The sequence below is a fragment of the Mesorhizobium sp. M0678 genome (genome assembly GCF_040320505.1).
In the GTDB taxonomy this organism is placed as follows: Bacteria; Pseudomonadota; Alphaproteobacteria; order Rhizobiales; family Rhizobiaceae; genus Mesorhizobium.
In genome coordinates this window covers 1-110,857 of the sequence record NZ_JAMYPT010000010.1, presented here as the reverse complement: position 1 = coordinate 110,857, position 110,857 = coordinate 1, and the positions used below count along the sequence as shown (strand labels likewise).

The following is a 110,857-nucleotide window of genomic DNA, read 5'->3' as shown; positions in this document are numbered from 1 at the left end:
CTTCCAGGCGCGGGTGGTGAAGCCGAGGATTTCGACCGAGACGCCGCAGCGTTCCAGCGTGCGCGCCAGGATGTCGGCGCAGGTGGCGGCGACTGTGATCGGCCGGCCGCGCATCGAACCCGAATTGTCGAGCACCAGCGACACCACCGTGTCGCGGAATTTGGTATCGCGCTCCTGCTTGAAGGACAAAGGCTGCATCGGGTCGATGACGACGCGCACCAGCCGTGCCGGATCGAGATAGCCTTCTTCGAGGTCGAAATCCCAGGAGCGGTTCTGCTGCGCCATCAGGCGGCGCTGCAGCCGGTTGGCCAGCCGCCCGACGACGCCGGAAAGGTTGGCGAGCTGCTTGTCGAGGAAGGCGCGCAGCCGGTCGAGCTCCTCCTCCTCGCACAGTTCCTCCGCACCTACGGTCTCGTCGAAGGCCGTGGTGAAGACCCTGTAGTCGATCTCTTTCGGCAGATTGGTGAAGGGATTGTCGTTGCGGCGCGCCTCGCCGGGCGTCTCCGCATCGGCGTCGTCATCGTCGGAGAGATCCTCGGCGGTGGCGTCGGAGGCCTCTGTCTCGGCCGATTGCTCGTCGTCCGACGATGCCTCTGTATCCTCGGACTGCGACTGCTCGGAGCCCGAATCGTCTTCGCCGCCCTCCTCGCTCTGCTCCTCGCCTTGCGGCTGGTTTTCGTCGTTGTCCTCCGAGTCTTCCGTCTCCTGGTCATCGCCGAGCTCCTCGGCCATTTCCATGGAGGCGAGCATCTCGCGCACCACGCGGGCGAACGCCTGCTGGTCGTCGAGCTTTGCCGACAGCCCGTCGAGATCGGCACTGGCCTTTTCCTCGACCCAAGGGCGCCAGAGATCGACCAGCCGTTCGCCGCTCTTCGGCACAGTGCGGCCGGTCAGCTTTTCGCGCACCATCAGCGCCAGCGCCTCCTCGATCGGCGCGTCGGCCTTGTCCTTGACGTCGATGAGGTTGGCCCTGGCGTATTTGTCCTCCAGCATCGAGCCGATATTGTCGGCGACGCCCTGCATGGCGCGGCTGCCGATCGCCTCCACCCGGGCCTGCTCGACCGCGTCGTAGATGGCGCGGGCCTGCTTGCCTTCCGGCGCCAGCCTGGTGTGGATGCGCGCATCGTGGCAGGCGCGCTTCAGCGCCATGGAATCGCCGAGCCCGCGGGTGATGGCGATGTCCGCCTTCGATGCCTTCTTCGGCAGTTCGGGCAGTCGGGCGCGGCTGCCGGCCAGCGCCGGCCGGTCCTTGGCGAAGCCGACCTCGAGATCCTTGTCACCGGCAATCGCGCGCATGCAAACGGTGACGGCGCGCTTGAAGCTGTCGTTCTCAGCGCCGGTCTTGGATTTGTTTCGCGTGTTGTCGCCCGGACCCGCCATCGAGACTCTGCTTAGCCCAGCACAACGTTCGCCGCGCTCTCCGGCAGATCTTCGCCGAAGGCGCGCTGATAGAACTCGGCCACCAGCGAGCGTTCCAGCTCGTCGCATTTGTTGAGGAAGGTCAGCCGGAACGCCATGCCGATATTGCCGAAGATTTCGGCATTCTCGGCCCAGGTGATGACCGTGCGCGGGCTCATAACGGTCGACAAATCGCCGTTGATGAAGGCCGAGCGCGTCATGTCGGCGACACGGACCATCTTGTTGACGATCTCCTTGCCCTTGCCGTCGCGATAATGCTTGGCCTTGGCCAGCACGATGTTCACTTCATTGTCGTGCGGCAAATAGTTCAGCGTGGTAACGATCGACCAGCGGTCCATCTGCGCCTGGTTGATCTGCTGGGTGCCGTGGTAGAGGCCGGTGGTGTCGCCCAGCCCAACCGTGTTGGCGGTCGAAAACAGCCGGAAGGCCGGGTGCGGGCGGATCACCCGGCTCTGGTCGAGCAGCGTCAGCCGGCCCGACGATTCCAGCACGCGCTGGATGACGAACATCACGTCCGGGCGGCCGGCATCGTACTCGTCGAAGCACAGCGCGACATTGTGCTGATAGGCCCAGGGCAGGATGCCGTCGCGGAATTCGGTGATCTGCAGCCCGTCCTTGACCACGATGGCGTCCTTGCCGACGAGGTCGATGCGGCTGACATGGCTGTCGAGATTGACACGCACGCAGGGCCAGTTGAGGCGGGCGGCGACCTGCTCGATATGCGTCGACTTGCCGGTGCCGTGATAGCCCGACACCATGACCCGACGGTTGTAGGCAAAGCCGGCGAGGATCGCCATGGTCGTGTTCTTGTCGAACAGGTAGTCCGGATCGATGTCGGGAACGTGCTCGCTCGTCACCGCATAGGCCGGCACCACCATCTTGGAGTCGAAGCCGAATGTCTCCTTCACCGACACCGTGGTGTCGGGCAGGTTGGCGATGTCGCGATCGACCTTGTTCATCTCTATCAACGTCTCCACAAGCGAAACGCCGCGTTTCGCCGGCAATCGATTTTGTTCGGGGGCGGTCTTAGAGCCTTTTCCAACCTTATGAAAGTTGGAAAGCGACACGAACCGTATGGTCGCTCAGCACAAACCTGCCTGCTTGAGCACGCGATACGCCTGGAGCACATCGCGGAACCGGTCTTCCGAACCTCTGTCGCCGCCATTCGCATCCGGGTGGTGGCGTTTCACAAGTTCCTTATAGCGCGCCTTGATATCCTTGCCAGTTGCCTTTGTATCAAGGCCAAGCGTTTCCAGTGCCTTGGCCTCAAGCGGCTTGGCCTTGCGCTCGCGTGCTTCGCGCGGGTCTTTCGGGCCTTTGAACAGGTCGAACGGATCGCGCATGCGATTGTAGTAGCCGGCGCGACCGGAACGCGCCTGGGCGAAGTCGGGCGAGGAGCGTGTCGAGGCACCGTTGACGCCCATTTTCCAGGTCGGCCGGTGGCCGGTCATGGCTTCCTTCTGGAAGCGGGCGATCTCGGTATCGGGAACGCCCGAGAAATAATTGAAGCCTTTGTTGTACTCGCGCACGTGATCGAAGCAGAACTGGAAATACTCGCCTTCCTTCATCCGTCCGACCGGGGCACGGTGGGTACCGGCCTCCTTGCAGCCATCCCACTGGCAGATCGGCGAACGCGACTTCAGCTCCGCGTCCTTCTCCGGGCGGATGCGAATCTTCTCGAAATATTTTGGGTACGGCTTCATCTCACCCATTTATGGGCTGTTCGCTGATGCGAAACAAGAATTGACATTTTCGCGATGATCGCCCTAGCCGCTGAATCGCGGCATAAAACCGGCGAATTGCGAATTTTGTGCGATGACATAGATGTGGTGAAGGGAAGCGGCGATGTCCATACAGGCAACGATGGAAGATAAGCTGAAAAAGGCGTTTTCGCCGGAACGGCTGGACGTCATCAACGAAAGCCATCTCCATGCCGGGCATCATCATGTGGATTCCGGCCATCACGCCACCTTCGACGGCACTGGCGAGACGCATTTCCGCGTCCGCATCGTCGCGCCAGCCTTTGCCGGCATGAGCCGCGTCGAGCGTCACCGCGCAGTCAACGATCTGCTGGCCGAGGAGTTGAAATCCGGCGTCCACGCCCTGGCGATCGAGCCGGTGGCGCCCGGTGAAAAGACCCGCTGGTAAATTTCAGCCGAGGCTCGCCCTCAGGAAAGCCATCACCGCGGCGGTCAATGCATCGCCGTCGGTGCCGAAATCGCGATTGATCGACATGTGCGAATAGGCGCTGCCGTCGAACAGCGTGACCTTGGTTCCGGTGGCGCGCAGACGCTCGGCGAAGGCCTGCGCGTCCGCCGCGCGGGCTTTCGCGCGCGAATGGGCGATGAAGGTCGGCGGGTGCTTGCGGCCTTCGACGTAGGTGACAGGCGACAGCGCGCGCCACTGCGCCGGATCGGGAAAGGCGCGGGCATAGACCCCTGCCATGCCGCCGCTTCTGGCCAGCGCCTCCAGATCGTAGGCCCTGGTGTCGTCGAGAACCAGCGCCGCGACGCCGGGCAGGCCGCCGCGCAGCCCGGTCAATGCGACGAGATGGCAGCCGGCCGAATGGCCCATGGCGACGATCCGGTCCGGATCGCCGCCATGCCTGGCGATGTTGGCGCGGACGTAACGATAGGCCAGTTCGACATCTGCCGCCTGGGTGGCGACGTCGGCTTCAGGCAGCATCCGGTAGTCGATCGAGACGAAGCCGAAGCCATTGTCGAGCAGGAAACCAGGCTTGGAATTGACATTGTTGCGGTTGCCGACCCGCCAGGCGCCGCCATGGACGAAGAAGACGACCGGCAGGCCGCTTGCGCCATCGCGGGAATAGATGTCGAGCTTGGCCGGCCCATAGTCGAAGGTTTCGGGCGACGGCGAACGCGGCCGCAATGCCGCCGCCTGTCCCGGCAGCAGCGCCGCCATCGACGCCAGAAGCAGGCTTCGCCGATCGATCGTCATCAACTCCTGACTGCCCACGGCTGCCACAAGGTGCGCACTGTCATTCTCCAAGCATCGCCGGCTTGATCCTCAGCCGCGCGATACGGTTCTTGTCGCGCTTCATGACGACGAAGCGCTTGCCGTGAAACGTAAAGGCCTGCTTTTCGTCCGGGATCGACTGCGCCTCGTGGATGACAAGGCCGGCGATGGTGGTGGCTTCCTCGTCCGGCAGGTTCCAGTCGAGCGCCCGGTTAAGGTCGCGGATCGGCACCGTGCCGTCGACGACGACGGAGCCGTCGGCCTCCTGCTTGACGCCCTGGATGTCGATGTCGTGCTCGTCGGCGATCTCGCCGACGATCTCCTCGATGATGTCTTCCAGCGTCACCAGCCCTTCGACCTCGCCATATTCGTCGACGACGATGGCGAAATGCGCCTTGCGGCGCAGGAAGGCATTGAGCTGCTCCTGAAGCGTCGTGGTGTCGGGCACGAACCACGGTTTCGACGCGATCTTCATCACGTCGATCCTGGAAAAATCGTTGCCGACCTCGTTCAGCGCGCGCAGCAGATCCTTCGCGTGCAGCACGCCGACAATGTTGTCGAGCGAACCCTTCCACAACGGCATGCGGGTGTGCGGGCTCTGCAGGATCTCGCGAACCACCGCTTCGGGCGGGTCGTCGGCGTTGACGGAGCGCATATTCGTGCGGTGGACCATGACGTCCGACACTTCGAGCTCCTCGAGGTCGAACAGGCCGCCGATGCGGGCGCGGTCCTCGCGCACCACCTGGCCGTCGCGGCGGAAATCGTCGACGGCGCCGCGCAGTTCCTCGCGCGCCGAGCGCTGCGGCTCGATGCGTTGCAGCTCGTAGCCGAAGGCGGCGAGCAGGCGCCGGCGCAAGACGAAGCCCAGCAGGCCGAGGCCGGCGAGCACGGCAGCCGCGATCCAGCCGGCCTGGCTCATCCCGGGCGGCTTTCCTGCCGACCCGGATGGTTCTCCCGGAGGAACGCCAGCACTTCCGAGGCCGGCACATCCCGGGCGATAAAGGCCTGGCCGATGCCGCGCGTCAGGATGAAGGTCAGCGCGCCGCGCGACACCTTCTTGTCCTGGGTGATGAAGGAGAACAGCGTCTCGGCGTCGGGCAGTTCGCCTGGAATGTCGGCCATGCGCCAGGGCAGACCGACGGCGCGAAGATGCGCCTCGACACGCGCCGCGTCGTCGGGGCTCGCCAAATTGAGCCTTGACGAAAAGCGGTGCGCCAGCGCCATGCCGATGGCGACGCCCTCGCCATGCACGAGCCTTGCGCCGTCATAGCCGGTCGCCGCCTCCAGCGCATGACCGAAGGTGTGGCCGAGATTGAGCAACGCGCGGTCGCCGGTCTCGAACTCGTCGCGGGCAACGACGTCGGCCTTGGCACGACAGGCCTCGGCGATGGCCGCAGCCCGCTCCGGCCCGCCGGCAAACACTTGACGCCAGTTTTCTTCCAGCCAGGCGAAAAACTCGGGCCGGTCGATCAGCCCGTATTTGGCCAGTTCGGCATAGCCGGCGCGAAACTCGCGGATCGGCAGCGTGTCGAGCACTTCGGTGTCGGCCAGCACCAGCCTGGGCTGGTGGAATACCCCGACCAGGTTCTTGCCGCGCTTGCTGTTGATGCCGGTCTTGCCGCCGACGGAGGAATCGACTTGCGCCAGCAGCGAGGTCGGAACCTGCACGAAGTTCATGCCGCGCCGCGCGATGCCGGCGGCAAAGCCGGCGAGGTCGCCGACGACGCCGCCGCCGAGCGCGATGACGACGTCGCCGCGCTCCAGCTTGGCGGCCAGCACGCCGTCGACCACCTCTTCGAGATGCGCAAAGCTCTTGGTCTTTTCGCCTGGCGGCAACGTGATGACGGCATGTTGGATGCCACCGCTTGCCAGGCCGGCCGCAAGCGTCGCGAGATGCGCGGCCGCGACGTTTTCGTCGGTGACGACCGCCGCCCGCGTCCCCGGCAGACGGCGCGAAATCTCGGCGCCGGCGCGTGACAGCAGGCCGGGACCGATCAAAATATCGTAGGCACGCTCGCCAAGCCCGACTTCGACAGAGACCGTTGCATCAGCGCTCACGACCGCACCTCGTCAATATCGGCAACGCCGAAATGGCCGCGCAGCGCGTCCACCACTTCGGCGGCAATGATCTCCTTGCGGTCGTCGCGGGTCGGCACGATGACATCGGCCGCGGCGTAAACCGGGTAGCGTTCCGCCATCAACCGTTCCAGCACGGCGCGCGGATCGGCGCTTTTCAGCAGCGGCCGGTTCTGTTTCTTGGAAACGCGCTCCATCAACAGGTCGATCTCGGCTTTCAGCCAAACCGAAACGCCATGGCTGGCGATCGCCTCGCGCGTCTGCGCGTTCATGAAGGCGCCGCCGCCGGTCGACAGCACCTGCGGCCCGTGCTCCAGCACACGCAGGATGACGCGCTGCTCCAGTGCTCGGAACTCCGCCTCGCCATAGCGCTCGAACAGGTCCGGGACGCTCATGCGCGAAACAGTTTCGATCTCCTGGTCGCTGTCGATGAAGGGCAGTGCCAGCATCGCCGCCACCTTGCGGCCGATCGCCGTCTTGCCGGCGCCCATCAGCCCGACAAAGACGATGGAACGGCCGCCCAGCCGGCCGAGCAGCGCGGCATGGCTCTCGCCCGGAGGATTTGCTGGTAGCGCGTTCATGCTTCTAGGCCTCTTTGGCGGCGTATCGACATCAAAAGCCTGTTTGCGTCAAGCGCGGCGCAACCGGGACTATGGGCTTCACCCTTGAATTGGCCGGATTGGCGTCTCATAAGGGCACAGGGTTGGAAATGCAGAATAAGACGACGGGCGAAAATTAATGCCAACACTGTTTCGCTTTGTCGTGACGCTCGCGATTCTGGCCGGCATTGTCTATGGCGCGATGTTCGCCCTGGTCATGTTCGTCGAGCCGAGGAAGGCGGAAATGAGCGTGCGTATCCCTCCGGAAAAGCTCAATCCCAAAAAATGAACAGCGCCGCCCGCATCGAAGCCTTCCTGGAGATGATGAGCGCCGAGCGCGGCGCCGCCGAAAACACGCTTTCCTCCTATCGCCGCGACCTCGAAGACGCTTCCGTCGGGATCGGCGGTGGGCTTGCCGCTGCCACCAGCGCCGACATCCGTGCCTATCTCGACGACATCGCCGCGCGCGGCTTTGCCGCCACCTCGCAGGCGCGCAAATTGTCGGCGATCCGGCAGTTCTTCAAGTTCCTCTACGCCGAAGGCCTGCGGGGTGACGATCCGACCGGCACGCTGGACAGTCCGAGGAAAGGCCGGCCGCTGCCTAAGACGATGAGCGAGGCCGATACCGGCCGGCTGCTCGACCGCGCGGCGCAGGAGGCGGTGGACCCCTCCATGCATGACGGCGACAGGCTGGCGGCGCTGCGCCTGCACGCGCTGGTCGAGGTGCTCTACGCCACCGGCTTGCGCGTTTCGGAGCTGGTCGGCCTTCCCGTGACGGTGGCACAGCGCGACGACCGCTTCTTCATGGTGCGAGGCAAGGGCAACAAGGAGCGCATGGTGCCGCTGTCGGCCAAGGCGCGCACCGCGATGCGGACATGGCTTGCCGCACGGGGGGCGGTGCCGGCTCTTGCCGACAGCCCGTTCCTGTTTCCGGCTGCCTCCGACAGCGGCTATCTCTCGAGACAGGTCTTTGCCCGCGAGCTGAAAGGGCTTGGCGCTCGGGCCGGCATTGCCACGGCGAAGATATCGCCGCATGTGCTGCGCCATGCTTTCGCCAGCCATCTGCTGCAGAACGGCGCTGATCTCAGGGCCGTGCAGCAGTTGCTTGGCCATGCCGATATTTCAACGACGCAGATCTACACGCATGTGCTGGAGGAGCGGCTGGTGCGTCTGGTCAACGATCATCATCCGCTTGCCGACTAGGCGTCATGCCGCTATGTGAGAACGACGTTCCACCGCGCCCAGCCTGCATTTTCAGGCTTGCGTCAGTCATTGCCTTCCGACTTGCCGGTCCGCCCAAGAATGTACAATTACCTCGATTTCGAAAAGCCTGTGCAGGATCTCGAAGGCAAGATCCTTGAGCTGAAGAAGCTTGCCGAGAACGGCGAGGCGGTCGATGTCGGCGATGAGATCGCCCGTCTCGAGAAGCGCTCGCGCGATGCGCTGCGCGACGCCTACAAGGCGCTGACGCCGTGGCAGAAGGTGCAGGTGGCGCGCCATCCGGACAGGCCGCATTGCATCGACTACATCAAGGGTCTGCTTACCGATTTCACGCCGCTCGCCGGCGACCGCAATTTCGGCGAGGATCAGGCGATCGTCGGCGGCTTCGCCCGCTTCCGTGGCGAGCCGGTGGCAATCATCGGCCAGGAGAAGGGTTCCGATACGACAAGCCGGCTGAAGCATAATTTCGGCTCGGTGCGGCCGGAGGGCTACCGCAAGACGGTGCGGCTGATGGAACTCGCCGACCGCTTCCAGATCCCGCTGCTGACGCTGGTCGACACGGCCGGCGCCTATCCCGGCGTCAACGCCGAAGAGCGCGGCCAGGCGGAAGCCATCGCCCGCTCGACTTCGGCCTGCCTTGGCCTGAAGGTGCCGTCGATCTCGGTGGTGATCGGCGAAGGCGGCTCGGGCGGCGCCATAGCGATTGCCACCGCCAACCGCGTCTACATGCTCGAACACGCCATCTATTCGGTGATCTCGCCGGAGGGCGCCGCCTCGATTCTGTGGCGCGACACCACGCGGTCCAAGGATGCTGCGACCAACATGAAGATCACGGCGCAGGACCTGCTGGAGCTGAAGATCATCGACGCCATCGTCGCCGAGCCGCTCGGCGGTGCCCATCGCGCCCCCGAAACGGTGATTGCCGCCACCGGCGACCTCATCGCCAGGACGATGAAGGAATTCTCCGGCGCCAACACCGACTTCCGCGAGCATCGCCGCGAGAAATACCTGGCGATGGGCCGCAATCTGTAACCAACGCAGGCACGCGGCCCGAAATGTGGCGGCGTGAACCAGTTTCGCCACAAAAATGCCGCTGCATTCGGCTCAGTGGGGTTGCCGTAAGGGGACGCGCCAGCATGATTGCGGTAAGGAATTTTCAAGGTTAACGGGCTTAGGGTCCGTCAGCGGTCAGTTTAGCAGCCGCGGCATCCGCGGCGCAGAGATGAAGACGATAGCCATATCCATGTTTGCCAAGCTTGCCCGCACCGGAGTTCTGATCGCTGCGATCGGCGTCGCCGGCTGCAATGATGCTTCGATGAAGGATTTTGCGCCGCAAGCCAACAAGCCGCTGCCGGACAAGATCCTGGCCGAGATGAAGGCCAAGGGCATGGTCCGCACCTCCTCGGTGATGGCCCGCATCTTCAAGGAAGAAGGCAAGCTCGAAATCTGGAAGGCCAAGACCAACGGCCGCTACGACCTGGTCGCCAGCTACGACATCTGCAAATGGTCGGGCAAGCTCGGGCCAAAATTCACCGAAGGCGACCGCCAGGCGCCGGAAGGCTTTTACACGGTCCGCCCGGCACAGATGAACCCGCGGTCGAATTACCACCTGTCCTTCAATATCGGCTACCCGAACGCCTATGACCGCGCCAATGGCCGCACGGGTTCCAACCTGATGGTCCATGGCGCCTGCTCGTCGTCTGGCTGCTATTCGATGACCGACGCGCAGATCGAGCAGATTTACGCTTTCGGCCGCGACGCCTTCCAGGGCGGCCAGACCGAGTTCCAGATCCAGGCTTTTCCGTTCCGCATGACCGCAGCCAACATGGCGCGCTATCGCAACGATCCGAACTACGAATTCTGGAAGATGCTGAAGGTCGGCTACGACAATTTCGAGGTTACCAAGGTGCCGCCGAAAGTCGACGTCTGCGAGAAGCGCTACGTCTTCAACCAGGTTGCGGCCGACGGCTCGACCTTTAATCCGACCGGCGCTTGCCCTGCGACCACCCAGCCCGATTCGCTGAAGAGCGCCATCAACGCCTATCAAAGCACCTATGAGGCGGCCTTCAACGGCGCCGTCAAGGCCAGCGTGCCGGCACCCAAGCCGACCATCGCCGGGATCAAGGAAGCCAGCATCGTTTCCGACTGGTCGAAACGGCGTGCGCGCGGCGAACGCGTGCCGATCGAGCCGCCCTCGCTCAACCCGGACGGCACCGTGGCCGAAACGGCGCGCATGGGCCGCATCGATTCGCCGGCGGGCCGCAAGATGGCGGCGCTCGATGCCGAAAAGGCCGCCAAGCAGAAGGCCGAGGAACAAAGGCTTGCCGCCATAGAAGCGGCCAAGGCCGCGAAAGAGGCAGCCAAGGCACAGGCCTTGGCCGAGAAGGAAGCTGCCAAAGCCCAGGCGCTCGCCGAAAAGGAAGCTGCCAAGACCGCCGCCGAGATGCCTGTCGCCACCGCCACCGTAGCGCCATCGGACGCCGCCCCGGCAGTCGAAACGCAGGCTGCGGACGCCGAAAGCACGGCGACAAGGTTGAAGAAAAAGCTGCTCGGCATGTTTGGCGGCTGAACTTCATGCTTGAGCAAGAAGATGGGGGCCAGGAACACGGGCCCTCAACTAGCCCCGCCGCCGTCTACGACCTCAAAGGCTTGAACTGCCCGTTGCCGGTGCTCAAGGCAAAAAAGCGCCTGGCCGCAATGCAGCCGGGCAGCCGGCTGTGGCTCGAAACCACCGATCCGCTCGCCGTCATCGACATTCCCGCCTTCTGCGCCGAGACCGGCCATCGGCTGATCGAGACGACGGCGATATCGGGCGGCCACCGCTTCCTGGTCGAGTGCGGGATCGGCTGAGTCTCGACTTAGCTCGTTCTGGCGAAAGCGGCTGAGCGGGATAATCTCCCCCCTTGAGGGGGAGATGGCCGGCAGGCCAGAGGGGGTTGCCGCGCGTGAAGCGCCAACCTTTTCTCTCGTCCCACAGGGCGTCGCGCCAGCCGAGGCGACCCCCTCTGTCGCCTTCGGCGACATCTCCCCCTCAAGGGGGGAGATCACGATCCGGCAATAGCCAGCGGGTTGCTTTCCAGTGCTACGCGATCCGGCGTGTCGATCGACGGCCGGTTGGTGAAGGCGGCGAACAGCCGGCGAACATAGTCTTCGGGCATGTCGAGCGTGATCAGCACCAGCCTTGTGCCGCGCTGGCTGTCCGGCCAGGCCGGCAGTTGCACCGGCGGATGCAGGATCTTCTGCACGCCATGGATAACCAGCGGCCGCGACGGGTCTTCTGCAAGCTCGATGACGCCTTTCATCCGCAAAAGGCGCTCGCCATGCGCCGAGCGCAACAGATCGAGGAACATCTCGATTGCCGAAAACGGCACCGGCCCGTCATGAACCAGCGAATACGAACGCACGCGGGAATCGTGCCTGTGGTCATGGTGATCATGGTCGGCATGGTCATGCCCGTCGTGATCATGCCCGCCGTGGTCATGCCCGCCGTGGTCATGGTCGTGGCCGGCTTCTTCGCCGAGCCAACGCTGCACATCGACGGATTTGGTGGCCGGATTGTAGAGGCCGCTATCGAACAGGGTCGCGGTGCTTGCCTCGCCGGCGTCGAGCACCACGGCGCCCGGGTTGAGCTGCCTGAGCCGCGCCCGCAACGCCTCGACATCGACTGCATCCGTGGTCAGGTCGGCCTTGCTGAGCACGATGCGATCGGCGACGGCCACCTGCTTCACCGCCTCGACATGCGCATCCAGCGTCGCATTGCCGTTGACGGCATCGACCAGGGTGATGACGCCGTCGAGCCGGAAGGCCTGGACCAGGGCCGGGTGTGCCATGATCGACTGCAGTACGGGGGCGGGATCGGCGAGCCCGGTGGTTTCGACGATGACGCGGGCAAGCCGGTCGATGCGGCCGGTCTGCAGGCGGTCGACGAGGTCAGCCAGCGTGTCGACCAGCTCGCCGCGCACCGTGCAGCAGAGACAGCCGTCGGAGAGCTGGATGATGCCGTCGGAGGCCTGCTCGACCAGGAGATGGTCGATCGCCATCTCGCCGAACTCGTTGATGATGACGGCGGTGTCGGCGAGCGCCGGATCCCGGAGCAGCCGATTGAGCAGCGTCGTCTTGCCGGCACCGAGAAAGCCGGTGAGCACCGAAACGGGGATCGGGAAACCGGCCATGCGGCTAGTTCAGCGCCTTGGCCGGCTGCTGGACCTGCGCGGCGGTGGCGGATCCGGCCACAACTGGCTCGGCGCCGGCCGGCGGCGCCCGGTCCGGCCGCCATGTCGGCAGCGGCACGTCGGCATATTCCTGCCCGGAGGCGTCGAGCATCGCCTTCGGCTTCGGTCCCGTGGCGCCGCCGAGGCCGACGGCGATCAGCGTCGGTACATGGTCGAGCTTTTCCTGATAGGGCGATTTCGGCACGTCCTTGCCCTTGTCGCCGACGGCGGGTGCGGTTTCCGACTGCTCCTCGACCGGCTTCTTCTTGCAGATTTCGTCATTCATGTCGTTGGCCGACATGGTGTCGCCATAGGCGGGCAGCGCCGCTACCGTCAGCCAGCTCGGCGCCGGCGTTGCAAAGCCCTGGTCGAGCAATTTTGCCGCCGCCTCGGCGCGGGTAATGGCCGATTGCTCGCCGAGCACTACGGCGACCAGGGTGCGGCCGTTGCGGGTCGCCGAGCCGATCATGTTGAAGCCGGACGAGCAGACGAAACCCGTCTTCATGCCGTCGGCACCCGGATAGCGGCCGATCAGCAGGTTGTAGTTGGAGATCGCCTTCTTGCCGACGGCAAGGCCTTCGATCGAGAACCAGGGGGCATATTGCGGAAATTCCTTGCGAATCGCCATCACCAGCAAAGCGAGATCGCGCGCTGTCGTATACTGGTCCGGCGAATAGAGCCCGTTCGGATTGACGAAATGGGACCCGCTCATGCCGAGCCTCTGCGCTTCGGCGTTCATGCGTTCGGCGAAAGCCGCTTGCGAACCGCCGATATTCTCGCCGACCGCCATGGCGATATCGTTGGCCGATTTGACCAGCATCATCTTCAGCGCATTGTCCAACCGCATCACCGAGCCCGGGTTGAAGCCCATTTTGCTCGGCGGCTCGCCGGCAGAATGTTTCGTTACCTTGATCGGCGAATCGAGCTGGACCTCGCCCGCGGCAATCGCCCGAAACGCCACATAGGCGGTCATCAGCTTGGTCAGCGAAGCCGGGTACCAGCGCCTGAACGCCTCCTGGTGCTGCAGGATCTTGCCGCTGTTCAGGTCGAACAGGATTGTCGGATTGGCCAAGGCAGGCCCGGCCAGCGCCGCAAGCACCACCGTGCCCGCCACCAACAGTTTGAGGAAATGCCTGTAGCGCATCATGAAAACCGAAATAGCCTCTTGCCGCAGTCCCACCTGGCTCCGTAAGATTTCGTTACACGATCGCCAGGATAATGGTCCGGCCCTCTGTTCCCGGACCACAGTCGCGGTGCTATTTACTCTATGTGACGTCAACATGGCAAAGTGCTGCCGATCACAATGTGGAAGCAGCAGCACAATGCAAAGCAGCGTGCATGGTTGCAAGGCAGCAGGCACAATTGCAAAGCAGCAGGCCAAGACCGCCTGCTCCAACAGCGAAATGGAACCATCATGCCGATCCTGAACCGAGCCGCCGAAATGCAGGACGAGGTGGCCGGCTGGCGCCGCCATTTGCACCAGACGCCGGAGCTGAATTTCGACGTCTTCAAGACCGCCGCTTTCGTCACCGAGAAGCTGAAGGCTTTCGGCTGCGACGATATCGTGACGGGTTTGGGCAAGACCGGCGTCGTCGGCATCATCCGCGGCCGCCACGGCGAAGGCTCGACCATCGGCCTGCGCGCCGACATGGATGCCCTGCCGCTCAACGAGATCACCGGCAAATCCTATGCTTCGACCGTCCCCGGCAAGATGCACGCCTGCGGTCATGACGGCCACACCGCGATGCTGTTGGGTGCCGCCAAATACCTCGCCGAAACGCGCAATTTCGCCGGCTCCGTCGCGGTCATCTTCCAGCCGGCCGAAGAGGGCGGCGGCGGCGGCAACGAGATGGTCAAGGACGGTATGATGGAGCGCTTCGGTATCTCCAAGGTGTTCGGCATGCACAACATGCCGGGCCTGCCGGTCGGTCAGTTCGCCATCAGGCCGGGTCCAATCATGGCGGCGACCGCCGAATTCACCATCACCGTCAAGGGCCGGGGCGGCCACGCGGCGATGCCGCACGGCACCATCGACCCGATCGTCATCACCAGCCAGCTTGTCGGCGCATTGCAGACGATCGCCTCGCGCAGCACCGATCCGGTCGAGGCGGTGGTCGTCTCGGTGACGAAATTCCACGCCGGCGACGCCTATAACGTCATTCCCGAGACGGCCGAGATCGCCGGCACCGTACGCACGCTGAAGAAGGAGGTCGCCAAGAAGGCCGAAGAGCGCATCCGCGCGCTTTGCCAAGGCCTGGGCGCTGCCTTCGGCGCGACAATCGAGGTTGATTACAATGCCAATTACCCCGTCACCTTCAACCATCCGGAAGAGACGGTCTTTGCCAGCGACATCGCGGCCGACGTCGCCGGCGACAGCCATGTGCACCGCGCGATCCAGCCGGTGATGGGCGGCGAGGATTTCTCCTACATGCTTGAAGCGCGGCCGGGCGCCTTCATCTTCATCGGCAATGGCGATACCGCCGGCCTGCACAACCCAGCCTACGACTTCAACGACGAGGTCATCCCGCACGGCATGAGCTATTGGGTGAAGCTGGCGGAAACGGCGCTGGCGGCGTAGCCGTTCGGCATCGGCGGTGCGGCAACCGCCGCACCTCTGGGCGGCAAAACCGGGCAGGACATGCTCTGCTGGTCACTTCCGGCCGGACGACTTCCGGGCAAGGCCGAAGGCAATGCCCAGAGCAATACCTATACCGATGCCCGCAACAATGTTGTCCAACACGACGCCGATAGCCACGCCGATCACGACGCCGAGTGTGAGGTGTTTGGCATCCATTATGCCCGGTCATGTAGCGTGGAAGGGAAGAGCCGCAACCGCTACGGTCCGCTCTTCGGATCCTCGACCTCCAGCGCCTCCATGACCGGCGCCAGCTCATTGTCGTCGGCAGCCTGCGGCTCTTCGCCTGTCCTCGCCTTCGTCAGGGCTGCCTCGATCGCCTCCTGGATATTGCCGAGCTCGTCTTCGCGAACCTCGTGGCCATAGCCGGCAGCGTCGGCATCCTGTTCGAATTGCTGCGCCAGGACGGCGACGCTCACCTCGCTCTCGGCCGGCAGATTGCCGACATTCTCCTGCAGCCAGGTTTCAAAGAACTCTTTGGTCGCGCTCATGCGGTCTCTCCTTCGGGACACTAAAGCGCGCCGGCATCCCGAAAGTTCCGCTATCTGAGCCGTCTTTGCGCCCGTTGCCGGCTGCCCCGCAATTCAGCGCGGCCAGGCGGCGTTGGCGCCGCCTGGCTCGGCTGCTTACTGGCTGGCAGCAGTCGTCGGTTCACACGACACGTTCGGGTTCATATCGGCGAACGCGCCGGTCGGGTTGCCCTTCCAGGCCCAGACATGCAGCTCGTAGAACGGACCGAGGCCATAGCGATTGGGCGCACTGTTGAAGTTGAACAGATGTCCGTCGAGCGAGGCCGGGCCTTTCGAGGTGATGTATTCGACCGCGATCAGTTTTAGCGTGCCGTCGGCCATCGGCTCGTACATGACGGCTTCAGGCTTGGCGACATCGACCGCGTCGTCCTTGAGGTAGCCCGGATTGACGTAATGGATGCCCATTGCGCCGCCGGTGATGCCGCTGGCGCAAGGAATGGGCGCATAGCCCTCAGCGGTCGCCGCCGCCACATTCTCGAAGCGGCTGTTGGCCGCGCGTACCTTGTCGGCCAGCGGATTGGGACCGGACGCGGGCGCTGCCTGATGCGCCTGCGCCAGCGCAGTGCAGGCCGACAGCAGCGCCGCGGCAGCGAGAACTCTATTGCGAAAGTTGATTGTCATAGTCATTCCATTCTTCTTGAAAAGCACAGCCCGGCCGGCCGCCGGAAGTAAGGAGGTCCGGCAGGTGGGCGCTGTGGCTGTTGTTGCTGGGAGATCCCTATCCCGATGCGACGAATGCAGGGGAAGATCATCCCTTCGGCAGATACGGGATGGTTCCGGCCAGATCGGAGTTGTCGATCAGCTGGAAACGGCTGTCGCTGCCGCCCTGACGGGCCGAAACGAACGGCGCGTAGGCAGGATCGTCGGTGAAGGCGCGCGCCGCGGCCTCGGTCGGGAACGCCATCAAGGCAATCAGCGTCGTGTCGAGCGGCTTGCCTTCGAGCGTCTTCACATTGCCGCTGCGCGACAGATATCTGCCGCCGTGCTTGTGAACGAGGTCGTGGACTGACGCGGCATAGGCCGGCATCCACTTCGGGTCCCTCACCTTGATGTCTGCGATAACGTAAGCGGTCATGGGTCATGTCTCCTGGTCGTGCACAGGGGTATCCCGTGCAGCGGCCAAGGGCTCGCACGGCAAGGCCGGCGCCAGCCAGTCCGCGATCTGTACTGGTGTGGCGAATCCGAAATTCGCATTCGCTTTGGAGCAACGCAGCGAGCGAATTTCGGATTCAAAAGCCACACCAGCAAATGCTTGGATTTCCAGTGTGGTTTTGGATTTGAAGTTCCTAACGCTGATGCCACCCAGAAAGCAGGAACTTCAAATCCACCACACTGGGCCGGTACAGTTTCTGTACTCGCCGCGCCGCCGGGAAAGGCCTATGGTCCCGGCTGAGTTTGAGGGGAAGGCAACGTCGTGACCCAGTCCGGATACAAACAGTTCTGCCCGTTATCGATGGCCGCGGAGGTGCTGTGCACCCGCTGGACCATGGTTCTGCTTCGCGAATTGGTGGCAGGCTCGACCCGTTTCAACGATCTGCGCCGCGGCGTCCCCAAAATGTCGCCGACCCTTCTGTCGCAACGCCTCAAGGAGCTCGAGCTGGCCGGGATCGTCGAGCGCAAGGAGGTGCGCGGCGAGAAAGGCATCTTCGAATACCGGATGACCGAGGCAGGCAGGGATCTGCGTTCCGTTGTCGAGGCGATGGGCTTTTGGGGGCAGAAATGGGTCGAGTCGCGGCTGTCGCTGAAGAACCTCGATCCGTCGCTGCTGATGTGGGACATGCGGCGCAATCTCAACGCGTCGCCGCTGCCCGACGGCCGCACGGTGATACAATTTCTATATCAGGAGCTCCCCGCCTCGAAACGGTCATGGTGGCTGATCGTCGAGAAGCACGGCGAGGTCGACCTCTGCTGGTACGACCCGGGCTTCGATGTCGATCTCTACGTCTCGACCGACCTGCACACCATGACCGAAATCTGGATGGGGCTGATCACCGTCGAGAAGGCAGGGACGAAAGTCATCTTGACGGGAGACCAGGATATCGCCCGTAAAATGCAGACCTGGCTGGGCCTGAGCCCGTTCGCGGTCGAACCCAAGCGAGCGGCCTAGCTGCCTCTTGGCGAAACGTCCCGAAGCGGTTATGTGTCGGGCGCGATGGTCCCGTAGCTCAGTAGGATAGAGCGGCAGATTCCTAATCTGTAGGTCACAGGTTCGATTCCTGTCGGGATCACCACGTTTTTCAAGCACTTAGCGCGAAATCGCCGCACTTTTTTTGCAGGATTTTTGCGAAATAAGTACGGCGAATTTCGCAGACCTTCAGACTTTGGGCACACATATTCCAGGGCGAAGCGGCCCAAAACCGCTGCGAAGCGCGGCGCTACGATGCCTAAATCGAGGTAGGTAATCGTTGTTCCCAATCAACTTGCCCGTTTTTCGACGCACCGAGACGACGGACGACAGCCGCTACCGACCGTCAGCGTCGACGTCTCCTTGGCGGCGCCGAAAGGTCTCGCTACTTCGTCGTTCAATCGAGACCGCGGCGAGTAAGAATGCGAACATCGGCATCATCGATCACGAGGTCGAACTCGACTCGTGTGTCCATCCGTCCCCTTAGGGCGGATTGTCCACCAAAGTCCGCATCATAGGGGGAATGGACGCGCCCGGTCTGGCGGCTAGAGGAACGGAACGCTATCATTTTATTGTATTAGTAATGACGCATGAAATGGCCTACAATTGACTCTACCCGGCAACGCCACTGGCAGCCGGTAGGCCCGGCGGCCCGCTGGAACCCCCGATCGGCTGTCGGCCCGTCCCCATGAAAGTTACGTGCGGTGGCGACCAACCTGAGACGAGATCGAACCAACAACCGCGCAACCGGCATCAAGGGCAAGCGCCACGGGCCGCCGGCCAACGACGAAGCAGGATATTTCGAGTTCTGCCCCGTTTGTGGCCAGACGTTCGACAAGCGAAACCTTGGCGAGGTGCTGCATCACTGTCTCCCCGACCATGAGCCGTTGAACTCGATGAATAGGTGACTAGCGTTCGAACAGATGGTTTCGCTCATCCAAGATCGTGATCGGTCCCAACCAGACGATCTCAAAAGTGATTGCGGATGTGGTCGTTAAAGTAGCGGGCTTGGCGAAGGCCGCTTTGAACCCGGCAAAGGTCTCAGGTGGTACCCGGAACCATTGCACATTGAGCGGAATTGGCTGAAAGTGATCGAACCACAGGACAGGGATGTCGGACGGCCACCTATTCAAGGTGGCCGGGGCGCGGGTTAACGTGATTCGGGTCGATCGGCAGGACAGGGGGAGAAATGCACCCTTGGACGAAGGCTGAGCTTGCGGAGATCACCGGAGGCATATGGGAAGGCGAGTTGCCGGAAGCCTGGACGACCGACTGCATAGCCTTCTGCGACGCACTGATCGGCCCCGGCGCGCTCGTCATCCCGCGCGTTGGCACCTACCGTTACGGAGTACACCCCAGGAAGATCAGGCGCTTCAGGCGACAGGGGCTCGCGCTCCTCGCGGACCGAGAGTACCGGCCCAACTTCGAAGGCTTGCCGTTGCTCCGGGTGGCTTCGGTCCGCGTCGCCATGAAGTATCTCGCCGAGCGAGCGCGGTCTGCTTACGGCGGACGCCTGATCGCGGTTGGCGGCAGCGTCGGCAAGACGAGCACCACGGCGATGATCAACGTCATTCTCACCGCAGCTGGTTATCCACCTTTTCCGGGCGAAAACTTCAATACCGTCTCCGGCGTGCTCGGCCTGATCGCCAACCTTCCCCCTGATGGCATCCACGCTGTCGAGGTGTCGATTGGCTTTTTTCGGCGGCTCCTTGAGGTATCTGCGCTCAAGCCGCATGTCGCTCTTATCACGACGATCGGCGACGCCCATCTCGAAGAGTACGGCTCGCGTGAGGCCATCGCCAAGTTGAAAGCCCGCCTGTACGATGTCGCTGAGGGCGGCACTGCGATCATGCCTCGGGATTCCGAGCATTTCGAATATCTCCGAGCCCGCGCGCTGTCGTTCGGGGCGAAGGTCGTGTCCTTCGGTGGACATGCTAAGGCCGACTACCGGCTCGTGGACTATTCGCACGAAGATCAACTGGTGCGTGCGGTCCTGAAGGGCCGGGATTTCGCCTACAAGCTAGGTAATCCAGGGCGGCACATGGCAGTCAACAGCCTCAGCGCGCTGGCGGCTGTCGATTCGCTCGGCCTTGATCTGGGAGCTGCGACCAATGCGCTCGGGGAGGTGCAGGCCATCCACGGACGTGGCGAAGTCATACGCATCGCCCTCGCGTCCGGCGAGATCCATGTCGTCGATGAGGCCTACAACGCGAATCCGACATCGGTGGCCGCCGTGCTGGCGGCACTCGCTGAGGGGAAGCGCGCAAGTGGGGGCCGAAAGCTTGCCCTTCTTGGCGACATGCGGGAACTCGGGCCACGATCGGCCGAATTTCACGCCGGTCTGGCGGAACCCGTTCTCGCGGCCGATCTGGATATGGTGATCACGGTTGGGACGCAGATGACATATCTCCGTCGTGCCCTGCCGGAGTACCTCCTCGGCCCACACTTCGCGACAGCAGACGATGTGTTGCCCGAGCTCGCCACTATCCTGCGCGCGAAGGACCGCCTTCTTGTGAAAGCTTCGAATGCCATGGGTCTGCATGAAGTTGTAACTCGCTTGCGCCGGCAATTTGGACGCTAGTCCGCCGCGATATAGCATCGGTGTTTGAGGAGTGCCCGAAACGTTGAGATTCGTCGAATTTCGCTGTTTTTTTGGACCAAAGCAGAAAAATTGACCGGAGATCAGCTCCGCCCATGACTGGTTCCACTACCAAACAGTCTCAGGCACTTGGCGGAAAATTGTGCTTCGCCGCCTGATTCGATCTGTGCTGCCTCCGGGTGACCAGGGTAGCGCCGGCTGGACGCCGCCAACCGAAGAGCTGCGCACAGTCATGCCCGCTCGGTCATTTCGGCCATGCATATAACGGCAGCCGCCGGGAATGGTTGGTTGGTCCGAGCCCAATGCAGCAACAACAAAGATTAGCCCTGTGCCGAGCACTGACATCAGTATTGCTTCAGCGAAGGAGCACTATTCCTAAGTCTCCAAGGCCTTTCGGCGGAGTCGCACCATACCAGTCCAGGGCCACACTCGAGTTGCCACTATAGAAAAATTGCCACGCAACAATCCAACCTGAGTTGGCAGTCGACTTCAGGTCTGTTGTCCCTCTCATCCGAAAACGATGATGGGGCAGGTAGATAGCCCCTTCAATTAAGTAGTTTTTGTTTCCGGACAATGAGACCGTGGGCACAGAGGGCGTAACTGTGCGTGACCCGAAGATAGCGATGCCAGCGTAAATGCCACTCGTGGGAGCCGAAATCCTTACGCCACCTTTGCCTGCTGACTGAATAATGCTTGACTCGGAGTCAACGAATATCGTGACTTCGTCGCCCGAGAGATTCACATGGCTGCCGATGCTCACTGTTGCGTTCTGAAAATAGTGAACTCCGGGAGAAAGAACGACATTTCCATCGAGGTCAATGTTTCCACAGAACACCCGGCCGGCCGGAATGGTAACATCGGTCAGCATCTGATCACTGTAGTCGCAGCCGTTCGGTGGAACGGGCTGCGGTAGATCGACAAGGGGGTCTGCAAGTTCGGGTTGGTTGGTTTTCGGGATGATGGTGTAACCGCCGCCTTGGTAATTGCCCACTATAGAGATTTTTCTGGCGACAATCTTTCCGGTTCCAACGTGCCTCAGTGCCCTTGGACTGGAGGAATTCACTTGGATACCGCAGTTTGGCACCGAAAGCCCCCCGGAACCCATTACCGTCAGCGCTCCATTTGAGGCAGGATCGAGGACATAGAAGCAATAATCCGGCGCGGCTTTTCGGGCCGTTGCCGCCGCGTGAAGGTTAATGCTCCGAATTCCAGCAAGACTCATGAAAGCGGTTGGCATTCCAGCTGAGATTTCAACCGCCGCCTCTCGCGTCCCAGCAGAAGGAGTGGTGATGCTCACCCCAACGACAGCGCCGGTCACGAAGGAGCCATTGGCCAGCGCCCAATTCTTCGCGGCCTGGACGGCTGCTTCGTTTCCTCCGTCGCTCTCGACAGCAACAAGAGCCGCCGAATCGGCTATCTCCTGCAGCTTGGATCTCCAGGAAGCGGCGTTGGTAAAGTCAATGCTAAGGCCGAGGGCCAAGCCCAGTGGCACCACCATTAAGGCCATCGCGACGGCAAAGTTCCCCCGTTTTTCGGGCGGCAGATCTTTCAGTCTCCGCATCCAGAAGCCCTCTCTTAAGAGCAACTTAGACCGAAGATGGTTTAGAATTTACTAAATTAGAACAACAAAACGCAGCGGCAATTCACGCTCGGCAAAAAGGCGATGCAAGCTGTCTCGCTGCTCATTGAGCTGAGTGAAACGCGGCAGACCTTGAAGTCAGCGATGTGCTAATTCTTTACTTAAGGCCGAAGACTTGCTGAGCCTGGTCAGACTGCAACAAGTCGCGTGCCGAATGTCCGACACCCGGCAAAATCACGAGACGCCAATTGAAAGGCCACCCGTTAGCGGTCGCGACAGCTTGCGCCAGCTCAAAAGTGAACTGCCCCCGATCCAAACGCGTCTCTCCTTGGCGCATAGCAGCTGCGCTTTCGTTTAGATCGACATCGCCAGTGTCGTCTTCTCCAAGATAGATCGTTAGAGGCAAAGCCAGATAGGCCTTCAACTCCTGAGAGGCTTGATCCGGCGTATAGACGCAGCCCGAGGAGAGACATCCCAGCCCGTAGGCTGCCGCCTCTGCTAGGGAAGGCAATACGTAGGTCGACGGATTGGCTACGACCACTCTCTTGGCATCCGACAAGGCAAATGCTGCAACACGCGACATGAATTGACCTCCCGCCGAGTGCCCAAAAAGGTAGTACTGGGCAGTCGGCAGCCCCTCTCGGGCCCTCGCCCAGTTTACCAAGCCCTTCACGTACCAGACAGTCCACCTGTCCCGAGGTTGAATTGTGCCCGAGTTGACAATGCCTCCCCGCTGATAGCTCCAGCCTGGGAACCTTTCCAGGTCGAAAAGCGGCGCCATAACGATCAGGCAATTTCGATCCGCAAGAGGCTGCGCGTAGTCTCGGTAGGATTCGGCCGTTCGGCTTAGTCCATGGAATACGAACAGGATCGATGGATTGGCACAGTTCTTCGGATGATAGGTGTATACTGTCAACTTTATGCCGTTAATAGTTGCTGAGGTCGTACCTTTGCCGACCTTCCAGGCAAGTACTTGGCCTGAATACGTCAGACTACAGCCTAAGACGACTGCCCCTAACAGACGGATTAGAAATCGCACCTGTCGCTCCCATGGACGATCCCGCAGGGATGACATACCCCATTAGCGGCAGCTAAACAAATCAAAACCGGCTGAGCAGTAAAGAGTTCGTTCCTCCACGTCTGGTCCTCGCAATGTTCGCAAGCGACGCCTCCGCGGCACCTCAGCTTCCTGCGTGACAGGGTATCGGCTCCTTGTTTTGTCGGCACGTATCGCTCGCGCCGCCATTGCGATCGAGGAACCCAGTGCAAATCCGCGTACGGCATACGCATGAGCTTCGGAGCCTCACGCCAGTGCAGGGATGGCCAATCTAAGGCATCTGTCTTGAACGGCTACGACAACATCGGCGAGTCCAGGCGACAACGCCAGCAACCGATCGATTGTCGCGCGACCGGCTGCTCCTCCCATTATCTTTGGTTGGTAGTCGAGGCGCGGATCTCTGTTTTGAACGTAAACTGGATAAATATCTAAACGGATCTGCTTCGCACCAAAGTGGAAGCAAGGCAGAATGGACTCCCCTTTGCTGTTTCCGGACCCAAATGCAAAATTGCCGACACTGTATAATATCGGCCGACCATTATAAATCTCGATCGGCTGAAGGATGTGGGGATGATGGCCGATGACTGCGTCCGCACCCAGGTCGATAAATAGCCGTGCTTTCATGCGGTCTTGCTCGGTAGGTTGGCGCTGGTATGGCAAACCCCAATGTACCATCACGGCGATCCGATCGACCAGTGGACGAAGTTGGGCCAGATCACGCTCGACGAATTCGGGCACATCTTGTGCGGAGCCTGGAAGTTCGCCACGAGCCGCTGTTCGACGGTTCCAGTAATATCCGAGAAGTCCGATGCGGATATCTGCGCCATCAAAAATCGCCGGGTGGTAAGCAGAGCTCTGGTTCCTACCACCACCGTACGGTTGGATATACTGTCGCTCTAACGTGGCTAGCGTCTCAACCACGCCACCCCGACCGCAGTCTTGAATGTGGTTATTCGCGACAGTCATGGCAGCGAAGCCTGCACGACGTAAGACAGAGGCTGACTTGGGGTCCACTTTGTATGAGTAGTTCCGAGTGGTATCTGCTTTCTCAGAGATGGTGGAGAACGGCCCCTCAAGGTTTCCCGTTATCAAAGCGCAGCGTCTAAAGATCGGCCTGACCCAGGCGAAGGCATAGTCTGGGCCAAACCTGCGGATACGATGACGCATCCGCATCCCGGTCATCACATCTCCGACCGCCGCCAAATGGTACGGAGCGCTGGCGGACGAAGAGAGGAACTGTTCAAGTTGGTCCGGGTCGATGAGATCGATGTCATCCGGAATTATGACCTCTGAAAACTTCTCGCGAATTTTTACAACATGGCGCCGGACTTCTTCCGATTCACTGAGGCGGTAAAGGGGTGGCTGAACGGAGGGTGCCAACAATGTCTCAACCGCTGAAGAACTAAAGCCGATCCCACGCTTCTCAAAAACGCTTCGGATCAGTGTTTCGTAACGGCTACTGAATCTCATTCGGTCTGCATGAAGCAAACACGAGGCAAAGCTCTTCGGAAGTGACCTGAGGGCGCGCGTTCGAATTCCGGAAGGAGCATACGGGCTATCAGAAAGTCGTCCCAGCGCCAAAAGGGCAGCTACAACTAACGAAATGCAAGTAAGTTCGTCTCCCGGAAAAGCCTTGTGTAGGTCCCACATTGTCGCCGCTATGACTTGCGCGACCAGCGCGTCCGGCGGTGGCATCTCGGCGTCGTCCATACGCGAATCATTGGCAAGAGTATCCGATGGTACGAACTCGGCATCATGACGGAGGTGCCAACACCATACGTAGGGAGTCGACAGCATCGCGGCCGCAAAGTATGCGCTCAAGGCGTACTCAAGGGGACCAGGCCTACTGAAACTGGCGCGCGGTGCATGCAGCCTGTCAGCTTGGATGTCAGCGGTATGGCGCACCACGTGAAACCCGAATGCCTGATATATGAAACTGGCATTGTGCGAGGGGTCGCACAGATAAGCACCGCCTGAAATTCGTGGAAGCCACCCTTCCGCTGTGACCGCACGCCCCGGGCCGAACAGCAATTCCCCACAGAGGGGGATCGAAAAATCATCGAGATTTTCGATTCTTGCTGGATATCGGTATTTGGTCCCTTTGAGCGGCACCAACCTAAGCAGATCCCCGTTAACTCCCCCTTGTTTCGGCTGGTGCGCATTAACGATCGCTCTGACCTTCGGCAACGGGCCCTCGCCGAGTGAACGCAGCACTTCGTTCACTCGATGAGCTATCAAGGAGACGTGGTAGTAGACGTTGACTTGGCCGAAGCGTGCCGCGGCCTCACAACCTTCCTGTTCACCAAGAATTCCGCCGCCGAAAGGCTTGAAAACATAGTTACCTTGCTTGTCGGGCAGTGCTTCGCCCATCTCACCCGTGGGCCAGTGAACATCCGTGGCTGGATGACCGATTACGTCCACGTATCGCCCACGCAGCCCTTGCCTCCCCGTGTTTTGGCAAAGATAAGGCAGTTCGACCTCGGTTGAATGCACCCGGCCACCAGTAAAATCTGAATCGCAACGCTCCCAGACGTAAACAGATCCAGTCGCCATCTTTTTCCCCAAAGCTACTGCTTCTTCTGCGAACGCTGAGACGCAAGAATTCACAAGTCTTGCGCTCCGCAATCCTGCGAACCTTTCGCCGGCGGGTACTGAAATTGATCGAAAGGACATGCCGTCGGTTGCCCTGAGGCCAACTCTCTACAGGGCGTGGAGATTGTCCTTCAACATGCTCTGAGGCCGCATTTTCGCTCCATGGTGGGAAGCTGGATCCGAGTCTGCAGCCCAGCTTCCGGCAGCGTTTTGGCCTCAATTCGCCTGCCCCTGATGGGGGCTACACAAATCAATCTCCTGACGAGGCACATCTATCCGATGCTTGCGACCGGCTTTTTCTTCTCTCCGCTTATTCGAGCTGCCTTACTGAGGCCGCCTGCTGAACCGTTATTCTCACCCGATCCAGCGAGCTCTTGCCGAGCACTCTCCAATGCCTTCGCCGCAGATCCCTCCTTAATCACCTTAAGTTCTTCCGCGACCATATTTGATTTTATGAGACGCCACTTGTCGAGGGAGGCGGCGCGCACGAAGCCGTAAGCCGATGGCATACGGATCATCAGCCAGCCTAGTTTCAACAATTCCTCCGTGAAGCCTCTCACGAACGCCGCCCCGCCGACACGCCGTCCAGTCAGGCGCCTGAATGTCTTGTACGACATTCTTGCACGGGTTCGCGGCTGTCCCGCTTTGTTTGTGGTGCGTTTCAAAGTCAAAGCAACGAGTGTCGCCGCATCACTTAGCGAAACACTCGGTGTTGCAGTCGGCGAAACAGTGTTCATAACCTTACTCTCCTTAGCTTGAGCAGAATCGATAAACTCATCACTGCTATCGAACGTCGTTCGTCTCGGGCCGAACTGAAGGAAACGGGGCCACTTCATCGAACCAGCCATCCTTTTTTGCCAAATACGACATTGCCATTGCGTGCATGGCAGACCTTATTTGCTGTGGCCGCGACTGAGACATAGATGCGAGGGGTTCCGCGGCTAGCTCACCAGATCTCGACAAAAGCGCCATTTTGGCACCCGATCCGTCAGTGCTCCATCTCAAAGTTAGAACCAAACCACCACTCTGTAGGTGCCGACGTAGGTCGGTATCAGTATCAGGCTCGGAACTGACCAATATTAGTCGTGTGGTCGGCAAGGTCGACAGCGCACGGCGGGGCCATTCATCTTCGCTGTTGACAATGAAATAGCCCTGGTTGCCGCACTGCAACACTCGCTGAGCGAGATCTTCGAGAACTGTACCATTGTCTGCATCCGTTCGAGTCATCGAGACCGCACGGCAAGCACCCAGACAAAGACCGCTCGCCCAAAGTCTGTCCGGAGAGGCTGCATAAACCAGGGCTTCCAGGAACGGGTCTCTGGCCAGCATTTGCGGGGTTGTCCGCCGCCCAAATTCCTGGGGTACAGTGTTGATGTAAGCGCCTCTTTTCGACAAGAGACCAACTCTTCGCCCTTCCGCCTGGAACCGATGATCGATTGCTGTCGCCACCGCACCAGTGTGTCGATCGCCGATGACGAGTACGGTGGCAATTTCCGAAGAGCCCGGCTCATTGTACATATTGGCCAGGATTATCTCACTCACATCTCTCGAGGTCCCCGCTCGCGGCCAAAGATGAAACTCGATCCCCGGCCGTGCATTTACCTCGATGACAGTACACCCGACCTCTTTGTATGATCTTGCAATATCGGGCATGATGAGATCTATCCCGGCAATGTTAAGGCCGATGACTCTCACGATGCGCTCGCACAGTTGCATGTTATCTGGATGAACGGAGTTTGTAACATCGACCGGGACGCCTCCACGGGCGAGGTGGCCGGTAGGTCGGAGAACCAAAGGCTGCCCGGAAATTGGGACGGACTCCAGCGTAAGACGACGCAAGGCTAGGTGCCGTAGCAGCTCATCGTCAATCTCTACAGGAGAAAGACGTCTCCCATCTCTGTCGGGTTCTCGGTTCAAATCATGAATCAGGTCAACTATCGTTTTTTCACCGTCGCCAACGACTTGGGGCGGGCAACACATGACCGCCGCCACGAGATGATAGTCAACGACTGTCGCTCGAAATTCCGGGCCGGCGATGAACTGCTCAACCAAGACGCCAAACCGCTCTGACTGAGTAACGTCGTGCGCTATATCGAATGCAGCCTCAACTGCACGGCGTCCCCGCAGTTTAACCGAGACTCCCCGACCCTGATTTCCCTGAACCGGTTTGACCACGACGGTCTTACCCAGCTGTTTGGCGGCAGCGACGGCCTCAGGTTTGGTGCGAACGGTAATCTGACGGGGTACTGTGATCCCCGCTTGCGCCAAAAGTCTGTTGCCCAGCCTTTTGTCCAAGGCCACCTTCGCCGACGCAAACGATGTAGAGCCCGATATCGTTGAGAACAGCTGCTTCTGGTGCTTGCCTTGGCCAAGGCGAAGGTGGTTACGGGCAATGAATTCGAACGGGATGTGATTTCTCTTAGCTGCAGCTACAAGCACAGCGGTCGAATTTGAAAGACGTCGTCTCTTCGCCCGTTCCAGGTTTAGCTCCCGAGTCTGAGCGTATTTCGCTGCCCCGTCCTCGCCTCGCGCCGCCTCACCTATCGCTTCAACGACAGCCGAAGCAGCCGCGCGCGACATCTGCGGGTCATCCGACTCCCAAATGATTGCAAGATGGCTTTCGGACGGATCGCCTATTAGCGACGCCGTCGGCGAAAACGAATAGAAATTCATCGCGCGGCGAAGCTCAAGATCAGCGGACAGGATTGCGTCGGCAATGTAGCGAGGGACCAAAGCGTTTTGTGCACAACCGGGAAACATTTCGGACAGCGCTGAGTGAGCCAGCGCAGTAAAATCGGAGATGCAAGAAACCGCTAGCCGCCCGATATTCAGGGTTAATTTGACCACCGTGTTCGTGCTATGCACATTAAGTCCCGATAGCACCTTAAAACTGACAATCTCAATTTGTCCCAACTCTTCAGATAGGCTGACCATAACCCCACTTTTGACCCCGGATGTTCACGCTCCGCCTGCTTTTCGACCGTCGCCCACAATACAGACTTCCTGACCACGCTTCCGCTGCAGCCACTTCAAATGCATCTCGAAACGGGCATCGCATCGATGGGCATGAGCGGCTTCGGCAAGACCCGATGTGAAGGGGCGAAGATGTGGCGCATTCCACCACATTTAAGCACGCTTTATCTCTGATCCCCCGCGTTCAGCCTAAACGCTACGGCCGCAGCATCCGGAAGTCGCGTTCTTATTCTCTTGAAAGACCAGTGGATTTCCCGCCGGCCTGATCCGGACAATGCAGCTGGATGGTATGTGGCCTCGCGGGGAGATGTCGTCATGCATTCGAATGGCAGAGATCCAGACATTATAGTGTTAATAGCCGTTAAAAGTCGTCAGCTTGGGTATGTATTTTGGGCATCTAATGCTATTTATCTAATCATATTTATCCAATCATATTGGTTATTGGATAATCGGTTGCAAATGGAGATGAGTATAGAAAAGGGCTTAATCTTATACATAGAACAGAAAAGACTTCTAAATGCCATCCAAATGTAAGTTGGGGGGTTCATGTCCGTTTCAAGAATTAAGCGCGGGCGCCTGAAGAGAGCTAAACGAGCATTCGCCACCCGCCGGGTCGCCGCATCTCACATGCGCACACTCGTTACCGGACCTATACAGCCCGTCGCTGGCGATCTTGTTTTGGCGCGCGTTGATGAACTCGGCAATCACAGCAGACTGGAGCTCATCTGCGGGCGAAAGGCGATCATGTTTCGCGGAGATGAGATAATCCTCTGTTATGGAAACAGGTACGCTCCTGACCAGTTCGAGGCGGTAATAGGCCCCGATCTGGGGCCGTGCGACTTGGTAGCGGGGGGCGGCATCGCGGCATGTGAGCTTTCCAGGCATGCTCGCATGCTGGCGCCAACCAAGATCACCCCGCTCGGCCTGATTGGCGACAAGTTCGGCCGCCGGCTAAACGTGTGGGATTACAAGGTCAGCTCAGACGATTTACCCCCTTCCCTGCCGATTGTTCTGTCGCTTGGGACGTCAATGAACGCCGGCAAGACATTGACGGCAACGTCATTGGTCCGAGGGTTCAAAAAGGCGGGACTGAAGGTCGCGGCACTGAAAATTACAGGAACTGGCTCGGGTGGCGACACCTGGATTGTGCGGGATGCCGGAGCCGACATCGTTCTTGATTTCACAGATGCCGGATTTGCAACGACGTATTTAGCCCCGGTAGAGTTGATTGAGAAGGGTGCTTTCCGCCTACTGAACCATGCCGCCGAAAATGGATGTGACGTCGCTGTTATTGAGATTGCCGATGGGCTGCAGCAGAAGGAAACTTCCGAGCTAATTCTGGCTGAATCTTTTCGGAGCATGGCTCTTGGCGCGATTTTCGCTTCCTATGACGCGATGGGAGCAAAGTATGGAGTTGATACCCTCCGCGCTGCTGGCCACAAGGTACTTGCAATTAGTGGCAGGATCGGCCGATCGCCGCTCGGTGTGAGGGAGGCTGAAGAAGCCACTGGCCTGCATGTCTATTCCCCATGGGAGCTCCAGGATGGGGCACTCAGCCCCGTTCTAAAGGCTCGCGCTTCTGAAAAACTGGCTAACGGACAGGGCAATAATCCATATCTACGGCGTATTGCTGATTCCCCAAATCCAATGACGGCACTCGACCAGGGTCGAGCCTATTCTTCCCAACTGCGAATTGATTTTTTGGGGAAGCTCGCGCACGAACTGATTCTGGCAGAGTTGGGAGAAACACCTGGCCCCGGAAGGCCTGCCAGTGACAGCAGGGCGACATGGCCCAGTCCCTTTGGGAGCGTCTCGGTCACCTTGCCCGAGTTGCTATCGCAAAGCTCGAACCCCGCATTTATGTCGATCCAGGCGCCCGCTGAGTTGATTGAAGCGGCAGTGCTGGCAAAAACCCGTGGAGCCCTCAAGTCATCTCTGGGCAGCCTGGTCCAAGCCCTCGGGTGCCCTCCCCTGTCCGCCACCCAAATGTACAACCTCGTGAGCGGAGCTTGGTCGATGTTCGAGGCAGTTGATCACGATGAACACCTTTGGGCAGCAAATCGGCTTCAGCCAAATGTTCTTGCGGGACCTGCTTTGAGCCCTCATGACGATTTGGATGGGATGATCATGAATTTCTCGGGAATTTTCAACGAGGACCCCGACCAGCATGCCCCGCTTGGACGGGCATGAAAGACGGTGTCCTTGCTGAGAACACGAGGTAGGCGGCGGTACAGCGCCCCCCTCAGCGAAATGTGGCGAAGGTCGATACCTGGCCTTGCTGCGGTTGTGGGTTTTGGTGTCTGTATCAATGCGCTCCGATTTGCTGGGCCGCTTTATTTTATACAAATATTCGACCGGGTCATTTCCAGCCGCAGCGTGGAAACCCTCGTTATTCTGACCTTGGCCGCCTTGCTCGCTCTGGTAACCGGCGTCGTGCTGGAAGCCATTCGTCGTCGTATGCTTTCCCGCTGGAGCGTTTGGATCGAGCACCACTTGACCAGCCAGTCCGTGAAAGCCGGATTGACGGCAGGCGTCCCCAATCCGCCGCTTCTGACCAGCATCGAGAAAGTCTCCAGCTTTGTTGAGCGAGGGCTAGCTGCTTGGCTGGACGTGGTCTGGGCTCCCGTTTTCCTGTTATGTGTATACTTGATCCATCCTGTTCTCGGCCTGATCGCGTTGGCAGGCATGGCTTTGCTGACAGGTATGAGCCTGCTCAAAGAAAAGATCACACAAGAGCCCCGCCAAGCTGAACGTGAAGCTGCCAAGCAGGCGAAAGAGGTATTGATCTCAGCGGAAAGGCACAAAGACGTAGTCGGCGCCTTCGCAATGGCCGACGCGATCGCCGGTCGCTGGGGTAGGAACAGAGTAGATGGCTTTTTGCAGCGGGAGCGGCTTAATGCCAGAGGATCGAGCCTTGATGCAGCGATCCGGGCGCTGAACCGTTGCGTTTACATAGTTCTATTGGCATCGGGCATCTGGCTGTTCCTGAACGATTCGGCGTCCCTCGGAGGCGTATTTGCAGCCCGGCTCATTGCCAGATTTGCTTACAGAATGGTGGAAAAGGCAGTTCGGGAGCTCAGAAGCCTCAGGGAAGCGCGGGAGGGATACTCCAAGATCAAGGCGGAGCTTGCCAAACCGTTGGACGTAGAGCCGTCTCTGCTTCCTGGAACGCCGCAAGGCTCGTTAGTTCTCGATCAAGTTACATTCAGGCATGCTGGATCGCGAGCAGACGTATTTAGGAAACTGTCGCTTTCTCTGGCTCCTGGGGAATTGCTGCTGGTCATAGGACGTGCAGCCACCGGCAAGACGACGCTTTCGCGTCTTCTCATTGGTTTGCTCAAGCCCCGCACCGGTCAGATCCGCTTGGGAGACATGGACATAACCAGGCTTCCGGATAATGTTAGAGTTGGAGGCATCGGCTATTTACCTCAGCACGTTGAACTTTTTGAGGGAACCGTCGCGGAAAATATTGCACGTTTTCAACAAAGTTCTATCGATGACGTGGTTTCCGCAGCAAAAATAGCCGGAATACACGAAGTTATCATTCGTCTGGGCCAGGGTTATGACACTTTGCTTAACGACTCGGTCGGCCTGTCCGGGAGTGAACGGAAGCGAGTAGCCCTTGCCCGCGCGCTCTTTCGCGCGCCGAGACTTATTGTCTTGGACGAGCCATTCGCCAATTTGGACGCTGCCTCGAAGAAGACCCTCGAGTCGGCGGTTAGGCTTATGAAGGATGCGGGAAGCTCGGTAATTGTCACCATATCCGGACAGACCAACCGTCTTGCCGGATTAGTTGATAGGTCGCTGATCCTAGGAAGTCGATCGCCTGAGCTCACCGAAGGTTCGGTTCCTCCCGTTCGCTTCGGGAAAACTGAATTGCGGAGCGTTAAATGATAGCTACGCTCGCCCGTGACACCGAACACTCTGGTACCCAGCAAGCCGAGGATCCGCCGCCGTTTGGTAGGCGTTTAGTGATCTCTGGTTTCGCGATTGTCGCTGCCTTCTCGACTCTGACCGGCATGTGGCTTGTCGCGGCACCTATCCAGGGTGCGGTCTTGGCCACCGGGGTGGTGAATGTCGCGTCAAACGTAAAGACAGTTCAGCACCTCGAAGGTGGCATCATATCAGAGATATTGGCTCAAGAAGGAGATCGCGTGTCGCCAGGCCAGGTGTTGATACGATTGCAAAACACCGCTTCGGCGGCTGCTGCAAATGAAATCAAGGCGCAGTGGTACGAGGCGAAGGCTACGGAAGCGCGCTTGGTCGCGGAAAGAGATGGAAAGGACTCGATCGAAATTCCGCCTGAATTGAAAGCGTCCGGCAAATTGGCAGCGGATGCTGTTTCCGGGCAGGAGAGTGTCTTTCGGACACGTCAAAACCTCTTCAGAGAGCAGCTCTCCCTGCTGCAGCAAGCAACCGGAAGCATGGCGAAGGAGATAGAGGGTTTTGAAGGGCAAGTGGTAGCGGCTACCCGGAAGCTCGAGCTGATCGAGGAGCAATTAGGTGATGTGCGCAGCCTGTACGAAAGGAAGTTGGTAGTCAGGACGCGCCTTGTAGATTTGGAAAGAGAAAAGGCGGACGTGGGAGGTGCCCTAAGCGGGTATGTAGCGTCGATCGGCGCGACCCAGCAAAAGATGGAGGAGACGAAATTCAAGATTGCCGAACTTAGCGCCTCGACGACGGCCGATATCGTCGAGACACTAGGAGAAACCCGCGCCAAAATATACGAATACGAGCAGCGAATGGCCGCTGCTGATGACGTGGCGACGCGTACCGAGATACGTGCTCCTATCGGAGGCACCATAGTGGGACTTAAGGTCCACACGAACGGAGGGGTCGTAACGGCGGGAGAGCCGCTGATGGACATCGTCCCTCAGGAGGATAGCTTCGTTGTTGTGGCAAACGTTGACCCCCTCGACGTCGATCAGGTGAAAGTGGGGCTGCACGCGACGGTGTGGCTTAGCGCTGTGAACAGACGTTACCAGCAACCGATGAGCGGTGACGTTCGCACTCTTTCAGCTGACCGGCTAATTGACCCTCGGACCGGTCAGGCTTTTTATTCAGTCCGAATTGTTCTGAGGCCGGAGTCTTTGAAGCCTGGAGCATTGCAAGCTGGAATGGGCACACAGGTCATGATCGAAACTGGAGCGAGGTCAGCATGGGAGTATCTCAGCGCGCCGGTCTATGCCGCTATGGGACGTGCTCTTCGTGAATAAAGAGAAACGAGCAATAGACAAAGACTTTTACGCTCCCGTTCAAGTATAATTGGGGCGAGTATCGAGTATTATGTCCTCTTCCAGATTCGCGGCCACCAGTCGACGCATCGCCGCCGCTCGGCCCTGTCGACGGCGCGCATGCGCAGGCCGAACTCGACATTCTCGCGCACGGTGAGGAATGGAAACAGCGCCAAGCTCTGCCAGGCCATCGGCGTGTCCCGCTGCCAGGTGACGGCTTTCGTCGATCAGCACGGCCATTGAACACCAAGTGTCTGGATCGCTGCCATTCGAATGCACGACGACGTCGCTCCCGACAGCCACATATCATCCAACTGAAACGCAATTTGTATTTCATTTCTTTGATTAAGGTCATCTCAATAAGGGTGGAACCATGGCCAGCAACGCCAAACTCGCTGAATCAGCTCGCGAAACGCCAAAGCTTAACATGAAACCGATCGAGGAGATTGACAGCAAGCAAATCTCCACGGCAATCCGACAAAATCGGCCGTTTGTTGTTCGAGGCTGGGTTGCAGCCTCCGACGGTTGGGGATTGGATGACCCCAAATGGGCGCGGCATACCGGGCAGGTTACGGTGGTTCCAGGGGACGAGACCACGGTTTCCACTGCATCCTATGTCTTACGCAAGAGCGGGATGACACACGAAATGACCTTTCGTGAGTTGTTCGAGCGGATCCTAGGCCAGGGGGAATGGCAACCACTGATCGATGCAAACGAGCGCTACTACATGTTTGGCGGGAAAGTCCCGAGCAGTCTTCTGGAGGCATTGCCTTGGCCAAGCGACCTGGAGTTCGTTGGCTCGTCTCCCTATGTTGCTTCCGAAGGGGTTACCGCCAAGGCGCATTATGATCATTGGTACGCATTCCTGGTGCAGCTACACGGGACAAAAGCCGTAAAAATGTTCCCCCCTTGGGATTATAGTTTCATCTATCCGCAGCATGAAAAGACGGCCGACAAGCCCAGGCGGGCGCTTGTGGATTTGAATAATCCCGATTTTGACCAGTTCCCGTTGTTGAATCAACTGCATGGAGAGATTGCCGTACTGAATGCAGGTGACGTTTTGTATATGCCGGTCGATTGGTGGCATGAGGTTGAAACCGAGGGATTCTCTGTCAGCATCAACCGGCGTTTGAGACGGAGTGCGCTGGACTGGGCCGGCGCACTGCTTGTATTCGGCTATCAGGTCCTGCAAGGCGCATACCGTTACGGCATCGAACCGATCCCCACCGACGAAATTAAGACTCTGGCCCAGCATGCCTATGTTGAGTGGAAGAGCGACACCGGCAAAACGGAATACGATCAATGGTGCGCATTCCTGGCGCAGTTGGGGCGGGACCAAGCAAAGGCGTTGCGGATCCCCGAAGATCTCGGAGTCCTCATGGCGCGGTGGTTTCAGACCGAGCAAGACCTAACGAAGGCAGAGTTTGAGGCGCTCTCGCATCCCGCGGTTGGACTACCTGTTCGGCAGTGACCTTGCCCCCAGTTTCTATCCAGTTTTGAGTTCGTTTCCGGCGTGGGTTGTGCCCTGCTGGGCGGGTGAAGCGACGGGCGCTGGCGCGGAGCCTTTGGCACAGCGCAGCGCGAGCGACCGTCGCAGATTGAAGGTGGTGGCGAACTCGGCCGGTGTCTGCCAGGCGATTTGGGAATGCGGCCGCGCGGTGTTGTAGTCGGCGCGCCACAGGGCGATGGCGACGCGTGCCTGAGCCAGCGAAGTAAACAGCGTCTCGTTGAGCAGTTCATCGCGCAGTCGGCCGTTGAAGCTCTCGATGAAGCCATTCTGCATCGGCTTGCCGGGCGCAATGTAATGCCATTCGATGCGGTTCTGATCCGCCCAGGAGAGGATGGCGTTCGAGGTGAACTCGCTGCCGTTGTCGCTGACGCTCATTCTCGGCCGGCCGCGCTCGGTGATGAGCCGGTCCAATTCTCGGGCAACCCGCATGCCCGAGAGAGACGTATCAACGATGAGTGCCAGGCACTCTCTCGTGCAGTCGTCGACGACGGCCAGGATGCGGAAGCGGCGCTCGTCTGTGAGCTGGTCCGATACGACGTCGAGCGACCAGCGCTCGTCGGGCCTCAGCGGCACCACCATCGGCGCCCTGGTCCCGATCGCCCGTTTGCGGCCGCCACGGCGGCGAACGGCGAGCTTCTCCTCCCGATAGAGCCGGAACAGCTTCTTGTGGTTCACGACCAGGCCCTCCCGCCTCAGCATCACGAGAAGACGCCGGTAGCCGAACCGGCAACGCTCCTGCGCGATCGCCTTCATCCGCTCGCGAAGCTCGCGGTCGTCCGGCCTGTTGGTCTCGTAGCGAACCGTCTTGCGGCAACAGCCGATGGCTTTACCCGCCCGCCGTTCGCTCATCCCGAAGCCTTCCTTCAGGCGAGCGACAGCTTTCCGCTTGGCCGCGGGCGTCACCATTTCTTTCCCACAAGATCCTTCAACGCGGCATTGTCGAGCATGGCGTCGGCCAGGAGCCGCTTCAGCCGCGTGTTCTCGTCCTCCAGAGCCTTCAGTCGCCGAGCCTCGGAGACATCCATCCCGCCGAAGCGGGCCTTCCAGTTGTAAATCGAGGCGTCGCTGACCCCGTGCTTGCGGCACAGATCGGCAACCGATACCCCGGCCTCATGTTCCTTCAAAATTCCGATGATCTGATCTTCAGAGAAGCGGCTACATTTCATGTCCTGGTCCTCTCGATGGGCCAGAACGAACTTCAAACCGCATTAGATCAGAGGGGCAAGGTCAACCTGGCCAATGTTTCGGCTTAAGAAGCAGGGACGGAAGCCGCACCGAGCTTCGTATAAGCCGAAGGAACGCCGCGTTGACTAGCCGATAACCCACTAAAACCGTGGATTTATTGAAACCGCACGAGCATATTACGGGTCGGGCGCGCAGTGGTTGAAAATGCTTGCGTCGCGCTATGTTATTTGCATGCTGCGCCGTTTCTTTCTCTGTCGTTCGTGGCGCTGGCATGCTCTGATCCCTCAAAAAGGATGTGTCATTGGTTTTCAGTTTTTGAGACCGGCGGTGGGCCTATCGTTTGTCCGCTTGCCGAACAGGGAGGAAGACAATGGACGGAGAATCGCATTCCAAATCAAGGCGAAGCTTCCTGAAGTCGAGCGGACTTGTCGCCGGGCTGACGGCGACGGCGGTTACCGCTCCCTGGGTTCGAAGGGCAGGAGCCGCTGACACAATCATCTGGAAAATTCAAACCTCGTGGCCGGCTGGCGTCGGACTTGAAACTTTCCAGAGCTGGTGTGCGGCCATCAAGGAAAAGACCGGAGGCCAACTCGAATTTCAGCCGTTCAAGGCAAAGGACATCGTTGGTGACTTCGAACTCCTCGACGGGGTGAAGAACGGCGTTCTGGAAGCGATGAACTCGTTTTCACTTTACTGGGCCGGTAAGCTTCCCGCTGCGGCGTTCCTCTCCTCTTACACGATGGGGCTACGCTATCCGCACGAATGGGACATCTTTTTCTATTCGAAAGGTGGTCTGCAGGCCGCGCGCGACCTTTATGCGAAACAAGGTCTTTACTACGTCAACCGCATTCATCACGGCCCGAACATCATCCACTCAAAGACACCGATCCGCTCGATCGAGGATTTCAGAGACCTGAAGCTGCGCGTACCTGGCGGCATGATCGCCGAGACATTCGCAAAAGCCGGCGCCAAGACGACGCTGCTGCCGGGCGGCGAGGTGTTCTCCGCGCTGGAGAAAGGCACGATCGATGCAGCCGACTACACTGGGCCGGCGGTAAACTGGGCGCTCGGGTTCCAGCAGGTGACCAAGTACATTTCCATGGGCCCAGCCGGTCTGATGTCCGTATACCAGCCCGTCGACCTGATGGACTTTGCCGTCAACATGAATGTCTGGAACCAACTCCCGGACAACCTCAAGAAGTTCGTGGAAGACGAAATCCAAGTCTATTCCAATGTCCATTTCGGGGCCATCCAGAAGGCCGACATGGGGGCCTGGCAGAAATTCCTGGATGCCGGCATTGAAATCAATCGGCTTGGACCGGAGGACCTCCAGAAGTTCCAGGAAATCGCGGTGCCAATCTGGTTCGAGTGGGCCAACAAGGATAAGGACGCGGCGCGCATCTTCAAACTGCAGCTTGAGGTGATGGAGAACCCGACCGTCGGTTATGTGACGCCGGACATGTATCAGGGATTGTCGATCAACCTCTGAGGCTCTCCGCGCCCGTCCTGTCCGGGCGGGCGCACTCTCCTGCAAGAGGCAGTCGCCGATGCCCTCACTCACATTTGTGCTGCCGCACTGGCTATACTGGTCAAGCCTCGTGCTTTTCCCGCTCGTTGCGGTCTTCCTTGTCCATCGCGAGCGGGCACAGCGCGATGCCGGCCGTCCAAATCTCTTTCTTGCCTACCTGTTCCTGGTCACTGCAGGCTTCCTCGGCATGCACCGGTTTTATCTGAAGAGCAGGTGGGGATTCATTTTTATCCCGCTGTTCATTGCAGTGCTTTGGACGAGCGCCCAGGTACGCGACGGACGTGAGGCAGTGTCGCTCGCGCGATCCCAGAGCGAACACGCCGAAAGGCTGTTGCCGCGTGCCAAGGCAGATGTCGCAGCCAGCAAAGAAGGCGCTGCCGATCGCCTGGCGAAAGCTGAGGCAGACGCCACGGTGGCGCGCGATAATCTGAGCGCCGCCGCCCATGGGCTCGAGCGCGCCAACAGCATCGGCCGAATTGCCGGACTTCTGCTTGGTCTCGCTCTCGCAGGCGACGCCCTTCTAATACCCGGTCTTGTGCGGCGCGCCCGCACCCGTGAGATCGAGCGCGCCGCGGCCGACCATCCGCTCGTAGTCGATGTGCCAGCCACGCCCGTCAAGCAACCGCTCGCGTTGTTCCAGCCGGTCGACTGGCTGGTACGCGTGACGGGCGAGTTCGTCGCGTATTGGTCGGTTCTCGCAGTGGTGGCGTACTACTACGAAGTGGTGGCCCGTTTTGTTTTCAACTCACCGACCAACTGGGTACATGAAAGCATGTTTCTTATGTTCGGCATCCAGTACATGCTGGCAGGCGCCTATGCCTACCGTGACGAAACGCATGTCAGGGTAGACATCGTCTACAGCCATCTCTCCGAACGCGGTCGTGCTGTCTGCGACATCATCACCTCGGCCTTCTTCTTCTTGTTCACCGGCACCATGCTGGTCACAGGATGGCGATTTGCGAGCGATGCCACGGCTGTTGGCGAACGCTCATTCACCGAATGGGGCATCCAATACTGGCCGGTAAAGCTCGCGATCCCCATCGGGGCAGCGCTCCTGTTGCTTCAGGGCCTATCCCGGCTGATGCGAGACATCGCCACTGCATTTGGAAGGGTCGGCTGAGCGATGGGCCTCGAGCTTCCGATCCTGTGGCTCAGCATATTGATGTTCGGGGGTCTGGGCGTACTTTTGCTGCTCGGATTACCGATGGCCTTTTGCACCGGCAGCCTTGCCGTGCTTTTCCTCTTTCTGTTCGGCAATTCGGCCATGCTGAACATGCTGCCGTCTCGGGTCTTCCCGTTCATGACGGATTATCAGCTCTCGGCGGTGCCGCTTTTCATCTTCATGGCCGCGATTCTCGAGAAGGCGGGCATCATCGAGGAGCTGTTCGATGTCGTCTACAAATGGCTGGGCGGACTCAAAGGCGGGCTCGCATCGGCCACGGTGATCTCCTGCACGCTGCTGGCCGCGATGGTCGGTGTCGTCGGGGCGACGGAAGTGACGATGGGCATGATCGCGCTCCCGGCCATGCTGCGCCGCAACTACGACGCCAAGCTCGCCTGCGGCTCGCTTCTTGCTGGCGGGACCCTTGGCATTCTCATACCCCCTTCCGTCATGGCGATCGTCTATGCCGTCGTGGCGCAGCAGTCGCTGGGCGAGCTTTTGATCGGGTCGGTATTTCCCGGGCTGCTGCTGTCCGGGATGTATGTCGCCTACGTGACGGCGCGCTGTTACATCGACCCCAAACTCGGCCCGGCGTTGCCGCCGAACGAGCGCATTGACTTCGCCCAAAAACTCAAGCTTTTGCGCCGGACGTTCATGCCGATACTGCTGATCCTGCTTGTGCTCGGGGTCATCTTCATGGGCATTGCCACGCCGGTCGAAGCCGCCGGCATCGGTACGTTCGGGGCTTTCATCGTCTGCGCCGCACATCGGCGCCTGACCTGGGACACGATCCGGGAGGCCTGTGTCGCGACGCTCAAGGCCACGGCGATGGTCATGTGGATATTCTTCGGCGCCACCATGTTCGTCGGTTTCTTTATCCTGAAAGGTGGGCAGAACTTCGTAGCCGAATCGATACTCGGAACAGGCTTGGCGCCTTACGGCGTTCTTGTTCTGATGATGATCATTCTGTTCGTCCTGGGCATGTTTCTGGACTGGGTGGGCATTCTCCTTCTCACCGTACCGATATTTCTGCCCATCCTAAAGACACTCGAATTCGGCGGCACGTTTGGGCTGGCCGGTGTGGCTCCTGAAGACGTGCCACTGTGGTATGGTGTCATTTTCATGGTCAACATGCAGATGGCGTTCCTTAGCCCGCCTTTCGGCTATTCGCTGTTCTATCTGAAGAGCGTTGCGCCGCCGGAGATCTCGATGGCGACGATCTTTCGATCCGCAGTCCCCTTCTTGTGCCTGCAGGCGATCGGAGTGGGACTGTGCATCGTGTTCCCCTCAATCGTCGTCTGGCTCCCGAAGGTCATGTACGGAGGCAATTGACCACATTTGCGGCTTGCCGACACCGAGGATCAGTCGAATTTGATAGCTTTTCGCTTGAACGGCGTCACCTTTTTGCCTTCCTTTGCGCGTCGTCATGAGATCGCTTCTTGAAACAATCCTGGCTGCGAGTGCGGGTGTATCGCACTCGACCAGTCTTGGTTATCTCGCCTACGCCGCCCCGGGAATGCCGCGCCATCTGTCCTTGCCGAGATGGCCAAGGAACCCGCCGCCGATCAGATCGTTTCGCGATAGATCAACCGGACGAGGAGAGACATGCTCGAAATTCTGCATGCTCACAATCGCGGGACACCGAACACGGGCCGGCTCTGCCAGTTCGGGGCTTGGCGCGATGCTGCGTGACGATGCTGCGTGACGTCGATTATGTCCTGCAAAAACTCGACTGGATGCGCGGCGAAGGCATCTGGCCCAACGGCTTGCGATATCTGTGGACCGATGCATTCGGGGTCGTGCTCTACGTCTCGCTTTATGCGGAAACTGGCGAAGAGCGCTGGCTGGGCGAAGCCGAGCGGCTGGTGGCCGATGTCGAGCGTATGCTCGGCCGCCGGCGCGGACTGAGGATCGGCGAAGCGGCGGATCGCGACGGCCAGTATTTCCACTATCTGGCGATGTGGCTGTTCGCCCTGGCGCGTCTCGGCGATCTGAAGCCGGAATACCGCAAGCGCGGCATTACGCTGGCGCGGGACATTCACCCGGCGTTTGTGGTCCCCGGCCGCGGCGTGATCTGGAAGATGCAGGAGGATTTGAGCGGTCCTTACCCCGGCTACGGCCTCGGCAGCATGGATGCCTATGACGGCTACGTCTCTTACCGAATGCTCGACGACGAGGAACTGGCGCCCGAGATCGCGCAGATGCGTGACCTGATGGAGCGCGATTGGCGCAGCCTCGACATCGACCAGGACCTCGGCCTCGGCATGATGCTGTGGCTCGCCCATTTCTTTCCCGACGAGCCGTGGGCCGAGGCCCAGACGAGGCGTTCGCTGCGAACTCTGGAAACGATGTGGGTCGACCCGCCCGGTTATTTCAGCCGCGCGCCATGGCTGCGCGATACCAAGTTCGCCTTCACCAATTACGGCGTTTCGCTCGGCCTGCAGGCCGCCGGTATCTGGCCGGGGCGTGTCGATAGGCTGAACGCCTTCTTCGAGGACTGGCGCTCCGGCGACGAATACGACCGCGAGGCGATCACCTGGGTGATGGCCTGCACCTCGCACCTTCCCGGTGCTTTTCTAACCCGGGGTGGCGAGACAATGATTGAAAGCGACCAAGCTCGGGAACGTTCCTCCGCCGGCGCGGTTGTCGATGGAAGTGCATGGAGACGCAAGGGGCGCGGTTGAAATGGCCATTCTCTTGGGAAAACCGGGAAGCTGTTGGGTGGCGGCAGCCGCCTCCACGAACTATCCCCAGCTCGAAGGTCCAATCCGTGCGGACGCCGTAGTCGTGGGTGCTGGAATTGTCGGGCTAACGACGGCGCTTCGGCTTTGCGAGGCGGGCCGGTCGGTGGTCGTCCTCGAAGGCCTGCGCACGGGCGGACAGGTAACCGGCCGCTCGACGGCCAAGATCACCACGCAGCATGCACTGATCTATCGTCATCTCATCGACACCTTCGGCCGGGACCTGGCGCGGACCTATGCCGATGCGAATTCCGCCGGCGCCAAACAGATCCGCGATTGGGTTCGCGAGTACGCCATCGCCTGCGATCTCGAGAGCAAGGACGCCTATAGCTACACCTGCGATGAAAGCCGGCGCGCGGAGGTCGCGGCCGAGGCGGAGGCCGCGCGCCATGTCGGGCTGGAGGCCGATCTCCTCGACCGCGCGCCGCTGCCTTTCGAAACGGCCGCGGCATTACGGTTCCCCGACCAGGCGCAGTTCAACCCGGCGATGTATCTGGTTGGCCTGGCGGAAGCGGTGACGGCCCGTGGCGGTCGGATCTTCGAAAACAGCCGCGCCACCTCGATCGACGAGGCAAGCCGCTGGCGCGTCGTCACCGATGGCGGCGCCGTTGATGCCGGGCACGTCGTCGTCGCCACCAACATGACGGTGAAGAGCCCCGTCGGCATGGCGAACCGGACGCAACCGCGCTGCCACACCGCCATGGCCTTTCGGATCGATGATCCCCTTACTGTCGACGGCATGTTCATCGGCATCGACGACCCGACGCATTCCATCCGGACGGGCCGTGATGCCGAAGGTCCACTGCTGGTCACGCTCGGCCCCAAGTTCAACACCGGCTGGGACGGCGACGTGGCGAGGCGGTTTGTCGAACTGGAAAAATGGGCGAGAAAGAACCTTCCGGTCGGCGACGTCGCGTGGCGCTGGTGCAATGAGGATTATGATACGGCCGACAGGATTCCATATGCCGGCGAGCCCGATCCCGCCAAGGCCGCCGGCTTCCACATTGCCACGGGCTTCAACGCCTGGGGCATCACCAACGGGACGGCCGTGGGCGCGATGATCGCCGACCTGATCTGCGGCCGCCCAAGCCCATGGCAAAAACTCTACGATCCGGCCCGGCCCTATCCCGAGGACTTCCACAAGAACGGCCGCAGTCAATCGATCGTCTCGAGCACCCACGACATTGCGCCTGGCATGGGTGGCGTGATCGTCAGGGGAGACGAAAAGATTGCGGCGTGGAGAGACACCGAAGGCGCACTCCAGGCGGTTTCGGCGATTTGCACCCACAAGGGCTGCACCGTAACCTGGAACAATGCGGACCACACCTGGGATTGTCCCTGCCACGGCTCGATCTTCGCCGCCGACGGTTCGGTCATCCACGGCCCTGCCCGAAAACCGCTTGCCCAGATTACATTGTGAAGGCGGCGACCGACACGGCCCGCGTCACGCCGGCCGTTCGTAGGTTCCGACCAGCTCCGTCTCCTCCAATGCGTGTTTCTGGGCTTGCTTCCAGACCTGATGCACGCCCGCCTTTCCTGGTACGCTGAGGCTCGGCACATCGAGCGCGGCCAGCAGGAAGTGGTAATGGTGGACGCCGTGCCCTGCAGGCGGCTGCGGACCATCGTAATACGCATTGCCGAAATCGTTGGTGCCTTGCCTGAGTGCCGACGGGCCGGGCTTGCCGTCTTCGGCCTCGGCTAGTCCCCCGGCATCCGGCGGGATGTTGAACACCGCCCAGTGCCCGAAAATCCCGCTTGGTGCATCGGGATCCCGCACGACAAGAACAAGGCTCTTGGTACCATCCGGGACACCGGACCACTTCAGCGGCGGCGAGACGTTCTGGCCGTCACGCGCATATTTTTCGGGAAGTCTTCCGCCTGCCCGGAACGCCGGGCTGATAAGGGTGAGTGGCATTGCTATTTCCCCAAGGAGGTTGCGACCGAGAAGCCCGCGCCTGCGCCGTTCACGCCGCTTGCTGAGCTTCGGCGACTCGTCTTATCTCGCCTGGCAGGGATTCCCAGACCTTGTGCATCTGTCCTTCTCCGACGTGATGGGCGAGCACCTTGGACACGACCCTGAATGCATCCTTGGAATCGACCGGACGGGTAAATTCCAGCTCCGCCTTGATCTTGGCCAGAAACTCGTCGAGCGACCGCATCTTCTCGGGAGCTTTGGAAGGCTGATATTGGTCATAGAAGGCGCCGCGCACCAGGATCGGCAGCTGCGAGCCGAGGTGGGCTGCAAGATCCGGCTGCATACGGTCGCGCAGGGCGTGCAGCACCGCTCCGAGAACGTGCCAGGCGACCTGCCGATCCGGTCCAATCTCGTCCATGATCTCGTCGAGCCAGATGTTCGTGGTCTGCAGTGTCTTGTCGAATACGTCGAGTCCGGTGGCATTCATCGAAATCCTCCTTCCGTTCAAATCCGACTAGGTGATGTGACCAAACAGCCGTACCTGCCCGTTGTTCCCCGACGCGCATGTCCTGATGCGCATTTATTGTCGGAGGTCCCGTCATGAGGGAATTCGGGCCGGCTTTTGCCGCTGTTTTTCGACCACCTTTCTTGGCCGGCACTCGGAACATCCTCATGGGTGGACGAGTTTTGTTTGCCGTCGCCGATCACATGGTGACGAGTGATGCAGACACAAAAAACAGGAGAAGAACCATGGCACATCACGATTTGGCGCCCCGGACGCCATCGCGCAGCCTCTATCCATCCGCGCGCGACCCGCTCACGTCATTCCACCGGCAGATTGACCGCCTGTTCGACGACTTCTTCGCGCCGATGGCCGAAGCGACTACGGCCGGCGATCTTTGGCCGAGCGTCGACGTACATGAAACAGACCAAGCCTATAAGGTCACCGCCGAATTGCCGGGGCTCGAGCAGAAGGACGTTGAGCTCAAGCTGCGCGAAAACACCCTCTTTATTACGGGCGAGAAGCGTTCGGAGCACAAGGAAGGCGAAGGCGGCCGCACCTACAGCGAACGCAGTTATGGCCGGTTTCAGCGGACCATCCCACTGGAAGCGGAGATCGATGCCGACAAGGTGCAGGCCACTTTCAGGAACGGCGTTTTGGTTGTCGAGCTTCCGAAGAACCCCGCTGCAAAGGACAAGACACGCCGCATAGAAGTGAAAGCGCGATAGTTGCCAAACTGAAGGCTGCCTGAGCAGGCGGCGTTCAGCCCAGATGGAGAAGAACGGCGAGCACCGCGGCAACCGCCCAGGCGAGCGTCTAGCGCCGGGGATCGTCCGTCGCCTCGGAAACGCCTTCGAGAGCGATCTTGGCGGCTTCCTCATCGGTCCGCCCGAGGTCGGCCAGGGCAATGACGCCGACGAGGCGCTTGTCGTGATTGATCACCGGAAGACGACGCACCTGATGCTTGGCCATGATCTTCGCCGCATCGGTGATATCGGCGTCGTCGAAGCACCAATAGACATGCTCGGACATGACCTCGCGAACGGTCGTGTTGCCGGCTGAGCGCTCCTCGGCGACGCCGCGCATCACGATGTCGCGGTCCGTCACCATGCCGACCAGCCTGTCATTCTCGCCGACCGGAAGGGCGCCGAGATTGTCGGCCCGCATTTTCCGGGCGGCATCCCTGATTGTCGTGTTCGGGCCGACCAGTTCGGTCCGACGGCTCATGATCTCCTGAACTTGCATGGGATATTCCTTTCCCTGATTGCTGAGGCAACAAGCCGCCAAACGCGCCTGCTGCCACGCATCGCTAGATTGCCAGCTGGCCGGACGAGGCATGTACGGATCACTATCTTCGATCTTCCCGATCCGCGCTGAGCCGCGTGCCGGTGCCGGCACCTCGCGATCGAAACTATTCTTGGAACGTCCAGGCAGCGAGCGAGTTCCAAAATGGTACCGGTGCCGCAGCCATCCCACGGAATGTGGCCGCAGGCTGGTGAAAAAACATCCACCGGGAAACAGATGCACGCGGATTGAAGGTCATGGCTATCATCTTTTCAGATCGCCGCGAGGCCGGGCGGCAACTCGCCGGGGAACTCGTTCGCTTTGCCGGCCGCGACGATGTGATCGTATTGGCGCTGCCCCGAGGCGGCGTGCCGGTCGGCTACGAGGTCGCGCAGGCACTCAAGGCACCGCTCGACGTCTTCGTCGTGCGCAAGCTCGGCGTCCCCGGTCACGAGGAACTGGCCATGGGGGCGATCGCGCCCTCAGGTGTACGTGTCCTGAACGACGAAATCGTCAACGGTCTCGCGATCCCGCCACATGTCATCGACGCGGTCGCTGCAAAGGAGGAAAAAGAGCTTCTGCGCCGCGAGCACCTCTATAGGGACGGGCGACCCCCACCGCAGTTGAATGGACGAACCATTATCCTCGTGGATGACGGGCTTGCGACCGGATCGACCATGCGGGCCGGGATCAAGGCGCTGCGAAAAAACCACGCCGCCCATATTGTCGCGGCCGTTCCCGTCGGTAGCCCCGACACTTGCGACGCGATGCGGGCGGACGCCGACGAGGTCGTTTGCGCGACGACACCAGAGCCATTGCTGGGTGTCGGGCGCTGGTACGTGGATTTCTCGCAGACGAGCGATGAAGAGGTCCGCGCGCTCCTCGCCAGGTCCGTGCCCAAGCCTGCGGCTTCCCACAAGCCTGCCGCTTGCGAAGAGGAATTGGCTGGGCGCGCGAGCGCGGGTCCGGCGCCTGGCACCAGATCGACATAGCGGAGGTGGATATGGACCGGGATAGCGAGCACGTCGTGCATGTTCCCGCGGGGCTTGTCACGCTTGAGGGCAATCTTTCGTTGCCCCCGGATGCTCGCGGCCTTGTGCTCTTCGCCCACGGCAGCGGAAGCAGCCGCCACAGCCCGCGCAACCGCCACGTGGCCGAAAGGCTGAACGAGGCGAACCTCGCCACCTTCCTCATCGACCTGTTGACGGCCGAAGAGGAGCGGATCGACCAGGTCACGGCCGAGTTGCGCTTCAATATCGGACTGCTCGCCGACCGGCTGGTCGGCGTCACGGATTGGCTCGGCGCCTCGCCGGACACGTCGGGGTTGCGTCTTGGCTATTTCGGCGCGAGCACGGGCGCCGGTGCCGCCCTGGTGGCGGCGGCCGAGCGGCCCGACCAGGCCGCGGCCGTAGTTTCGCGTGGTGGCCGGCCCGATCTTGCAGCGCTCGCCCTGCCGCGCGTCCGGGCGGCGACCTTGCTCGTCGTCGGAGGCGCGGACAAGCAGGTGATCGCGCTCAACCGCTCGGCGCTGGCGGCGCTCCACTGCGAGAAGGAGCTCGCCATCGTCCCTGGCGCGACGCACCTGTTCGAGGAGCCCGGCGCCCTGGACGAAGTCGCGGGTCTGGCGAGCCGATGGTTCTTGCGCCATCTGATTTCGGACAGATCGGCGTCGACGTCCTGACAGCTGGGGCTTGGATCATCAGTGCCGGGATCATTTGCGTCCTCAACGCGTTATGATCCTCATAAGACCGCGCGCAGCTGCAACCCGAATGGCTGTCGCAACCCGCATGTGGGAGAAAGACAATGCCGGACAAGAAAACCATCGAGAAGGCCCGAAAGGACAAGCGCGAGGGCAAATCGCCGAGCACACAGGCCGGCGAGTTCGTGCACGAGGAGATCGATAAAATCCGCCGCGGCGAGCACGGCGCGCGCTCGACCCAGCAGGCCATCGCCATCGGGCTTTCCGAGGCAAGACGCGCAGGCGTAGACCTGCCCCCGCCCAAAAAGGGCAAGGTGAAGGAGAGCACGCGCAAAAGCGCCGAATACGCCTATGAGGCCGGCCAGGGTGAACGCACGCCGAAACGCCGCCCGCGGGTCTCGAAAGCCGTCTCCAAGGTGCTCGAGCACGAGCCGAAGAGCACGGCGTCGCACGCGGCGCTGGCGCAGCAGGCGAAGCGTGCGGCCTCGCGCCGGACGGCTGAGGAGCGCTCGGCCGCCGCCAAGAAGGCCGCCGAGACGAAAGGCGCCAGCGGAAGGAAGGCGGCGGCGCAGAAGGCCGCCAGAACGCGCGCGCACCACGCATAGTTCAAAGACGGCAGTTCGCCTCCTGGAAATCCGATATGGCCCAAACGACCGGTATCGAGCTCTGCCCCGGCAGCGCGGGACAACGCCGCTGCCCAAGGCGAACCAGAGCCTGCATCCGCGGGACAACATCGACTTCGAAATCACCGCTGACGACACGGTGGCGCTGAACGAGCAATACTCGTCGCTCGCAATGCTGCCCGACGCGTGACACCGACCGGAGATACTCGGCGGCAAGGGCAGCGGGAGACCGGTCAGGAAAGCGCAGCCTGCTTCTTGAGCATGATGCGTATCGCCCATAACGCGGGGAACTCTGATCATGACCTCAACTGCCAGCACGACAATGCCGCGAGCCACCACGCAGACGAGACATATCGCTTTGCTCGGCGCGCCCTCTAATCTTGGGCTGATGCCGCAGGAGGGTGAGCCGGAGCCCGGCGTGTGGAAGGCGCCGGAGGCACTTCAATCGCTTGGTCTCGCCGACCGTTTGGGCGCCGGTCCGTTGCGCTCGGTTCGGGCTCCGCTTTATCGGCCTGAGGTGGATCCTGCGACGGGCGTGCGCAATGCCCAGGCCCTGCGCCAGTATTCCAAGACGCTTGCCGAAGCGGTCGACGAGGAGCTGAACTCGGGAGGGTTCCTGCTCATGCTCGGCGGCGATTGCAGTGTGTTGCTTGGCCCTGCGCTCGCGCTACGGCGTCGTGGCCGCTACGGCCTTATCTTCTTCGATGGGCACACCGATTTCAAATTGCCGGATACCTCGCCGTCAAAGGGAGCCGCGGGCATGGATTTGGCCTTCGTGACCGGCCATGGCCCGACGCTCCTGACCGATTTCGGCGAGCACACTCCTTTGGTCCGTGAGGCCGACGTAGTCGCGTTTGGCTATCGCGATGTGCAGGACCCCGCGACTTACACGTCCAAGGCCGTCTTCGACACCGATGTTCACCGGATGGATTTGGCTGAAGTGCGGCGGCGCGGCTTCGCCGATGCGGCACGCATAGCGCTTGACGCGGTCGCAGGGCAGGACGTCGAGGGTGTATTCGTTCACTTCGATGTCGACGTGCTGGACAGCGAGATCATGTCGGCTGTCGATTCGCCGGAGGCCGGCGGTGTCTTGCCCGACGAAGCTGTCGAAGCCCTTCGCACATGGTGCAACGATCCACGCGTGATTGGGATGGAGGTGACGATCTATGATCCCGACCGCGATCCGGATCGTCGCTGCGGCAAGCTGCTGATCGACATTCTGGTCGCTTCCCTTCGCGGCCGGTAGACCAATGGGAGTCCTGCACTTGTGCACGAACGCAATCCGCCGGCACGAATGGCCGTCGGTCTGACGGATCGCCGCGCGCACCCATTCTGTGGTGCTACCTCATCGGGAACCGTTCTCAACGAACATGGTTCCGAGTGTGCGACCGAAGCATTCGGCTTCTTCTACCCGGCTATCGCCAAGGAGATTCGCCATGACCGGCAAAACCCGTCCCACCGTCCTGATCACAGGCAGCAGCGGGTTTCTGGGCCAAGCCATCGCTCGCGGCTTGATGGAGCGCTACGACATCATCGGCCTTGATGTTGCCAGACGATCCTTGCCCGGCGTCGAGACGATCGAGATCGACCTTACCTCGGACGCGAGCGTGGCGAAGGCACTGGCCGAGGTGCGCGAGCGGAGCGGCGGCCGCGTTGCCTCGGTGATCCATCTCGCGGCTTATTACGACACGACCGGCGAGGATAATCCGAAATACGGCGCGGTGACCGTCGAGGGAACGCGCCGGCTGCTGAACGCGCTGAGAGGGCTCGAGACGGAGCAGTTCGTGTTTTCGAGCACGTTGCTGGTGCATGCGCCGAGCCCGGCAAAGGGCGCCAGGATCGACGAGCGATCGCCGATCGATCCGGCCTGGGCCTATCCGAGATCGAAGGCTGAGACCGAGACGCTGATCCTGAAAGAGCACGGCCACGTCAAGGTTGCGATCCTGCGACTGGCGGGCGTCTATGACGAGAATTGTCACGCGGCCTTTATCGCCCAGCAGATCGCCCGCATTTTCGAGCGCATGCCGACCGCCTATCTTTTCACCGGCGACATCACCACCGGCCAGCCCTACCTGCATCTGGACGATCTCGTCGACGCCGTGGTCCGCACCGTCGACCGGCGCAGCGCGCTTCCCAACGAGACCGTACTGCTGATCGGCGAAGAAGAGACGCCGTCCTACGACGAGATGCAGAAGCAGATCGGGCAGCTCCTGCACGGCGAGACCTGGCGGACCCTGTCCCTGCCGAAAGAGGTGACGAAGCTCGGCGCCTGGATGCAGGAGAAGGTTCTCGACCAGGAGACCGACATCAAGCCATGGATGATCGAGAACGCTGACGATCACTACGAGATCGACATCTCCCGCGCCAGGCGCCTGCTTGGCTGGAACCCGCGACACAGCCTGACCGCTACCTTGCCGGAAATGATCCGGCGGCTGAAGGCGGATCCTACCGACTGGTACAAGAAGAACAAGCTTGAACCGTCGGCGGTCGCCGCTTCCGCGCCCGAGCTCGACCAGGCCGCCGAACGGCTGCAGCGCCCGCTCGAGCGCTCGGACGACGAGGTCGAGGCGGAAACCGAACGCCACCGGGCCGCAACGCTCTGGGCGCCGCTGACCAACGTTGCGATCGGGCTGTGGCTCGTGGCGTCGCCCTTCACGCTCGGCCTGTTCGATCCCGCTTCAGCACCGATTCCGCCGGCGCTCGGACATGAGATCGCCTCGCCGGAGACGCGCGACGGCAGGCTCGGCATCAGTGAGATTGTATCCGGCCTCGCCATCCTGTCGCTGGCGCTTGTCGGCATGCGCCGGCGCTGGCACGGGCTGCAATGGATCACCGCCTCGATCGGGGTTTGGGTGATGTTCGCGCCGCTGCTGTTCTGGACCACCAGCGCCGGAGCCTACGCGACCGACACGTTGGCCGGCATGCTGATCGTCGCGTTCGCGGTGATGATCCCGCCGACGCCGGGTATCAGCCGGCGTGCCCTTGCCGCCGATGACGACCGCCCGCTCGGCTGGAGCTATTCGCCCTCCCTCTTCACCCAGCGCATTCCCATAATCGGCCTCGCCTTTGTCGGCCTGTTCGTCTCGCGCTATCTCGCTGCCTATCAGCTAGGGCACATCGACAGTCTTTGGGATCCGTTCTTCGGCCCGGGCGAAACGCCGGCCGGCAATGGCAGCGAGGCGGTGGTCACCTCCTGGGTCTCCAAGGGTTTTCCGATCGCCGATGCCGGGCTGGGCGCCTTTGCCTATGCGCTGGATATCCTCGCGGGCGCGATCGGCGATCGCCGCCGCTGGCGCACCATGCCGTGGATAGTGCTTTTGTTCGGTTTGTTGGTCGTGCCGCTCGGTGTGGTCAGCGTCGGCTTCATCATCATCCAGCCACCGCTCATCGGGGCGCTGTGCACGCTCTGCATCGTCCAGGCCGCCGTCACGGTCGTGCTCATCCCCTATTCGGTGGACGAGGTGCTGGCGAGCTGCCAGTATCTTTGGCGTGCGAAACAGGCGGGAGAGCCGTTCTGGCGCACATTCTGGTGCGGCGGCCCGGCGCTTTCGGAGGACCAGACGCCGACGCCGGATCTCGACCGGTCGCTATCGGCAGTGGCGCGGGACTTCATCACCGGCGGTGTGAACTTCCCGTGGACCCTTGTCGCCAGCACGCTCGCCGGCGCCCTGCTGATGATCACGCCGCTTGTCTTCGGCACAAGTCCGCCGCTCTACCTTAGCGATCATGTCACCGGTTGCCTCATCATCATGATCGCCGTTACTGCGATGGCCGAAGTGGCGCGCGCCGTCCGCTTTCTGAACATCGCGCTTGGAGCCTGGATTGCCCTCTCTCCGTTCATCCTCGCCGGCGGCGCGGCCGCGAGCCTCGCCAATCTGGCGATCGGAGCGCTGCTGGTCGGGCTCAGCCTGCCGCGCGGCACGCGCAGCGCTGCGCATTATGGCGGCTGGGACCGGGCCATCGTCTGAGGATGTTCAGCAGCGCTGGACGATCGGCCAGGTGACTGCAAAGATTGATCCGCATCAACCTGTCGAACATATCGAGCGGGAAGTCGGCGAAAGGCGCAAAGGCGGCCGTACCCTTCCAACTTGAATTTTCCGCGTATCTGGGTTTCATAAGTCGGCAAATAACTTAGGGAGGAATTTCAACATGATAAAAAGGGCAATTCTCGGCGCCGGCATCCTCGCCGCCGGTATGTGGGCCGCGTCGTCATCGGCGTCCGCCGAAAGCCTGACCATGTATTGCGGCGTTGACGAGGTCTGGTGCCAGCAGACGGCGCGGGCGTTCGAGGAGAAGACCGGCATCACCGTCAATATGACCCGCAAGAGCGCTGGCGAAATCTATGCGCAATTGCGCGCCGAGGCCGCCAACCCAAAGGCAGACATCTGGTGGGGCGGCACCGGCGATCCGCATCTGCAGGCAGCCGAGGAGGGCCTGACAGTGGAATACAAATCGCCGCTGCTCAACCAGTTGCAGCCCTGGGCGATCAAGCAGGCGGAAACGTCCGGCTACCGCACGGTCGGCATCTATTCGGGTGCGCTGGGCTTCGGCTACAACAAGGATTTGCTGGCCAAGAACAATCTGCCCGAACCGAAATGCTGGGCCGATCTGATCAAGCCCGAATACAAGGGGCACATCCAGGTCGCCAACCCCAATTCCTCGGGGACCGCATACAATATGCTGGCGACCATCGTTCAGCTGTTTGGTGAGGACAAGGGTTTCGAATACATGAAAGCCCTGCACAAGAACGTCAACCAGTACACCAAGTCGGGTTCGGCGCCGATCAAGGCCGCCGGTCTCGGCGAGACCACCATCGGCATCGTCTTCATCCACGACGCCGTGTCGCAGGTCGTCGCAGGTTTCCCGATCGTTCCGGTCACCCCTTGCGAGGGAACCGGCTACGAGATCGGCTCGGAATCGATCATCAAGGGGGCGCGGAACCTGGAGGCTGCGAAAAAATTCTACGACTGGGCGCTCGAGGCCGACGTCCAGTCCATGGCGCAAAAGGCGGGGTCGTTCCAGGTTCCGTCGAACAAGGCGGCAAAAACCTCCGACAAGGCGCCCGACCTCTCCACCATCAAGCTGATCGACTACGACTTCAAGAAGTACGGCTCGAGCGAAGAGCGGAAGCGGCTGCTGAAAAAATGGGACGAGGAGGTCGCATCGCTGCCGCAATAGCAGATGCGCTTCCGCGAAACCCGCTGGCCGATTGAACCGGTCGCCGTCCTTTGGATGGCGGTCGGATGGCTGGGGTTTGCCGTGCTGCCCTGGTACGGCATCGAGGACGGGTTCTTCGGCTTTTCCTGGCTGTTCGACGGTTACCCGTCCGACAGCGAATTCGCGCCGGCACTGGTTCTGGCCCTCAAGGGCGAGAAACTGTGGCTGGCGCCGCTCGGCCTGCTGCTGGCGGTGCCGCTGCTTCTGTGGGGCCGCACCAAATCCGATCCGGTTTTCAGCCGGCTGCTGATCATTGTCGGCGCCGCCGGATTTGGCTGGCTGTTGTTCCAGGGCTTCGCCATCGGGCTGCGCGGTTGGCAATTCGGCTGGCTCACCAGCCTGTTCGGCGAACTTGGCGACCGCCAATTCGGCATGGGCTACGGCGCCTTGCTGGTCAGCGGTGCCTTTCTGTTCCTTTTCACCCTGGGTGTTGCCGCGCGCGGCGCCGTCTCTGGCGACGTCTTCGTCGTCGGCTCGATCGGCTTTGTCGTCGCCATGGTTGCCATTTTCATCTTCATGCCGATCCTGATGATGCTGGCCAATGCCATGCAGACCGACGACGGCGGCTACTCGCCTGTCGCGTTCCTGGCCAAGCTGTTCAGTTCGCGGCTGTGGAGCCTGGCTTGTCTTGCCGGCGGCAGCCGCTGCGGCGTGGCCTGGAATTCGCTGCTGCTGGCCGTGCTCGTCGGCCTGCTGACCATGTTTCTGGGGCTGGTGTTCGCGCTGGTCGTGACCCGTACCGGTTTCCGCCACGGCAAGCTGCTCCGCGCCCTGACCGTGTTGCCGATCATCACGCCGGCTTTCGTCATCGGCCTTGCCATCATCTTGTTGTTCGGACTGTCAGGGGCAGTGACGCAGAGCGTGGCCGGTCTCTTCGGTTTCCAGCCGACACGCTGGGTATATGGACTTCCCGGCCTGCTCATTGCCCAGGTTCTCGCCTTCACGCCGATCGCCTTCCTGGTGCTGATGGGCGTCGTCGAAGGCGTCAGCCCGTCCATGGAAGAGGCCTCCCAGACGCTCCGAGCCAGCCGCTGGCAGACCTTTTGGACCGTATCCCTGCCGCTGATGCGGCCGGGCCTTGCCAACGCCTTTCTGCTCGGCTTCATCGAGAGCATGGCCGATTTCGGCAATCCGCTGGTGCTGAGCGGCAATTACGACGTGCTGTCGACAGAAATCTTCTTTGCCATTGTCGGCGCGCAGAACGATGCGGCACTTGCCGCGATCCTGGCGCTGGTGCTGCTGGCCTTCACGCTCGGCGCCTTTTATGCGCAGCGCTTCTGGATCGGCAGGCGCTCTTACACCACCGTCACCGGCAAGGGCGACGCCGGCGTCCATCCGCGCTTGCCTGCCGGGCTGACATACGCGCTCTATGTCATCGCCGGACTGTGGACGGCATTCACCGTAGTGGTCTACGCGGTGATCTTCTATGGCAGCTTCGTCAAGCTGTGGGGGGTCGACCAGAGCCTGACACTGGAGCACTACCGGAAGGCGTTCTCCGTCGGCTGGAACGAATTCGGCATCCACTGGTCGGGCTCGGCATGGAGCTCCTTTTGGACGACCATGGAGATCGCGCTGATATCGGCGCCTCTGACGGCCGGGATCGGGCTTCTGACCGCCTATCTTCTGGTCCGCCAGAATTTCCGCGGCAAGAACGCCTTCGAATTTGCGACCATGCTCTCGTTCGCGATTCCGGGAACCGTCATCGGCGTCAGCTACATTATTGCCTTCAACGTGCCGCCGATCGAGCTGACCGGGACCGGCATCATCCTCGTACTGTCGTTCATCTTCCGCAACATGCCGGTGGGCGTGCGCGCCGGCGTCGCCTCGATGTCGCAGATCGACCGTAGCCTGGATGAATCCTCACTGACGCTTGGCGCCAACTCGTGGCAGACCTTCAGGCGCGTCATCCTGCCTTTGCTGAGATCGGCAATGCTGGCGGCGCTCGTCTATTCCTTCGTGCGCGCCATGACCGCGATCAGCGCCGTCATCTTTCTGGTCAGCGCGCGCTACGATCTCTCGACCAGCTACATCGTTGGACGTGTCGAGAACAATGAATACGGCATCGCCATCGCCTATTCGACGGTGCTGATCGTCGTCATGCTGATGGTAATTGGCTTGATGCAGCTGCTTGTCGGCAGCCGCAATATCGGCCGGCGCGGCATCCAGCAGGGCGACGGCGGCTGGAGCGTGCGCACCAATGTCAGCCTGCCCGGAACGGCCGGCGGCCCGACCACAATAGCAGGAGCCGGGTGATGGCCGAAATTCGCAGCAACGCCGCCTCGGTAACCTTCGACCATGTCACCAAGACATATCCGGGCGCCAGCATGCCGGCGGTCGACGACATCTCGCTTGCGATCGAAGCCGGCAAGCTGGTGACGCTTCTCGGGCCCTCCGGCTGCGGCAAGACGACGACGCTGCGCATGATCGCCGGCCTTGAAATGCCGTCCAGCGGCCGCATTCTGATAGGCGGCAAAGATGTCACCCGCCTGCCCGCCACCGACCGCGACGTGTCCATGGTTTTCCAGTCCTATGCACTGTTTCCGCACATGACGGTGATGGAAAACGTCTCCTATGGCTTGCGCTTCTCCGGCCATGACAAGAAGGAGGCTGCGTCTCGGGCCCGTGCCGGGCTGGAATTGGTCGGCCTGACCGGTTTCGAGGCGCGTCTGCCAAGCGAGCTGTCGGGTGGCCAGCAGCAGCGCGTGGCGGTGGCGCGCGCGCTGGTGCTCGAACCGCAAGTGCTGCTGTTCGACGAGCCGCTGTCAAATCTCGACGCCAAGCTGCGCCGGCACGTGCGCGAGGAAATCAGGGAAATCCAGATCAAGCTTGGGCTGACGGTGGTCTATGTCACACACGACCAGGAAGAGGCGCTGGCGGTTTCGGATCGTATCATCGTCATGAACAAAGCGGTGATCGCACAGGACGGCACGCCACGCGAACTCTACGACGCACCGGCCAACGCTTTCGTCGCCGACTTCATCGGCGAAGCCAATATCCTCGATTGCGAGGTGGTTTCGGTAGAAGGTGATGAAGCTGCCGTCCGGCTGGGTTCGCTGGCCTTGAAACTGCCGGCGCGAGGCCAGCTGGTCGGCCCGGCGAAGCTGGCCGTCCGTCCGAGCCGCATCGAGATCGGCCCTGCCGGTGCACCACGGACGATCGCGGGCAGGCTGGAAAAGGTCACCTATATCGGTAGCCATCTCGAGCTTGTCATCGCCACGCCGCACGGCCAGGTGTTTGCAATATCGCACAACATCGATGCGCCGTTTCAGGCAGGCGACAGCGTCGGCATCGGCTTTCCGGAGCGCGGACCGGTTCTGATCAAAGCTTGAAGGATTGCACGCAGAGCTGGCGGACCTGGGCGAACACACCGCTGCCGGCGCAAATCACCAGCGCGCCGTTTTCCAGAACCGTCTTTGGGTCGGGCTTGACGATCGTGCCGCCGGCTTCTTCCACCAGCAGCATGCCTGCCAGGCAGTCCCAGGCGTTCATATGCTCTTCGACATAGCCGAGCAGCCTGCCGGCGGCCGCATAGGCGAGCATCAACGCGCCGGATGCGTTACGGAAAAACACGCCGCCTTTTGAAAACAGCAAGCCGATGAGCGTTGCGACGTTTTGCATTTCGGCGCGGTTGGAAAAGCCGGTGCCCAACGAGCCGTCGGTCAGGCTGGTGGCCGCGCTTGCCCTGATCGGCTTGCCGTTGAGAAAAGCGCCGCCGCCCTTGCGGCAATGGAACGTTTCGCCGGTAGAGGGCTCGTGGATGACACCCACGACAGTGTCGCCGTCCTTGGCGCAGGCGATGACCACGCACCAGGCCGGGATGCCCCGCACGAAGTTCGCGGTGCCGTCGATCGGATCTATCACCCAGACATGCCCGCTCGATCCGGTGACCGAGGCATGCTCCTCGCCGACAATTCCATCGGTCGGGTAGGCGGCTTTCATTGCCGCACGGATGAACAGCTCGACCTCGCGGTCAGCCTGCGAGACCATGTCCTGATGACCTTTGCTCTCGATGGCGAGGCTGTCGAGGTCGCGAAAATACTTCAGGCCGAGCGCGCCGGCGCGCCGCGCGAGATCGATGGCGAACTGTTCGCGCGTTGCTGTGTCGGGTGTCATGATATCCTTGGGATGGCGAATGTGATCTGAGGAAAATACCCCAGCCAGAGAAGCTTAGCGGTGAAGATAAGAGTGTGCAAATGACGAGCCCTGCCTTTTGCGGGGCGGGCCCGAGGCCGACCGATCTTCCATGCGCCCGACAGCGACAGTCACGCTCATACGGGTCCGGTCATGTCGCCGTCGACATAGATCATCTGGCCGGTCATGAAGCTCGACGCGTCGGAAACCAGGAAGATCGCGGCACCGCCCAGTTCATCGACCTCGCCCACGTTGCCAGCGGCCGACCAATGCCGCGGCTCAATCCGGAAATTAAGGCGGTTTTACCGGCGAGGCCGAACAGGCCCGATAGGTCATCAATGCTTTGTTTCCCCAGAGATGCGGCCAGAGACAGGCGATCGAGGCCCCTGCCGGACATCGTAGGCGCGGACGATCGTTGTCAGCAATGGCGAGATTGCCGGCGATAAACGCCTATCCCCGCCAGGCACCTTCGCGGCGCAGATCGTCCATCGTGCGCGAAATGCCTTCGCGCAGGATCGACACCATGTCGTCGATCTGGTCGCGCGTGATGATCAATGGCGGCGACATCACGCGCATGTTGATCAGTGGCCGGACCAGCAGGCCGAGCTCGTGGCAATGCGCGTCGATGCGCTCGGCACCTTGATCCGCCTCGCTTATGACCCCGAGGCTCTGCTGGCGATGGCAGACTGAATAATTCTTAGCGCAGCAATGCGGCCGGCGACGATGGCGCCCTCGACGTAGCCCGGAAATGATGGCGACAGCTCCGACGAGGCGAAATGGATCCGCGACGCGCCGGCGCGGATAATGCGTTCGGCATCGGTTGCCGTCGCATCGACGATCAGATCACTGTAACCGCCGCCGCTCCAGCGATCCCCAGTCCAGTCGCGATAACTGAGATCGATGATGCCGGCCGCCTCGATACCGAGCGCCTCTTCCAGCTTTGACGTCACCTTTGCGCGCAACGCCGCGTCGTCCAGATCCCGCCAGCGCTGCGCCAGCGGCCCGCCGATGAAGACGACAAGGGCTGCGTGATCCTCGTCCCTGCTGGCATCGCAGGCAAAAAGCCCGTGCGGGTCGCGCCACATCACCATGCCGCTCAAGCCCCTGTCGCGCCAGAAAGCCTTGGGGTAGCGCACCAGCATTTTGATCACCGCGCCGCTTTGCCAGACGCCGAGGGCTCTCTTCAGCACAGCCGGCAGCGGCGGCACGAAATCCACTCTCGAGGCCATCATCGGCGGTACGGCGACCAGTACCGCTCGTGCCTCGATCGCGCCGGCAGGCGAAACGACGCGAACCCCTCCCGGCCCGTGCTCAATGGCCTCGACAGCTGTATTCAGCCGCAGTCGATCGCCGAGATCCCGCGCAAGATCATCCGCTAGCGAATGCATGGTTTCGCCCACGAAATACTGCAGCTCCGACACCTCGTTGGTGATGCGGCGATCATTGTCGATCAAGTACCACAGCGGCAGCCTTTCCATTGCCAGGCACCACAGGCCCTCGATCATCGACCGAAAGGCGGCCTTCGCATCGTCGGGATCGGCCTGGCGATCGAGCCATGCCGCGACCGTCAAGCCGACAATGGTCGGGTCGGTCGGTGCGATCGCATTCATCCGCTCGCGCATTCGCATCGCGGTGCCGTTAGTGCGCCCGGCTTGCGCCTCGCTCATTCGCGGCTGCGTGACGAATTCGCCTGCGACATGGGTCTCGACCAATGTCTTGCCGCGCGCTCGCACCAGCGCCATTAATTCCGGCATGTCTTCGCACAGGAACTGGCCGCCGCTGTCGATCCGCTCGCCGAGCCCGTTCTGCACGGCTTCGACGCGGCCGCCGACACGGTCGCGGGCTTCGAGCAGCACGACATCGATGCCGGCGTGGTTCAATTCACGCGCGGCCGACAGGCCGGTGAAGCCGGCGCCGACGATGGCCACATCGGCTCGTTCAATCTTGAACTTCATTAGCCGGCCTTGCTCTTCTCGAATGTCAGGGGCCGGATCATTGTCTTCATTGCTGGTCCACCCTCTTTTTGATGGTTCACGCCGGCCTGCCACCGCGGGCTGCAGAGTTCGGATAGTGCTTGGGGAATGCCGCAGACAGGAACTCGTTCGCGGCCTGCAGCGCCGTCTCGCGTGTGGCGTCCTCGGTGCCCATCATCAAACGCAGCCACAGACCATCCAGCATGGCGCTGAGCGCCAGCGCCATGACTTGCGGCTCATAGGCATAGAAGCCGCTCTGCTTGAGCGCCGCGCAAAGATCGATGAAGATGTTCTGGTAGACGGCATCGCGTGCGCTGCTCAGCGCCTGATATTTCGGTCGCGATTTGGCCTCGCCCCAGAAGGCACACCAGGCAGCCAGCTTGCGCTTGTTGCAGATCGAGCGGTCGAAATCGGCCGCCACCAATGCCTGCAACTGGCAGGCGGGATCATCGCCGGCCTTTTGCAAGGCGCTGCGCCAATGCGCCGAATACTCGTCATACATGTATTGCAAGGTCGCGACGAGCAGCTTCTCCTTGCTCTCGAAATGGAAATTGACGATGCCGCGAGACAGGCCGGCGCCGTCGGCAACGTCGGCCATCGTCGTCTCCGAATAGCCGCGCTTGGCCAGTGAATCGATCGTCGCTTCGATCAATTGAAGCTGCCTGGTCTCTTTCGACGCCTTGCGGCCGCGCTTATCGGAATCGCTTTTTCGCGCCGGTTCGAGGAGGGCTTCGCGCGCCTCTGTTGTCTTCATCGGGGTGATGGTCTCCAGCATCGCCGGCTAGCCGATCGGCTTCGGCCGCGAAGATCAGTGGGACGGTGTTTGCCACTGTCAAGCACCTTCTGCACGGCTGCCCATATTCGAATGTTCTCGTCGAGATTGCATCCTTGGAGAAAACGACGTCGAAGGCACCGTCGGCGAAAGGCAGCGATCCCGGCGATGCAGACCAGATCAGCGCCGCCGAGCCCGCCTGCAGCGGACCTTGGGTCGAGATCTACGCCAGGCGCGAGCTGCAATATCAAAAGCTGCTGAGGCGTGCCAAACTGGCGCCGCGGCTGGTCATCAAACTCGACCGCCGCACCAGTCCGCCCGCGGATTTCTAAATATGGCCGACGACACCGACAGTCCCGAACTCGACACCGAAGCCGCCGAACAGTGGCAGCTGATCAACACGCCGCTCGGCGAAAAATGGTCGGGCCGCACCCGCTATGCCGCGGCCATGTTCTTCTACAAACGCGGCGAGATGAACGCCGAGACGCTCGAGGTCTACCGCATCTGCGCACGCCTGGATTCGACGGATCCGCTGCCGATCATCCGTGATCGCGGCATTGGCCAGGACTGGCTTAAACGCATGGGTTTCGAATAGTCCGCCCCCAAAACGCGTTCCGGTCAAGCCGGCATCACCCGCTTAGCCGATGGTCCTTTCCAGCATGCCTAGCCAGTTGCGATAGGCGATCTTCTCGATCAGCGCGCGCCCGAAGCCGCGTGCCGCGAATGCGTCGAGCAGTCTTGGCAGGCCGGCAACATCGCCTATCACGGCCGGGATCATGGCGCCGTCGAAATCCGAGCCTAGGCCGACGCCGTCTTCGCCCAGCGCCTGCAGCAGCGAATCGACATGGCGCACCATGACGTCGAGGCCGGTGTCGGCGTTCATCCTGCCGTCCTCGCGCAGGAACCCGGTGGCGAAGTTCAGCCCGACCATGCCGCCGGAGTCGCGGATCGCGCCGAGCTGCCATTCGGTGAGGTTGCGCGAATGGCCGCAGATCGCGTGCACGTTGGAATGGGTCGCGACCAGCGGTGCGTCGCTGATCTCGACGACGTCGCGGAAACCTTTTTCGTTGAGATGCGAAAGATCGATCATGATCTTCAGCTGGTTGCAGGCTTTCACCAGCGCCTTGCCGGCATCGGTCAGCCCCGCCCCTGTATCGGGCGATGACGGGAAACGGAACGGCACGCCGTGGCCGAAGGCATTGGGACGGCTCCAGACGATACCGAGCGAGCGCAGGCCGGCTGCGTGGAGAACGTCGAGCAGGGTGAGCTCAGGGTCGATCGCCTCGACCCCTTCGATATGGAAGACCGCCGCGATCGAGCCTTGCGCCATCGCCTTCCTCACATCGCCGGCGCTGCGGCATACAGTAAGTGCCGAAGCCCGCTCCAGCCTGAACAGGATCGAGGCCATCGCTACGGTGGAGTTGAGCGCATCGGCGCGCGGAATCTCGGGTGGCAAGGGCTCGCTGTCGCTCGGCGCCAGCGGCACCGCGCCGCGTTTGGATTTCTCGACAGGCGGCGGGAAGATCGCGAACATGCCGCCGGCAAACCCGCCTTTCTTCGCGCGCGGCAGGTCGATGTGGCCACCTGGCGTCCCCTCGACGAACAGCTTTTCGACGTCCGCATCCTTCGACTGGTAGAGCCGGAGCAGCGTGTCGTTGTGGCCGTCGAAGACGGGAACGAGATCGGATTCGGTCATGGAGGGCCATTCGGTTGAAGTGGTCGGGCCGCGGACGGCGAGCCGGTTGCTGGCAATACTTAGGCAAGGTTGGCGCTCTGCGCAAATCCCGCATGTTGCCGCTGTGTTTGTACGCCTCCAATGGCCAAAGGGGCACGCGGTAAAGCCGCGCACCCCTTCTCCTGTCATTCATCGAGGGGCTGTGCTTACCGCTTCAGCACGTCCGCCCATTCCGGATGGCGGCGGAATTGGGCATTGGCGAACGGGCAAAGCGGGATGATCGTCTTGCCCGCCGCACGTGCATCCTCGACGGCACGGGTGACCAGGCGAAGCCCCGCGCCCTGGCCGCGAAATGCATCCGGCACTTCGGTATGGTCGATGATGATCTGGTGCTCGCCGATCTTGGTGAAGGTCATCTCAGCCTCGGCGCCGCCCGGCCCACGCAGGAGGTAGCGGCCCTTCGAGCCGCGGTCCTCCATCTCGATCTCGGGCAATAGGTCAGACATGGCTTGCGGTCCTTTCATCCGGCGCAAGGGCGAACAACCGCCGCGCCGCCTCGATCTCGCTCGGCCGCACCTCATGGCCGCCGTCATGCCACTCGACTGTGACATCGGCGCCATCGGCGCGCAAATAGGCTTCAAGCCGCGCCGTCAAATCAGGCGGACAGATCGGGTCCCGCCTGCCGGCGGTGACCAGGATGCGGCTGCCGCCAAGGCTGCCCTTGACCTCCGGCTCGAACGGGATCAGCGGATGCATCAGCACCGTTGCGTCGAACAGCGACGGTTCGGCAAACAGCACCGAGGCCAGGATGTTGGCGCCGTTGGAGTAACCGAGGCCGAGCACCGAAGATGGCCTTGCCGTCTCGACATGTGCCTTGACGAAGCCGGCCATCTTGTCCGTCGCTCGCGTGATGTCGCCCATATCGTAAACGCCCTCGCCGGTCCGGCGGAAGAAGCGTGCGGCGCCTTGTTCCGAGACATCGCCGCGCGGAGCGACGATCGTCGCTTGCGGCGCGAGATCGCGTCCAAGCGACAGAAGCTGGGCCTCGTCGCCGCCGGTGCCATGGAAGACGAAGAGCAGCGGTCCATCAGGCGAACCGGGCAGCACTTTGTGAATATACGAATCCTTGCTCATGACCTTGCCCTCAGTCTTCCAGTTTCTGCAGATGCTGCTCGAGATAGGGCCGCAAATGCTGGTGTTGCGACGGCAGCTTCAGCGCCTCGCCAAGATGGGCGGTATCCTCGTCGCGGTCGAAGCCCGGCTCGTTGGTGGCGACTTCGAACAGCACGCCGCCCGGTGTGCGGAAATAGATCGCCCAGAAATAATCGCGGTCGATCACCGGCGTCACCTGATAACCTGTATCGAGCAGCGCCTTGCGCACTTCGATCTGCTTGGCGCGGTTCTCGACGGCGAAAGCGACATGGTGGACCGAGCCGGCGCCGAGATTGGCGAAGCCGGCCCCTGGCAGCGATTCGATATCGACGACGTCGGCGCCGTTGCCGTTCCTCACCGCCAGCCGCCTGACGTTGCCGGACTTGTCGACCTCCTCATAACCCATGAATTTCAGCAGCTCTTCGGTGGCGCCGCCATCTTTCAGCCTGAGCGACACCGAGTGAAAGCCGCGGATCGCCTCGTCGGTGGGAATGCCACCCTTGGCCCATGGCGCACGGTTGTCCGCTCTGTCCTCGACCAGCGCAAACCCGTCGCCGTCGGGACCGGCGAACGCAAGACGCTTCTCGCCAAACGTCTCCTCGCGGGACAGCCCAGTGACACCTTGCTCGGCAAACCGTTTCTCCCAATAACCGAGCGTGCCTTCGGGCACCGAGTAAGCGGTGGTACCGACTTCGCCGATTCCATGGCGGCCTTTGCCGATGTTCGGGAACGGGAAGTAGGTCATCACCGAGCCGGGCGTGCCGACCTCGTCGCCGTAATAGAGGTGGTAGACATCGGGTGCGTCGAAATTGACGGTTTTCTTGACCCGCCGCAGACCGAGCGTCCCGGTGAAGAATTCATTGTTCTGGCGCGCATCGCTGGCCATCGAGGTGACGTGATGCAGGCCCTTGACTTGGTCGAGCATGTTTCTGCTCCTTTCCTTGTGCCGGTGCGGCCCTTGCCGCTGTCCACGCAAATATGAGCATCCGCCTCCTGGCCGCAAAGGCGGCAAACACAGAATGGACTGTGCTGTTAAAGTGAACGACGAAGCAGGTTTTGTTCACCATTCGGCAAACTGGACCGGCTTGCATACTCGCCGAAATTGCGCTCCATGAGCGACGCATGTAGCCAGCATGAGGATACAGCGGTTGAGTGGAAAACGCCCCAATATTCTCCTGATCACCTGCGACCAGTGGCGGGGCGACTGCCTGTCAGCTGCTGGCCACAAGGTGGTAAGGACGCCGAATGCCGACGCGCTGGCTGCCGAGGGCGTTTTGTTCCAGAAGCACTATGGCGGCGCCGCACCTTGCTCGCCGGCGCGCGCCTGCCTCTACACCGGCCTCTACCAGATGAACAATCGTGTCTGCCGCAACGGCACGCCGCTCGACGCCCGCCACGGCAACATAGCCCTCTGGGCACGCGCCCTCGGCTATGATCCGACGCTGTTCGGTTATACCGACATGGCGCGCGACCCGCGCACGCTGGCGCCTGGCGACCCGCAGCTGAAAAGCTATGAAGGCGTGCTGCCCGGCTTCACCGTGCGCCAGCTTCTGCCCGAGCACCAGAAGCCCTGGCTGTCATGGCTCAAGGCGCGCGGCGTCGATGCCGGCGCCGGCTCCCCCGCCATTCACCGCCCGGCGGGCGAAATCCTGGAAAACGACGGCGCGATCAGCAACGGTCCGCCAATCTATTCGAAGGACGAGACGCCGTCGGCCTTCCTGGCCGGCGAATTCATCCGCTGGCTCGGCGAGCAGGAGCGCGATGCCCCGTGGTTCGCGCATCTTTCCTTCATCAGCCCCCACCCGCCCTTCATCGTGCCAGCGCCTTACAACGCCATGTACGATCCGGCCATTGGTCCAGCTTTTGACCGCGCCGAAAGCTGGCAGGCCGAAGCAGCAAGCCACCCTTATCTCGCCTATGAACTTGACCGGCAGGAACGGTCGAAATTCCGTCCCGGCTCGGAGGGCAAGGTGCGCGACTGGGGCGACGACAATTTTCGCCGCATCCGGGCGCTCTATTACGGCATGATCTCGGAGGTCGACGCGCAGCTTGGCCGGGTCTGGCAAGCGGTCAAGGCGGCCGATGCATGGGACGACACCGTCATCGTGCTGACCTCCGACCACGCCGAGATGATGGGCGATCATTTCATGCTGGGCAAGGGCGGTTTCTTCGACGGCAGCTTCCATATTCCGCTGATCATTCGCGATCCGCGCCACCGCAAGGCTGCCGGCAGCAGTGTCGACCGCTTCACCGAGGCGGTGGATTTGGCACCGACCTTGCTCGATCTCACTAGGCTCGAGCTCACTGGCGGCGAAGTGCTGCCGCATCTCGACGGCCGCTCGCTGGCGCCTTTCCTGGACGCGACGGAGCCAGACGATTGGCGCGACGCGGCGCATTGGGAGTTCGATTTCCGCTCGATCGCGGATGGTGATGCCGAACGGTATTTCGGCATCGGTTCACGCCAGTGCAATCTCGCCGTCATCCGCACGCAAAAGTTCAAATATGTGAATTTCGGCGGCGGCCTGCCGCCCTTGCTCTTCGACCTGGAGAAGGATGCGCGCGAGTTGACCAATGTCGCTGACGACCCAGCCTATCTGCTGGCACGGCTGGAATTTGCCGAGAAGTTGCTCGCCTGGCGGGCCGAGCATCTCGATCAGTCGCTGGCGCTCGCCGAATTGACGGACAATGGCGTTGCCGGCCATGTCGCCGGCTTCCCCTCGAGATAAGCAAAGCCCGCGCCGTTGCCGGCGCGGGCTTCTCTGTCGGCCTGTGCGCAGCTTAGCGCATGATCATGCGCTGTTTCTCGCGATTTTGCGCATAGCTGGCCTTGTCATAGGGGGCCTGCGCCTCAAGCTGCTCCTTGGTGAAGTTCGTGTAGAGATAGCGCTTGCCGTTCTTGTCGGTCATGAATTTCAGGTTGTCCATGCCGACCGCCACCTCCTTCTCGCCGATGCCAAGGAAGCCGCCGACGTCGATGATGACTGCGTCGACCTTCTTGTCGCCGCCCAGCACGATATCGCCGATCTCGCCGACGTTGACATCGTTGGCGCCGTAAACGGTTGTTCCAACCAGATCCTCGGCCCGGATTTCGCCCATCGGCATTTCGGTTAGCGTCGACTTGTCGATCGACCCGGTCTTGGTCTGGTCGGCCGTGGAATTAGCCGGAGGCGCCGCTGCCGGAGCATTTTGAGCCGTCTTACTGGCCTGGTCAGTGTTGTTGGTCGTCGCAGTGTTGTCGGTCGTGGCAGTGTTGCTGGCCGTCACGGTAGGCGTGACGACGGCTGGCGCATTAGCCGCGGCATCGTTCGACGCTGTGGTCGCCGGGGCCGGATCATAGGGCTTGCGGTCGAAATCCGGCTGCGCCGTCAGCTCTTCCCTGGTGGTTTGGGCAACCAGCCAGCGATCGCCGTTCCTCTCGGCCCACTGCGCCTTGTCGAAGTCATAGGCGACGTTCTTTTCACCTATGCCGAGGAAGCCGCCGACACCGATGACCAGCGATTGCGCCTTGGCTTCCTTGTTGATGACGATGTCGTTTACGTCGCCGATGTTCTGGGCGTCGTCGCCGGTACCGTTGTAGACGGTCTCGCCGATGATATTGGTGGCAAGATTGCCTTCCGCGCGCTTCACGACCGGAGCGGGGTTGTTACCGGCCGGCGCCGCCGGGGCGTTCTGCGCCGTATCGGTGGAGGTCGACGGAGCGGCAGGAGCCGTAGCCGTGGTGTCTGTCGCTGCAGGCGCCGGATCATAGGGCTTGCGGTCGAAATCCGGATGACCCGTCAGCTCATCCTTCGTCGTTTGCGCTATCAGCCAGCGATCGCCATTTCTTTCGGCCCATTGCATCTTGCTGTAGTCGAAGGCGACGTTCTTGGTCCCAATGCCGAGGAACCCGCCGACGCCGATGACGATGGATTTTACCTGGCCGCGTTCGTCGAAGACGACATCGGTGACCTTGCCGATATTCTCTGCATTGTCGCCGGTGCCGTTATAAACCGACTCGCCGATGATATTGGTGACAAGGCTGCCCTCGGCGCGTTGCACCGGAGCGGCTGGAGCGGAATTCTCTACGGCGGGTGCTTGCGCCGGCGCCGGGGTCGTCGCCGATTGCGCAAATGCACCCGTCGCAATCAATGTTGCGACTGCTGTCGTGGTTAAAAGGGTGCGGATCATCTTAGTGTCTCCTCGTCGGTGATTTCGTGCACGCCGTGCCCGCATAGCGTCGCTGCGGGCGCAGCGTCTTCTGCATGTTCACAACGTTGTGACCACACTGTTGTTCCGAAAAAAGCCGTGGCGCACCCGGTGCCATGTCGAAGGTTCTCGGATTCGTCACGCTGGTCGAAAGGAACATTTTCTCGGCCGCCCCGTTCCACTCCCGGCTGGGACCCCGTCCCGGCCGGATAGGTGCTGGAAAAATGGAGCGGCCATGCGGTTTGCAGCGGTGCTGAACAAGGACGGCGGCACCCTGCGCACCATCGATCTTGAGGCCTTCGCCGGCCGGATCCGCGGTACGCTTGAGGCTGCTGGTCACTCGATCGATATCGACATCGCCGCCGGCAAGGATATCGTCGCCACGCTGGACGACATAGCTTCCAGGCGCGGCATCGACGTCGTGCTGGCGGGCGGCGGCGACGGCACCATCTCGGCCGCGGCAGCCCGTTTGATGAATGGGGAGAAGGCGCTTGCAATTCTGCCGGCTGGCACAATGAATCTTTTTGCGCGCGGCCTCGGCATTCCGCAGACCCTTGATGCGGCACTGAAATCGTTTGCCGACGGCGAGGTGATGGCGATTGACATTGCAACAGCCAACGGCCGGCCTTTCGTGCATCAATTCTCGATCGGCATGCACGCCAGGATGGTGCAACTGCGCCAGAAGATGGAATTCGGCTCGCGGTTGGGGAAGATGCGCGCCTCGGTGCGAGCCGCTTGGGCAACGATCAACAACCCGCCGGCCATGAACGTAACGCTGACGGTCGGTGAGGCCGAGATCAGAACGCGGATCACCGGCATCGGCATCACCAACAATCTGTTCGGCGAGGGCCACCTGCCCTATGCCGATAATCCGGCAGGCGGCGTGCTGGGCATCTATGTCACCGTGGCAAGGCGGCGCGGCGAGTTGATCAGGTTCCTCTTTGACGTCGCCCGTGGCAAATGGCGCGGTAACGAGCATGTCGAAATCCATCAGGCAAACCGCGCCGTTTTGACAATCCATTCGACGAACAGGAAAGTTCAGGCCGTCATGGACGGCGAACTGGTAAAGCTCGATCGCGAGACGACCGTCGAAATCCATCCGCGCGCGTTGAATGTTCTCGTCCCGGCGCGCGCCGCCGAGGCAAAGGTTGCCTGACGTGGGATGCGTGATGTGGGGTTGTGTGATGCAAACTGGCGCGAGCGATGGAGAGAACCTAGCCGCTGGGCGTGTTGCCCTGTTCGGTCTTCGGCGTCTCGATCATCCAGCCGTAGATTTCGGCGACGCCCCAGGCGATAAAAGCCAGCAACAGCGCGGCGATCAGGATACGAAGGACATGCCGACCCCGCCGCCCTTGACGGGCTTTGTTTTCAGGAATGGTTTTTGGCATTGTCTGGCTCCATATTTGGCGCCGGCAGGCGTAACTGGCGGGGCGTTGGCTGGTAACGGTCCCCCGCCGCGAAAGTTCCGGCTCTGCAAGGCGGCAGACGGGCCGGTTGGCCTGACCAATCAGCGGAGCCGGCCACCGGGGGCATAGTGGACGACAATAGCCAGAACACGCCGGGCCTGCCGGCCGATATTCGCCGTGTGGTGGGCGCCGCGGACCGTCTTGCCGTGCTGCACGGCCTCGACACGCTGGACGGGGCTGCCGACCCTGATTTCGATCGTATCGGCGGTCTTGCCGCTTCGGCGATGCAAACGTCTGTCGCACTGATCACGCTGGTCGATGCCGAGCGGCAGTGGTTCAAGTCCTGTATCGGCCTCGACGAGACCGAAACCGCAACCGAGACATCGTTCTGCGCCTATACCATCGCAGCCGGCAACGTGCCGATGGTGGTGGCCGACGCGGCGGCGGATCCGCGGTTCAAAGCCAATCCGCTGGTCACCGGCGAGCATCATATCCGCTTTTACGCAGGCGTGCCTATCGTAATCGACGGCGCGCTGATCGGCACGCTGTGCGTGCTCGACCGGAAGCCGCACGCACGTCCCTCCTCTGTCCAGCTCGACCAGCTGTCGGCGCTGGCCGGCCTTGCCGCCAGCCTGTTCACGCTGAAGGATGCAACCCGCAGTGCGGCGATTGCCAAGGCAGCACTGGTTCGAGAGGAAAAGCGGCGCGCCATCGCGCTCGACGCGGCTTCGCTTGCCAGCTGGGCATGGGATATCCGCAGCGATATGATCGACTGCGATGTCCTGCTGTCCGAATTGTTCAACCTGCCGAAGTCGAACAGGCTGAGGGCGCGCGACATCCTGACCGCCATCGACCCGCGCGACGTTCACCAGACCGAAACACGCTTTCGCGACGCGTTGACCGGCAGCGACGATTATTTTGGCGAATACCGTGTCAAAGGCCTCGATCCGCCGCGATGGATCGCAACGCGCGGCCGCGTCATAGAGCGCGACGGCGAGGGCAAGCCAACGCTGATCTTCGGCGTCAACTACGATATTACCGAACGCAAGCTTGGCGACGAACGTCAACGGCTGTTGCTGCGCGAGCTCAATCACCGCGTCAAGAACACTTTGGCAACCGTACAGGCGCTGGCGACGCAGACCGTTCGCCATGCCCGCCAGCCAAGCGAATTCCTCGAAGCCTTCAGCGCCAGGCTGCAGGCACTGGGCGTTGCGCACAGCCTGCTGTCGGACCGCGAGTGGCGCGGCATCGGCATCCGCGAGCTGGTGGAGATCGAGCTAAAGCCGTTCCAAGCCGCCGGACAATCGCGCATGGCGATCTCCGGCGCCGATGTCCTGCTGTCACCCGACCAGGCAGTCGGGCTCGGGCTGATCCTGCATGAACTGGCAAGCAACGCACTGCAATACGGGTCGCTCTCGGTTTCCTCCGGAAAGGTCGATCTCGATTGGAGGGTACAAGGCAGGAAGGGCGCACGGCGTCTGTTGCTGGCCTGGCGTGAAAGCGGCGGCCCGCGGGTTGCGCCGCCCAAACGCCATGGCTTCGGCTCGATCCTGATCCGCCGCAGCCTGGCCAAGGTCATTTCCAGCGAGGTGACCCATGAATTCCGGCCGGAAGGCGTGGTCGCCGAAATATCGATTCCGCTCGAAGATTTGTGACGCCAGCATTTTGCGACCGGCGCCAGAATCGTTTGCCCCGAACTATCCCTCCGAACTATTCCCGTTTGCCGATATCCGGATCATCGGAGCCGCGCTTCACGTTCTCGCGGTAGATAGCGTAGGCAGCGAGTGCTATCGCCGGGCCGAGAATCGCGCCCAGTCCGGCCTTCCCCGGGCCACCTTTGCCCTTGAGCAGCGCCGGCAGCACGGCGAGTACCGCAGTGATGCCGATAGCCTTCATGTCGGCGTTGCGTCGCTTCGCCCGGCGCCTGGCGCGCGAGCCGGCCGACATCCGGTAGACGAGCAGGATGAGACCGGCGATTGCCAGAAAGCCGATCCCGAAGCTCAGGGAAGCTGCCATCGGCCCATAGCGGGCCGCCGTCCAGATATAGGCCGCCCCGACGAGGAAGCCGAGGCCGCACAGCGCCGCGAGCGCTGCGATCGAATAGACAATCGCAGCGACGCGTGCGCGTTGCACCGCCGCAATGGTTTCGCCCGAGGCGAGGCCCGAGATCAGCGATGCAAGCATTCCCATGCGTGCAGAACTAACGGCGCGCGAGAAGAGCGAAGAGGAATCCGACGCCTGCGGCGATCGCCAGCGAAGTCACCGGTTTTTCGCGCATATGCGCTATCATCTGCGCCTCGATGTCCCTGGCGTTGCTGCGCAGGCTGTCGAAGGCTGCCTCGCCCTGGGTTCGCAACTGCTCGACGCTTTCGGCGGCGGCTCGCCGTGCTGCCCCGTAGCCATGTTCGCCAGTTTTGGCCAACAGCTTGGTAAGTTGGTCGATGTCGGCCTTCAATTGTGCGATGTCGGCCTCAATATCGGAATTCGTGCGGGCTTCGTTCGCGGCCTTTCCTGCGGCAGTCGCCATTGCTTCACTCTCCATGCTTTTGCTCGGTCGAAACGCCCGACAGACCCCAAGGTTCCGGCACGAACCTCTTCTAACCCTATCTCCGGCAGCGCGCGTTGCAAATGCCTTGCACGGGCCGAGGCCGACGCATCCGCGCCGGCACATCTTTTTTAAATGACAGCATGCCAAATACCGATCATGACTTCCCCCGTTTCACGTTAGAGACGCATTTAAGGAGATATTGCTGCGTGCGCCCATCGCTTGACGGTTTGCGGATTCTTATCCTGGAAGATGAGTTCCTGATTGCCATGGATATCGAGCAGCTTTGCCGCGACTACGGCGCGCTCGATGTGGTCATCGCCCGTGATCTGACTGAGATCGAACAGCAAGACGTTGCCGCGCAATTCGATGTGGCCATCGTCGACCTCATGCTGAGCGGCGTTTCGACGCTCCAATTTGCTTCGCGGCTGCGTGAAGCGGGCATCCCGTTCGTCTTCGCCTCGGGCTATTCAGATACCGACGAGATCAAGAAATCCTTTCCCGGCGTCAGGCTGGTCACCAAGCCCTATTCGGGAGACGATCTCGTCGAGGCAGTGGTAACGGCCTGCAGGCGCACGCCTCTTCGCTGAGGCGCGGAGCGGTTCGAACACGCCGGCGCTTCACGCAGCCGTCGACCCGGTTACCTGAGCCGAAATTGCGTCCGGGCCATACTCGTCTTCACCGGAGATCTTCAGGATTTCCTGCAGCCGTGTGCGGGCGCGGCTGACGCGGCTCTTGATCGTTCCGACGGCGCAGCCGCAGATCTCGGCTGCTTCCTCGTAGGAGAAGCCCGACGCGCCGATGAGGATAATGGCTTCGCGCTGGTCTTCTGGCAGCAATTCGAGCGCGCCGCGAAAGTCTTCGAGGTCAAGCTGGCCGTGCTGGGCCGGGTGAACGGCAAGCCTGGCCGTCATGACGCCATCGCTGTCCTGCACCTCGCGGCCGCGCTTGCGCATCTGCGAATAGAATTCGTTGCGCAAGATCGTGAACAGCCATGCCTTCAGGTTGGTGCCGGGCTGGAAGCTTTCATGCTTGTCCCAGGCCTTGACCAATGTTTCCTGCACCAGGTCGTCGGCCTTGTCGGCGTTTTGCGTCAGCGACACGGCAAAAGCCCGCAGGCTCGGGATCGAGCCGAGCAAGTCGGTCTTAAAGCCCTGGGAGACGGCCGCCATGCCTCAGTCCTTCTTTTGTACAGGTTCGGCCTTTTCCAACTGGCTGAGCAGTTGGGCGAAGCGATCCGGCACATTGTCGGAGACCAGCTCGTCATAGTATTGTTTGAGTTTACGGCCGATTTCCGAGTTCGGCCCAAGCGGGTCGCGGGAAGCAGCCCGGCGCCCGTTGCCAACGCCACCCATGGTAGCTTTCGTCATGTTCTTCATTTCGCCCTTTTGTCCCAGCCTTAAGCCGCCCTTCAACACATAACGCAATGCAAGCGGCAGCCTCGTCTGGTTGCCCAACCCGCCCTTAAACGCCAGCCTCACATATTAGTTCCGCACGATTGGAACCTTTTTCAAGGAGCCAGCGTTTCAATTGCTGGGCTTGCAAACCGTTTTTAGCTGTAACATGCAATCACGTCATATGAGGGAGACGTCCACTATGAGCCTATCAGCAACCATCGCTCCGCACCTGCCGTTCCTGCGCCGCTTCTCGCGCGCCGTATCCGGATCGCAAGAGAGCGGCGACGCGCTGGTCGCCGCAATGCTCGAGGCCATCATTGCCGATGTCGACATCTTTCCGGACGCATCGAACGACCGCATCGCGCTCTACAAGGTCTTTGCCAAGCTCTTCACCTCGGTGGCCATTCGCGTTCCGCAGGAGCATGCCCAGTCGGCATGGGAACAGCGCGCCGCGGCCAATCTGAATGCAATTGCGCCTCGTCCCCGCCAAGCCTTTCTGCTGGTGGCGGTCGAAGGCTTCAGCGAAGACGAGGCGGCGGAGATTCTCGACGTCGACGAACAGGAATTCTCCGAACTCCTCGCGCAGGCGAGCAACGAGATCTCCCGTCAGGTGGCAACCGACGTGCTGATCATCGAGGATGAGCCGCTGATCGCCATGGATATCGAGGAAATGGTCGAAAGCCTCGGCCACCGCGTCGTCGGAACGGCGCGCACCCACGCCGAGGCGGTGGCGATGTTCGGCAAGGCGCGGCCAAAGATGGTGCTTGCCGATATCCAGCTTGCCGACGGAAGTTCGGGCATAGCGGCCGTGAATGAGATCCTGTCGTCGACCTCGGTACCGGTGATCTTCATCACCGCCTTTCCCGAGCGCCTGCTCACCGGCGAGCGGCCGGAACCGGCTTTCCTGGTTACCAAGCCGTTCAATCCGGACATGGTCAAGGCTCTTATCAGCCAGGCCCTGTTCTTTGACCGGCACGCGAAAGCCGCGGCATGAAACAGCCGGCGGCCGAACTGCGGCCGCCGGGATAGCCATTCCCTTGGATCAGATGGGGCGTGACGCCGGCTCAACTCACTGGCAACCAACTGGGGCAACCAACTGGACCTTTCCACACACCGCGGCAATTCGGGCCCTGAAGATTTTCAGCATCGTCTTTTTCGGAAAATGGTGGAACAAACGGAGGCGAATCACGTTTTCACCGCAGCATTGGAAGGAGATCGATCATGCTTTACTGGGCGCTCGTATTTCTCGTCGTGGCGATCATCGCCGGTGCGCTTGGTTTCGGCGGCATCGCTGGCACCTCGGCCGGCATAGCGCAGATATTGTTCTTCATCTTTCTCGCCTTCCTGATCATATCGCTTATTGCCGGCCTGATCAGACGAGCGTGAATGCCAAGCGGCCATTCAAGCGAACACTGGAAGCCGCACCCCTCAAACGGTTTCCAGCCACCGCCGGGCAGTGTCCTCCAACGGGATGCCGCTCGGCGGACCGCTTTTTAAGGCTTGATACGAAGCTCCTCCTTTTGGAACCCATTTTTCCGCGAACCGTTCAGCCCGACATGGGTTGAGCAAATTGACCGATGCGTTCCAGAGTCGGAAAAATGAAAGACCGCGGCCAGAGTGATGAGATCATCGCTTTGCATCCTGCCGAAAGCGGGATGCAGCTTGGCCGGGCCCTTCTCCATGCACTGCACAATGCCGGGATTTCCGTCCTATACCAGGATCGCGAGATGAAGACGGTGTGGGCGCGCAACATGCGCGCGCCCTGGACTTCCGATGCCTCCGACAACAACGGCATCTTGCCGCCGGCGCAGGCGGAGCGTATCGGCGCCGCCAAGCACGACGTCATCGCATCCGGCAATCCTCAACATCTTGAACTCAGCGTGCCGGCCGATGACGGCGCCCGCTGGTTTCAGGTGTGGATAGACGCCGACCGCAGCGAGACCGGCGCGGTGCAGGGCGTCGTGACCACCATGGTCGAAACAACCGAGCAGAAACGCCGGGAGCAGACGTTGAAGGCGCTGCTGCGCGAAGTCAGTCATCGCTCCAAGAACCTTTTGGCCATCATCCAGAGCATCGCCACCCAGACGGGCCGTTATTCCGGCAGCATTGACGATTTCCTGACGCGCTTCCGGGGCCGATTGCAGTCGCTGGCCTCCTCGCAGGATTTGGTTACGTCATCCAACTGGCGGGGAGCGGCGCTGCGCGAGCTGGTTTCCGGTCAGGTCGGCAGGTACGGCGCGGATCCCTTGCACAGCCTACGCTTCCGCGGCGCAAATCCATATCTCAACCCCAATGCCGCCTTGCACATCGGCTTGGCCATGCATGAGCTCGCCGTCAATTCGGTCAGCTATGGCGCGCTGTCGCGCAGCGACGGTTTCGTCGAGGTGACGGCCGATCTGACGGCAGCTTCCGCTGGCGAGCCTGCGCTGTCGCTGACATGGGCCGAAGTGATCGGAGCCAACGACAATCAGCGCAGTGAGAAGCGTTTTGGCAGCGTCGCGCTCGAACGCGTCGTGCCCACTTCATTGAATGGAACGGCGACACTTGAGATCACCGGGAACCGCCTCGAATACCGCCTTGTCGTTCCTCACGGCAATTTCGAGACGGATTAACGAGCGGCGGTCGCCGCGCGAAGGCTTGCTGCGCATCGCCATCTTTAACCGACTGTTCACCATAAAGTCCGATCCTGTCCGAACGTGCCGATCCACCGGATTGAGTTTGGCACAAAATGAAGGGAATGGGCCTTGACGGCTGCCGACTTGAACAGACTGGAACAGGCCGCTCGCGTCTCGATGGGCGGTTTTCAGGATCCCGACGCGTCCGCAGCGCCCGCGCCTCGTGCTTCGCCCCTCCGCTTCGCCGCCGTCGCGCTTATTGCCGCGATCGTCCTGACCGCCGCGTCCCAACTGATCTGAATCGAACTCGCCTCTGCTTGATCGCGTTGAAACCACTGCCCGAGTGCTCGGCCGTGCCCGTTCGCGGTCACCGACCTGCAGGGCCAGGCCCAACATGCCGTCGCCAGATGCCTTGCCGTCGATCCGGCGAGACCGACTATGACAGGATCGTCTGGAACGTGCGTCCCAGCGGCACGCTCGATGCGTCCTTGGAGATTTCCGGGTTCGTGGTAGCATCGAACGGCGCACGCCCCGAAAAAGACTATCTTAATCAACAATGAAATCGTGCGGGCAAAGGCCGTACTTTCATGCTAAATGGCGGCTGGAGCTTATTAAAGTGAGGACAAAAGTGAGGATGACTCCATGCGGAAGATGATTATTGCCATGGTTGCCGTGGTTGCGGTCAGCGGCTGCACCACCACGGAAGAGAACGTGGGTATCGGCACTGTGGGCGGCGCGCTCATTGGTGGCGCTGTCGGCGGCGGCAAGGGCGCTTTGATCGGCGCCGGCGCTGGTGCGATTGGCGGTCTGCTCGTTCGCCGTCTGCAAAATGGCTACTGCCAATACAGAGATCGTCACGGCCGGATTTACACAGCTCGCTGCAACTAGTTTCGAGCTCCAGGCGAACAGCAAACGCGGAGGCAGGCCACCTGTCTCCGCGTTTGCCCTTTAAAGCGCTGTTGCGACGCGGCCCACGAGACGGCGTTTCAGGCCGGCAGCGGAACCCTGATTTCCACGTTCAAGCCATCTTCGCGAAAATCGCGCCTGATTGTGCCACGCAATTCGCGCGTGACGTTGAGATCGATCAGTCTGGTGCCAAAACCGCTCTTTGCCGGTGTCTCGAGCTTCTTCTGACCGGCCTCGCGCCAGTTGAGAGCCAATGTCCGGGTGCCGCTACGGGCTTCGAGCGACCAGTCGACCTTCAGCGCACCGACTGAATTGCCGGCTTCGCCATGCTTCAGCGCATTCGTCGCGAGTTCGTGAAAGACGAGGCCGAGTGCCTGCGTCGTCTTTTCATCGAGAAGAACCTGCGGTCCCGACAGCAGCCCTTCAGGAAGCTCACTGCCGAACACCTGGCCTAGCTCGATGCGCAGCAGGTCGCCGAGATCGGCTTTCTGCCAGCGTGAGCGCGTCAGCATGTCCTGGGAAGCCGCCATCGCCTGCAGCCGGGCCGAGAAAGAAGCCGAGAATTCCTGGACGTCGGTGGTGTGCGATGCTGTCTGGCGCGCGATTGCCAGCACCCGCGTGATCGAGTTCTTGATGCGATGCTTCATCTCCTGCAGCATCAGGTCTTTTTCCAGCAGGCTCTTTTCGGTCGTTTCGTGAAGCAGCGAGACCGCCTCATAGGCCCGCTCCTGATAGCGGGCCACCAGCGCGATGGCGCCCGCAAGCAGCAGTCCGAACAATCCGAGCATCACCGGGATGGCGCGCGAGGAAGGTTGCGAGAAAGCACTTGTCGGCCTGAACAGGACGACCCACGGCCGGCCGGCGACGGTGATCTTGCGGGTGACCAGCAGCCTGTCGCCGAGGCTCGAAACTGGCGGCGTTTCCGATTGGAACAGCAGGTTGTCGCTGTCCACCGTGCCGTCATAGATCTCGGTGTTGACCGGCAGCAATGGTGCCCGGCTGAGCGCAGCCTGGAACACATCACGGGCGCGGAAGGCCGCATAAAGGAAGCCGGCAGTCGAGGATCTCGTCGCGTTCACGGCGTCCGGCGCGGTTTCGACATTGAGCCGGACGAAGACGAGGAACCCGGTAAAGGTCTGCGCGGCACCCGTATCCTTGCCGAACTGCACGAGCCCGCTGGCGTGCTGCTGGTCGTCGGCCATCGCCTTTTCGATCGCCTCGCGCCGCGCCGGCCCGGTGAACATGTCGTAGCCGATGCTGGATTTGTTGGACGGATCCAGCGGTTCGAACAGCACGATGGGCGTACGCCACGGTAAGTTCGTGTCGGGATAGATCGGATGGCTTGCGCCGTGATCGTGCAGGATGTCGCGCTCGACCGCCGCCTCGTTGCCAGTTTTCGCCAGGCGGACGAAACCGATGCCGCGCAGGCCGGCGAAATTATTGTCGATGTCGAGCGCGTTGAAGAAGGCCTTGAACTCGCCCTGCGAGATACCGCCATTGCGTGCGTCGAACAGCGCCCGGGTCGAACGCAGCAGCGACAGGTCCAGGTCGATGCGGCTTTCGATCCGGTTAAGCGCATCGTCTGCCGTCGCCTCGAATTTAATGCGGGCCGCCTCTTGGGTGGCAAAATAGGCAAAACCCGCCATCGTCAGGCTGATCAGCGCGACGGCGATAAAAGCGACGGTCGGAAAAAGCTTCTTCAATTGCTGATACGTCCCGTGGACGGTTCGGCATCTTTATGGGCAAGTCCTGACGCCAACACAATGGCGAGGCCAAAGCATGGTGACGGCTGGCACATTTTGGCGGCTTGTGATTAGCCGGCTAATTCTCGTTCATGCGGCGATCTTCAGCGCGCCCGGCCCCGGAATGGCGCCGGGTGGGCACTTGCCGAGGATGATCATGCCGAGCACCTCGTCCTGGGTGACGTCGGTTGTGCGCGCCGTTCCGACAACCCGACCGTTCTTCATGACGCAGACACGGTCGGCAAGCTCGAACACGTCGTGAATATCATGGCTGATCAGGAAGATGCCGATGCCGTCGGCCTTGAGCTGCCTGACCAGTTCGCCGACCTGCGCCGTCTCTTGCGGCCCGAGTGCCGCCGTCGGCTCGTCCATGATCAGGATGCGAGCATTGAACAGGATGGCGCGGGCGATCGCCACCGACTGCCGCTGGCCGCCCGATAGCTTTACCACCGGCTCCTTGAAGCGTTGGAAACGCGGATTGAGCCTGCCCATCACCTTGCGCGCCTCGGCCTCCATGGCGACGTCGTCGAGCGTACCCCAGCTGGTCATCAGCTCGCGGCCGAGAAACAGGTTGGCGGCGCATCGACATTGTCGGCCAGCGCCAGCGTCTGGTAGATCGTCTCGATGCCGTACTTCTTGGCGTCGCGGGGATTGGAGATCGAAGCCTCCTCGCCGTTGACGAAAATCTGGCCCGCATCGCGCTTGTAGGCGCCGGACAGGATTTTTATCAACGTCGACTTGCCGGCACCGTTGTGACCGAGCAAAGCCATCACCTCGCCCGGGAAAAGGTCGACAGAGGCATCGTCGACGGCGCGAATGCCGCCGAAAGCGATGGAGATGTTGCGCATGTCGATCAGCGGCGTGGGAGCGGTTTTGTCTGCCATGCTCGTCCTTCCTCCCTATAGATCCTGCTTGAGCGTCAAGTTGTACGAAAACCGGTTTCCACCTTGCGGGATCATGCTCAGACCCGTTTGCGATAGACGGTATCGAGCCACACCGCGACCACCAGCACGGCTCCGACAACGATGCTCTGCAGCGGCGAATCGATGCCGAGCAGCACCATGCCGGACTGCAGCGACTGCATCAAAAGCGCGCCGAGCATGGCGCCGAGCACTGTGCCGGAGCCGCCGGCGAGCGACGTGCCGCCGATCACCGCCGCCGCGATGACCAGGAGCTCGTCCAGCGTGCCCAGCGCATTGGTCGACGAGTTCTGCCTGGCTGACGAGATCGCTGCGGCGATCGTCGCCAGCACGCCCATGATCATGAACACCTTCATGGTCACCCAGCGCGTGTTGATACCGGCAAGGTTGGCTGCTTCCGGATTGCCGCCGATGGCGAAGACATAGCGGCCGAAACGGGTACGCTTGGCGATGAAGGTCATGATCAGCCCTACGGCTACAGCCATCAGCACGGGTATGGCGATGCCATGGGCGATGAACAGCCCGCCTTCGGGAACGGTTATATTGTTGGCCGCCGCATATCTGTTCACGATGCCGACCGGCCAAGGATAGGAATTGGCAAGCCATATGGCGCCCATGATGACAAGGCAAGTGACGGCCCCGAGGAACGTCTCGGCCCAGATCGGGCGTAACGGGAAGCGGAACCGCTTGCGCTGCACCCGCCCGTTGAGCAGCATGAACACAACCGCCAGGCACGCGACAATTCCGACGATCCAGCTCCATCGCGCACCGATCGAACCCGTCGGTCCGCCGCCCATCAGCTGGAAAGTGGCATCTAGCGGCGCAATCGTCTGCCCACTGGCGACCCACCATGCGGCACCCCGCCAGACCAGAAGGCCGCCCAGCGTCACGATGAAGGCCGGCACCTCGAGATAAGCGATGATGTATCCCTGGAACGCTCCGATCAGAAGGCCAAGCGCCAGGCCGATGGCCAGCGCCAGGATCCAGATCCAGGGGTTGCCTAATTGCAGACCGACCATTCGCACCAGGAAATGCACCTGCGCAAAACCCATGACCACGCCGATCAGGCCTTCGGCGGAGCCGACCGACAGGTCGATATTGCGCATGACGATAACCAGCACCATTCCGGCGGCCATTATGGCCACGGCCGAAGTCTGCACCGACAGGTTCCAGAGATTGCGTGGCGTCAGGAAGGTCCGGCTGTCGAAGTCGAACGGATTGACGCCGAGCCGTACGCTGGAAATGACATGCAGGCCGACCCAGATGACCAGCAGCGCGCCGACCATGCCGAGCATGCGCGTGTCGAGTTCGGTTGCCTTGAGAAATCGGGCAACGATGCCGAGCTCGGATTCCCGTGCCCGGTCTGCCGTGCTGTCGACCGGCGTGTTGGACGTCGTGTCGGTCATGATGTTTCTCCCGCCGGGTTGCCGTCTGCCGCGGATGCCGGAAGCAGCCTAGAAGTTATCCGCCGGAAGCGGAAAAACAACTCTTGTTGAAAAAACGCCGCGGCGAGCGGCCGCGGCGTTCGGACTTCTCGGAAACGTCGGCTCAGTTGCAGACTGCAACAGCGCCAGCCGTCACGCCGGCGCAGACCTCTTCTTTCTTGATCCAGCCGGCGTCGATGACGACGTTGAGGTTGTCCTTGGTGATGGCGACCGGGGTCAGGAACAGCGACTTGACGGTATTGCCGACGGGCGTGGTGAAATCCTTCACGCCGGCAATGTCGGTCATCTGCTTGCCGTCGGCCAGTTGCGAGGCGATCTCGGCGGCATTCTTGCCGAGCTCGCGCGCATCCTTCCACACCGACACGGTCTGGGTGCCGAGCGCGATGCGGTTCAGCGCGGCGTGGTCGCCGTCCTGGCCCGAAACCGGAACCGATCCGGCCAGCCCTTGCGCCGTCAGCGCGGCGACGACGCCGCCGGCAGTGCCGTCATTAGCGGCGACCACGGCATCGACCTTGTTGTCGTTGGCGGTCAGGAACTGTTCCATGTTCTTCTGAGCGTTGGCCGGCAGCCAGCCGTCGGTATAGGCCTCGCCGACATTCTTGATCTTGCCGCCGTCGATGGCCTCCTTCAGCACCTCCATCGAACCGGCAAACAGGAAATCGGCATTCGGATCGGAACCCGAACCCTTGATGAAGACGTAGTTGCCTTCCGGCTTCACCTTGAAGACTTCGCGGGCCTGCATGCGGCCGACTTCCTTGTTGTCGAAGGTCAGATAGAACACGTCCTTGTTCTCGATCAGCCGGTCATAGCCGACGACCGGGATGCCTTCGTCCAGTGCCTTCTGCACGGCCGGCCCGATGGCCGAGGCGTCCTGCGCCAGGATGATCAGTGCGTTGGCGCCCTGCGAGATCAGGCTCTCGACGTCGGTGAGCTGCTTGCCGGGGTTGGACTGTGCGTCGGCGGAAATATACTTGTCGCCTGCGGCCTCGATGGCCGCCTTCATTGCGGCCTCGTCTGTCTTCCAGCGCTCTTCCTGGAAGTTCGACCAGGAAACGCCGATGACCTTGTCTTTAGCCTGCGCCACCGACGCCAGCGCCAGCGTCATGGCGACACCCGCCAGAATGGCGGTCGTGAATTTCTTCATCATATCCTCCCTGCGCCGCGTACGGCGTGACCAATTGGCTCAAAGACCAGCTTAGAAGCTCTAATTTTTTCGAGCCTCGAAAAAATACTGGCCCGATCTCCGGCTGCTGTCAACATCGATTCTGATGGATTTTGATGACTCTGCGAGTTTTTTCGAGCGTCGGAATAAACGATGACAGCGCCACCTGCATCTGACACTATTTGCCTGCATTCGACACTATTTGTCGGACATTACCGACGGCTTCCGGTTCATGAGCGGCCGCGGCAACCGGGAGGAAAGCAAAACAATGTCGGTCGGAATCCGCCATGACGATTTGCGCCGGCGCAACCGGGCGATGGTGATCTCGGCGGTGCGCCGGGCCGGCCAGCCATCGCGTACTGAGATCGCAGCTACCACCGGCCTCAGTCATTCGACCATATCGGCGATCTCTTCCGACCTGATACGGGAAGGCATCCTCGCCGAGAGCAAGGCAAGTGAGCCCGTTTCGTTGAAACGCGGTCGTCCGCAGGTCGGCCTCGCCCTCAACCCGGAAGCGGCGGCGGTGCTGACCGTGGTGTTGTCGCTGAATTTCCTGTCGGCCGCCATTATCGACTATACGGGACAGGTGGTCGCCGAGGAACAGCGCCGGCTGGACACGCTGACCATGCCGCGCGACGAGCTGATCCGTGAATGCATGGCCATCGTCCGGCGCCGGCTGCAGGATCCAGACCTTGACGTCCGCAGTGTCGCCCGCATCGCCCTGGCGATTCAGGGCATTACCGACTCCCCTGCACGCGCCATGCTGTGGTCGCCGATCACGCCGCAGACCGACATCGCCTTTGCCGACATGCTGGAGGACGAATTCGGCATCCCGGCAACGGTGGAGAACGACTGCAACATGATGGCGGTGGCTTTGCGCTGGCGCAATCCGGATCGCTATCGCGACGACTTCATCGCCATCCTGCTTTCGCATGGCATCGGCATGGGGCTGGTGCTGAAGGGCGAACTGTTCACCGGGACGCATTCCTCGGGCGGCGAATTTGGCCACATGATCCATCGTCCGGGCGGCGCGCTCTGCCGTTGCGGGCGGCGCGGCTGCATCGAGGCCTATGCCGGCAACTACGCCATCTGGCGCAACGCCAGGCAGATGAGCGAAGACAGCGAGCCGGTCGCCGACGTCAGCGACGCCGACATGCGAGCACTGGCGGCCCGGGCGCGCGAGAAAGATGGGCCGGAACGCGAGGCCTACCGCAAGGCCGGCGAAGCGCTGGGTTTCGGTCTCGGCTCGCTGTTCGCGCTGATCGATCCGGCACCGGTCGCGATGGTCGGCGCCAGTGCCGCCGCCTTCGATCTGATCGAGCCGGCCATGCGGAAGGCAATCGCCCAGACCGCCGGCGGCCAGCATTCAGGCTCGATCTCCTTCGATACAGAGCCGAACGAATTGCCGCTGATCCGCGAAGGCTGCGCGATGCGGGCGTTAAGCTTCGTCGACCAGGAGATTTTCGCGCCGGGCGCGCAAATGAGGCCCAGCGTCAGAAAGAACGTAGCCTGACCAGGCGGGTCAATCTTCCCTGATCGCATAGCCGGCACCGCGGATGGTGCGGATGACATCCGGCATCCGGCCGTTGTTGACGGCTTTGCGCAGCCGCCCGACATGCACGTCGACGGTGCGTTCGTCGATGTAGATTGTCTCGCCCCAGACATTATCGAGTAACTGGCTGCGCGAGAAGACACGGCCCGGATGCCGCATCATGAACTCGAGCAGCCGGAATTCGGTCGGCCCGAGCCTGATTTCGCTCTTCTTGCGATAGACCCTGTGCGATTCGCGATCGAGCACGATGTCGCCTACCTTCAGCACGCTGGACAGCACTTCCGGCTTGGCGCGCCGCAGCAGCGCCTTGACCCTGGCCATGAATTCCGGTGTCGAAAACGGTTTGACCAGATAGTCGTCGGCGCCGGTCGAAAGACCGCGCACCCGGTCGCTCTCCTCGCCGCGCGCGGTCAGCATGATGATCGGCAGCCGCTCGGTTTCGGGGCGCACCCGCAACCGACGACAGAGCTCGATGCCGGAAACCGCTGGTATCATCCAGTCGAGCACCAAAAGGTCGGGCACATTCTCCTGCAAACGGATCTCGGCTTCGTCGCCGCGTGTCACCACCTCGACCTGGTAGCCTTCGGATTCGAGATTGTAGCGGAGCAGCACACCCAACGGCTCCTCGTCCTCCACCACCATTATGCGTGGTGCGATCATCGGCTGGGCACCCCCATCATGTCACCGGTGCGGACATTGTCGTTTCGTCCTGCTTCGGACGATTGACCGGCAATTGCTCGCCGGTCAGCACATAATACGCATTTTCGGCGATGTTGGTGACATGGTCGCCGATCCGCTCCAGATTCTTGGCGCAGAACAGCAGGTGCGTGCAAGCGGTGATGTTGCGCGGATCTTCCATCATGTAGGTCAAGAGCTCGCGGAACACGGACGTGTATTTGACGTCGATGCGCTCGTCGGCGGCACGCAGCTTGGCCAACGCGGCCGCATCGCCTGCAGCATATTCCTCGATGACACCCTGCACCTGGATGAGAACCAGCTGCGCCATCGCGTCGATGGAATGCGACAGGTCCCGCGGCGTGGCGCTGAGGCCGACCGCACTCACGCGCTTGGCGATATTCTTGGCAAGATCGCCGATGCGTTCGAGGTCGCCCGCCATGCGGATCGCTCCGACCACATGGCGAAGATCGTGGGCCATCGGCTGGCGTTTGGCGATCAGGGTTATGGCGCGGTCGTCCAGTTCGCGTTGACGCGCATCCATGATGGCGTCGTCGGAAACGACGCGTTGCGCCAGCACGTTGTCGGAATTCAACAGGGCCTTGGTCGCCCCGCCGACCATCGAACCGGCGAGGTCGGCCATGTCGCGGATCAGCTTGCTGATCTGCTCGAGATCCTCGTCGAAAGAAGCGACTGTGTGTTCGCCCATGGTCCTGTCCTCATATGCATGATCGGAACGGCTCAGCCGAAGCGGCCAGTGATGTAGTCCTGCGTGCGCTTCTCGCGGGGCGACGTGAAGATCTTCTCGGTCCGGTCGAACTCGACCAGTTCACCCAGATACATGAAGGCGGTCTGGCGCGACACGCGCGCCGCCTGCTGCATGTTGTGGGTGACGATGACGATCGTGTAGTCGGCTTGCAATTCGTCGATCAGTTCCTCGATCTTGGCAGTCGACAGCGGGTCGAGGGCCGAAGCCGGTTCGTCGAGCAGAATGACTTCCGGCTTCACGGCCACGGTGCGGGCGATACAGAGCCGCTGCTGCTGGCCGCCAGATAGGCTCAAGCCGCTGGCGTTGAGCTTGTCCTTGACCTCGCTCCACAGCGCGGCGCGCTTCAACGCCTGTTCGACGCGGCCGTCCATCTCGGACTTGCCGAGGTTCTCGTAGAGCCTGACGCCGAAGGCGATGTTCTCGTAGATCGACATCGGGAACGGCGTCGGCTTCTGGAACACCATGCCGATCTTGGTCCTGAGGAGGTTGAGATCCTGCGACCGGTCGAGAATGTTCTTGCCGTCGAGCAGCACCTGGCCCTCGGCCATCTGTTTTGGGTAGAGCTCATAGATGCGGTTGAACACACGCAGCAGCGTCGATTTCCCGCAGCCCGAAGGGCCGATGAAGGCCGTGACACTGCGCTCAGGCAGCGACAGGCTGATGTCCTTCAGCGCCTTGCTCTGGCCGTAGTAGAAGTTGAGATTCTTGACCTCGATCTTCGTCTTCTCGGCGACCGTTTCGGCCATCGTCATGTCTGGGGACAACATCTGTGTCATCTGTCCTCTCTGCGTCCGGTAAGGCTGCGGGCGAGGATGCTCAAGCCCAGAACCGTCAGGGTGATTATGAGTGCGCCGGTCCACGCCAGTTGCTGCCATTCCTCGTAAGGGCTGAGAGCGAACTGGAAGATGGTCACCGGCAGGCTGGCCATCGGCGCGTTGATATTGCTGCTCCAGAACTGGTTGTTGAGCGCGGTGAAGAGCAGCGGCGCCGTCTCGCCGGAAATGCGTGCTATCGCCAGCAATATGCCGGTGACGATGCCGGACAATGCGGCGCGGTAGGCGACCGAACGGATCACCACCCAGCGTGGCGCGCCGATCGCGGCACCGGCTTCACGCAACGCGTTCGGCACCAGGTTGAGCATGTCTTCAGTGGTGCGCACGACCACCGGAATGACCAGGATGGCAAGCGCAACGGCGCCGGCAATGGCCGAGAAATGTCCCATTGGCCGCACCATCAGCTCATAGACAAACAAGCCGATGATGATCGACGGCGCCGACAACAGGATGTCGTTGATGAAGCGGACGACGGTGGTGATGCGCGAAAAGCGTCCATACTCGGCCATGTAGGTTCCCGCCAGCACGCCGATCGGCGTGCCGACGACAACGGCGATGATCGTCATCAGCAGGCTGCCCGCGATGGCATTGAGCAGGCCGCCGGCCTCGCCCGGTGGTGGCGTCATCTCGGTGAAGACCGCGAGCGAAAGCCCGGCTGTGCCCTTATAGACCAGTGCGCCGAGAATGAGCGCCAGCCAGGCAAGCCCGATGCCGGCGGCGACGACGCAAAGCGCCATCATCACCGAATTCCTGGCTTTGCGGCGGCTGTGGAGCGATGAGGATGTCGACATCGGTCAGGCTCCCGTACGGGCGTCGATCCGCATCAGCATATAGCGGGCGGCGGCAAGGATCAGGAAGGTGATGGCGAAGAGGATCAGGCCGAGCGCCACCAGCGAGGAGGTGTAGAGGTCGCCGTCGGCCTCGGTGAATTCATTGGCGATGGTCGCCGAGATCGTCGTGCCCGGTGCGAACAGGGAGGCACTGATGCGATGCGCGTTGCCGATGACGAAGGTCACTGCCATGGTTTCGCCGAGTGCCCGGCCGAGGCCAAGCATGACGCCGCCCATGATGCCGATGCGGGTATAGGGAATGACCACGCGCCGGGTCACTTCCCAGGTCGTGCAACCGATGCCGTAGGCCGATTCCTTCAGCACCGCCGGCACCGTATCGAAGACGTCTTTGGTGATCGAGGTGATGAAGGGCAGCACCATGATGGCAAGGATCAGCGCCGAGGTCAGAAGGCCGATGCCGTAAGGAGGGCCAGCGAAAAGGCTGGATAGTCCCGGCACGCCGTGGAAGACGTTGATGATGAAGGGCTGTATCGCCGTCTGCAGGAACGGCGCGAACACGAACAGGCCCCAGATGCCGTAGATGATCGAAGGAATGCCGGCCAACAGCTCGACCGCTATGCCGATCGGGCGCCTGAGCGGGCGCGGGCAGAGCTCGGTGAGAAAGACTGCAATGCCGATGCCGATCGGAACCGCGATCAGTATGGCGATGGCCGCCGTGACCAGGGTGCCGTAGATCGGCGCCAGTGCGCCAAATTTTTCAGTGACCGGATTCCAGCTTTCAGTCGTCAGGAAGGAGAAACCGAAGGACGACAGCGCCTGCCACGAGCCGGCAAACAGCGAGATCGCGACACCGCCGAGGATGACCAGCACAAGAATTGCGGAAGCGCGGGTGAGTCCGCGGAATATGGCATCTGTGAGCGCGAAGCGCCGCACCGTAGCTTCCCTGGCCCGGGCTGCTGCAGATGATGGCATGGCATCGGAAGCGATGGTCATTGGGTCCTCGCGATTAAAGGCAACAGGGAGGGCGCCATCGACGCCCTCCCTGGAGGAGATTACATAGCCGAGTAGAGCGGCTTGCCGTCGTCGCCGACGACTTCCTTGGCCCACATGGCCTTGACGCTCTCAACCACCTTGTCGGGCATCGGAACGTAGTCTAGCTCGCCGGCCATCTCGTCGCCCTTGTCGTATGCCCAGGCGAAGAATTTGAGCGCTTCGCCGGTGGTCGCGGCATCATCCGGCTTCTTGTAGAGCAGGATCCACGTTGCCGCCGTCATTGGCCAGGACTCGGCGCCCGGCTCGTTGGCGAGGATGACGCCATAGCCCGGCTGCGAGCTCCAGTCGGCATTGGCCGCTGCCGCCGAGAACGCCGCCGCGGCGGGCTCGACCTTCTTGCCGTCCTTGTTGATCATATCGGTGTGGGTGAGCTTGTTCTGCTTGGCGTAGGCATATTCGACATAACCGATCGCGCCGCCGGTCTGGGAGACGTTGTTGGCAACGCCCTCATTGCCCTTGGCGCCGATGCCGACCGGCCATTCCACGGCCTTGTCGACGCCGACCTTTTCTTTCCAGTCCGCGCTGACGTCGCCGAGGTAATAGGTGAAGTTGAACGTCGTGCCCGAACCATCGGAACGGTGAACGACCGCGATCGCCTGCGAAGGCAGCTTGACGTCGGGATTAAGCTTCTTGATCGCTTCGTCATCCCAGCTCGTGATCTTGCCGAGGAAGATGTCGGCCAGCGTCGGGCCGTCGAGAACCAACTCGCCCGGCTTGATGCCTTCGAGATTGACGACGGGAACGATGCCGCCCATCACCATCGGGAACTGAGCCAGTCCGGTCGCTTCAAGCTCGTCGCCCTTGAGCGGCGCATCCGAAGCGCCGAAGGTAACGGTCTTGGCTTTGATCTGCTTGATGCCGCCGCCGGAACCGATCGACTGGTAGTTAAGGCCAACGCCGGTGTCTTTCTTGTAGGTGTCGGCCCACTTCGCATAGATCGGGTAGGGGAAGGTGGCGCCGGCGCCGGAGATGTCCGCGGCGAGCGCGGCGGACAGGGTGAGGGTGGTCGTCGCCGCAGCCATTGCAATCGCAACGGCCGCCGAGCGGATGAAATGTCTCATGTGGCCTGCTCCTGTTCGGAATATGGTCTCTCGGCGCCATTCCTCCGGCGCCCGCTGAGGCCAATAGTCCCCGATTATTACAGTCGCATGACAGTTTCATGTCGCTCCGGTAACGTCGCCCAGCCGGAGTAAGAAGGAGCGGCCGCGGGCTTTGTCGGAATGGCCGCGGTTTGCCGCTGGAATCAGCAGCTTGCGTGAATTCCGGCCGGCATCGTCTGCTCGGCGATCGTAGCCACCGGCTTTAAAAGAAAAAAAGCCGGACGGGAGCGCGTTGCATGCAGCCAGAACGTGTCATGGCCGCGCCATCGCCGAAACAGGTCCGTTGGGGTAAATCTGACCCTGTTTCTTGCCGGCGGTCGCTGCTCCCGCCCGTAACTGGAGGAGCGGAACTTCGAATATCCCATTGTCGCCACTGAGCGCGGCTTTGGTATGGTGCGATCGCACCATGGCCTTACGCTGGAAGCGTTGACGAATCGCAAGGTTCTAACTCGCGCTGGACCTCCATCCGCGCCCGACCCGGCGCTGGATCTTCGAGCAACGCCTTCGACTGGAAATGCGACGACTCTACTTCACGGTATCTACTCCCTTCGCCCTATTCCGCCGGTTGTCGGTTAGGCCGAAGCAGCGTTATAAGCTTGCAGGGGTATTGCTGATGTCTCGACGGATTCTGCCTGTCTTCCTGTGCCTGGCGCTGCCTCTGGGAAGCGGCTGCGCGCGCAGCTATGACGGCACCGTCATCATTCCCAAGCCGCTCGATGTTCGCCGTTTCTGGGACAGGCCTTCGCCGCAGGCGCAAGCCGAACAGTCGCAACTGGAGACCGACGTCTTTCCAGTGGCGCCGCAAACGCCGAAAAGGCCGGCGGTGCGCAGGAGCGCGGCTTCCGTTGCAGCGCCTCGGAGGAGGGTCACCAACAACCCGCCCATGCTGTCGCCGGAGCCGACGAAGCCGCTAACTTGCAAGAATGTCAGCGAGCCCGGCAAACGGGCCCGCATGGTCTGCGAATAACCAGCCGACGTCGGTCGATGCGCACGGCTCCAGGCCTTGAAGCGGCTATCCGATCCGGCCGTCTCGGAACATCGCCCGCCTTGGTCAGTCCGCCGGGAAGAAGGCCGGCCCGACCACTCTCACCGGCCGCGCGCCGATCGCTCTTTCGATCGACTGATGCTGGGCAACCCCCTGCACTTCGGCAGCCTGCGTTTTTGCCTCTTGCGGAACGGCACCGGCGGTTTCGATCCCGGATTCAGGAATTTCCGCGACGATGCCAAAATCCGGCTTTGCCGTCGGCAACGGTATGATGGCATTGGTCATGTTGGCCGGTGTCACGGTTCGTGCCCTGAGCTCGGCGACGCGCCGATAATAGCGCTTGACGTCGCAGGCCTTGAAGTTCGCGTCGTCGCGGTACCGGAACGCGGCAGGTAGCTCCACATAGGGTTTTCCCGACTCGAGCGCGACCATCTCCTCGGTCTCGCGAGTGGCGTCGCTCAGCGTATAGAGGTCGACGCCGGCATCGTCGCAGATGTAGCGACACTGATCGACCATTTCCTTCAGATCGTCGCTCTTGGCGAACTGCGATTTTGGCGCGGGGAAGAAATATCCGTCCGACAAGCGAACGCAAAACAGCATCCGATTGCCGCCAATTGTTGTGCCTGCGGACTGGGCCTTGGGTGCCGTGCGTTGCTGCGCCGGCTGTTTCTTGGCAGCGGGGGCGGCGCAGCCCAGCGCGACAAACCTGGCCTTCAATCCGGACGTGTCCCTGCTCGAATTCGACAGTCTGGCGATCTGCCGTTGCACCTCCGCCTTGCTGCTGACCAGGTCGGCGCAGGGATTGAAGAAGAAGCCGGCCGTTCTCGCCGTGCATCTGCGTTGTCTCTCAAGCTTTTGAATCGCGGCGAGTTGCCGGCGCAGTTGGGCAAGCTCGGGGCTGGTCCCGCCGCTGCGCCCCGCCGAAAGCAATTGGCTCCTGATGGCACCGCAGCTATCCGCGTAGGAGAAGGATGTGCCGAGCGCAACGGCTATTGCCGACACCAGCATCAGAATCGTGAGGGGCCAGAAGCGTGTCATTGGAACGACCATTATCCTTGTTGCACCGAGAACAGGATTTCTTTGTCGACTATGGATAAGTACTAGCTAAATCAGTCTTTCCTAATTGGAGTAGATCAAATCGCCACCAGAGACTTTAGCTCTAGTGTATTAGATCCACTCGTGTAAATTCAATATTACATTTTTATTTCAAGATTGAGACGAACCGGCAGCAACGCCGGCGGACGCCCGCCACGGCGAAGTTTTGATGCGCGCGGCGGGTTCGGCATCGCGATCAATCCGGCGTTACCGGCCGGCCGTTGCTGAAACCTTAGCCCTGGGATCGGCGTTGAGCGGCCAAAGGAGGAGACCGCAAATGTCGATCCACTTCACTGTCGCGGACCTGACCAGGAATCTGTTCCATTCACTTGGGTTGGACCATGAACGCGCACCGAGGCCACTCGACCACGAGCAGAGGCTTTTGCTGGAGTGCTATCTCGCCGGCCAGATACCGGAATCGGCCTGGAGCGACTATGTCTTCGAGATGCCGGAACTGGCGCGACATGTCGAGGCCAGACGAAGGCGCCACTAAAGCGCATCGCGGTCGACCGGGCCTCATGCGACGCGCTTAGGTTCTTGTCTAATGCATGTCGTTGTCGCAAAACCGCTGCACACTTTTGCGCGACATGCACTAGATCCCGAAAAGTGGAATCCGGTTTTTGGAAAAGATCAAGGCGAAGCCTTCACTCGCGGTGCAGCCTGTTCTTGTTTGGGCGAGTTGAATTGCAGAGTGAACACCTTGCCCGGGATGCCTTGAGCCAACGCCGGTGAAAAGCTCAACGGCAGGCAATGGTCCACGGCCGCGACCGCCGCGTCGACAAAAGCTTGGCGCGTCTTCTCCTCGCCGGCGACGCGGATGGCGGTCGGCTTGGGCCGGCCGATCAGCGTGCCATCGCGCCTGAAGCTGAAGCTCAGGGTGACGGTGGAATTCCCGGCATTCGCCGGCGGGGTCCAGCACGCCTGGATGGCAGCCCCGACCTCGGGCATGGTGTTGAGCGTCGCTGCATTCGATTGACCGGCTGCACCCGCCAGCATGGCGCCTGCAATCACCATCATTCCAGCAATGCTTTTCATGGCAGGGCCTCTGTCCTTGAACCGCCCTCGAGGAGGGTACTACTTCGATGGTAGGGCCGACATCGGCGATGGCAAGATGCCGGCAACGCGCTTCATCAGCCATGCAGGCGTCGTGAAACGCCGTCTGGCGCAACTTCGGCAGGGGCTGAAATAAGCAAAAGGCCGGCGAGCAGCCGACCTTTGCTTTCCATCCGCGCCAGTACATCCGTGGTCGCAAGCTGGAGGTGGATACCAGTAGAAAGGGTTTCGGTTAACGAAACCTTAAGCTCCCCACACCGTGCAAACAGGGGAGAGTAAGAAAGAATTACCCCAGATCATTACCGGCTCCCGCAGAACGTGCGGACGATCGCCGGCCTGCACGTGCCTCAGGCGTTGGCCTGCGACCGCACATAGGCGATATAGCCGCGCACGTCGCCGGCCGGCTCGGCATAGGCCTTGCCGAGCTTCTTCTCGATCGCCGCCATATAGTCTTTTGCCCATTGGGGCAGCGCATAGTCGATGACGGCGAGGAATTCGAGCGTCGCCGCCAGACGGATGTCGGCGATCGACGGGTTCTTGCCGCCGATGAACGGCTTGCCGTTCCTGAAGAAGCTGTGAAACACCTCCAGCGGCTCGGCTATCGCTTCTATAGCGGCCTTCTGGGCTTCCGACTTCTTGTCGGGATGAGCGTCGCTGTGGCCGACCTCGCCGGCATATTGCGGGAAATTCAGCACAGGATATGTGGCGCGCGCCACATAGGGGTAGAGCGTCCCGATCAGGTAGAACATGGCGCTGTCGATCATTGCCCGCTTGGCCGGCGCCTTGGGATATAATTTCTCCAGCCCGTGCTTGTTGGCGAGGTACTGCATGATGGCGCAGCTTTCCCACAAGACACCTCTCGGCAGGCCCTTGTCCTCGATCATCGGCGTAAGATGGGCCGGGTTTCGCGCCATATATTCGGGCGAGCGCGTGAGGCCCCAAACGTCGGTTTCGGAATGATCGAGCCCGGCGGCGCGTGCAAACACCCGAACGCTCATATTGTTGACGCTGGGCTTCAGCATGCTGAGCGTGAGCGCCGGCTTTTTCGCAGGCTTCGCCTTGGCCTTCGCGGGCTTTCTGCCGGAGACCTTCGTCGCCGGCCTTGCCACTTTCGCCGCTGACTTGGCGGCGGCTTTGGCCGCCGGCTTGGCTCCTGGTTTGGCTGCCTTGGCGGCGGGCTTTTTCGCACTCTTCGTTGCTGTCTTTGCCATTATGTCCTCCCTTTGTTTGGCGTGTCGTCAGTATGGATTTTTCGGTGCGCGATCCTCCGACAAGGTCGTGCGCGAGCGCTCGACAAGCGCTTGGATCGCATCGGCAAGGTGCACTTCGGCGATGTTGTAGTCGCCGCGCGCGACGCGGATCTTGTGCGCCTGCATCAGCACGTCGGCATGGGTGAAGCCCGCCGGCGGTTCGAAACGGTAGGAGGCGAGTTCGATCAGCAGGCCGAGCGGATCCTCGAAATAGATCGAGTCCATGAAGCCGCGATCCTTGACGCCGCTGTGCTTGATGGCGCGCTCGTCGAGCCGGGCAACCGCCTGCAGAAAGGTGACGCGCGACACCGCGAAAGCGATATGATGGACGCAGCCCGTGTCGGTCGGCGTGCGCCGCTTGACCGGCGTGCGGCTTTCGTCGGTGAAGACGGTGATCAGCCGGCCGTCGCCCGGATCGAAATAGAGATGGCTTTCGCTTGGCTTGTCGAGGTTGGGCTGCTCGAAGATGAAAGGCATGCCAAGCACGCCCTCCCAAAAATCGATCGAGGTCTGACGCCCGGCGCCGACCAGCGTGATGTGATGGACGCCTTGCGATTGTAGTTTTTGCATCTGACTCCTCCCGGCCACGCCGTCTTGCCGCCGAACGGAAGTTCGGATGCCCAGTCGCGCTTGGATCGGCGCCCGGCATGTGACCGCGCCCGGCCTCGCTCGCCTGCGCTCCGCATTCCGCATCCTGCAGGAGTGCGGCCGGAGCTTTGATGAACGGATGCTAATTCAATCCGAGGCGTTGCGCCAGAAGCGCTGAGTTTCAAGAACTCCACGCAGGCACCAAGAGCGGCACCGGGATCGCGGACGCCTTCGCCGAGCTCGCTGAAACGATCCGTCGCCGGCAGCTGTAATGGTGCGGCGGCCCGCAGGCCGCTGGGTTTCCCGAGCGGCCGGTCTGGCGACGGCAGGTCAAAGGGGCCTCGCTGACGCATGCCGCGCCTGGTTCGGATTACGGGCATCCGCGGCCCTTAGATGAAAATCACATATTCTTCATCGGCACGTCGGGATCGACATGTCCCCCATCGGCAGTGATCTTCAGCCTTGAGAGGTAGTGCTCCCATCCCCTTCGGTGGCTGTCACGCTCCTTTGCGTTCGGCAGTCCGCTGTGCGTGAAGCGGATCAGTGTCCCCGCATCCCTCGCGATCAGGTCGATCTCGACATGACTGGAGCCGGGCGGCACGGTCTCGTTGTCTTCCCAGCCAAAACTGTAGGCAAGACGGTGGACCGGGATCACCTCGGTGAACTCACCGCGCGCCATATAGCGACCACCGACATTGACGAGGAACAGACCGCCCGGCGTTGCATCCAAATTCGCTTCGGTCCCGATCCATCGCACGATCTGGTCCGGATCCGTCAAAAGCGCGAACACGGTCGCTTGTGGCGCGGCGACCTCAATCTCTGTGTAAACCGATTCCGCCATCGCTCACTCCAGGTCACATCCGCATCGAATACCGTGCATGATTGAAGCGAATGTGGGGAGTTGCAAGAAGATGTTCGAGGCGTAAGCATAAGCCGGTGCCGAGTGACCTTCTACCGATGCTTCTCGCAAAGTCGCTTTCATTCCTTCTGGACGACGCCGCGCATATTGGCGACGGTGGGCGACTTCTATTGCAGCTCTCAACGCATTTGATGGAAGATGGCTTGCCGATCATCGCCGGCGCGCTGGCGCAGGATGCTCCCGACCCAATCATTTCACGCCGTATCTGGCTCTGGCGAGCGCCTGGGGGTGAAGTGGTCGAGGGTTTGGGGATAGGCGCCGACCGCCAGAATGCCGATCCCCGGCTCGTGCTGCGGGAGTGGCTTGGCACGACGCGGGCGATCGTGTTCGACGAGCGAGCGGGCGGTGTCGCACCGACCTTGGTGTGGGCGTTCGATCATACTCCGGATGAGGCGCAGTCAGAGCTGCTGCGGCAAATCTCCCGGTTTGCTGCGGCTCCGATGACCGCACTCGCAGAACGGTCCGCGAAACGCGCATTGCTCGAAGCATATTTGGGAAAGCGCAGTGCAGCACATGTGCTCAACGGTCATTCTCGTCGAGTAAAGGGAGAGACGATACGGGCTGCGCTTCTGTGCGCGGACCTTCGAGGTTTCACCGATCTATCCGAGGTTCATGATGCAGACGAGATCGTATTGGTACTTGATGCCTGGTTCGATTGCGTCGCCGGCGCGGTGCACGCATTTGATGGTGAGGTTCTCAAGTTTATAGGTGATGGCGTCCTCGCGATTTTCCCGATTGGCGAGCGCGATGCAAATGCCGCATGTGACGCTGCGGTACGCGCCGTGAAGGCCACGCGCGCCGGGATAGATCATCTCAACCAAACTCGGCGCCGCAATGGCGGCCCTGAGCTCGGATATGGCATTGGCCTGCATGTCGGCGAGATACTCTGGGGGAATATCGGCACTGCCGGCAGGTTGGACTTCACCGCGATCGGCAAGGCTGTAAATCTTGTCAGCCGCATCGAAGGGCTGTGCAAGCCGTTGGGACGGACGGTGCTCGCGTCGACAGTGTTCGAGGCAGAAACTACCGAGCGGATGATCGCCATGGGCAGTCATCCGCTCGGAGGAATAGCAGGCGCGCAAACACTTTTCGGCTTGCCGGAATAGATCGAATGGTTGAGCCCGCCGTGGATGTGTCGTTCGCAGCATATCTTGGTATCGTGCGAAGCCATGACTGAGAGAAATTCGAACGGCAAAGAAGCTACGATACTGCAACTGGAGTATGGCGCGTTTAGAGCCCAGCCATGCGCGTCGCGCGCAGCTTCGCTGGCGGGTGCTAAGGGCCTTCCCGGCATCCACCCTTCGAGGGAGAGGCGCCTTCGCCGAGCTCGCCAAAACGATCCGCCGCCGGCAGCTGTAGCTCAGGTCGGCTCCAGGCAGTGCCGACCAGCGTGATGGACGCCTTGCGATTGTAGTTTCTGTATCTGGCTCCTCCCCGCGTGGCATCGACTCAGCGCGACGTTCTGCGCGCCGCTAACGCTGTGCCTCAAGACCCACGATGCAATGCTAATGCAATCGGCTCCGCTGCGCCGGAAGCGGCAATGAGCCAAACCCGCCGCGACCCAAGGCGATGGATCGGATTGATGGTTTGCCGAGAGTTTGGAGAGACTTGGTACGCCCAAGGGGAATCGAACCCCTGTTCCCGCCGTGAGAGGGCGCGACAAATAGGGACGCGACCGTTCGCCGTCGTGCGCAGAAGTTCATAATTAACAATGGATTGAGCCCTGTCAGTTCGCCATTGTCCGCCGCCACACGTCGGTGTATATTCGATGAATATTCGACGTATCAGGAAAGAGGCGATGGCAAAGGTTCTGAAAGAAGCCGAACTCACCACAGCGAAAGCCAGGTCGCGATTGCCTCTTGGGGAGCATGCCAGGCGGCTCGATGCGGAGGCGCATCTTTATTACAGGAAGGGCGTCCGGGCGGGTGTGTGGTTTATCCGCTGGCGGAATTGGGGCGCAGGAGCAAACTACAAGCAAGCGCCTATTGGGCCGGCGAACGACACCAACGACAAGCCGACCGAAGGCCTCCTCACATATATGCAAGCCGAGCGGGCTGCTCGTGAGCATGTCGAGAGGGCGCGGGCTGACGTGCAAGCCACTGCGGAGGGGCCGGCTGTCACGGTACGGAAGGCGGTGGAGACCTATATTGCCCGGCGCGATGCACGGGACGAAGGTCGCAAGGGGCGCAAGGGCCGTTCCGACGCGAACAGGCGTCTATCCCGGCATGTGCTGGGGCAAGGCAAGCGAGGCAAGCAAGCCGCAATTCCCGCCTCGCCGCTTGCTGACGTGGCGCTCCATGCTCTGAGCGATGACGATCTGGCCAAGTGGCGCTCGGGCCTGCCTGCCGACATGAGAGCGACAACCGTGCAGAGGCTCATAAACGATCTGCGGGCAGCGCTAAATGCAGCCTACGCTGCAAACCGCGCCCGACTGCCCGCCAGTCTCCCAGGAACGATCAAGCATGCCTTCGCCGCACCGGCTCATAACGATGACGCTTCCGGCGATGACACCGTAGCCCGCGAAAGCCAAATCCTTTCCGACGCCGATATCGCGGGTCTGCTCCGTGCCACGCGGCAAATCGATGCCACAGACGGATGGGAGGGTGATCTGTTCCGGCTCGTTGTTTTGCTGGCGGCAACGGGGGCGCGCTTTTCGCAGGTTGTCCGTATGAGAGTGGGAGACGTGCAGCGCCTTCAGGGTCGGGTCAGGGTTCCAGTCTCGCGCAAGGGGCGTGGGAGCAAAGGTGGCGCAACGCCGGTACCCGTCGGTAACGACGTCCTAGACGCGCTGCTGCCTGCCTCGACCGGGCGCGCGAACGACGCGATCTTACTCGAACGTTGGCGGCACATTCAGGTTGGACCAGCAAAATGGGAGCGTACTGGAAGGGGTCCCTGGCGGAACGTAGCCGAGTTGCGCCGCCCATGGATTGCCTTGACCGCCAAGGCGGGTCTGCCAGGCGTGATCCCTTACGCTCTACGCCATTCGAGCATTGTTCGCGGCATTCGAGCGAACCTGCCGATCAGGCTGGTTGCCGCCGTTCACGACACCAGCGCGCAGATGATCGAACGCCACTACGCCAAATGGATTGTCTCAGGATTGGAAGAATTGGTTGCGAAGGCGGTCGTGCCGCTGGTGCCGGATGAAGGCGGCAACGTCGTCAGCCTAACTCGGCGCGGCTGATCGCTGGTTTCATATGCGACGTATTGCATGTCGCATATGGGGTGCTGGTGGCAGCAACCATCGCAAGTGCATTCTTGAATTCAAGCGGACGGCTGCGAACCGACGCCCAACGAAAGGATGCACCGATGACACCTGAACCATCCAAACTCGCCTATACGATTGAGGAAGCCGTGGCCGTTTCAGGCGTGGGTCGAACTTCGCTTTACGTCGCCGCAAACGAAGGTCGCCTACCGTTTCGCAAAAACGGCAAGAGAACCCTCATCTTGGCAGATGATCTGCGAAACTTTCTCGCAGGCCTGCCGCTCGCGTCGACCAGCGCCGCCGCGTGACCGCCTTGGCCGAAGAAGTTATTTTCTGCGCCAGAACCGGACATCGGATCGTCGGTGACAATGTGATCCCTTTTCCTCGCCCTGGCGCGAGGCCGGTACTAGTCGAGGATGAGGCCAAGCCTGTCCCGGTCGACGCAACGCCGGTTCCTGAAAATGACGACATCTGAGCAGGCGCGCGGCGAATGAACGTGCGTATGGCTTATTCCTTTTCCGACTGGAAGGCCGGCAAGCAGCCGAAAAAGGGCTGGGATTGCGCCGACGCGGTGGATGACGGCTGGTCGAAAGATCAGCTTGACGCCTTCATGCGTGCGACCGCTAGACCGTGGTCGCCACCGCAACAGAAACCGGCAGGCGAGCCCGCTGAGCGCCCAAAGCCGGTCGAGAGAAGCACGCTCCAGGCTGAGCCAGTGCGCATCAGGCCCAAGATCAAGGTCGTGAAGAGCGAACTTCATCGTGCGGTCTCGCAAGCGGTCACCGTCCTCTCAGATCTGGAAGTTGGCATCTTCGCTCGCGCGGACGAACTTGTCCGTCCGGTCACACACTTCACGCCCACTAAAACCCTAACCGTTGCGAAGCAGGGCGAGAATATCAGTCGTCCTGATGGATCGGTGATCGTCACGACCCTGACAGAGGCCGCACTTGTTGAGGTGCTGACGGAAAGGGCTCTGTTTATGAAATTCAATCTGCGGGTCAATGACTTCGTGCCATGCGACTGCCCGCCCGAGGTGGCAAAAATGGTGCTTGCGAGAAAGGGCCATAACTGGACCATGCCGAGACTTAGAGCGGTGATCAGCGCGCCGACGCTCCGGCCTGACGGTACAGTGATCAGCGAGCCGGGGTATGACGCTGAGACTGGCCTGCTCCTTGTAGGTGAGCGGCTATGGCGGCATGTTCCTGAAAGCCCGTCTAAACGCGAAGCTACGGAAGCTCTTGCCGTCTTGTCGGAACCAATCGCCGCGCTTCCTTTCGTGAGCGGAAGTGATCGCGCTGCTGCCTTGGCACTGCTGATCACAAGCGTCATGCGCCCTAGCCTGAAGACTGCGCCAATGTTCGCGGTGTCCGCACCGTCTGCCGGTACCGGCAAGAGCTTGGTTGTCGATATCGCTGCGATCATGGCGACTGGTCGGCAAGCGGCTGTTGTTACGCCAACGCCGGATGAGGCGGAGCTTGAGAAGCGGATTGGCGCGTGCGCGCTCGCGGGCGACCAGATCATGAGCATCGACAACGTCACCCACATCCTGCGAAGCGACCAACTTTGCCAGATGCTAACGCAAGATGAGGTTCAGGTCCGCGTACTTGGGTCATCCAAGAACGTCCGCATTCCTGCGACCAGCTTGATTTGCGCCACGGGAAACAATCTCACGGTCTATGGTGATTTGAACCGGCGCACGATCCAAATCCGGCTAGACGCCAAGTGTGAGCGGCCAGAGGAACGGCGTTTCGAATTCGACGCGATTGACCTGGCCATGCGCAAGCGGCCCGAGCTTGTTGCGGCGGCACTGACAGTCGAGCGCGCATATCTGTCGGCGGGGGCACCTAACAGAGCCTCACCCATGGGCGGCTTTGAAGATTGGAGCGATCTGGTTCGATCTTCCCTGATCTGGCTCGGGCTGGCTGACTGTCGGGGCGACGTAGCTGCTCAGCGGGCAGCGGACCCAGAGAAGGACGAACTTGCCGAGATCATCGACGCGCTCCCGAACGCGCCGTTCACGACCCGGGAAATAGCCCTCAAGGTTGCCGATAGCCCGCTGCTCAAGGAAGCGCTCGCAACCTTCATCGACCGGGGCGGAGTATTTTCATCCAAGCGCTTCGGTCGATACCTTGCGCGGTATGCAGCAACGCGGATCGGCAAGCGTTGGATTGAGCAACTGCCCCGTGACCGCAACAGCAACAGCGCTGTCTGGCGCGTGGCCTGCGAGGAGCCAGGCACCGCACTGCAATCGTCGGACACGCCGGAACCGCAGTTCGATGCCTGGTAGGGTTCTGGCCCGCCCCACGGGACCTATAATCCTGACAGGCCGGCAACCAGGGGAGCAAGGGGCATTGAAGTACCCAAAAAAAAACGGCGTCTACCGCGTTGAACCGGACGTACCGGGAGACAGACGCCGTTGAAAGTTGTGAAAGGCTAATGGGGTCACTGCTGCGGAAGGTGTTTTTCGAGCCAGTCGTTCACCTCCTTTGGACCCCTTCCCGAATACGGGCGTCGAAGCGAGATGACATAGAAATTGTCGTTGTTGTCCAGATACTTCTTGAAGCGCTCATGTACCTGACTCGCCGTCTCGTTGGTGGAGATGGCATAAGACGATTCCGAGAGCCTAGCCCAACCGGCGCTGGCCTTAACCTCGTCAACAATTTTAGGGCGAACGGTCTCCTTGTTTAGATCGTAGGTTACAAGATAAGTCGACATATAAAGATTTCCTTATGTGGAAACCTTTGGTCGGGTTGACAGAGAATCGATTGCGAGTATCCTCGCATTGTGTCTCCAAAATCCGCATCCCGACCAAAGGTTTTGCGGTTTATCGACACGGAGCCGGGGCGGCAACCCCGGCTTTGTCGTGGCGAGAATCAGCATTTGCTGATCCATCGCAACTTAAAGGCGACTCGTTTTCCGCCGTCAATGTTAGGATGTCAGGATTATTCAGGATTGAGCCACATCCTGACTTAAATCCGCGGATAGCGGGGAAATCGGCCAAATTCACAGGCCTTAGCGCTACCCAGCCGCAGGGGAACGACCCGCCTATTTGGAATCTTTGGACGAACCGAAAAGATAGCCGAGGGCACCGGTTATTAGAGCAAACGCACCCGTCAGAAGCCGATCAAAAACAATGGCGATTTTGTCATTCGCAACATAGATCCCGGCGCACCCAGCTAGGACAATCATAATGATAGACGCGATGATGACCACATAAGCGATATTCCCGGCTTTCTCCGGACCGCCGCCTATAAATCCACCAATTCGTCCTAAGTGTTGGTCAAGCTTTCCGTCTCTGCTTCCGGTCAGAGGGTCGATTCCCGGAATGGCTGCTCTTTCCTTTGGAACCGGTTCGAAAGGGGCAGTCTTTATCGAGTCGACAGATACTAGTTCTTCACCTGCACTCATCCAGCCCTTTGCCCTAGCTCTACGAAGTGACGCCGTATTTCCTGATCAGGTATATACTGGTCACCGCGCTCTCTAGCTAGAGTCCAAGGTGTTCCGGGCGCATGAGTCAGGGCAGATAGTTGGATCCCGTCGTACCCCCTGTATCGGTTCCAAACCGCATTGAAGATGGAGTAGAATTGCTCATCGGACGGCGCAACAATAAGCGCTTTAGGTTCGCCAGTGGCTGGCTCTATGTCCTCTGCCAGTTCAGAAATCCGATTCCAGCGATATTTTTTAAAAGTATGATAAAGCGAAGAAAGTACAGGGCCTTTGGGCCATGCCTCGAACTGTTCTCCTACTGCGGGGAACCCTGTAGTGGCCAAATGCCACCCTTGCAAATTGTAGACGAGCTTCTGGATTTTGAGGGGAGTAACGTCAGAAACTCCATCCTCGCCAGCGCGAAACAAAAACGTGTTTGCTACCCAAACTGGTTTGTAAACGTATACAGGGGCGTCAGCCATAGCATCTCCGATGTCGGTCGAATCGCCATAGCGCCGGTGGATTTGCCACCAGCGCTTTTTCAGGTGATGCATATAGTGATTCTCGCAAGAATCCCAGAAAAATATCTTGACAAGCTGCGAATCAGGCTGGCAGCAAGCCGATTCATCTTTCTCTCGATCTTCCGGCGCTTTAACCGGCTTTGCCTTGCCACTTTCTTTAACGCGCGGTCAAAGGCTTCCAGGTAAAACTATTTTTCGATGCCGGCTCAGCGGTTCTAGCTCCTAACTGTCGGCTCCTATCGTGCCCGAAACCTTTGGGCGCGAGATCACATGACCGTTGCAAGCGAGACGAACCGTTCCGGCCCGTACATCGGGAACGGGGTCACGACTGTTTTCGACTATGAGTTTCGGATTATCAGCCAAGCTCACCTCCGCGTGATCAGGACGATTACAGCGACCGGCGTTGAGGCAACGCTGACGCTCGATGCTGACTATACGGTGTCTGGCGTCGGCGCGGCTGGGGGAGGGCAAGTCGCGATCCTTGTTGCTCCTCCGGCTGGGCAGACGATCACGATCCTTCGCAAGGTTCCGGTCGTCCAGGAAACTGATCTCGAAAATCAGGGTGCTTACTACGCTGAAACGGTAGAGACGGCGCTTGATCTCGCCGTTATGCGCGATCAGGAACTCGCTGAGGGCCTGGCTCGCGCGGTCAAGATACCGATCAGCGCCGACGCAGACACGCTGCCCGCGCTCGTGGTGAACATTACCAGACTTGCTAAAAGCGCCGACAAGATCGACACGGTGGCGGGGATCGCGGCCAGCGTAACGACTGTGGCGGGTATCGCCGCCGAGATCGTTGCTGTGCCCGCGCAAGTGGTGGCTGTGGAAGCCGCCCGCGACGAGGCCGAAGCCGCCCGCGACGAGGCCGAAGCCGCCGCGGGCGTTGCGGTAGGGTTGGCGTCTGCCTTCATCATCGCGGAAAACACCTTCGCCACAAAGGCCACGGCGGCGGCGTGGGTTCCGTTGGCGGCTCCTGCCTTTATCAGGACAGCGGGAGCGCTCGCGGCTGGCGATGGCGGGGACGATATTTTTATACCGGGAACAGGGGCTGGCGGGTTCACTCTCGGCCTGAGCGGTGGCGGGACGCAGGACTATAAGCCGGGGAATATGCGCGGCGTCGACGTTCGCGTGTTCGGTGCGGGGCCGGCAAGGACGGCGGCGCAGAACTCGGCGGCGTTCGCGCTGGCTCTTGGCGCCGTAACGGAGTTGTGGATACCAACTCTGACAGCAGGCATGTACTTCGATCTCGATGAAGAATTTACCGTTCCCGCTCACGTCAAGATACGCGGCGCCGGGTGGCCTTCGCGCATTCGCCAGACGGTACGGGAAAAGAACGTCTTTATTCTAAGCGACCACAGTAGCGTTGAGGGTGTTCACTTCATCGGCGATGCAGGAACTACCGGGGTAGACTTCACCAAGAACAATGCGGTCTATGCTTCCGGAAAAAAAGGAGTTCTTGTTCAAAGCTGCTTTGCTGAACGGTTCGAAGGCTGCGGCGTCCAGCTTCGCGGCTGCAAGGATTACAAAATCCTCAACAATGTATTTTTCGCAAATCAGTGGGGAAACATCGCCAGTTCCGGGGATATTGTCGTCTACTCGACAGTCTCGGCGGGACGCGCTCAAATCCTCGGCAATAGCTGTCTGTCGAACAACTCCCAGGGCATGTTTATTGATGCGTTGGGCCTGGACGCGGACCTGATCATTAGCGGGAATATTTGCGTCACGCTCGATCCGCTGACGTGCATTGAGGGCGGAACCTGGGTCGAAGCGCCAAGCGTGGGTGTTGCGCCTTCTGTTGTGCGGCGTCGGCACGGAATTGTCGTTGGCTACAATAGCAGTTCCGTCGACGGTCCTCGCGCCATCATATCCGGCAACATCTGCCGCAACACCAAATGGACGGGCATTTATAAGCAGGGTGTCAGCGAGGGCGGCGTTGTCATCATCGGCAACCATTGCAGCTTGAACGGTTGGGATACCGCCAACTCGATCAGCGGCGGCATCTTCGTCAACGGCAGCGGTCGCGACCTGGTGACCGGGAATATCGTGGAAGATTTTCAAAACACGTCGTCGGCGACGGGCGGAATTACCGTCAACACAGCCGCGCCGCTTGGAATTCCGACTAGGGTCCACGGTAATGTCATCACCAATTCGCTCGGGCGCGGCATCGCGTTGAGCGCGCAAACCGCCTATGTCGACATTGCCCACAACCTAATCGTCGGCTCGGCGTCCCATGATATCGAGAACATATCCAGCGGCGCGGCCGGAACTGGCGGCCACCACATCCATGACAACAAAATCAAGCGGACCAGCGGCAATGATGTGCGCTCGATCCGAGTACAGACCGGCGGCACAACGCTGATCACTATGATCGAGCGCAACTCGATCGAGGGTTTCGACAAGACCAACGCAGTGACCAACAACGCTGGCATCTGGACGAATAGCCCGCTCGTCGTTCGGGTTAGGAACAACCACATAAAGAACTTCAACGTCGGCTTCTCTTCTGGAGCTTACTTCACCACTGCAACTCGCCACTTCGATTTGATGTATGAGGACAATCTCATCGAAGACTGCACCACCGGCTTTGGTGTTGCGTCTACCAACAATACGGCTGTCGTTCCGCTCGTTAATAATAAGTTTGTCGGCGTCACGAACAAGATGGGTCACGGCGCGACTGTCACAGTTAGCGGCGTGAAAGTCGGCTATATCTGCCGCAAGGACGATGACAGGCTTGTTGTTCTGGAACTGGCGGCGGCTCCGGCTGTCGGCGCCTGGGCGGTTGGCGATCGGGCCGAATTCTCCGCGCCGCTCGCTGGTGCCGCTCCTGGTGCCGTGAACACGACAACCGGCTGGAAATCACAAGCTGCATTGGCGGCATAGCCGCCTTCTGCATGACCAAAGGCGGTGTTCCATTGGCTTCTTTGAACGACATTTTCCTGACGCTCGGGCGGGTCCAAGAAGCATCGAGCAATTGCGCGAGGACTTCCACCAAGAGAAACGCAGCGCTCACGAAAGCTGCACGTCGCTGCATCGTCGCCTTGATGACCATGCCACGGAAACGCTGAGTGCCTTCGCGAAATGGTCCGTCGCGGCCTGTTCACCTGACGGCTAGACAGGCTCCAGGGCGGGCACTAAGCCGATAGCCTGCTCGACCAGCCCTCGAAGTCCCGACCAATTTGCGCAGAATGAATCGCGAACGTGAGATCGCGTCCCCGACGAGCGTCATGTGAGATTTCCCCCAAACCCGCCGTCTTCTTAGCCGGTTTTATTGGTGGCGGCTAGATCACCCCGAGGCGATGCCGACCGCTCCCAACTGACGATTTCGCGCCACTTTGTCAGGGAGCGTGAAAGGTCCGGATTTCCGGATTTCCCGGATCGATTTCAGCCATGTCTAAGAATTTCGCAGTATGGCCACGTACATATACGCCTCTACTGCGAAATTCCCGCGTCTGGATGAAACTAATCCGGGAAATCCGGAAATCCTAAGTTGAAGTCTTTGCGCTTGATCGCGTATGGGTTGTGTATTGATTACCTTTTTACCGAACACGACCCGTTAAGTCTGCTGTAGCTTCCGAACCCGTCCACCATTTCGTTGAGAGCCTTGCAAAGGCATTCGGCCTGGGCAATCGCTCGCTCCGATTTGATGCGCATGTCTTCGGCCTCTTGTGCCAACCGGTTGACGCAATCGATTGCCTCGGCAGGGCTCAATTTCCCGTCGCATTTCTGGAACGCGAACGTCTCCAGGTCAGGGCCTAGACCGGAAACATTGCACACGTTGTTTCCGAAAGAGCCGTTGACGCCAAATACTAGGAAGATGGCCGCAATTGCCGCCTGCTGTTTCATGTCAGTCCCCACCCCTGTGCCCCAACCTCTACTTTTGCCGGTCTATTTCAGCAAGAAGTGTATAAATTTGTATAAGCGGAAACTCGCGGCAACCATGCTCTGATAGCGGTTGCCTTATGGCACTTACGCACAAGCAGCGGCGGTTCGTTCAAGAATATCTGAGGTCGGAGACGGCCACAGAGGCCGCTTTGCGCGCTGGCTATGCCTCGTCGTCTGCATCCGTCATGGCATCCCGCATGATGGACGATCCCGAGATACTGGCCGCGATTGAGGAAGGGCAGCAAAGGCGTCTTGATCGCGTCGAGGTAGATGCGGATTACCTTCTCAAGCGGCTGCACGAGGAAATCGAGGCCGATCTACTCGACATCTACGATGAAGAAACGGGCGACCTACTGCCGGTGGAAGAATGGCCGCCGATCTGGCGAAAGGGCTTGGTGGCCGGCGTAGAGATTGAGGCCCTGTTTGATGGGCGTGGAGAGGATCGCAAACGGATCGGCTCCGTCAAAAAGATCAAACTCTCTGATCGCGTGCGCCGCCTAGAGGCGATTGGGCGGCATGTATCGGTCGCCGCATTCCGCGATACGCTGGAGGTTAAGGGCTTGGACGGCCTTGCCGATCGGCTTGCGCGCTTATCGCGCGCTCAAGTTTTGGACGTGCCGGCGACGGATGCGCCTCAAGATAAGCCGGTGTCTCCAGCGCCCGAACCTGTCCCAAAGACGAAGGTCGCGCCGAAGCCGGAACAGGCCCCCGCGCCTTCGCCGGCTGTCTCGGCCGATTGGGAAGCACCGAGGTTGCCGGCTCCGTATCAACCCATCCTGCAATACCCGGATCGGCAGGGCTTTGCCGACACAGATTACGACAACGCTGAGGACGGATTTTTGAGTGTCCGCCGCAACACGTGAGAGAAAGGGAAACCGATGACTGACATAGCCACCAATATTGCGACCATCCAGACGAAGGCCGCTGAGCTTGACACGCTGATTGGTCAAGTCCGCGCTGCCAAGGCAGCCGTCGACGCCGCTGAGGCCGAAATCAGGCAGCAACGGCCCGTATCGGAACCAAGCCGCGCCTACCAAGAGCGCCTTGCGTTGGTGGCCTTCGACCAGATGGGCAAGCCCTCGATCGCGGGCGATAGGACCATCGCGGCGCTTGCTGCCGATGCCTGGGCAGGGGTGGCCTAAGATGACAGCCATCACGTCATCGCAAATCCTCGAGAAGATCAGCGCGCTGGAAATCCTTGTTGCTGATCTTGACGCCGAATTCGGCAAAGTTTCGACCGACGCCGTGGCCGGCGCACCCGAAGCTGGCAAGAAGGCCGCTGAGATAAACCAGCGCATCGAACGGTTAGCCGTCGATCGCCTGATACTCAATCGCGCATTGGCACGAGCGCAGCGGGCCGAAGCCGCCGCTCGCGAGGCCAAGGCGGAAGCTGAGCGTCGGAAACACTTCGACGCCGCGAAAGGCCATGCAAAGCGCCTCCTTGCCGCGGCCAGGCGCATTGATGCGGCGATTGCGGAAATAACCGCATCGTTGCCTGAGATCGCAGCCGAAGAACTGGTTATCCGGCAAAACCTGGGACGCGCGCAGGTCAATTTGTCGATCGGACCCATAGGGCAGATGGGTCTCGCAGTAATGGCGATCGATAAGTTGATTCGCCTGGCTGATGGCCGTGCGCGGCTCTCCGGCCCGGGCAAGTCCGTGACAGAAATCGCGACTTCGGCATGGGTCATTTTGCTCGCAGCCGAAAACGAACAGGAGGCCGCGTGATGGCTGAGATTGACCGCGCGAGCATCCTATTTCCTAACGATGTGCCGTCAAAGCCTGCGCAGATGCCTGAATGGGCACAGGCGCAACACGCAGCTGCGGAACAGCGCCTTACTGGCAATCACGGCAAGCCCGACGCTGCCGCCGCCGTAGTGTTTCCGAGCGAGCGAAAGGCCGATGCCCCGCCTTCTGCCGGTAAAGACGACGATGCCGCTTCGATCCTTTTCAGGGATGATGCGGCTCGGAAGGACGTAGATTATGAGCGCGCTGTTGGCGGTGAACTGGATCAGTTCACGCTTGACGCAATGAAGGACGGCGACACTGAGCGGGCCAGCGCCTTGAAAGCGGCGACGGCGGCGCTGTCGCAGGATTTCCGCGCGTCTGGAACCGATACTGCGACGATTGAGGAAGCTTTCACTATCGTTCGCCAGAGCGCCGATAGCTTCTCGCCGCCAACACCCGAACAAATAGAAGCCGGCTTCGTTTCTAGCATGGCCGAATTGACGGCGTCCGGGGTCACCGAGTCCGATATCGGAATTGCGCGCCGGTTCATCAGCGACCTGGAACGGGTCAGTCCTGGTGTCGTCGCAAGCTTGGAGCGCCATGGAGCCGGAAACAATCCGAAGCTGGTACGCGCAGCGATCAAAGAAGCCAAGCGCAGGGGATACCGATGACAACCGGCAGGAGATCCACCTTGGCCACAATAGCTGAATATGAAGCCTGGAAAGCCAAGCGACATCAGAACGGCATCGAGACAGAGATGATCACGTTTCGAACAGCTGCTGGCAGGAAGATAACCGTCCGCAAGGCGATCTCTATTACGGAGCGCGTCAAGGCCGCACTCTTTGCAACGGACATCATAACCCCCGACCAGCCGGACAAAAGGCGCGTGGAATGTGCTGTCACTTTCGGTTTGCAGCCACAGCGGCGATGGCATGTTCTGAGCGGGCTCGATGCCACCCCTTCCCCCTTCCCGTGTCCGAGCAAACGGCGGAAAGGGGGTAGGGAGGCACCTATTTACACTGCATTCTGCGACGGCGAGCTTGTAGGAGTAGTCGCCTGTTCGTGCGTCGATCACGTGTTGCCGCTTCGAATTATGATGGGTGCGGTGCGTCGTGATTTTCGTGGTTTGGGGGTAGGAGGGCCGATTGTTCGAAAAATAGTTCAGCACATAATTGCCAGCGCCCCGGTCGTCGGTGTCGTGATCAAGCTCGATCATTTGAAAAAGAGAACTTTCCTCACGCGCTGCGGCTTCAGCCATTGGTACAGAACTTCATCAATGTACGAGAGCAACTGTATAGGCTTCTCGCGGCCCGTCGATATTCCCAATGGCCTATGGTATGCCACGCCCGCGGCCGAACCCGACGAGAAGCTACCAAGACGATTTGCTAGCCTGTTGCGACGAAGGTCATCCGAAGGCGCTCCGGCGATCTTCACATGACATGCCCTTGCTGCGACCAGCCTGTGAGCGCGCCGACGCTTTGCGACTTGATTGCGGAATGCGGGATCGGCGGCCATGCAGCTGCCGTTCTTGAGGCGGTCTGGCGAGGCAAGGGCATGCCCGTGATGTCCCAAGCAATGTTCGACGCCATGTACTCGGACGATCCCGATGGTGGGCCGTCGCCGACGCGCATGTATCTCGATCTTAGAAAAGCAATCGATGGTCTGAACGCTCGACTGAAAGACCGCGGCGTATCCGTTGTCGAGGCCGGCTATCGGCAGGGCTTGCGGCTCGAACTGAGATGATCGGCGAAGCGACTGACTTCGTGGAGCGTGTCCGCGCGGTCGATTTCATCCTGCGCATTGCGCGCCCGGACCTTTCGGCTGATGACCGGCAGAGGGTGGCTGTCATCCACGGGCTACAACCTGCCGGCGTCTGGCATGCGATCGACCGCACGGACGTTGATCCTGGGGCAGCGCTCACCCGAAGGCTGGGGCACGCCAACAGCCCGATCTTCACTGTTCATCGTGACGGTGAGCTTATCGGAGCGGTTGCCTGCTCTTGTGTCATCGGGATTTGCCGCTTCGGCTGATGATGCATGCCGTGCACGAAGATTTCCGAGGGATGGGTATAGGTGGCGCGCTCGCCAGGCACGTCATAGCGAACGCGCCAGTCGTAAGCGTTGCGGTTGATACCGAACGGCTGGATAGGAAGGCGTACCTCGCACACGTTGGGTTTCGTCACTGGCTTCGTGCTGGGGCCGGGAGATGGTGGCTCGGCTCGGTTTCGCGCTTTTCGATCTCCGTTTGCACGGCCTCGCGAATGAACTTGGCGCGCTGCTTCTGCCCAACAAGGTTGTCTATGCGATCCAGAACCTCATCCGGAAATCGCACGACTGTCGGCGTCATATTAAGCGGTGGCCTTCCCATCACGGTTAGGTAAACGATATCGCATACTGTGTCAACGAACCGCTCTGTTAGATATAAACGATATCGTTAATTGACACACTAAACGATATCGTTTATGTTCGGCTTTGTGATCTCGGGCACTTAGCCGCGAGTTGGAAACCAAAGTCGAAAGGATACGATTATGGACAGCACTGGCGTCACCTTCGAAGGCGAAATGAATTTCCTTGGCATGTTGCTGCAACAGGCAATGCTCTACTCAAAGGCAAAGATCGACGCGCTGCCCGACGACATCAGCGTTGATGAGGAGTTCGCGGCGATCGACGCTGCGAGCGCGCCAGCCTTCGCCATTGCGGAAACGATATCGTCTCTGCCGGCACAGAGCAAAACCGAAATCAGGATCAAGGCCACAGCTGCGGCCTGGATCGATGGAACCTACTGGGCGGACGTTGAACCTGGGACATTGAATTGAGGGGACCGAGTTCCGGCTCGCAACCTGGGTAACTTGACAGGTGTCGGCTGGGCCGTCGTGATGGCAGAACATCCCGGGCTTTGATTCCGACCAGCTTTAGGGTTCACCAGATGTGCATTCAACATGGCGAAAGAGTACCGAAGATCCCGCTTGAGCCCGGCTACTACTGGGCGAAATGGCGAACAGCCGCGGACGGGACCGTAGACGGCGACGAGCTTACGCCGTGTGATAACTGGGAGATCGTCCAGGTCATGGGGAACGATCCGGATTGGGAAACCCACCCAGCCGACGACAAGGCCTTATTTGTGTTCGTTTGCGGGGTCGAGGAAGCCCAATGGCGCGGTTCTTTCGTGTGGGGCGATTTCGTCGCGCCCTTAGACAACGGCATTAAAGGAAACCGATGAACACTGCTTTTCTACTCATGGCGCAATTCGACGGCGCAGCTGTGATCCCCGTCGAGAAGGTTTGCGCCTCCTATTTCAGTCACCTCACGCCGCAGCAGTTCATCCGCAAAACCACAGAGGGCGAGATCGATTTGCCCGTGGTCAGGATCGAGACCAGCCAGAAGGCCGCGAAGGGCGTCCACCTAATGGACCTCGCCGCCTGGATAGATAAGCGGCGAGCGGCAGCGCAGAAGGAGTGCGACCAGCTACAAGGGAGGCGATGAGAGATGGCGATTTTCAGCGCTCTGGCCTGATCTACTCCCTGGCATCTCCAGGCAATACCCATCCGATCATTTCCTCTGTCAGACAGAACTGTAGGTCGTCGTCCGACAAACTTTTAACAACGGATGGCAACCAATGGTGCTTTTGCATCAGGTAGAAGTGCACGGCTTGGATGCCGTCTATCGACCGATATTTCTCGCGCTTGGCTATGTGGTCGCCGAACACATGCAGGCTGTAGCTCAACCCAGCCTCAGCATTTTTGAGTTGCTGTAAGACCTCGTATTTCCTGTCCATATTAGCCTTTCAACGCTCGCCACGGCGGACATGATTGCGGTCTTTGTCTCACCTTTCCGCCGATTCGGAAACTAGGTTGCGGTATCGCTCGCTTTCACGCTGGATCGACCGGCGTTCCAATCCGCCATCATACACGAACGTACGCAGTCGTTTATTCGATGAATATTCGACGCACCATTACGCGAGATAGCTAAGCAATTGAAATCATTGGTACGCCCAAGGGGAATCGAACCCCTGTTCCCGCCGTGAGAGGGCGGTGTCCTGACCGCTAGACGATGGGCGCGTTCAAGAACCGGCGATATAGGCTGACGGCTGGCAAAAAGCAACTAGGCTTAAGGCTGCCTGTCGTAAGCAGATGAGTTGTCCGGGTTAGGTAGCAGACGAGTTGTCCGGTTTGATCTTCAGCGAACGGAGGCTGGGGATGAGACGGGCAGCATGGCTACAGG

114 protein-coding genes, 2 tRNA genes and 2 pseudogenes (1 of these 118 cut by a window edge) are annotated in these 110,857 nt (G+C 60.9%); 57 read left to right on the top strand and 61 right to left on the bottom strand.

Translation table 11 applies throughout. From position 1 onward, the window contains the following. From cobT to NKI29_RS19290, 3 genes are all read right to left on the bottom strand, one after another. On the bottom strand, positions 1 to 1,380 hold the 5' portion of the coding sequence (gene cobT / locus NKI29_RS19300) for a cobaltochelatase subunit CobT (RefSeq protein ID WP_023677891.1). 519 nt of this gene lie to the left of the window's left edge; 1,380 of the gene's 1,899 nt are visible here — the first part of the coding sequence; it begins with the start codon at positions 1,378 to 1,380; its stop codon lies beyond the left edge, outside the window. 11 nt (positions 1,381 to 1,391) lie between these two features. Further along, complete coding sequence (gene cobS, locus NKI29_RS19295; RefSeq protein ID WP_352451201.1) at positions 1,392 to 2,378, bottom strand: cobaltochelatase subunit CobS; 987 nt, start codon at positions 2,376 to 2,378, stop codon at positions 1,392 to 1,394. A 123-nt stretch (positions 2,379 to 2,501) separates the two neighbouring features. Next, positions 2,502 to 3,131: a J domain-containing protein gene (locus NKI29_RS19290; RefSeq protein ID WP_036238769.1), complete on the bottom strand. Its 630-nt coding sequence runs from the start codon at positions 3,129 to 3,131 to the stop codon at positions 2,502 to 2,504. A 133-nt stretch (positions 3,132 to 3,264) separates the two neighbouring features. Between NKI29_RS19290 and NKI29_RS19285 the strand changes: the two genes are divergently transcribed. Next, on the top strand, positions 3,265 to 3,567 hold the full coding sequence (locus NKI29_RS19285) for a BolA family protein (RefSeq protein WP_352570588.1): 303 nt from the start codon (positions 3,265 to 3,267) through the stop codon (positions 3,565 to 3,567). Between the two features lie 3 nt (positions 3,568 to 3,570). Here the strand turns inward: NKI29_RS19285 and NKI29_RS19280 are convergent, their stop codons facing one another. The 4 genes from NKI29_RS19280 to NKI29_RS19265 are packed head-to-tail and all read right to left on the bottom strand — an operon-like array spanning position 3,571 to position 7,052. Next, on the bottom strand, positions 3,571 to 4,377 hold the full coding sequence (locus NKI29_RS19280) for an alpha/beta hydrolase (RefSeq protein ID WP_352796997.1): 807 nt from the start codon (positions 4,375 to 4,377) through the stop codon (positions 3,571 to 3,573). Positions 4,378 to 4,417: 40 nt separating this feature from the next. After that, positions 4,418 to 5,314, bottom strand: coding sequence for an HlyC/CorC family transporter (locus NKI29_RS19275; protein ID WP_023677887.1), 897 nt, complete (start codon positions 5,312 to 5,314; stop codon positions 4,418 to 4,420). Further along, positions 5,311 to 6,453 carry a 3-dehydroquinate synthase gene (gene aroB, locus NKI29_RS19270; protein WP_352570590.1) on the bottom strand — a complete coding sequence of 381 codons (1,143 nt, stop codon included), beginning with the start codon at positions 6,451 to 6,453 and terminating at the stop codon, positions 5,311 to 5,313. Before aroB ends, NKI29_RS19275 begins: the two co-directional genes overlap by 4 nt. Then, a complete protein-coding gene (locus NKI29_RS19265) occupies positions 6,450 to 7,052 on the bottom strand; it encodes a shikimate kinase (protein ID WP_352634067.1) in 603 nt (200 codons plus the stop codon). Before NKI29_RS19265 ends, aroB begins: the two co-directional genes overlap by 4 nt. 157 nt (positions 7,053 to 7,209) lie before the next feature. On the opposite strand from NKI29_RS19265, the gene NKI29_RS19260 reads away from it, so the two are divergent. The 5 genes from NKI29_RS19260 to NKI29_RS19240 all read left to right on the top strand — a co-directional run bounded on the left by NKI29_RS19260 (position 7,210) and on the right by NKI29_RS19240 (position 11,141). Next, on the top strand, positions 7,210 to 7,359 hold the full coding sequence (locus tag NKI29_RS19260) for a hypothetical protein (RefSeq protein ID WP_023677884.1): 150 nt from the start codon (positions 7,210 to 7,212) through the stop codon (positions 7,357 to 7,359). After that, positions 7,356 to 8,273 (top strand): site-specific tyrosine recombinase XerD, encoded by a 918-nt coding sequence (locus tag NKI29_RS19255; RefSeq protein WP_352634069.1) that lies wholly within the window; start codon positions 7,356 to 7,358, stop codon positions 8,271 to 8,273. The genes NKI29_RS19260 and NKI29_RS19255 overlap by 4 nt, the downstream gene beginning before the upstream one ends. A 99-nt stretch (positions 8,274 to 8,372) precedes the next feature. After that, entirely contained in the window at positions 8,373 to 9,323 is a 951-nt protein-coding gene (locus NKI29_RS19250) for an acetyl-CoA carboxylase carboxyltransferase subunit alpha (protein ID WP_352754595.1), read from the top strand. A 211-nt stretch (positions 9,324 to 9,534) separates the two neighbouring features. Further along, positions 9,535 to 10,860 carry a L,D-transpeptidase family protein gene (locus tag NKI29_RS19245; protein WP_352754711.1) on the top strand — a complete coding sequence of 442 codons (1,326 nt, stop codon included), beginning with the start codon at positions 9,535 to 9,537 and terminating at the stop codon, positions 10,858 to 10,860. Positions 10,861 to 10,865: 5 nt separating this feature from the next. Continuing rightward, positions 10,866 to 11,141, top strand: a complete 276-nt coding sequence (locus NKI29_RS19240) for a sulfurtransferase TusA family protein (RefSeq protein ID WP_023677880.1) — start codon at positions 10,866 to 10,868, stop codon at positions 11,139 to 11,141. A 194-nt stretch (positions 11,142 to 11,335) separates the two neighbouring features. On the opposite strand, the gene NKI29_RS19235 is transcribed toward NKI29_RS19240, so the two are convergent. Both NKI29_RS19235 and NKI29_RS19230 read right to left on the bottom strand, forming a co-directional pair. After that, complete coding sequence (locus NKI29_RS19235) at positions 11,336 to 12,463, bottom strand: CobW family GTP-binding protein (protein ID WP_352796995.1); 1,128 nt, start codon at positions 12,461 to 12,463, stop codon at positions 11,336 to 11,338. 4 nt (positions 12,464 to 12,467) lie between these two features. Then, the gene (locus NKI29_RS19230) at positions 12,468 to 13,646 is read right to left on the bottom strand and encodes a D-alanyl-D-alanine carboxypeptidase family protein (protein WP_352457638.1); all 1,179 of its coding nucleotides are present in this window, start codon (positions 13,644 to 13,646) and stop codon (positions 12,468 to 12,470) included. Positions 13,647 to 13,916: 270 nt separating this feature from the next. On the opposite strand from NKI29_RS19230, the gene NKI29_RS19225 reads away from it, so the two are divergent. Next, positions 13,917 to 15,080 carry a M20 aminoacylase family protein gene (locus tag NKI29_RS19225; RefSeq protein ID WP_352451192.1) on the top strand — a complete coding sequence of 388 codons (1,164 nt, stop codon included), beginning with the start codon at positions 13,917 to 13,919 and terminating at the stop codon, positions 15,078 to 15,080. A 72-nt stretch (positions 15,081 to 15,152) separates the two neighbouring features. Here the strand turns inward: NKI29_RS19225 and NKI29_RS19220 are convergent, their stop codons facing one another. The 4 genes from NKI29_RS19220 to NKI29_RS19205 form a co-directional block, all read right to left on the bottom strand. Next, on the bottom strand, positions 15,153 to 15,296 hold the full coding sequence (locus NKI29_RS19220; protein ID WP_198023575.1) for a glycine zipper domain-containing protein: 144 nt from the start codon (positions 15,294 to 15,296) through the stop codon (positions 15,153 to 15,155). Positions 15,297 to 15,337: 41 nt separating this feature from the next. After that, a complete protein-coding gene (locus tag NKI29_RS19215; protein WP_352451191.1) occupies positions 15,338 to 15,628 on the bottom strand; it encodes a hypothetical protein in 291 nt (96 codons plus the stop codon). 135 nt (positions 15,629 to 15,763) lie between these two features. Then, the gene (locus NKI29_RS19210) at positions 15,764 to 16,294 is read right to left on the bottom strand and encodes a hypothetical protein (protein WP_352570595.1); all 531 of its coding nucleotides are present in this window, start codon (positions 16,292 to 16,294) and stop codon (positions 15,764 to 15,766) included. Positions 16,295 to 16,415: 121 nt separating this feature from the next. Next, positions 16,416 to 16,742 carry a DUF1330 domain-containing protein gene (locus NKI29_RS19205; protein ID WP_023677873.1) on the bottom strand — a complete coding sequence of 109 codons (327 nt, stop codon included), beginning with the start codon at positions 16,740 to 16,742 and terminating at the stop codon, positions 16,416 to 16,418. Positions 16,743 to 17,081: 339 nt separating this feature from the next. Between NKI29_RS19205 and NKI29_RS19200 the strand changes: the two genes are divergently transcribed. After that, positions 17,082 to 17,774, top strand: coding sequence for a winged helix-turn-helix transcriptional regulator (locus NKI29_RS19200; RefSeq protein WP_023677872.1), 693 nt, complete (start codon positions 17,082 to 17,084; stop codon positions 17,772 to 17,774). A 47-nt stretch (positions 17,775 to 17,821) separates the two neighbouring features. Further along, positions 17,822 to 17,898: transfer RNA gene (locus NKI29_RS19195), tRNA-Arg, on the top strand. Positions 17,899 to 18,487: 589 nt separating this feature from the next. On the opposite strand, the gene NKI29_RS19190 is transcribed toward NKI29_RS19195, so the two are convergent. Further along, positions 18,488 to 18,655, bottom strand: coding sequence for a hypothetical protein (locus NKI29_RS19190; protein WP_352796992.1), 168 nt, complete (start codon positions 18,653 to 18,655; stop codon positions 18,488 to 18,490). A 326-nt stretch (positions 18,656 to 18,981) separates the two neighbouring features. Between NKI29_RS19190 and NKI29_RS19185 the strand changes: the two genes are divergently transcribed. Further along, on the top strand, positions 18,982 to 20,373 hold the full coding sequence (locus tag NKI29_RS19185; protein ID WP_352570596.1) for a UDP-N-acetylmuramoyl-tripeptide--D-alanyl-D-alanine ligase: 1,392 nt from the start codon (positions 18,982 to 18,984) through the stop codon (positions 20,371 to 20,373). A gap of 373 nt (positions 20,374 to 20,746) precedes the next feature. Here the strand turns inward: NKI29_RS19185 and NKI29_RS19180 are convergent, their stop codons facing one another. From NKI29_RS19180 to NKI29_RS19160, 5 genes are all read right to left on the bottom strand, one after another. After that, a complete protein-coding gene (locus tag NKI29_RS19180) occupies positions 20,747 to 21,952 on the bottom strand; it encodes a TadE/TadG family type IV pilus assembly protein (protein WP_352574895.1) in 1,206 nt (401 codons plus the stop codon). Positions 21,953 to 22,127: 175 nt separating this feature from the next. Next, entirely contained in the window at positions 22,128 to 22,553 is a 426-nt protein-coding gene (locus NKI29_RS19175) for a hypothetical protein (RefSeq protein WP_352451186.1), read from the bottom strand. Between the two features lie 720 nt (positions 22,554 to 23,273). Further along, positions 23,274 to 25,580 carry a CapA family protein gene (locus NKI29_RS19170; protein ID WP_352570599.1) on the bottom strand — a complete coding sequence of 769 codons (2,307 nt, stop codon included), beginning with the start codon at positions 25,578 to 25,580 and terminating at the stop codon, positions 23,274 to 23,276. Between the two features lie 311 nt (positions 25,581 to 25,891). After that, positions 25,892 to 26,356, bottom strand: coding sequence for a hypothetical protein (locus tag NKI29_RS19165; protein ID WP_352570600.1), 465 nt, complete (start codon positions 26,354 to 26,356; stop codon positions 25,892 to 25,894). A gap of 46 nt (positions 26,357 to 26,402) precedes the next feature. Further along, entirely contained in the window at positions 26,403 to 28,553 is a 2,151-nt protein-coding gene (locus NKI29_RS19160; RefSeq protein WP_352570601.1) for an ATP-grasp domain-containing protein, read from the bottom strand. A 585-nt stretch (positions 28,554 to 29,138) separates the two neighbouring features. Here NKI29_RS19160 and NKI29_RS19155 point away from each other — a divergent pair. Genes NKI29_RS19155 through NKI29_RS19145 form a run of 3 tightly spaced genes read left to right on the top strand, consistent with a single transcriptional unit; the run spans position 29,139 to position 33,808 of the window. Then, on the top strand, positions 29,139 to 30,782 hold the full coding sequence (locus NKI29_RS19155; RefSeq protein ID WP_352570602.1) for a hypothetical protein: 1,644 nt from the start codon (positions 29,139 to 29,141) through the stop codon (positions 30,780 to 30,782). Between the two features lie 60 nt (positions 30,783 to 30,842). Further along, a complete protein-coding gene (locus tag NKI29_RS19150) occupies positions 30,843 to 32,486 on the top strand; it encodes an ATP-binding cassette domain-containing protein (RefSeq protein WP_352754714.1) in 1,644 nt (547 codons plus the stop codon). Beyond that, positions 32,483 to 33,808, top strand: coding sequence for an HlyD family type I secretion periplasmic adaptor subunit (locus NKI29_RS19145; protein WP_352570604.1), 1,326 nt, complete (start codon positions 32,483 to 32,485; stop codon positions 33,806 to 33,808). Before NKI29_RS19150 ends, NKI29_RS19145 begins: the two co-directional genes overlap by 4 nt. Before the next feature lie 68 nt (positions 33,809 to 33,876). Here NKI29_RS19145 and NKI29_RS19140 read toward each other — a convergent pair whose 3' ends face one another. Further along, a complete protein-coding gene (locus NKI29_RS19140) occupies positions 33,877 to 34,017 on the bottom strand; it encodes a hypothetical protein (protein WP_352570605.1) in 141 nt (46 codons plus the stop codon). 182 nt (positions 34,018 to 34,199) lie between these two features. Between NKI29_RS19140 and NKI29_RS19135 the strand changes: the two genes are divergently transcribed. Then, positions 34,200 to 35,297: a cupin-like domain-containing protein gene (locus NKI29_RS19135; RefSeq protein ID WP_352570606.1), complete on the top strand. Its 1,098-nt coding sequence runs from the start codon at positions 34,200 to 34,202 to the stop codon at positions 35,295 to 35,297. Positions 35,298 to 35,312: 15 nt separating this feature from the next. On the opposite strand, the gene NKI29_RS19130 is transcribed toward NKI29_RS19135, so the two are convergent. Continuing rightward, a protein-coding gene (locus tag NKI29_RS19130; protein ID WP_352570607.1) for an IS3 family transposase occupies positions 35,313 to 36,502 on the bottom strand; the annotation gives its coding sequence in 2 pieces (ribosomal slippage) (positions 35,313 to 36,253 and positions 36,253 to 36,502; 1,191 coding nt in all). A 389-nt stretch (positions 36,503 to 36,891) separates the two neighbouring features. On the opposite strand from NKI29_RS19130, the gene dctP reads away from it, so the two are divergent. The 3 genes from dctP to NKI29_RS19115 all read left to right on the top strand — a co-directional run bounded on the left by dctP (position 36,892) and on the right by NKI29_RS19115 (position 40,543). Beyond that, positions 36,892 to 38,010 carry a TRAP transporter substrate-binding protein DctP gene (gene dctP, locus NKI29_RS19125; protein WP_352570608.1) on the top strand — a complete coding sequence of 373 codons (1,119 nt, stop codon included), beginning with the start codon at positions 36,892 to 36,894 and terminating at the stop codon, positions 38,008 to 38,010. A gap of 109 nt (positions 38,011 to 38,119) precedes the next feature. Continuing rightward, positions 38,120 to 39,169, top strand: coding sequence for a TRAP transporter small permease subunit (locus tag NKI29_RS19120; protein WP_352570609.1), 1,050 nt, complete (start codon positions 38,120 to 38,122; stop codon positions 39,167 to 39,169). A 3-nt stretch (positions 39,170 to 39,172) separates the two neighbouring features. Continuing rightward, on the top strand, positions 39,173 to 40,543 hold the full coding sequence (locus NKI29_RS19115) for a TRAP transporter large permease (RefSeq protein WP_023677869.1): 1,371 nt from the start codon (positions 39,173 to 39,175) through the stop codon (positions 40,541 to 40,543). 168 nt (positions 40,544 to 40,711) lie between these two features. Here the strand turns inward: NKI29_RS19115 and NKI29_RS19110 are convergent, their stop codons facing one another. Beyond that, positions 40,712 to 40,834 (bottom strand): hypothetical protein, encoded by a 123-nt coding sequence (locus tag NKI29_RS19110; protein ID WP_352570610.1) that lies wholly within the window; start codon positions 40,832 to 40,834, stop codon positions 40,712 to 40,714. Between the two features lie 71 nt (positions 40,835 to 40,905). On the opposite strand from NKI29_RS19110, the gene NKI29_RS19105 reads away from it, so the two are divergent. Then, the gene (locus NKI29_RS19105) at positions 40,906 to 41,895 is read left to right on the top strand and encodes a hypothetical protein (RefSeq protein WP_352570639.1); all 990 of its coding nucleotides are present in this window, start codon (positions 40,906 to 40,908) and stop codon (positions 41,893 to 41,895) included. Position 41,896: 1 nt separating this feature from the next. Beyond that, entirely contained in the window at positions 41,897 to 43,372 is a 1,476-nt protein-coding gene (locus NKI29_RS19100; protein WP_352570611.1) for an FAD-dependent oxidoreductase, read from the top strand. Positions 43,373 to 43,396: 24 nt separating this feature from the next. On the opposite strand, the gene NKI29_RS19095 is transcribed toward NKI29_RS19100, so the two are convergent. Both NKI29_RS19095 and NKI29_RS19090 read right to left on the bottom strand, forming a co-directional pair. Beyond that, positions 43,397 to 43,867, bottom strand: a complete 471-nt coding sequence (locus NKI29_RS19095; RefSeq protein WP_352570612.1) for a YbhB/YbcL family Raf kinase inhibitor-like protein — start codon at positions 43,865 to 43,867, stop codon at positions 43,397 to 43,399. Positions 43,868 to 43,916: 49 nt separating this feature from the next. Next, entirely contained in the window at positions 43,917 to 44,354 is a 438-nt protein-coding gene (locus NKI29_RS19090; RefSeq protein ID WP_023677864.1) for a DUF2267 domain-containing protein, read from the bottom strand. Between the two features lie 263 nt (positions 44,355 to 44,617). Here NKI29_RS19090 and NKI29_RS19085 point away from each other — a divergent pair, with 263 nt between their 5' ends. Continuing rightward, a complete protein-coding gene (locus NKI29_RS19085) occupies positions 44,618 to 45,097 on the top strand; it encodes an Hsp20/alpha crystallin family protein (RefSeq protein WP_352796987.1) in 480 nt (159 codons plus the stop codon). Between the two features lie 88 nt (positions 45,098 to 45,185). On the opposite strand, the gene NKI29_RS19080 is transcribed toward NKI29_RS19085, so the two are convergent. Then, entirely contained in the window at positions 45,186 to 45,614 is a 429-nt protein-coding gene (locus tag NKI29_RS19080; protein WP_023677862.1) for a CBS domain-containing protein, read from the bottom strand. A 296-nt stretch (positions 45,615 to 45,910) separates the two neighbouring features. Here NKI29_RS19080 and NKI29_RS19075 point away from each other — a divergent pair, with 296 nt between their 5' ends. The 8 genes from NKI29_RS19075 to NKI29_RS19040 all read left to right on the top strand — a co-directional run bounded on the left by NKI29_RS19075 (position 45,911) and on the right by NKI29_RS19040 (position 56,521). Further along, positions 45,911 to 46,645 carry a phosphoribosyltransferase gene (locus NKI29_RS19075; RefSeq protein ID WP_352570615.1) on the top strand — a complete coding sequence of 245 codons (735 nt, stop codon included), beginning with the start codon at positions 45,911 to 45,913 and terminating at the stop codon, positions 46,643 to 46,645. 11 nt (positions 46,646 to 46,656) lie between these two features. Further along, on the top strand, positions 46,657 to 47,334 hold the full coding sequence (locus tag NKI29_RS19070; RefSeq protein WP_352570616.1) for a dienelactone hydrolase family protein: 678 nt from the start codon (positions 46,657 to 46,659) through the stop codon (positions 47,332 to 47,334). Between the two features lie 122 nt (positions 47,335 to 47,456). Further along, positions 47,457 to 47,957 carry a DUF6496 domain-containing protein gene (locus NKI29_RS19065; protein ID WP_352480832.1) on the top strand — a complete coding sequence of 167 codons (501 nt, stop codon included), beginning with the start codon at positions 47,457 to 47,459 and terminating at the stop codon, positions 47,955 to 47,957. A gap of 316 nt (positions 47,958 to 48,273) precedes the next feature. Next, positions 48,274 to 49,221 carry an arginase family protein gene (locus NKI29_RS19060; RefSeq protein WP_352691612.1) on the top strand — a complete coding sequence of 316 codons (948 nt, stop codon included), beginning with the start codon at positions 48,274 to 48,276 and terminating at the stop codon, positions 49,219 to 49,221. Positions 49,222 to 49,411: 190 nt separating this feature from the next. Beyond that, the gene (locus NKI29_RS19055; RefSeq protein WP_352570618.1) at positions 49,412 to 51,943 is read left to right on the top strand and encodes an NAD-dependent epimerase/dehydratase family protein; all 2,532 of its coding nucleotides are present in this window, start codon (positions 49,412 to 49,414) and stop codon (positions 51,941 to 51,943) included. Positions 51,944 to 52,124: 181 nt separating this feature from the next. After that, on the top strand, positions 52,125 to 53,153 hold the full coding sequence (locus NKI29_RS19050; protein WP_352570620.1) for an ABC transporter substrate-binding protein: 1,029 nt from the start codon (positions 52,125 to 52,127) through the stop codon (positions 53,151 to 53,153). A gap of 3 nt (positions 53,154 to 53,156) precedes the next feature. After that, positions 53,157 to 55,445 (top strand): ABC transporter permease, encoded by a 2,289-nt coding sequence (locus tag NKI29_RS19045; protein ID WP_352570621.1) that lies wholly within the window; start codon positions 53,157 to 53,159, stop codon positions 55,443 to 55,445. Then, positions 55,445 to 56,521 (top strand): ABC transporter ATP-binding protein, encoded by a 1,077-nt coding sequence (locus tag NKI29_RS19040; protein WP_352589796.1) that lies wholly within the window; start codon positions 55,445 to 55,447, stop codon positions 56,519 to 56,521. Before NKI29_RS19045 ends, NKI29_RS19040 begins: the two co-directional genes overlap by 1 nt. On the opposite strand, the gene NKI29_RS19035 is transcribed toward NKI29_RS19040, so the two are convergent. From NKI29_RS19035 to betI, 5 genes and pseudogenes are all read right to left on the bottom strand, one after another. After that, positions 56,511 to 57,305, bottom strand: a complete 795-nt coding sequence (locus NKI29_RS19035; RefSeq protein ID WP_352570624.1) for an inositol monophosphatase family protein — start codon at positions 57,303 to 57,305, stop codon at positions 56,511 to 56,513. The two genes, NKI29_RS19040 and NKI29_RS19035, sit on opposite strands and share 11 nt — an antisense overlap. A gap of 155 nt (positions 57,306 to 57,460) precedes the next feature. Then, positions 57,461 to 57,607 (bottom strand): SDR family oxidoreductase, encoded by a 147-nt coding sequence (locus NKI29_RS19030; protein WP_502896713.1) that lies wholly within the window; start codon positions 57,605 to 57,607, stop codon positions 57,461 to 57,463. Positions 57,608 to 57,773: 166 nt separating this feature from the next. Beyond that, positions 57,774 to 57,956 (bottom strand): annotated as a pseudogene (locus NKI29_RS19025) (aspartate aminotransferase family protein); the annotation flags it as partial. Positions 57,957 to 57,976: 20 nt separating this feature from the next. Next, on the bottom strand, positions 57,977 to 59,278 hold the full coding sequence (locus NKI29_RS19020; protein WP_352589800.1) for a flavin monoamine oxidase family protein: 1,302 nt from the start codon (positions 59,276 to 59,278) through the stop codon (positions 57,977 to 57,979). A 76-nt stretch (positions 59,279 to 59,354) separates the two neighbouring features. After that, positions 59,355 to 60,071 (bottom strand): transcriptional regulator BetI, encoded by a 717-nt coding sequence (gene betI / locus NKI29_RS19015; protein ID WP_352891294.1) that lies wholly within the window; start codon positions 60,069 to 60,071, stop codon positions 59,355 to 59,357. Between the two features lie 113 nt (positions 60,072 to 60,184). Here betI and NKI29_RS19010 point away from each other — a divergent pair, with 113 nt between their 5' ends. Together NKI29_RS19010 and NKI29_RS19005 are read left to right on the top strand one after the other, a co-directional pair. Then, positions 60,185 to 60,400, top strand: coding sequence for a hypothetical protein (locus NKI29_RS19010; protein ID WP_352574940.1), 216 nt, complete (start codon positions 60,185 to 60,187; stop codon positions 60,398 to 60,400). A gap of 2 nt (positions 60,401 to 60,402) precedes the next feature. Continuing rightward, a complete protein-coding gene (locus tag NKI29_RS19005; RefSeq protein ID WP_023678557.1) occupies positions 60,403 to 60,663 on the top strand; it encodes a hypothetical protein in 261 nt (86 codons plus the stop codon). Positions 60,664 to 60,705: 42 nt separating this feature from the next. Here NKI29_RS19005 and NKI29_RS19000 read toward each other — a convergent pair whose 3' ends face one another. From NKI29_RS19000 to NKI29_RS18985, 4 genes are all read right to left on the bottom strand, one after another. Then, the gene (locus NKI29_RS19000) at positions 60,706 to 61,764 is read right to left on the bottom strand and encodes a dipeptidase (RefSeq protein WP_023678556.1); all 1,059 of its coding nucleotides are present in this window, start codon (positions 61,762 to 61,764) and stop codon (positions 60,706 to 60,708) included. 185 nt (positions 61,765 to 61,949) lie between these two features. Continuing rightward, complete coding sequence (locus NKI29_RS18995; RefSeq protein ID WP_023678555.1) at positions 61,950 to 62,249, bottom strand: GNAT family N-acetyltransferase; 300 nt, start codon at positions 62,247 to 62,249, stop codon at positions 61,950 to 61,952. Further along, positions 62,242 to 62,877, bottom strand: a complete 636-nt coding sequence (locus tag NKI29_RS18990; RefSeq protein WP_023678554.1) for an alpha/beta hydrolase — start codon at positions 62,875 to 62,877, stop codon at positions 62,242 to 62,244. The genes NKI29_RS18995 and NKI29_RS18990 overlap by 8 nt, the downstream gene beginning before the upstream one ends. A 10-nt stretch (positions 62,878 to 62,887) precedes the next feature. Further along, entirely contained in the window at positions 62,888 to 63,820 is a 933-nt protein-coding gene (locus NKI29_RS18985; RefSeq protein WP_352574845.1) for a VOC family protein, read from the bottom strand. Positions 63,821 to 64,028: 208 nt separating this feature from the next. On the opposite strand from NKI29_RS18985, the gene NKI29_RS18980 reads away from it, so the two are divergent. After that, on the top strand, positions 64,029 to 65,621 hold the full coding sequence (locus NKI29_RS18980) for an alkaline phosphatase family protein (protein WP_352646711.1): 1,593 nt from the start codon (positions 64,029 to 64,031) through the stop codon (positions 65,619 to 65,621). 52 nt (positions 65,622 to 65,673) lie between these two features. Here NKI29_RS18980 and NKI29_RS18975 read toward each other — a convergent pair whose 3' ends face one another. Further along, positions 65,674 to 67,062 (bottom strand): PRC-barrel domain-containing protein, encoded by a 1,389-nt coding sequence (locus NKI29_RS18975; protein ID WP_352574842.1) that lies wholly within the window; start codon positions 67,060 to 67,062, stop codon positions 65,674 to 65,676. A 253-nt stretch (positions 67,063 to 67,315) separates the two neighbouring features. Here NKI29_RS18975 and NKI29_RS18970 point away from each other — a divergent pair, with 253 nt between their 5' ends. Then, positions 67,316 to 68,236, top strand: a complete 921-nt coding sequence (locus NKI29_RS18970) for a diacylglycerol/lipid kinase family protein (RefSeq protein ID WP_352574840.1) — start codon at positions 67,316 to 67,318, stop codon at positions 68,234 to 68,236. A 58-nt stretch (positions 68,237 to 68,294) separates the two neighbouring features. On the opposite strand, the gene NKI29_RS18965 is transcribed toward NKI29_RS18970, so the two are convergent. Continuing rightward, complete coding sequence (locus NKI29_RS18965) at positions 68,295 to 68,468, bottom strand: hypothetical protein (protein WP_292659198.1); 174 nt, start codon at positions 68,466 to 68,468, stop codon at positions 68,295 to 68,297. 146 nt (positions 68,469 to 68,614) lie between these two features. On the opposite strand from NKI29_RS18965, the gene NKI29_RS18960 reads away from it, so the two are divergent. After that, on the top strand, positions 68,615 to 70,141 hold the full coding sequence (locus NKI29_RS18960) for a sensor histidine kinase (RefSeq protein WP_352571968.1): 1,527 nt from the start codon (positions 68,615 to 68,617) through the stop codon (positions 70,139 to 70,141). A 55-nt stretch (positions 70,142 to 70,196) separates the two neighbouring features. On the opposite strand, the gene NKI29_RS18955 is transcribed toward NKI29_RS18960, so the two are convergent. Together NKI29_RS18955 and NKI29_RS18950 are read right to left on the bottom strand one after the other, a co-directional pair. After that, positions 70,197 to 70,676, bottom strand: coding sequence for a hypothetical protein (locus NKI29_RS18955; protein ID WP_352457967.1), 480 nt, complete (start codon positions 70,674 to 70,676; stop codon positions 70,197 to 70,199). Between the two features lie 10 nt (positions 70,677 to 70,686). Next, entirely contained in the window at positions 70,687 to 71,013 is a 327-nt protein-coding gene (locus NKI29_RS18950; protein ID WP_023678546.1) for an ElaB/YgaM/YqjD family protein, read from the bottom strand. Positions 71,014 to 71,240: 227 nt separating this feature from the next. On the opposite strand from NKI29_RS18950, the gene NKI29_RS18945 reads away from it, so the two are divergent. Continuing rightward, a complete protein-coding gene (locus NKI29_RS18945) occupies positions 71,241 to 71,621 on the top strand; it encodes a response regulator (protein ID WP_023678545.1) in 381 nt (126 codons plus the stop codon). Between the two features lie 30 nt (positions 71,622 to 71,651). Here the strand turns inward: NKI29_RS18945 and NKI29_RS18940 are convergent, their stop codons facing one another. Then, positions 71,652 to 72,203: a sigma-70 family RNA polymerase sigma factor gene (locus NKI29_RS18940; protein WP_023678544.1), complete on the bottom strand. Its 552-nt coding sequence runs from the start codon at positions 72,201 to 72,203 to the stop codon at positions 71,652 to 71,654. Between the two features lie 3 nt (positions 72,204 to 72,206). Then, the gene (locus NKI29_RS18935) at positions 72,207 to 72,410 is read right to left on the bottom strand and encodes a NepR family anti-sigma factor (protein ID WP_023678543.1); all 204 of its coding nucleotides are present in this window, start codon (positions 72,408 to 72,410) and stop codon (positions 72,207 to 72,209) included. A gap of 217 nt (positions 72,411 to 72,627) precedes the next feature. Between NKI29_RS18935 and NKI29_RS18930 the strand changes: the two genes are divergently transcribed. From NKI29_RS18930 to NKI29_RS18910, 5 genes are all read left to right on the top strand, one after another. Then, the gene (locus NKI29_RS18930; protein WP_023678542.1) at positions 72,628 to 73,422 is read left to right on the top strand and encodes a response regulator; all 795 of its coding nucleotides are present in this window, start codon (positions 72,628 to 72,630) and stop codon (positions 73,420 to 73,422) included. A gap of 227 nt (positions 73,423 to 73,649) precedes the next feature. Next, positions 73,650 to 73,814 carry a DUF1328 domain-containing protein gene (locus NKI29_RS18925; RefSeq protein ID WP_023678541.1) on the top strand — a complete coding sequence of 55 codons (165 nt, stop codon included), beginning with the start codon at positions 73,650 to 73,652 and terminating at the stop codon, positions 73,812 to 73,814. 191 nt (positions 73,815 to 74,005) lie between these two features. After that, a complete protein-coding gene (locus tag NKI29_RS18920; RefSeq protein WP_023678540.1) occupies positions 74,006 to 75,040 on the top strand; it encodes a sensor histidine kinase in 1,035 nt (344 codons plus the stop codon). A 132-nt stretch (positions 75,041 to 75,172) separates the two neighbouring features. Then, positions 75,173 to 75,343 (top strand): hypothetical protein, encoded by a 171-nt coding sequence (locus tag NKI29_RS18915; RefSeq protein ID WP_352571970.1) that lies wholly within the window; start codon positions 75,173 to 75,175, stop codon positions 75,341 to 75,343. A gap of 342 nt (positions 75,344 to 75,685) precedes the next feature. Further along, positions 75,686 to 75,931 (top strand): YMGG-like glycine zipper-containing protein, encoded by a 246-nt coding sequence (locus NKI29_RS18910; RefSeq protein ID WP_006328050.1) that lies wholly within the window; start codon positions 75,686 to 75,688, stop codon positions 75,929 to 75,931. A gap of 98 nt (positions 75,932 to 76,029) precedes the next feature. Here NKI29_RS18910 and NKI29_RS18905 read toward each other — a convergent pair whose 3' ends face one another. The 4 genes and pseudogenes from NKI29_RS18905 to xylF all read right to left on the bottom strand — a co-directional run bounded on the left by NKI29_RS18905 (position 76,030) and on the right by xylF (position 81,200). Then, positions 76,030 to 77,652 (bottom strand): CHASE domain-containing protein, encoded by a 1,623-nt coding sequence (locus NKI29_RS18905; RefSeq protein WP_352571971.1) that lies wholly within the window; start codon positions 77,650 to 77,652, stop codon positions 76,030 to 76,032. Positions 77,653 to 77,781: 129 nt separating this feature from the next. Then, positions 77,782 to 78,575: pseudogene (locus NKI29_RS18900) on the bottom strand (ATP-binding cassette domain-containing protein). Positions 78,576 to 78,652: 77 nt separating this feature from the next. Next, positions 78,653 to 80,017, bottom strand: coding sequence for a sugar ABC transporter permease (locus NKI29_RS18895; protein WP_352571973.1), 1,365 nt, complete (start codon positions 80,015 to 80,017; stop codon positions 78,653 to 78,655). A gap of 142 nt (positions 80,018 to 80,159) precedes the next feature. Next, positions 80,160 to 81,200: a D-xylose ABC transporter substrate-binding protein gene (xylF, locus tag NKI29_RS18890; RefSeq protein WP_352796983.1), complete on the bottom strand. Its 1,041-nt coding sequence runs from the start codon at positions 81,198 to 81,200 to the stop codon at positions 80,160 to 80,162. Between the two features lie 286 nt (positions 81,201 to 81,486). On the opposite strand from xylF, the gene NKI29_RS18885 reads away from it, so the two are divergent. Next, positions 81,487 to 82,731 (top strand): ROK family protein, encoded by a 1,245-nt coding sequence (locus tag NKI29_RS18885; protein ID WP_352796980.1) that lies wholly within the window; start codon positions 81,487 to 81,489, stop codon positions 82,729 to 82,731. Positions 82,732 to 82,740: 9 nt separating this feature from the next. Here NKI29_RS18885 and phoB read toward each other — a convergent pair whose 3' ends face one another. Genes phoB through pstS form a run of 6 tightly spaced genes read right to left on the bottom strand, consistent with a single transcriptional unit; the run spans position 82,741 to position 87,952 of the window. Then, positions 82,741 to 83,430: a phosphate regulon transcriptional regulator PhoB gene (gene phoB / locus NKI29_RS18880; protein ID WP_031212149.1), complete on the bottom strand. Its 690-nt coding sequence runs from the start codon at positions 83,428 to 83,430 to the stop codon at positions 82,741 to 82,743. A gap of 16 nt (positions 83,431 to 83,446) precedes the next feature. Next, positions 83,447 to 84,154: a phosphate signaling complex protein PhoU gene (phoU, locus tag NKI29_RS18875; protein WP_023678534.1), complete on the bottom strand. Its 708-nt coding sequence runs from the start codon at positions 84,152 to 84,154 to the stop codon at positions 83,447 to 83,449. A 32-nt stretch (positions 84,155 to 84,186) separates the two neighbouring features. Beyond that, a complete protein-coding gene (gene pstB, locus NKI29_RS18870) occupies positions 84,187 to 84,990 on the bottom strand; it encodes a phosphate ABC transporter ATP-binding protein PstB (RefSeq protein WP_352691625.1) in 804 nt (267 codons plus the stop codon). Next, a complete protein-coding gene (gene pstA, locus NKI29_RS18865) occupies positions 84,987 to 85,838 on the bottom strand; it encodes a phosphate ABC transporter permease PstA (RefSeq protein WP_023678532.1) in 852 nt (283 codons plus the stop codon). Before pstA ends, pstB begins: the two co-directional genes overlap by 4 nt. 3 nt (positions 85,839 to 85,841) lie before the next feature. Beyond that, a complete protein-coding gene (gene pstC, locus NKI29_RS18860; RefSeq protein ID WP_352691628.1) occupies positions 85,842 to 86,831 on the bottom strand; it encodes a phosphate ABC transporter permease subunit PstC in 990 nt (329 codons plus the stop codon). Between the two features lie 59 nt (positions 86,832 to 86,890). Next, positions 86,891 to 87,952 (bottom strand): phosphate ABC transporter substrate-binding protein PstS, encoded by a 1,062-nt coding sequence (gene pstS, locus NKI29_RS18855; protein WP_352451140.1) that lies wholly within the window; start codon positions 87,950 to 87,952, stop codon positions 86,891 to 86,893. Positions 87,953 to 88,604: 652 nt separating this feature from the next. Here pstS and NKI29_RS18850 point away from each other — a divergent pair. After that, on the top strand, positions 88,605 to 88,958 hold the full coding sequence (locus tag NKI29_RS18850) for a hypothetical protein (RefSeq protein WP_352457960.1): 354 nt from the start codon (positions 88,605 to 88,607) through the stop codon (positions 88,956 to 88,958). Between the two features lie 84 nt (positions 88,959 to 89,042). Here the strand turns inward: NKI29_RS18850 and NKI29_RS18845 are convergent, their stop codons facing one another. Then, complete coding sequence (locus NKI29_RS18845; RefSeq protein WP_352691630.1) at positions 89,043 to 90,014, bottom strand: DUF2865 domain-containing protein; 972 nt, start codon at positions 90,012 to 90,014, stop codon at positions 89,043 to 89,045. Between the two features lie 334 nt (positions 90,015 to 90,348). Between NKI29_RS18845 and NKI29_RS18840 the strand changes: the two genes are divergently transcribed. Next, entirely contained in the window at positions 90,349 to 90,564 is a 216-nt protein-coding gene (locus tag NKI29_RS18840) for a hypothetical protein (RefSeq protein WP_023678527.1), read from the top strand. 137 nt (positions 90,565 to 90,701) lie between these two features. Here NKI29_RS18840 and tolA read toward each other — a convergent pair whose 3' ends face one another. From tolA to NKI29_RS18820, 4 genes are all read right to left on the bottom strand, one after another. After that, complete coding sequence (tolA, locus tag NKI29_RS18835) at positions 90,702 to 91,106, bottom strand: cell envelope integrity protein TolA (protein ID WP_352574825.1); 405 nt, start codon at positions 91,104 to 91,106, stop codon at positions 90,702 to 90,704. Between the two features lie 365 nt (positions 91,107 to 91,471). After that, positions 91,472 to 92,335 (bottom strand): glutathione S-transferase family protein, encoded by an 864-nt coding sequence (locus NKI29_RS18830; protein WP_352574823.1) that lies wholly within the window; start codon positions 92,333 to 92,335, stop codon positions 91,472 to 91,474. A 27-nt stretch (positions 92,336 to 92,362) separates the two neighbouring features. Next, on the bottom strand, positions 92,363 to 92,944 hold the full coding sequence (locus tag NKI29_RS18825) for a VOC family protein (RefSeq protein WP_352634133.1): 582 nt from the start codon (positions 92,942 to 92,944) through the stop codon (positions 92,363 to 92,365). A gap of 418 nt (positions 92,945 to 93,362) precedes the next feature. Further along, complete coding sequence (locus NKI29_RS18820) at positions 93,363 to 93,803, bottom strand: SRPBCC family protein (RefSeq protein WP_352574819.1); 441 nt, start codon at positions 93,801 to 93,803, stop codon at positions 93,363 to 93,365. Positions 93,804 to 93,919: 116 nt separating this feature from the next. On the opposite strand from NKI29_RS18820, the gene NKI29_RS18815 reads away from it, so the two are divergent. The 4 genes from NKI29_RS18815 to NKI29_RS18800 all read left to right on the top strand — a co-directional run bounded on the left by NKI29_RS18815 (position 93,920) and on the right by NKI29_RS18800 (position 99,370). Next, entirely contained in the window at positions 93,920 to 94,987 is a 1,068-nt protein-coding gene (locus NKI29_RS18815) for an adenylate/guanylate cyclase domain-containing protein (protein WP_352796976.1), read from the top strand. Positions 94,988 to 95,679: 692 nt separating this feature from the next. Then, positions 95,680 to 97,062: a site-specific integrase gene (locus tag NKI29_RS18810; protein ID WP_352796973.1), complete on the top strand. Its 1,383-nt coding sequence runs from the start codon at positions 95,680 to 95,682 to the stop codon at positions 97,060 to 97,062. A gap of 125 nt (positions 97,063 to 97,187) precedes the next feature. Further along, positions 97,188 to 97,391 carry a helix-turn-helix domain-containing protein gene (locus NKI29_RS18805; protein ID WP_352796971.1) on the top strand — a complete coding sequence of 68 codons (204 nt, stop codon included), beginning with the start codon at positions 97,188 to 97,190 and terminating at the stop codon, positions 97,389 to 97,391. 182 nt (positions 97,392 to 97,573) lie between these two features. Then, positions 97,574 to 99,370, top strand: a complete 1,797-nt coding sequence (locus NKI29_RS18800; protein WP_352796968.1) for a hypothetical protein — start codon at positions 97,574 to 97,576, stop codon at positions 99,368 to 99,370. A gap of 155 nt (positions 99,371 to 99,525) precedes the next feature. Here NKI29_RS18800 and NKI29_RS18795 read toward each other — a convergent pair whose 3' ends face one another. From NKI29_RS18795 to NKI29_RS18785, 3 genes are all read right to left on the bottom strand, one after another. Further along, positions 99,526 to 99,798: a hypothetical protein gene (locus tag NKI29_RS18795; protein ID WP_352796965.1), complete on the bottom strand. Its 273-nt coding sequence runs from the start codon at positions 99,796 to 99,798 to the stop codon at positions 99,526 to 99,528. A gap of 330 nt (positions 99,799 to 100,128) precedes the next feature. Then, entirely contained in the window at positions 100,129 to 100,491 is a 363-nt protein-coding gene (locus NKI29_RS18790) for a hypothetical protein (RefSeq protein ID WP_352796962.1), read from the bottom strand. After that, positions 100,488 to 101,063, bottom strand: a complete 576-nt coding sequence (locus tag NKI29_RS18785) for a Panacea domain-containing protein (protein ID WP_352796959.1) — start codon at positions 101,061 to 101,063, stop codon at positions 100,488 to 100,490. The genes NKI29_RS18790 and NKI29_RS18785 overlap by 4 nt, the downstream gene beginning before the upstream one ends. A gap of 237 nt (positions 101,064 to 101,300) precedes the next feature. Here NKI29_RS18785 and NKI29_RS18780 point away from each other — a divergent pair, with 237 nt between their 5' ends. Further along, complete coding sequence (locus NKI29_RS18780; protein WP_352796956.1) at positions 101,301 to 103,907, top strand: hypothetical protein; 2,607 nt, start codon at positions 101,301 to 101,303, stop codon at positions 103,905 to 103,907. A gap of 648 nt (positions 103,908 to 104,555) precedes the next feature. Here NKI29_RS18780 and NKI29_RS18775 read toward each other — a convergent pair. Continuing rightward, positions 104,556 to 104,870: a hypothetical protein gene (locus NKI29_RS18775; RefSeq protein ID WP_352796953.1), complete on the bottom strand. Its 315-nt coding sequence runs from the start codon at positions 104,868 to 104,870 to the stop codon at positions 104,556 to 104,558. 116 nt (positions 104,871 to 104,986) lie between these two features. Here NKI29_RS18775 and NKI29_RS18770 point away from each other — a divergent pair, with 116 nt between their 5' ends. The 10 genes from NKI29_RS18770 (at position 104,987) to NKI29_RS18725 (ending at position 110,119) form a co-directional block, all read left to right on the top strand. Continuing rightward, positions 104,987 to 105,772, top strand: coding sequence for a terminase small subunit (locus NKI29_RS18770; protein ID WP_352796951.1), 786 nt, complete (start codon positions 104,987 to 104,989; stop codon positions 105,770 to 105,772). Between the two features lie 15 nt (positions 105,773 to 105,787). Then, complete coding sequence (locus NKI29_RS18765) at positions 105,788 to 106,051, top strand: hypothetical protein (RefSeq protein ID WP_023720467.1); 264 nt, start codon at positions 105,788 to 105,790, stop codon at positions 106,049 to 106,051. Between the two features lies 1 nt (position 106,052). Beyond that, positions 106,053 to 106,637, top strand: coding sequence for a hypothetical protein (locus tag NKI29_RS18760; RefSeq protein WP_352796949.1), 585 nt, complete (start codon positions 106,053 to 106,055; stop codon positions 106,635 to 106,637). After that, a complete protein-coding gene (locus tag NKI29_RS18755) occupies positions 106,637 to 107,308 on the top strand; it encodes a hypothetical protein (protein ID WP_352796946.1) in 672 nt (223 codons plus the stop codon). Before NKI29_RS18760 ends, NKI29_RS18755 begins: the two co-directional genes overlap by 1 nt. 20 nt (positions 107,309 to 107,328) lie before the next feature. Next, complete coding sequence (locus NKI29_RS18750) at positions 107,329 to 108,075, top strand: GNAT family N-acetyltransferase (RefSeq protein WP_352796944.1); 747 nt, start codon at positions 107,329 to 107,331, stop codon at positions 108,073 to 108,075. Between the two features lie 23 nt (positions 108,076 to 108,098). After that, positions 108,099 to 108,380, top strand: coding sequence for a hypothetical protein (locus tag NKI29_RS18745; RefSeq protein ID WP_352796942.1), 282 nt, complete (start codon positions 108,099 to 108,101; stop codon positions 108,378 to 108,380). Continuing rightward, complete coding sequence (locus NKI29_RS18740) at positions 108,377 to 108,667, top strand: hypothetical protein (RefSeq protein ID WP_352796940.1); 291 nt, start codon at positions 108,377 to 108,379, stop codon at positions 108,665 to 108,667. Before NKI29_RS18745 ends, NKI29_RS18740 begins: the two co-directional genes overlap by 4 nt. A gap of 530 nt (positions 108,668 to 109,197) precedes the next feature. Next, positions 109,198 to 109,452, top strand: a complete 255-nt coding sequence (locus NKI29_RS18735) for a hypothetical protein (RefSeq protein WP_352796938.1) — start codon at positions 109,198 to 109,200, stop codon at positions 109,450 to 109,452. 110 nt (positions 109,453 to 109,562) lie between these two features. Then, the gene (locus NKI29_RS18730) at positions 109,563 to 109,856 is read left to right on the top strand and encodes a hypothetical protein (RefSeq protein ID WP_352796935.1); all 294 of its coding nucleotides are present in this window, start codon (positions 109,563 to 109,565) and stop codon (positions 109,854 to 109,856) included. Then, positions 109,853 to 110,119 (top strand): pyocin activator PrtN family protein, encoded by a 267-nt coding sequence (locus tag NKI29_RS18725; protein ID WP_352796933.1) that lies wholly within the window; start codon positions 109,853 to 109,855, stop codon positions 110,117 to 110,119. Before NKI29_RS18730 ends, NKI29_RS18725 begins: the two co-directional genes overlap by 4 nt. A gap of 31 nt (positions 110,120 to 110,150) precedes the next feature. Here the strand turns inward: NKI29_RS18725 and NKI29_RS18720 are convergent, their stop codons facing one another. Together NKI29_RS18720 and NKI29_RS18715 are read right to left on the bottom strand one after the other, a co-directional pair. Further along, positions 110,151 to 110,411, bottom strand: coding sequence for a hypothetical protein (locus tag NKI29_RS18720; protein ID WP_352796931.1), 261 nt, complete (start codon positions 110,409 to 110,411; stop codon positions 110,151 to 110,153). A 208-nt stretch (positions 110,412 to 110,619) separates the two neighbouring features. Next, a tRNA-Glu gene (locus NKI29_RS18715) sits at positions 110,620 to 110,694 on the bottom strand. Positions 110,695 to 110,857 lie beyond the last annotated feature (163 nt).

Bases quoted from the DNA above. Each gene is read 5' to 3' on its own strand.
- dctP (WP_352570608.1), top strand. From the start codon at position 36,892: ATGGACGGAGAATCGCATTCCAAATCAAGGCGAAGCTTCCTGAAGTCG.
- NKI29_RS19180 (WP_352574895.1), bottom strand. From the start codon at position 21,952: ATGCGGAGACTGAAAGATCTGCCGCCCGAAAAACGGGGGAACTTTGCC.
- NKI29_RS19020 (WP_352589800.1), bottom strand. From the start codon at position 59,278: ATGAAGTTCAAGATTGAACGAGCCGATGTGGCCATCGTCGGCGCCGGC.
- NKI29_RS19190 (WP_352796992.1), bottom strand. From the start codon at position 18,655: ATGCAGCACCTCGCCAAGGTTTCGCTTGTCGAACGTCTGGCCACAAAC.
- NKI29_RS19080 (WP_023677862.1), bottom strand. From the start codon at position 45,614: ATGCAAGTTCAGGAGATCATGAGCCGTCGGACCGAACTGGTCGGCCCG.
- NKI29_RS18755 (WP_352796946.1), top strand. From the start codon at position 106,637: ATGGCTGAGATTGACCGCGCGAGCATCCTATTTCCTAACGATGTGCCG.
- NKI29_RS18965 (WP_292659198.1), bottom strand. From the start codon at position 68,468: ATGCCAAAAACCATTCCTGAAAACAAAGCCCGTCAAGGGCGGCGGGGT.
- NKI29_RS19250 (WP_352754595.1), top strand. From the start codon at position 8,373: ATGTACAATTACCTCGATTTCGAAAAGCCTGTGCAGGATCTCGAAGGC.
- NKI29_RS18940 (WP_023678544.1), bottom strand. From the start codon at position 72,203: ATGGCGGCCGTCTCCCAGGGCTTTAAGACCGACTTGCTCGGCTCGATC.
- NKI29_RS18775 (WP_352796953.1), bottom strand. From the start codon at position 104,870: ATGAAACAGCAGGCGGCAATTGCGGCCATCTTCCTAGTATTTGGCGTC.
- xylF (WP_352796983.1), bottom strand. From the start codon at position 81,200: ATGAAGAAATTCACGACCGCCATTCTGGCGGGTGTCGCCATGACGCTG.
- NKI29_RS18895 (WP_352571973.1), bottom strand. From the start codon at position 80,017: ATGACCGACACGACGTCCAACACGCCGGTCGACAGCACGGCAGACCGG.
- NKI29_RS18725 (WP_352796933.1), top strand. From the start codon at position 109,853: ATGAACACTGCTTTTCTACTCATGGCGCAATTCGACGGCGCAGCTGTG.
- NKI29_RS18785 (WP_352796959.1), bottom strand. From the start codon at position 101,063: ATGCATCACCTGAAAAAGCGCTGGTGGCAAATCCACCGGCGCTATGGC.
- NKI29_RS18765 (WP_023720467.1), top strand. From the start codon at position 105,788: ATGACTGACATAGCCACCAATATTGCGACCATCCAGACGAAGGCCGCT.
- pstA (WP_023678532.1), bottom strand. From the start codon at position 85,838: ATGTCGACATCCTCATCGCTCCACAGCCGCCGCAAAGCCAGGAATTCG.
- NKI29_RS18830 (WP_352574823.1), bottom strand. From the start codon at position 92,335: ATGGCAAAGACAGCAACGAAGAGTGCGAAAAAGCCCGCCGCCAAGGCA.
- NKI29_RS18975 (WP_352574842.1), bottom strand. From the start codon at position 67,062: ATGATCCGCACCCTTTTAACCACGACAGCAGTCGCAACATTGATTGCG.
- NKI29_RS18820 (WP_352574819.1), bottom strand. From the start codon at position 93,803: ATGGCGGAATCGGTTTACACAGAGATTGAGGTCGCCGCGCCACAAGCG.
- NKI29_RS19175 (WP_352451186.1), bottom strand. From the start codon at position 22,553: ATGTCGCGTGTTGCAGCATTTGCCTTGTCGGATGCCAAGAGAGTGGTC.
- NKI29_RS19160 (WP_352570601.1), bottom strand. From the start codon at position 28,553: ATGGTCAGCCTATCTGAAGAGTTGGGACAAATTGAGATTGTCAGTTTT.
- NKI29_RS18840 (WP_023678527.1), top strand. From the start codon at position 90,349: ATGTCGATCCACTTCACTGTCGCGGACCTGACCAGGAATCTGTTCCAT.
- NKI29_RS18980 (WP_352646711.1), top strand. From the start codon at position 64,029: ATGAGGATACAGCGGTTGAGTGGAAAACGCCCCAATATTCTCCTGATC.
- pstC (WP_352691628.1), bottom strand. From the start codon at position 86,831: ATGACCATCGCTTCCGATGCCATGCCATCATCTGCAGCAGCCCGGGCC.
- NKI29_RS18885 (WP_352796980.1), top strand. From the start codon at position 81,487: ATGTCGGTCGGAATCCGCCATGACGATTTGCGCCGGCGCAACCGGGCG.
- NKI29_RS19035 (WP_352570624.1), bottom strand. From the start codon at position 57,305: ATGACACCCGACACAGCAACGCGCGAACAGTTCGCCATCGATCTCGCG.
- NKI29_RS18935 (WP_023678543.1), bottom strand. From the start codon at position 72,410: ATGAAGAACATGACGAAAGCTACCATGGGTGGCGTTGGCAACGGGCGC.
- tolA (WP_352574825.1), bottom strand. From the start codon at position 91,106: ATGAAAAGCATTGCTGGAATGATGGTGATTGCAGGCGCCATGCTGGCG.
- betI (WP_352891294.1), bottom strand. From the start codon at position 60,071: ATGCTGGAGACCATCACCCCGATGAAGACAACAGAGGCGCGCGAAGCC.
- NKI29_RS18770 (WP_352796951.1), top strand. From the start codon at position 104,987: ATGGCACTTACGCACAAGCAGCGGCGGTTCGTTCAAGAATATCTGAGG.
- NKI29_RS18730 (WP_352796935.1), top strand. From the start codon at position 109,563: ATGTGCATTCAACATGGCGAAAGAGTACCGAAGATCCCGCTTGAGCCC.
- NKI29_RS19070 (WP_352570616.1), top strand. From the start codon at position 46,657: ATGGACCGGGATAGCGAGCACGTCGTGCATGTTCCCGCGGGGCTTGTC.
- NKI29_RS18930 (WP_023678542.1), top strand. From the start codon at position 72,628: ATGAGCCTATCAGCAACCATCGCTCCGCACCTGCCGTTCCTGCGCCGC.
- NKI29_RS19100 (WP_352570611.1), top strand. From the start codon at position 41,897: ATGGCCATTCTCTTGGGAAAACCGGGAAGCTGTTGGGTGGCGGCAGCC.
- NKI29_RS19055 (WP_352570618.1), top strand. From the start codon at position 49,412: ATGACCGGCAAAACCCGTCCCACCGTCCTGATCACAGGCAGCAGCGGG.
- NKI29_RS19110 (WP_352570610.1), bottom strand. From the start codon at position 40,834: ATGCAGAATTTCGAGCATGTCTCTCCTCGTCCGGTTGATCTATCGCGA.
- NKI29_RS18845 (WP_352691630.1), bottom strand. From the start codon at position 90,014: ATGACACGCTTCTGGCCCCTCACGATTCTGATGCTGGTGTCGGCAATA.
- NKI29_RS18800 (WP_352796968.1), top strand. From the start codon at position 97,574: ATGAACGTGCGTATGGCTTATTCCTTTTCCGACTGGAAGGCCGGCAAG.
- NKI29_RS19140 (WP_352570605.1), bottom strand. From the start codon at position 34,017: ATGGCCTGGCAGAGCTTGGCGCTGTTTCCATTCCTCACCGTGCGCGAG.
- NKI29_RS19095 (WP_352570612.1), bottom strand. From the start codon at position 43,867: ATGCCACTCACCCTTATCAGCCCGGCGTTCCGGGCAGGCGGAAGACTT.
- NKI29_RS19165 (WP_352570600.1), bottom strand. From the start codon at position 26,356: ATGAACACTGTTTCGCCGACTGCAACACCGAGTGTTTCGCTAAGTGAT.
- NKI29_RS19075 (WP_352570615.1), top strand. From the start codon at position 45,911: ATGGCTATCATCTTTTCAGATCGCCGCGAGGCCGGGCGGCAACTCGCC.
- pstS (WP_352451140.1), bottom strand. From the start codon at position 87,952: ATGAGACATTTCATCCGCTCGGCGGCCGTTGCGATTGCAATGGCTGCG.
- NKI29_RS19090 (WP_023677864.1), bottom strand. From the start codon at position 44,354: ATGAATGCCACCGGACTCGACGTATTCGACAAGACACTGCAGACCACG.
- NKI29_RS18920 (WP_023678540.1), top strand. From the start codon at position 74,006: ATGCGTTCCAGAGTCGGAAAAATGAAAGACCGCGGCCAGAGTGATGAG.
- NKI29_RS19210 (WP_352570595.1), bottom strand. From the start codon at position 16,294: ATGACTATGACAATCAACTTTCGCAATAGAGTTCTCGCTGCCGCGGCG.
- NKI29_RS18970 (WP_352574840.1), top strand. From the start codon at position 67,316: ATGCGGTTTGCAGCGGTGCTGAACAAGGACGGCGGCACCCTGCGCACC.
- NKI29_RS18955 (WP_352457967.1), bottom strand. From the start codon at position 70,676: ATGGGAATGCTTGCATCGCTGATCTCGGGCCTCGCCTCGGGCGAAACC.
- NKI29_RS19220 (WP_198023575.1), bottom strand. From the start codon at position 15,296: ATGGATGCCAAACACCTCACACTCGGCGTCGTGATCGGCGTGGCTATC.
- NKI29_RS19235 (WP_352796995.1), bottom strand. From the start codon at position 12,463: ATGGCCGGTTTCCCGATCCCCGTTTCGGTGCTCACCGGCTTTCTCGGT.
- NKI29_RS18720 (WP_352796931.1), bottom strand. From the start codon at position 110,411: ATGGACAGGAAATACGAGGTCTTACAGCAACTCAAAAATGCTGAGGCT.
- NKI29_RS19115 (WP_023677869.1), top strand. From the start codon at position 39,173: ATGGGCCTCGAGCTTCCGATCCTGTGGCTCAGCATATTGATGTTCGGG.
- NKI29_RS18950 (WP_023678546.1), bottom strand. From the start codon at position 71,013: ATGGCGACTGCCGCAGGAAAGGCCGCGAACGAAGCCCGCACGAATTCC.
- NKI29_RS18735 (WP_352796938.1), top strand. From the start codon at position 109,198: ATGAATTTCCTTGGCATGTTGCTGCAACAGGCAATGCTCTACTCAAAG.
- cobS (WP_352451201.1), bottom strand. From the start codon at position 2,378: ATGAACAAGGTCGATCGCGACATCGCCAACCTGCCCGACACCACGGTG.
- NKI29_RS19005 (WP_023678557.1), top strand. From the start codon at position 60,403: ATGGCCGACGACACCGACAGTCCCGAACTCGACACCGAAGCCGCCGAA.
- NKI29_RS19085 (WP_352796987.1), top strand. From the start codon at position 44,618: ATGGCACATCACGATTTGGCGCCCCGGACGCCATCGCGCAGCCTCTAT.
- NKI29_RS19105 (WP_352570639.1), top strand. From the start codon at position 40,906: ATGCTGCGTGACGTCGATTATGTCCTGCAAAAACTCGACTGGATGCGC.
- NKI29_RS18815 (WP_352796976.1), top strand. From the start codon at position 93,920: ATGCTTCTCGCAAAGTCGCTTTCATTCCTTCTGGACGACGCCGCGCAT.
- pstB (WP_352691625.1), bottom strand. From the start codon at position 84,990: ATGACACAGATGTTGTCCCCAGACATGACGATGGCCGAAACGGTCGCC.
- NKI29_RS18805 (WP_352796971.1), top strand. From the start codon at position 97,188: ATGACACCTGAACCATCCAAACTCGCCTATACGATTGAGGAAGCCGTG.
- NKI29_RS18850 (WP_352457960.1), top strand. From the start codon at position 88,605: ATGTCTCGACGGATTCTGCCTGTCTTCCTGTGCCTGGCGCTGCCTCTG.
- NKI29_RS19065 (WP_352480832.1), top strand. From the start codon at position 47,457: ATGCCGGACAAGAAAACCATCGAGAAGGCCCGAAAGGACAAGCGCGAG.
- NKI29_RS19280 (WP_352796997.1), bottom strand. From the start codon at position 4,377: ATGACGATCGATCGGCGAAGCCTGCTTCTGGCGTCGATGGCGGCGCTG.
- NKI29_RS19185 (WP_352570596.1), top strand. From the start codon at position 18,982: ATGCACCCTTGGACGAAGGCTGAGCTTGCGGAGATCACCGGAGGCATA.
- NKI29_RS18825 (WP_352634133.1), bottom strand. From the start codon at position 92,944: ATGCAAAAACTACAATCGCAAGGCGTCCATCACATCACGCTGGTCGGC.
- NKI29_RS19135 (WP_352570606.1), top strand. From the start codon at position 34,200: ATGGCCAGCAACGCCAAACTCGCTGAATCAGCTCGCGAAACGCCAAAG.
- NKI29_RS18810 (WP_352796973.1), top strand. From the start codon at position 95,680: ATGGCAAAGGTTCTGAAAGAAGCCGAACTCACCACAGCGAAAGCCAGG.
- NKI29_RS18740 (WP_352796940.1), top strand. From the start codon at position 108,377: ATGATCGGCGAAGCGACTGACTTCGTGGAGCGTGTCCGCGCGGTCGAT.
- NKI29_RS19285 (WP_352570588.1), top strand. From the start codon at position 3,265: ATGTCCATACAGGCAACGATGGAAGATAAGCTGAAAAAGGCGTTTTCG.
- NKI29_RS19275 (WP_023677887.1), bottom strand. From the start codon at position 5,314: ATGAGCCAGGCCGGCTGGATCGCGGCTGCCGTGCTCGCCGGCCTCGGC.
- NKI29_RS18985 (WP_352574845.1), bottom strand. From the start codon at position 63,820: ATGCTCGACCAAGTCAAGGGCCTGCATCACGTCACCTCGATGGCCAGC.
- NKI29_RS19150 (WP_352754714.1), top strand. From the start codon at position 30,843: ATGTGGCGAAGGTCGATACCTGGCCTTGCTGCGGTTGTGGGTTTTGGT.
- NKI29_RS19050 (WP_352570620.1), top strand. From the start codon at position 52,125: ATGATAAAAAGGGCAATTCTCGGCGCCGGCATCCTCGCCGCCGGTATG.
- NKI29_RS19205 (WP_023677873.1), bottom strand. From the start codon at position 16,742: ATGACCGCTTACGTTATCGCAGACATCAAGGTGAGGGACCCGAAGTGG.
- NKI29_RS18990 (WP_023678554.1), bottom strand. From the start codon at position 62,877: ATGAGCAAGGATTCGTATATTCACAAAGTGCTGCCCGGTTCGCCTGAT.
- phoU (WP_023678534.1), bottom strand. From the start codon at position 84,154: ATGGGCGAACACACAGTCGCTTCTTTCGACGAGGATCTCGAGCAGATC.
- NKI29_RS18780 (WP_352796956.1), top strand. From the start codon at position 101,301: ATGACCGTTGCAAGCGAGACGAACCGTTCCGGCCCGTACATCGGGAAC.
- NKI29_RS18925 (WP_023678541.1), top strand. From the start codon at position 73,650: ATGCTTTACTGGGCGCTCGTATTTCTCGTCGTGGCGATCATCGCCGGT.
- NKI29_RS18795 (WP_352796965.1), bottom strand. From the start codon at position 99,798: ATGTCGACTTATCTTGTAACCTACGATCTAAACAAGGAGACCGTTCGC.
- NKI29_RS19290 (WP_036238769.1), bottom strand. From the start codon at position 3,131: ATGGGTGAGATGAAGCCGTACCCAAAATATTTCGAGAAGATTCGCATC.
- NKI29_RS19170 (WP_352570599.1), bottom strand. From the start codon at position 25,580: ATGGCGACTGGATCTGTTTACGTCTGGGAGCGTTGCGATTCAGATTTT.
- NKI29_RS19000 (WP_023678556.1), bottom strand. From the start codon at position 61,764: ATGACCGAATCCGATCTCGTTCCCGTCTTCGACGGCCACAACGACACG.
- NKI29_RS19155 (WP_352570602.1), top strand. From the start codon at position 29,139: ATGTCCGTTTCAAGAATTAAGCGCGGGCGCCTGAAGAGAGCTAAACGA.
- NKI29_RS19260 (WP_023677884.1), top strand. From the start codon at position 7,210: ATGCCAACACTGTTTCGCTTTGTCGTGACGCTCGCGATTCTGGCCGGC.
- NKI29_RS19265 (WP_352634067.1), bottom strand. From the start codon at position 7,052: ATGAACGCGCTACCAGCAAATCCTCCGGGCGAGAGCCATGCCGCGCTG.
- NKI29_RS19045 (WP_352570621.1), top strand. From the start codon at position 53,157: ATGCGCTTCCGCGAAACCCGCTGGCCGATTGAACCGGTCGCCGTCCTT.
- NKI29_RS19245 (WP_352754711.1), top strand. From the start codon at position 9,535: ATGTTTGCCAAGCTTGCCCGCACCGGAGTTCTGATCGCTGCGATCGGC.
- NKI29_RS19230 (WP_352457638.1), bottom strand. From the start codon at position 13,646: ATGCGCTACAGGCATTTCCTCAAACTGTTGGTGGCGGGCACGGTGGTG.
- NKI29_RS19215 (WP_352451191.1), bottom strand. From the start codon at position 15,628: ATGAGCGCGACCAAAGAGTTCTTTGAAACCTGGCTGCAGGAGAATGTC.
- NKI29_RS18790 (WP_352796962.1), bottom strand. From the start codon at position 100,491: ATGAGTGCAGGTGAAGAACTAGTATCTGTCGACTCGATAAAGACTGCC.
- NKI29_RS18995 (WP_023678555.1), bottom strand. From the start codon at position 62,249: ATGTCTGACCTATTGCCCGAGATCGAGATGGAGGACCGCGGCTCGAAG.
- NKI29_RS19060 (WP_352691612.1), top strand. From the start codon at position 48,274: ATGACCTCAACTGCCAGCACGACAATGCCGCGAGCCACCACGCAGACG.
- NKI29_RS19255 (WP_352634069.1), top strand. From the start codon at position 7,356: ATGAACAGCGCCGCCCGCATCGAAGCCTTCCTGGAGATGATGAGCGCC.
- NKI29_RS19225 (WP_352451192.1), top strand. From the start codon at position 13,917: ATGCCGATCCTGAACCGAGCCGCCGAAATGCAGGACGAGGTGGCCGGC.
- NKI29_RS19145 (WP_352570604.1), top strand. From the start codon at position 32,483: ATGATAGCTACGCTCGCCCGTGACACCGAACACTCTGGTACCCAGCAA.
- NKI29_RS19240 (WP_023677880.1), top strand. From the start codon at position 10,866: ATGCTTGAGCAAGAAGATGGGGGCCAGGAACACGGGCCCTCAACTAGC.
- NKI29_RS18910 (WP_006328050.1), top strand. From the start codon at position 75,686: ATGCGGAAGATGATTATTGCCATGGTTGCCGTGGTTGCGGTCAGCGGC.
- NKI29_RS18760 (WP_352796949.1), top strand. From the start codon at position 106,053: ATGACAGCCATCACGTCATCGCAAATCCTCGAGAAGATCAGCGCGCTG.
- phoB (WP_031212149.1), bottom strand. From the start codon at position 83,430: ATGATCGCACCACGCATAATGGTGGTGGAGGACGAGGAGCCGTTGGGT.
- NKI29_RS19040 (WP_352589796.1), top strand. From the start codon at position 55,445: ATGGCCGAAATTCGCAGCAACGCCGCCTCGGTAACCTTCGACCATGTC.